A 115,343-nucleotide genomic window follows, 5' to 3' on the forward strand; every position below is an offset into this window, starting at 1 on the left:
ATAGTCACATTAGTTTTTACACCTTTAGCTGTACTTGTTTTTGCTTTCGTTTCCATGTTGTTGTGATTTAAAATTCATCGGTTACACATCCATTAGATGCCGATGCTACTGTTCTTGCATATTTATATAATACTCCTCTTTTTACTTTTAATGGAGGAGCTTTCCATTCTTTCTTTCTTTGAGCTAATTCTTCATCTGAAACCTCAAGATTAATTGTATTGGTTTGCGCATTAATAGAAATAATATCTCCATCTTTAACTAATGCTAATACTCCTCCTTCTTGAGCTTCTGGTGTAATATGACCAACTACAAAACCATGTGTTCCTCCAGAAAATCTACCATCTGTAATTAATGCTACTTCTTTTCCTAAACCAGCTCCCATTATTGCAGCTGTGGGTTTTAACATTTCTGGCATTCCAGGTCCTCCTTTTGGTCCTTCATAACGGATTACAACAACGTCTCCTTTTTCTACTTCTCCATTTTTAATTCCGTCGTTAGCTGCATATTCACCTTCAAAAACCTTTGCTTTTCCTGAGAAATACAATCCTTCTTTACCTGTAATTTTTGCTACAGAACCATCTTTTGCAAGGTTTCCATAAAGCATTCTTAAATGTCCTGTTTCTTTTATAGGATTATGTACAGGTTTAATAACTTCTTGTCCGTCTGTTAAACTCGGAACCTCCGCCAAATTCTCAGCTAATGTTTTTCCTGTAACCGTTAAACAATCTCCATGAACCAATCCTTTCTCTAAAAGATATTTCAAAACAGCAGGCGTTCCACCTACTTTATGAACATCTTCCATTAAATATTTTCCACTAGGTTTTAAATCGGCTAAAAATGGAGTTTCATCTGAAATACGTTGAAAATCTTCAAGAGTAAATTGTACATCAGCAGCTTTTGCAATAGCTAAAAAATGTAATACCGCATTTGTAGAACCTCCCATTACAGTGACTAAACGAACTGCATTTTCTAGAGATTTCTTCGTAACAATATCAGATGGCTTAATATCCTTTTCTAATAACACTCGTAAAGCTTCACCTGCTTTTACTGATTCATTTTCCTTATCATCACTAATCGCTGGATTCGAAGAATTATAAGGTAAACTCATTCCTAAAGCTTCAATTGCAGAAGCCATTGTATTCGCAGTATACATTCCTCCACAAGCTCCTGCTCCTGGGCAAGCTTTTTCAATAACACTTTGATATTGTTGTTGTGTAATTGTACCCGCAACTTTACTTCCCCATGCTTCAAAAGCTGAAACAACATCTAACTTTTGACCTTCATGACATCCAGAAGCAATTGTTCCTCCATACACAAGAACCGAAGGTCTATTTAGTCTTAGCATTGCCATTAAAGCACCTGGCATGTTTTTATCGCAACCCACTACAGTAACCAAACCGTCATAAGACATGGCTTGAACTACAGTTTCCATAGAATCTGCAATTACATCTCTAGATGGTAACGAATAGCGCATACCAGGTGTTCCCATTGAAATTCCATCTGAAACTCCAATGGTATTAAATATTAATCCAACTAAATTGACATTTTCGGTTCCCTTTTTCACCAATTTTGCCAAGTCGTTTAAATGCATGTTACAAGGATTTCCTTCGTATCCTGTACTTGCGATTCCAACAAATGGCTTTTGTAAATCTTCTTTTGATAATCCAATTGCATGCAACATTGCCTGTGCTGCAGGTTGTGTATCATCTTGTGTTACTCGTTTACTAAACTTATTCAGTTCCATTTTATAATGCGTTTTCTTTAACTCTTTGTCCTAAAACTTCTGCTTTGTATAATTTCATCAATTCAAATCCATGAGTTTCTTCCCATTTCATTGGAAATTCATACTCATCTAATGATTGTAAACCAACTACTTCCGCTGCTGTACCAGTAAAGAAACAAGCATCGGCTGATTTTAATTCTTCAAGAGTGAAAAACTTCTCCTCAACCGAAATTCCTTCTTCTTGACAGATCTCTATTATAGTTGCTCTTGTAATACCAGCCATGATATGACCTCTTGGCGGTGTATACAACTTCCCATCTTTTTGCATGAAAATGTTAGCACCAGAACATTCAGCGACATTACCATTCATATCTAATAACAATGCTTCATCGTAACCTTCGCTTTTTGCCTCATTAGTAGACAAAATTGAGTTTATATAATGACCTGTTACTTTAGCTTCTACAAAACAAGATTTTGGATTTGGTCTTTGAAACTTTGAAGTTTTCACTTTCAATAATTTATCTCCCATGTACTTTCCCCATTCCCAACATTGAATGACCACATTTGTTTCCTGAGAAGTAAGCAAACTCATATTTGCTCCTGTTGTAATTAATGGACGGATGTAAGCATCTTCCAAGTTATTTAACTCCAATAATTTGTAAGTAATTTCTGTTAACTCTTCTTCAGAATACTCAAGATTAATATTCATTACCTCTGCTCCGAATTTTAATCGTTTATAGTGATCGTACGATTTAAAAATCCTAGCTCCATTGTCTGTTTTATAAGATCTAATTCCTTCAAACACACCATTACCGTAATGTAAACTTTGACTGTACAAGTCTGAAGAAGCTTCTTTAGCCTTTACAAATTTCCCGTTATAAAAAACTACACTTTGATCGTTGAAATACATTGTTTATTAATTAGTTAATCGAATTTATTTTATCCTTTTTTTATACACTTTCTATATTTTATCAACCTATGATTCTTAATTGCTTTCAAAAACACTTAAATGTTTGTTTTTCAATGTTTTAACCATTTTAAACCATGGTGTTCACATCAATAAAAAAAGCCTGTATCTGAGTTAGATACAGGCTTTTTATAGAACAATAACTATCTGTATCAACTCGGTGGTGAGCTAATAATGACAATAATGATAATTACGATGTTCTGAATTAAGTTCATATGTTTAAACTAAAAAAGGCTTCCTAAATTTAGGAAGCCTTTTGATTTTATATTTTAAAATTTACAAATACACTTCCTTTACCCTTGTGAAATAATAATCACAACGACAATAATAGAAATGATATTTAAAATTTGTTTTCTCATTTGTTGTCACAAAGATTGCTAATTATTTTTGAATTATCCTAATCATTTTCAAAAAAAGGTGATAAATAATTTATCTAGAGTGTGTTTTCTTAATACATATTGCAATTAAAATTTACTCGGAAACAACTATTAATTCCAGGAAATACTGTTAGAAAAACGTAAAACTGGCTTAAAAGCCTAAACTAATAAAACCAGTTTTATTTCAATTATAACTAAATGAAAGTAAGGGCAATTTTATTCTTAAGCACTTAATAAATCATTTGAATCTTTTAATGGTAAAGTTGAACTTCCCATTAAATAAGCATCAACATGATGTGCGGCTTGTCTTCCTTCAGATATGGCCCAAACAATTAAAGATTGTCCTCTTCTCATATCTCCTGCTGTAAATATTCCTTGAACATTTGTTTGGTAATTATGAATACTTGCTTTGATATTAGATCTTACATCCTGAGTAAGTCCTAATTTTTCTGGTAACGTTTGCTCAGGTCCTGTAAAACCAAGAGCTAGAAAAACTAAATCGCAAGGCCATATTTTTTCACTTCCTTCTTTTTCAATCAACTGAGGGCGTTCACCTGGAATAATTTTCCATTCTACCTCTACAGTTTTTAATGCGATAAGTTCACCTTTTTCGTTTTTTATAAACTCCTTTGTATTAATCAGCCAATTACGATCACATCCTTCTTCATGAGAAGAACTTGTTTTTAATTGTAATGGCCAAAATGGCCAAGGTGTTTTTTCACTTCTAGCCTCAGGTGGTTTTGGCATGATTTCAAAATTGGTCACTGATTTTGCACCATGACGATTTGAAGTTCCAATACAATCTGAACCTGTATCTCCTCCTCCGATTACGATTACATCTTTATCTTTTGCATTGATAATATCATTTTCTAAATCTTTATTAAACAACGCTTTCGTTTGTTTTGTCAAGAAATCCATGGCTTGATGTACGCCTTTTGCATCACTTCCCGGAATAGGTAAATTTCTGGCTTGAGTTGCTCCACCACATAATACAGTTGCATCGAATTCTTTTAATTCTTCTACCGAAATATTTACACCAATATTGGCATTAGTTCTAAAATTTACACCTTCCTCCTCTAGAATTTTGATTCTACGATCTATGATTTCTTTTTCTAATTTAAAATTAGGAATACCATAACGTAAAAGGCCACCTAACTTATCTTCCCTTTCGAAAACAGTAACGATATGACCAGCCCTATTTAACTGCTGAGCAGCCGCTAAACCTGCGGGACCAGAACCTACAATTGCAACGGTTTTTCCTGATCTGTAGCTTGGACGTTTCGCTTTTATCCAACCTTTTTCAAATCCTTTCTCAACAATATATTTTTCAATATTTTCAATTGAAACTGGTTCATCTATCAATCCTAGAACACATGCTTTTTCACATGGAGCAGGACATAATCTTCCTGTAAATTCAGGAAAGTTATTTGTAGAATGTAAAATTTCTAAGGCCTTTCTCCATTCACCTTTATGAACCATATCATTAAAATCTGGTATAAGGTTTCCTAGTGGACAACCACTATGACAGAAAGGAATTCCACAATCCATACAACGTGAGCCTTGCTTTTGTTGTTCTTCTATAGATAACGGAGCTGTAAACTCTTTATAGTTTTTAACTCTATCAGCAACAGCATTATTAATTTCTTGCTTTCTCTCGTATTTTTTAAATCCGCCTAATTCACCCATAATATTATGCTGTAATTTTGTTCGTTATTTCTTCTTTTGCTAATCGCTCTAAAGCCAATCTATAATCAGTTGGATACACCTTAATGAAATCCATTTTATTTACTTCCCAATCCTCTAAAATTGTAGCTCCTAAATTACTTTCGGTATATTCAACATGCTTAGAAATTAACTTCTTAATTTCATGTTGATCTTCAGTTTCTAAATGAACTAATTCTACCATTTCCAGGTTACATAATTCATTTCTAAATTGATGTGAAGGATCATAGACATAAGCAATTCCTCCACTCATTCCTGCGGCAAAGTTTCTTCCAGTTTTACCTAAAACAACAACTTTACCTCCAGTCATATATTCACAACCATGATCTCCAATTCCTTCAACAACCGCTGTAATACCTGAATTTCGAACACAGAAACGTTCACCTGCTATTCCATTTACATAGGCTTCACCTTTCACTGCACCGTAAAAACAAACATTTCCCACGATGATGTTTTCTTTAGCTACAAAATCAGCTTCTTGAGGTTTCTTTACAATTATTTTTGCTCCGGATAATCCTTTTCCTAAATAATCGTTAGTTTCTCCATCAACAATCATGGTTAACCCTTTCGTAGCAAAGGCTCCAAAACTTTGTCCAGCAGAACCCTTAAATCGTAAGGTTAACGTATCTTCAGGTAACCCCTCATCGCCATGAAGTTTAGAAATCTCATTACTCATTAAAGCTCCTACTGAACGATTAGTGTTTTGAATTTCATAAGAGAATTCTGATTTAATTTTATTCTTTATTGCTCCCTTTGCATCATCAACAATTTTAAAATCTAATACTTTCTCTAAATTATGATCTTGTTTTTCTGTATTGTATAATATTGGATCTCCTTCAGTTATTGGTTTATGCAAAATTGCAGATAAATCAACTCCTTTAGCTTTATAATGATCAATGGCTTTATTAACGTTTAACTTTTCAACTTGACCAACCATTTCTTTCACAGATCTAAACCCTAAAGACGCCATGATTTGTCGAACTTCTTCTGCAACGAAATACATGAAATTAATTACGTGCTCTGGTGTTCCTTTGAAGTTCTTTCTTAATTCAGGATCTTGAGTTGCAATTCCTACTGGACATGTATTTAGATGACATTGACGCATCATAATACAACCTGATGCAACTAATGGTGCGGTTGCGAATCCAAACTCTTCTGCTCCCAATAAACAAGCAATAGCAACATCTCTACCTGTTTTTAATTGTCCGTCACATTCTAAAACAATTCTACCACGAAGATTATTCATTACTAACGTTTGTTGCGCTTCAGCAATTCCTAATTCCCAAGGTAATCCTGCATGTCTTAAAGAAGTTAACGGTGATGCTCCTGTTCCTCCATCAAAACCAGAAACTAAAATTACATCTGCTTTAGCTTTTGCGACTCCAGCAGCAATAGTTCCCACACCAACTTTTGAAACTAGTTTTACATTAATTCTAGCTTCACGATTCGCATTTTTCAAATCGAAAATTAGTTGTGCTAAATCTTCAATAGAATAAATATCATGATGCGGTGGTGGTGAAATTAATCCCACATAAGGTGTTGAATTTCTTACTTCTGCAATCCATGGTAATACTTTTTTACCTGGTAATTGACCACCTTCTCCTGGCTTTGCACCTTGAGCCATTTTAATCTGAATTTCTTTGGCATTAGTTAAATAGTTACTCGTAACACCAAATCTACCAGAAGCAACCTGTTTAATTGCACTATTCTTAGAATCTCCGTTAGATAATTTCTTGAATCTTTCTTTATTCTCTCCTCCTTCTCCAGAATTTGATTTTCCGCCAATCCTGTTCATTGCGATAGCCAAATTCTCATGAGCTTCCTGGCTAATTGAACCATAAGACATTGCTCCTGTTTTAAAACGTTTTACAATTTCTGTCCAAGGTTCTACTTCCTCAATTGGAATAGGATCTAAGTTTACAAATTCAAACAATCCTCTGATCGTCATTAAATCTTCAGATTGCTTATTTATTTTATCTGCGTAAACTTTATAGCTTTCTTTACTTTTTGAGCGTACCGCTTGTTGTAATTTTGAAACTGTAGTTGGATTGAACATATGTCGTTCTCCATTTCTCCTCCAGCGATAATCTCCTCCAACTTCTAAATTTAATACGGCATCAATATCTTTATCTCTAAAAGATTCTGTACATCTTTTATAAATATCTTTTTGTAAAACATATAATCCTATTCCACCAATTCTAGATGGTGTTTCAGGAAAATACTTATCTGTAAATGTCTTTTTTAAACCAAGAATTTCAAAAATTTGTGAAGCTCGATAAGAATGTAACGTGGAAATTCCAATCTTATTCATGATTTTCAATAATCCTTTTCCAATGGCTTTATTAAAATTCTTGACCGCTTTTCCTACTTCTACATCTTTTATAATTCCTTTATTTACCTGTCTTGCAATAATTTCATTAACCATATATGGGTTAATTGCACTTGCTCCATAACCAAATAATGTTGCAAAATGATGTGGTTCTCTCGGTTCGGCACTTTCAATTATTATTCCAATTTTAGAACGAGTTTTCTTTCTATACATAGAATTATGTAGATATGAACATGCCAATAAAGCAGGAATAGGAGCCCATTCTTTATTTACTCCTCTATCAGATAAAATAATGACATTAACTCCTTCATCTTCCACTGCAACCGTTGCTTTGTATAAGATTCCTTCTAAAGCATTTTCGATTCCATTTACTCCTTTCTCTAGTGGAAATAACATCGGAATAGTAGTTGCTTTAAAATCCTCGTGTTCAAGATTTTTAATTTTATCTAAATCCTCATTGGAAATCACAGGATTCTGAATTCGAAGTTTCTTCGCCTGTTCTGGTATAATATCAAAGATGTTTCTATCAGATCCAATAGCTAAACTGATATCTGTAATGATCTCTTCTCTAATTCCATCTAATGGAGGATTGGTTACTTGAGCAAACAACTGCTTGAAGTAGTTATACAGTAATTGTGGTCTATCTGACAGTACAGCCAATGGTGTATCTGTTCCCATTGAACCAATTCCTTCTTTACCATTCATTGCCATTGGTGCAATGATTTGATCTATTTCTTCTGTTGTATATCCAAATAGCCTTAAACGAGTAAAGTAATCCGTTTTTTCTTGAGATATTTCATTTTGAGTATATGGAATATCCGCTAATGGCAATGTTTGGTCTTTCACCCATTTTTTATATGGATGTTTCGATACAATTTCTTTTTTGATTTCTTCATCTTCTACAATTCTTCCCGCATTCATATCAACCAAAAACATCTTACCTGGTTCTAATCGACCATGCTTTACTACGTTTTCTGGTTTAATATTTAATACTCCGATTTCTGAAGACATAACAACATTACCTTTTTTGGTAACTGTATATCTAGATGGTCTTAACCCATTTCTATCTAAAACGGCTCCAATAACGTTTCCATCTGTAAAAGGAACAGATGCTGGTCCGTCCCAAGGCTCCATAATACATGAGTTGTATTCATAGAATGCCTTTTTATCTTCATTCATTGTTTCATCTCTCTCCCAAGCTTCAGGAACTAACATCATCATAACTTCAGGTAATGATCTTCCTGTCATTAATAACAGTTCTACTGCCATATCCATGGATGCTGAATCTGATTTTCCGTTAGTAATAATTGGATACAACTTCTCAATATCATCTCCAAATAAATCAGACTCCATTAATTCTTGTCTGGCAATCATACGTTTCACATTTCCTTTAAGCGTATTAATTTCACCATTATGACACATAAATCTAAAAGGTTGAGCTAAATCCCAAGACGGAAATGTATTTGTTGAGAATCTTTGATGAACTAAAGCTAAACGAGTAACTAAATCTGGTTGTTTAAGATCTACATAAAAACGACCAATATCTTCTGGCATTAATAAACCTTTATAAATTAATGTCGTAGTAGATAAACTAGATAAATAGAAATAATTACTTTCTGATATTTTTGATTTGGCAATGGTATGCTCGCTAATTTTTCTAGCAGCAAATAGTTTTGCGTTAAATTGTAATTCTGTTAACGATTCTTCACCTTTTGAAACGAAAACTTGTTTAATTTTTGGTTGAGTTTTTGCAGCTATTGCACCCAAATTTGAAGTATCAACAGGTACATCTCTCCAACCTAAAATTTGTAAACCTTGTTTTTTAAGCTCGCTTTCTAAAACCTGCTCACAATAACTACTTTGATTGAACTTTTTAGGTAAAAAGACCTGACCTACGGCATATTCTTTAGCTGCAGGCAATTTAAAATCACAAACCCGGTTAAAGAAATCATGAGGAATATCAATTAAAATTCCGGCACCATCTCCAGTTCTACCATCTGAACTTACTGCTCCTCTATGCTCTAATTTTATTAGAATTTCTAAAGCATCGTGAATAATTTGATTTGATTTTTCACCCTTAAGGTTACAAATGAAACCAGCTCCACAATTATCTCTTTCAAATTCATTTAAATATAAGCCTTGATCCTTCATAATTGTTTGTATTATTTTGAAAACAGATATTGATATAATATTGTTCTCGAACTGTTATTGTAAAAAGTATTGAAAGCGTTTTGCTTACTGAACCCATCAGTATTACTAATTTGCAAAACGTAAAAAACACGACGGTCTAAAAAGCCGTTTCTATCGTCATTAGAGTTCTAATGCTCATTCAATCTGAAGTCAGGATAAGCCGACATTCCATGTTCATGAGTATCTAATCCTTCTATCTCTTCTTTTTCAGAAACTCTGATTCCCATAGTTTTCTTCAGCGTAAAAATAATTATGAACGCAGTAGAAGTGCAGAATACTGCATATGTTCCTACTCCTATCAATTGGCTTAAAAATTGTGCACCACTTGCTAGTTTTCCAAAAAGTCCAACTGCTAATGTTCCCCAAACACCACAAACTAGATGAACTGCAATTGCACCAACAGGATCATCTAATTTTAGTTTGTCTACAAGACTTACAGCAAAAACAATTAAAATTCCACCGACGCTTCCTACAATAATTGCGTCCATTGGACTCATTACATCAGCACCAGCTGTAATTGCTACTAATCCACCTAATATTCCGTTTAAGAACATTGTTAAGTCTAGATTCTTATACATTATGGTTGAAACAATTGCTGAAACCACTCCTCCTGCCGCTGCAGCTAAGCAAGTTGTTACTAACGTTAGTGAAGTTCCTGCAGGATCTGCAGATAAAACTGATCCTCCATTAAATCCGAACCAACCTAACCAAAGAATTAAGACTCCAGCCGTAGCTAGTGGAATATTATGACCAGGAATTGCTTGAGATTTACCATTTCTAAATTTTCCAATACGTGCACCTAAAAGCCAAACCGCAACTAAAGCAGCCCAACCACCAACAGAATGCACTAAAGTAGAACCTGCAAAATCATAAAATGGAGTATCAAGTGTATGCAAGAATCCTTCTCCCCACTTCCATGAACCAGCTATTGGATACACAAACCCAACATATAACACTGTAAAAATCATGAATGGTAAAATTTTAATACGCTCAGCTACGGCACCTGATACTATTGTTGCTGCAGTTGCTGCAAACATTCCTTGAAAAAGAAAATCTGTCCAATACGTGTATCCCGTATTATATGTTAAATCTAATACGTCTTTAACCATTGGTGCTTCTAAACCAAATCCAGCAAATCCGAAAACACCAAGAGCATCTTCAGCAAAACCAGGATACATTAAATTAAAACCAAATGCGGCATACATTAATAACCCTGTGGTAATAATGAATATATTTTTAAAAAGAATATTTAAAGTATTCTTTTGTCTTGTTAATCCAATTTCTAAAAAAGCAAACCCTAAATGCATGAAAAACACTAAAGCCGTGCAAATCATCATCCATACATTATTTGTTGTCAATTGTTCCATATTATATATATTAATTCAGTGTACTTCCTCCTTCTTCGCCTGTTCTAATTCTGTAGGCATTATCTATTTCGCTAACAAATATTTTCCCATCACCAACTTTTCCTGTTGAAGCTGCTTTTAAGATGGTTTGAATTGTTATTTCTTCGAAATCATCATTTACTACAATTGATAAGTATCTTCTTTGAATATCACTTGTACTATAAGAAACTCCTCTATACACATGTCCCTTCTTTTCGTTTCCTAAACCAGTTACATCCCAATACGAGAAAAAATTAACTCCAACTTCGTGAAGTGCTTCTTTTACTTCTAGAAACTTTGACTTTCTAATGATTGCTTCTATTTTTTTCATTTTAATAATTCGTTTGTAAGTTTAATTCTAACAACATTCAATATTGATTAAGATATTTTTTAAATGCTTTCACATTTTATAATGAAATTTAGCTAAAAAATGTTGCTTCGGTGACTACCAAAATTATACGCAAAAAAGGAAAAAACAAAAACTAACACACTGTAAAACAAACGAAAACGTTATATAAAAAAAGTAGAGCCTCAAAAAAAAGACGGGAAAAATTGCAATCTGATAATTTGGGATTTAAAATTGATATTGCAATTACTAAATACTCAATTTCAAAGTCTGAAATTAAGAATTGAATAAAAATGCACTTTTTTCAAAAAAAATATGATTTTAGAAATTTTACTTAATTAAAATAAATCTAAATAATCATTTTATTAAATTATCAGCAATAAAATGATGTTTATTTTACATTTTCATCAAAATAAAAACAATAAAAAAAGCGCTCTAAAAGAGCGCTCTTCCTTCAAATACAAAATCAACTAAATTATTGTACTTTGTCCCATATGGACGTTTTTAAAGTTTATATTACTATCTTCTTGGTTATGGATATAATCCACTATAAAATCTCCAACTTTTGATGTACTAAAGCTGTTTTCATAATTAATATCTTGAGTAGTAATATTTAATTCTAATGACTTTTGAACCGCTTTTTCGATAACCTCGGCTTCTTTGTATAAAGCTAAATGTTTAAGCATCATAGCTGCAGATAATATTGATGCTAGTGGATTAGCTATATCTTTACCTTTAGCTTGCGGATAAGAACCATGAATAGGCTCAAAAAGTGCACTTTTATCTCCTATAGACGCCGATGCTAACAATCCAATTGATCCACCGATTACACTTGCTTCATCTGATAAAATATCTCCAAATAAGTTTTCAGTAAGAATTACATCAAATTGTTTAGGATTTAAAATCAACTGCATTGCAGCATTATCAACAAACATGGTATCTACTTCAACATCTTTATATTGTTCTGACAATTTAGTAATTGTTTTCCTCCATAATCTAGAAGTTTCTAATACATTGGCTTTATCCACCAATGTTAATCTCTTTCTCCTATTTTGAGCGGCTTTAAAAGCTAAATGTCCCATTCTTTCGATTTCCTCAACAGAGTAAGAACAACCATCAAAAGCGATTTGACCATCATCACTCAATTCTTTTATTCCGAAATAAATACCACCTGTTAACTCTCTATAGATAGTGATATCCGTATTTTTTATGATGTTCTCTTTTAATGGTGAGTTTTGTAATAACGAGTTATAAGCTTTTACTGGCCTGACATTACAGAACAATCCTAATTCTTTTCTCAACTTCAGCAAACCTTGTTCTGGCCTAACTTTAGCTGTTGGATCATTATCATACTTTGGATCTCCAATTGCACCAAACAGAATTGCGTCGCTCTTTTTACAAGAAGCTAATGTTTCATTTGGTAAGGGATTCCCTGTCTCATCTATAGCGCAAGCACCCATCAACACTTTTTCATAGATAAATGTGTGATCGTATACTTCTGAGATAGCTTCTAATACTTTTATTGATTGCTCCGTAACTTCCGGACCAATTCCATCTCCAGGTATTACTGTAATATTAAATTTCATAATTAATTTTATAAAGAGGCTTCGTACTTTTTAATTTTATCTGTTTTACTTAATAGAAAGTCAATATCATCATATCCGTTTAGTAGACATACTTTTTTATACGGATCTATTTCAAAGTTCTCAGAACAATGACTTCCTTGAACTCTTATTTCTTGATTCTCTAGGCATATTTCTATAGCTGTGTGAGGGTTCTCCTCAACTTCTTTAATCAAGAAGTTCAAGTATTTCTCAGAAACTTGAACTGGTAACAATCCATTGTTCAGTGCATTTCCTTTAAAAATATCTGCGAAAAAACTACTAACCACTACCTTAAAACCATAACCAACTAATGCCCAAGCTGCGTGTTCTCTACTTGATCCACAACCAAAATTATCACCGGCAATAAGAATTCTTCCTTTATATTCAGGATGGTTTAATACAAACTTCTGATTCACAGAACCATCTTTCTTAAATCTCCAATCTCTAAATAAGTTATCTCCAAATCCTTTTTTATCAGTTGCTTTTAAAAAACGAGCTGGAATAATTTGATCTGTATCTACATTACTTATTGATAATGGGATTGCTGTATCTATTAATTTTACAAACTTTTCCATTAGCTTACATATTTTGTTACATCAATAATTTGCCCTTCAATTGCAGTGGCAGCTGCAACTAATGGACTAGCTAGAATTGTTCTTGCTCCTTGTCCTTGTCTTCCTTCAAAATTTCTATTTGAAGTTGAAACACAATATTCACCTTCTGGTATTTTATCGTCGTTCATTGCTAAACATGCCGAACACCCTGGTTGTCTTAGTTCAAAACCAGCATTTTCAAATATTTCCTGAAGTCCTTCTTCCTTTATTTGTTTTGCTACCTGTTGCGAACCTGGAACCAACCAAGCATTAACATTAGATGCCTTTTGTTTTCCTTTTACATAACTGGCCGCTACTTTAAAATCTTCTATTCTTGAATTTGTACAACTTCCTATAAACACATAGTTAATCGGTTTACCTATTAGACTTTCACCTTTAGAAAAATTCATGTAAGACAATGATTTCTCAAATGATTTATCTCCATTTGTAGGAATGTTCTCTGTAATTTTAATTCCCATTCCAGGATTTGTTCCGTAAGTAACCATTGGTTCTATATCCGCTGCATCAAAAGAATATTCTTGATCAAAAACTGCATCCTCATCCGTTTTAAGCGTTTTCCAATACGCAACTTTCTCATTGAACTTTTCTCCTCTTGGAGCAAATTCTCGTCCTTTTACATATTCAAAAGTTGTTTGATCTGGAGCAATCATTCCACCTCTTGCTCCCATTTCAATACTCATATTACAAACGGTCATTCTGCCTTCCATAGACATTTCTTCAAACACATTTCCCGCATATTCGCAGAAATATCCTGTTCCAGAATTTGTCCCCAGTTTTGAAATGATATAAAGAATTACATCTTTAGGCAGCACACCTTTCTTTAACTTCCCATTTACATTTACTCGTAAACTTTTAGGTTTTTGCATTAACAAACATTGACTAGCAAATACTTGAGCAACTTGACTTGTTCCTATTCCAAATGCAATTGCCCCAAATGCACCATGAGTTGATGTATGGCTATCACCACAAACCATTGTCATTCCTGGTTGTGTGATACCTAATTCAGGAGCCATAACATGAACAATTCCATTATACTTATGCCCTAAACCATACAATGTGATGTTATTTTCTTTACAATTTTTCTCTAATTGCTCTAACTGATTTCTAGATAATTCGTCTTTTACCGGTAAATGTTGGTTTTCAGTCGGAGTATTGTGATCTGCCGTTGCAACAATCTTATCCGGACGAGCTATTGAAATACCTCTTTCTTTTAATTCATTAAAAGCTTGAGGACTTGTAACCTCATGAATTAAATGTTTATCTATATATATAATTTGAGGACCATCTTTTATGGTTTCTACCACATGAGCATCCCAAACTTTATCAAATAATGTTTTTCCCATTATGCTATTGCTATTTTTGAAATTTTATTGACCTGTTTCATAATTAAATGAATATCATCATCAATAACTTCTTTTTGACGATCTGCAAACTGTAAAAATGTTTGATACGCCTTATCTAATTGAATTTTAGTTAATTCATAACCAATTTTCTTAGCTCTGTAAGCTAATGCTGCTCTACCACTTCTAGCTGTTAGAACAATTGCACTTTCGGTTACACCAACTTCTTCTGGATTGATAATTTCATAAGTACTTCTATTCTTGATAACTCCATCTTGATGAATTCCTGAACTATGAGCAAATGCATTCGCTCCAACAATTGCTTTGTTAGGTTGAACCGGCATTCCCATTTTTTCTCGAACCATTAAACTTGTATCATATAACAACTGTGTATTAATATCTGTATGTAAGTCTAAATACGGATGTTGTTTTAAAATCATTACCACTTCTTCAAGAGCTGTATTTCCGGCGCGTTCACCGATTCCATTAATCGTACATTCTATTTGTCTTGCTCCATTTACAACTCCAGCAATAGAATTTGCAGTAGCTAAACCTAAATCATTATGACAATGGCATGATAGGATTACATTATCGATACCTTTTACATTATCTTTTAAGTACTTTATTTTTTCACCGTACTCACTTGGCAAACAATATCCTGTCGTATCTGGAATATTTAATACAGTTGCTCCGGATTTAATAACCTCTTCACATACTTTGGCTAAAAATGCATTATCCGTTCTACCAGCATCTTCTGCATAAAACTCTACATCATCAACAAAATTTTTAGCATAAGACACTGCTTTCTTTGCTCTTTCAATAACTTCTGCTTGAGTACTTTTGAATTTGAACTTAATATGAGAATCACTGGTACCAATTCCTGTATGTATTCTCGGCCTTACGGCATGTTTTAAAGCTTCAGAAGCTACTTCAATATCTTTTTGAACTGCCCTGGTCAATCCACAAACTGTAGCATTCTTTACCAACTTGGCAATTTCTGTTACAGACGTGAAATCTCCTGGACTTGATACTGGAAAACCTGCTTCTATAATATCTACACCTAAGGAATCCAATCTTTCTGCAATCTCTAATTTTTGTTGCGTATCTAATTTACAACCTGGGACCTGTTCTCCGTCTCTTAAAGTTGTATCGAAAATTTGAACCTTATCGTCTTTCATTTTTAAAATAGTTGTTGTTATCTATATCAAATGTATATATTGGTCATATAGAAATCTTATTTTTTGAATCACTATTTACGATATCAAAAACAACTAAAATCATTTTTAAATAACTGTTTTACAAGTATTTACAATGAATAAATTTACAAGAGCTAATCAATTTCAAGATACATTATTCGCACTTATTCAGTCTTTAACCAAATCTGAAAAAAGACAGTTTAACCTATATGTTGGTAGGTTGGTTGGTAATAATGAAGCAAAATTTTATGCTCTTTTTAAATTTTTAGAAAAACAGAAAAAGTACGATGAAAAAGCAATCATAAATAGTGGTATTGTAAGTAAGCAACAACTTTCAAATTTAAAGGCACATTTATACAAACAGATTTTAATCAGTTTACGTATGAATCCTGCCCATAAGAATATTCGCGTTCAAATTCGTGAACAACTTGATTTTGCTACTGTGTTATATCAAAAAGGACTTTACAAACAAAGCTTAAAATTGTTGGACAAAGCAAAAACTATGGCGATTGAAAATGAAGAAAAAAATATCGCCTATGAAATTGTTGAGTTAGAGAAAATTATAGAAAGTCAATACATTACAAGAAGTATTGACACACGAGCTGATGAATTAACCGTTCAAGCTAAAGGATTAAGTCAGCAAAATGTGATTACAAGTAAATTATCTAACTTGTCGTTACAGTTATATGGAATTTTATTAAAGACTGGATATGCTAGAAATGATGACGAACTCAAAAAAATAAACGACTACTTTAATGCTAGACTTCCTGAATTTGATTATCATAAATTAGGGTTTAGAGAGAAACTTTGGTTATACAAAGCTCATTTATGGAGATGTTTTTTAACTCAAGATTTTGTAAATGGCTATAAGTATGCTAGTAAGTGGAATACCTTATTTGAGGCTTATCCTAAAATGAAGTTAATTAATCCTGTTTTCTATTTAAAAGGGAAAAACTATCTACTAGAATCACTGTTTTTTACTAGACAGAAAAACGAACTTATTCGTGAGTTAGATGTATTCGAACAAGAGATTATAGATCATAAAATTACCTTAAACAGTAATACAGAAATATTAATGTTCCAGTATTTGTATGCGAACAAATTGCATAAACATTTTATTGAAGGATCTTTTAAAGAGGGAGAATATCTAATCGATGAAATCAACGATAAAATTAACCTTTACAGTAGTAGACTAGACAAACATCATATTGTTCAGTTTTACTATAAAATTGCCTGTTTGTATTTTGGAATGGGTAATAATAAAAAATGTATTGAATATTTGTCTAAAATTATTGAAGCTAAGAAGCTATATGTAGGTGTAGATTTACAATGTTTTGCGAGAGTACTAAATCTAATTGCACATTATGAATGTGGTTTAGATTATCATTTAGAACGCCAGTTTAAAGAGACTTATAAGTTCTTATTAAAAATGGAAAATCTTCAAGAAGTACAGAAAATTTTTATTGAATCAATTCGATCTTTAGGTGATTTATATCCGCATCAATTTAAAAAGGAATTTCAAAATATTCATAAGCGATTAAAAGCTTTTGAAAACCATCCATATGAGAAAAGAGCTTTCCTCTATCTAGATATACTATCTTGGTTAGAAAGTAAAGTAGAAAACAAACCCGTAGCTGAAATCATTAAATTAAAATCTTAATACTTAACTCTAATCAGCCAATGAGTTTATTACTGTAATGTTTTATTATTTCCTTAATAGAAATAACATTAATTGGAAATTCTAAAAAGACATGCATAAAACTTAAAAACAGTAATAAAATTAGACCTAATTTAAAGTTATAAGCATACAATGCCACAGAGATTATCCAAATAGTTATAAGGATAATTAACTTTTGTTTGTTTATCGTTTTATGCCAACCTATAACTGTTGTTTTTGAAAACCAATTCAAATAATGATATGTATATGCGAAAGATATAAATAGTTGAATTTTACTAGTAATTACATCAGTAAAGTTGAAATTAGAACCATCTGACAATCCCATTGTTTTAGATACATATACATTTAAAAGATAGAATCTACTTTCTACATAAGTATTTTTGACATAATCTGAAATTATCTTCCAATTCTCTTGAGAAGGTAAAAGATAAATGATCAAAGGAACTAATAATAATAAAACAACATTAAACCCACCAACTTTTGATTCTTTCTTAAGTACACCATACCACATAAACAATAGTGTGAATAAATACACATGAATCAATGTCGGTAATAAAATTCCTACGATCAAATTAAACAAAGATTGATCAATTAAAAAGTAGCTTAGTATTCCGAAAACGAGAAAAAAAACTAGTTGTAATCGTTTATTCTTAATCAGCAATGCAATAAATGCACCTACTAAACATAAAAATATTGCCATATTCGTGTATGGTCTGACATAATCGATACTAGTAACCCAAGATTCTGGAAGATTATCTTCAATAAAATTTAAACCAAATAACGCTGGAACAACAACGATAAAAGTTAAAATTAGGCATAAGGTTAACCAATATTTTTCATTCACAAAATATGACTTGTTTTTAATCCAATTTATCTCTGTAATATAATGCAAGGGACCAAGTATAGCATAAGAGATTAAAAACAGCTCAAATGGTAAAATATAAGCAACTACTAAAGAAAGTAGGATCAGAAATGTATTTAAAGTATCTACGTTTAGTTTCATCATAGTATTAAACAACAAAGCTCCATCAATATACGATGAAGCTTTGTTATTTTTATATATAATTCGATTTATTCAATAATCATTTTCTTAGTTGCTATTTTATGACCTCTTACATATAATGTATAGAAATAAACACCAACTGGTAATGATGAGCTATTAAAGAATATTTCTTGTTCTCCTAATTTCTCTAAGTTCACAGTATCCATAACTTGACCAGAAGTATTACTAAATACAATAGCCGCGTTATCCATTGATTCAGGAACGTAGTATTTAATAGAAGTTGTACCGTTAAATGGGTTTGGAATATTTTGATATAAAATCGGTTGATTTCTATTCGCTGAAAGTCCTCCATCGGCACTTAAGGTACCATTACAAGCACAGTTCTCAATATTCTGAACTCTTAATAATAAATCATTAATTTGCGTTTGTTGTGCACTTAATAATGGTGCTAAATCAACGTTAACAGAAGATCCATTTTCGATAGCTACAGTTAATGTAGTTCCTGATAATGTAGCTGAAGTTAAACTTTGACTATCTGTGTTTGCATAAGCTGATAAATCAACTGTATTACCATTTGCAATTGATAAATTGTTACCAGATAACGTTAATGTTTGTGCATCTGTATTATCTAAATATCCTGATAAATCAACTGACGTTGCATCATTAGTTAAACTTAATGTATTTCCTGATAATGTTAAATCTTGATTATCTGTATTTGTTCCACCAACTCCTGATAAATCAACTGTATTACCATTTGCAATTGTTAAACTGTTACCAGATAAAGTTAATGTTTGTGCATCTGTATTATCTAAATATCCTGATAAATCAACTGATGTAGCATCATTAGTTAAACTTAATGTATTTCCTGTTAAAGCTAAATCTTGATTATCTGTATTTGTTCCACCTACACCTGATAAGTCAATTGTATTACCATTAGCAATTGTTAAACTATTTCCAGACAATGTTAAGGTCTGTGCGTCTGTATTATCTAAATATCCTGATAAGTCAACTGTTGATGCGTTTCCTGAAATGCTTAAAGTATTTGACGCTAATGAAATTCCTTGAGCATCTGTATTATCTAAATACCCTGATAAATCAACTGAAGTAGCATCATTAGTTAAGCTTAAAGTATTTCCTGTTAAAGCTAAATCTTGATTATCAGTTCCTGTACCATCTTGTAAACTTGATAAGTCAACAGAATTTCCATTTGCAATACTTAAGCTAGTTCCAGTAAACGTTAAGTTTTGTGCATCTGTATTATCTAAATACCCAGATAAATCAACTGTAGAAGCATCATTAGTTAAACTTAAAATATTACTTCCTGATAAGGATAAATCCTGATTATCTGTATTATCTAAGTATCCTGATAAATCAACTGTAGAAGCATTTCCTGAAATACTTAATGTATTTGTGGATAATGAAATTGACTGAGCATCAGTATTATCTAAATATCCTGATAAGTCAACAGTTTTCGCTGCTTCTCCGTCTCCTTCTAACGATAAACTTAATGTATTTGTTGCTAATGAAAATGCATCAATCTTTTGATCATCTGTGTTATCTAAATAACCCGATAAATCAACTGATGTAGCATCATTAGTTAGACTTAACGTATTACTTGTTAATGATAAATCTTGGCTATCTGTATTATCTAAATACCCTGATAAATCGACTGTAGAAGCATTTCCTGAAATACTTAATGTATTTGTAGATAATGAAATTGACTGAGCATCAGTATTATCTAAATATCCAGATAAGTCTACAGTTTTCGCTGCTTCCCCGTCTCCTTCTAACGATAAACTTAATGTATTAGTTGCTAATGAAAATGCATCAATCTTTTGATCATCTGTGTTATCTAAATAACCCGATAAATCAACTGATGTAGCATCATTAGTTAAGCTTAAAATATTACTAGCTGACAATGATAAATCTTGATTATCTGTATTATCCAAATAACCCGATAAATCAACCGTTTTTGCAGCTTCTCCATCTCCTTCTAACGATAAACTTAATGTATTTGTAGCCAAAGAGAAAGCATCGATCTTTTGATCATCTGTGTTATCTAAATATCCAGATAAATCAACTGTGGAAGCATTTCCTGAAATACTTAATGTATTTGTTGCTAATGAAATTGACTGAGCATCAGTATTATCTAAATATCCTGATAAGTCTACAGTTTTTGCAGCTTCTCCATCTCCTTCTAACGATAAGCTTAATGTATTTGTTGCTAATGAAAAGGCATCAATCTTTTGATCATCCGTATTATCTAAATATCCCGATAAATCAACTGATGTTGCATCATTTGTTAAACTTAAAATATTACTTCCGGATAATGATAAATCCTGATTATCTGTATTATCTAAATATCCTGATAAGTCAACTGTTTTTGCAGCTTCACCATCTCCTTCTAAAGATAAACTTAGCGTATTAGTTGCTAGTGAGAAAGCGTCAATCTTTTGATCATCTGTGTTATCTAAATATCCTGATAAATCAACAGTTTTTGCAGCTTCACCATCTCCTTCTAAAGATAAACTTAAGGTATTCGTTGCTAATGAAAAGGCATCAATCTTTTGATCATCTGTGTTATCTAAATAACCTGATAAATCAACTGTAGATGTACTTCCTGAAATACTTAATGTATTTGTTGCTAATGAGATTGTTTGAGAATCTGTATTATCTAAAAACCCTGATAAATCGACAGTTTTTGCGGCTTCACCATCATCCTGTAAAGACAAACTCAATGTATTCGTAGCTAAAGAAAACGTATCGATAGTTTGATTATCTGTATCCACGTTTTGAGAAGAGTTATCCACCCAAGCAGAACCTGTCCAAACGTACAATTTATCATCTTCATTGTCATACACCATCATTCCTTCTTCAGTTACCGTTAATCCTAAACCACTTCGTTGAGCATTAGTTAAGCTATTAACTTTAAAACCTTTATTAGTATCCGCTAAATCTAATGAAGCTTTAGTATTTGGTGAGTTTGTACCCACACCAACACTTAATGGTTGTACGGAACCTCCTAGTAACATTGTATTCGCAACTGTTGTAGTTGCTTGATAACCGATTGCTACGGAATAATCTGCACTTACTTGCGATTGATAACCGATAGCCATACCATAATTATTATTAACTGTTGCCTCTCTACCAATAGCTAACGAATGATCTTCATTTACATCAGCTTGGTATCCTAAAGCTACAGAATATTGAGCTGCAGAAGGAATAGCAAAGTCATAACCAATGGCAACTGTACCAAGAGCTCTCGTATCACTACTTTCTCCAATAGTAACTGAATATTGACCATCAACAAACATATTATATCCCATGGCAATTACATCATTATTAGACACTCTAATGTCTGCTCCAAAAAATGTAGTTCTACTTCTATTCGTATTATCAAAATCAGAAAATGCTCCCATACCTACATTATCTTGTCCTTCTCTGTTGGTAAAACCTGCCTGGAACCCAACATAGGTGTTTCTATTGGCATTTGTAGTACTATTGGTACGGTTATTATCCCAACCTGACATTCCTCCAACGAAGGTATTGTAATCAGCATGTTCCGTAGCCACACCAGAAGCTGCACCAACCATAACATTCCAGCGTCCTCTACCTACATCAATTCCCGCAGAATCTCCTAAGGCTGTATTATGATCTCCTCCATCAGGGTTTCCCACACTTCCATAATTTCCAACATCTGCCAAGGCTTCATCTCCAATACCCGTATTTCTATATCCGTATCTACTACTATATCCTGCTTCATTTCCAACGAAGGTATTTTTATATCCTGATATGTTAGAAAAACCTGCATCCTCTCCAATAAATACATTCTCATAACCTGTAGTATTTAAAGATCCTGATTCTTCTCCTACAAAAGTATTATCATAACCCGTTGTATTAAACTCTCCGGATTCCATACCAATAAAAGTATTATCTCCTCCATTAATATTTGACCTACCTGATTCTCCTCCAATGAATATATTATCAAAACCAGTTGTATTAGAATATCCTGCTTGGTAACCAATAAAAACGTTTTCATTAGCCTGAGTAGAATTTATGGACCGTCCTGCTTGATAACCGAGTAATACTACTCTACTGGTAGATGTTAGAAATGAACCAGTACTATCACCGTACATGGTATTGTTATCTCCGGTAGTAATACTTACTCCTGATCCTGTTCCTGAAGTTTCATTTAAAGTTTGTGCAAATGAAGATATAGAAGTAAGTAGCATAGCCATTACTCCTAATAGTAGTTGTAGGGAAAATCTCATTTTTCTATTAGTTTAGTTGCTCCAAATTTACACTTTTTTGATAAAATTGTTAACATAATTTTAAGTTTTTAATATACAAATAACAAACTAGCAAACAACCATTTAACCTTGAAATACCCTATTTGTCTCCTCTGTTTTTATATGCATACATAATAACAACAGATAAACATTTAAATCCCCTATGATTTTTTTAACTTTTCCTGTTTTATCAATTTCCCTTTGACTAATTATTTTATATTTGACCCCAGTGAAACGAACCAACTACATTATTTCCTCGACGCTTTTCGGTATATCATTTTTAACATATTTATTGTGTATACCAGAGGGTATTACCTTTTGGGATAGTCCAGAATTTATTGCCTCAAATTATAAGTTACAAATTACACATCCAGCTGGAGCTCCATTTTATACTATACTTTCAAATGTAGTATTAGGAATCTTCTTCTTTATGAAGCCAGCGTTGGTATCTAATTTGATATCATCATTTTTTGGTGCTCTTACCATCCCTTTTATTTATAAAATTACTTATCACTTTAGCTCAGAGCTTATTCAAGAAAATTTAGATAAAAAAATTTCTATAACTGCTGGTATTGTTGGTGCTTTATCATTTGCATTTTGTAATAGTTTTTGGACAGCATCAACTGAAACAGAAGTCTATACCTTTTCTTTTTTTCTCTTAACGTTAATCGTTTGGATAGGATTCAAATGGCATAGTTCATTAAATGCGAATAAGGAAGTTAAATACATCCTTTTGATATTTCTTTTATTAGGAATTTCAGTTGGAGTTCACCTTATTAATATAGCAGTTGTTATTCCTTTAGCATTAATTTTTACACATAAAAAATTCGGTTTTACACTCAAGCACATTGGAATAGCATTATTTTCAGGATTATTTTTATTCTTTTTCCTTCTAAACTTTGTATTTCAAGGAATCATAAAACTTTGTGCAGCTATTGATTTTTGGACTGTTAATTCATTTAATTTTTCAGTAAACAACGGAGCCTTATATACTCTTGTATTTCTATTAGCTATATCAATTCTAATTGTAATTTTTACTTATTACAAAAGAAGAATCATTGTACATTATATAAGTCTATGCTTTTTATTCTTTGCGCTTGGTTGTAGTAGTTTTTTATTACCTATAATAAGATCTCAAGCTAATACACCAATATCAAACAGTGCGAATACAGCATCTGAACTTTTATCTTATATCCAAGCAAAACAATTTGGAGTAAATAAAATTCCATTATTAAAAGGAACTTCATTTAACGCGCCATTAGATGCTAGAGAACCTTACATCGATGGAAAACCTGAATATAAATACAGTAAGTCGGAAAAAAAATATGTTGTTATAAACGATCCGAAGTTTGAAATACCAAATTATGATGATCGTTTTAGCATGTTTTTTCCACGAGTCTTTCATAAAGGAGGCCTAAATCAAGAAGGCTACAGAACTTGGGCTACTATTAAAGGAAAACCAATAACTACATCTATTAAAGGCCAAGAGGTTAAAATTTCTAAACCTACTTTTTTGGAGAACTTTTCATTTTTCTACAATTATCAAGCGAATTGGTTATACTTGCGATACCTTTATCATAATTTCATTGGAAAACAAAATGACCTGAAAGCAACTGGAGCTATAAAAAAAGGGAATTGGATTTCTGGACTAAATTTTGTGGACCGAACTTATGTTGGCGACAGTAAGTACATACCAGAATATTATAAGAAAAAAAATAGTAGAAATGCCTTTTATTTTATTCCATTTTTTATGGGGTTATGGGGACTATTTCTTCTTAGAAAAAATAAACTCTTTTTCTATACCTCTATTTTACTTTTTCTAACATTTGGAATTGGCATAACCTTATACGTAAATCCTGTTCCTCAAAGTTTAATGATTAGAGAACGAGATTATATTTTTGCAGCATCATTTATTTTCTTTGCGATTTGGATTGGTTTATCTGTTATCGGAATTTTTAACTCTCTAAAATTTGTAAAGAAAAATTCAACTAGAGTTATAATTACATCACTTATTGCCTTTCTAGCATCACCTTTTCAGTTATTTGCTAAAGGGTTAGATAATCAAAATCGTTCTAATGATAATTTTGCTTATCAAATAGCTAAAACCTATTTAGACTCTTGTCCTGAACAAGCCATACTATTTACAAACGGAGATAACATAACCTTCCCTTTATGGTATTTACAAGAAGTAGAAAATTATCGGACTGATATTAGAGTCATCAATTATGACCAACTTTTATTAGATTGGTATACAGAGAAGCTAAAATTAAAAATGAATTCTTCTGAACCTATTAAAATATCTTTATCTGATACGTTTATTTCGCAACCTATAACTAACGAAATCACTTATAATAAAGTTACCAATCAGTTTTTAAATATTAAAAAGATTTCTACTTTTCTAGAAAACACAAATAATAGAATAAAATATCTGGACAAAAAACTAACCTTCTTTCCTACTGAAAAACTAGTTTTACCAATTGATAATTCTAAATCTAATTTTGGTTCTGATTTAGCATCACTATCTAGAAAAACAATACAAGTAGATACGTTACGCTGGGAATATAAAAAAGATATTTACAGAAAAAATGACATTGCAGTTTTAGACATTATTGCTAACAATATTGAATCAAGACCTATTTGTTTTACAGAAATGGGTAAAAATGTTCATACTGTTGGATTAGATAAATATTTAGTTCAAAAAGGATTAGTAAATCAACTTATTCCTACAGTTGCTAATAGCAATGAAAATCCTAAAATTGTAAACACAAGTAAATCTTATAAAAGTTTAATTGAAAAATCTAGTTTCAAGAAACTCGATGACATCAACACGAAAGTAACAGATGAAGCTATTGGTCTTTCCAAGACAGTATTAAGAAGACAATACTATTTCCTAGCTCAAGCGTTACTGGAAGAAGGAAAAATTGAAAAAGCAACAAAAGTAATAGAGTTTACGGAAAAACATTTTCCCAACGATAAAGTTCTTTATGGTGAGTTTTCATTTGCCTTAGGTAAGCTATATTATAGAATTAACAAAACTAAAAAAGGTGAAAGCATTTGTCGAACTTCCATTAACAATATTGAAAATGAACTAAGATGGATTACTTCATTTAATCCTCCTAACCCAATTATAAATGTAAGACACGCAAATTATCTCTTTAAAATATATGCTCAAATGATTAGTCAAATAAAACCTTTTGACGCGAATTATTTTGAAGGTAAAACTAAAGATTTAAAAGCGATTCAAAAGCGATTAGATATTTGGAAAAAGAGAAACTGGCCTTATTAATTATTCTTTATGTTTTTTTACTCAACCGAGGTAACTTCTTCTCATATATCATCCGATAGTCCATTATTTCAGCGAACTAGAAAAGCGTATGAATTAATTAAAGCTAAAGTACACGGTAGCATTCTAGAAATTGGACCTGGAGAAGGTTATGGTTTAGATATTTTAGTCTCAGCAAATGATTCATTAAATATTTCCGCTGTAGATAAATCAAAATATGCAATACAACGACTTAAAAACAAGTTTCCAAACGCAAATGTTATACAGCAAAGAGTTCCTCCTCTGTCAAAAATAGAATCTAATAGTCAAGATTTTGTGATAGCATTTCAAGTAATTGAGCATATTAAAAATGATAGACACTTTTTAAATGAAATCTATCGAGTTTTAAAACCAAACGGAACCTTATTCTTAACAACACCTAACGCTAATCGTTCGGTAAGTAGAAATCCTTGGCATTATAGAGAGTATACCTTTACGGAATTAAAAAATCTTAGTTCTAGTATTTTTAAAGACGCTAAAATAAATGGTATCACTGGGACTGACGTTGCCATGGAATACTACGAAGAGAATAAAAAATCAGTGTCAAAAATTTTAAAATGGGATATTTTAAAATTAGAAAAAAGAGCTCCTAGGTTTGTTTTAAAGCTCCCTTATGAAATACTAAATAGATTCAATAGAACAAACTTATTTAAAAAGCACTCGGGAATTATAACTCACATTAATGAAAATAGCTATTTTCTTACTGAAGAATGTGATGAAAATACATTAGACTTTTTCTGCGAATTAAAAAAGTAAAGATTTATCGAGATAATCTAAAAGAAGTTTATCATCTGAAATAAACTCAGATAAAAAAAGCGCTCCTGTATTGGAACGCTTTCAATATTATTTATACAAAATTACTTTACTTTAAATTTGCCAAACTTGCCTTTAATGTTTCAATTTTAGCTACAGCATCAGCTTCTTTCTTTCGTTCATTAGCTACAACTTGATCTGGCGCATTATTCACAAAACGCTCATTTGCTAGCTTCTTTTGAACCGATTTTAAGAATCCTTCAGTATAGTTTAATTCTTCCGTAATCTTCTTTATTTCCTCTTCTACATTAATGCTATCAACAGCAATTGGAATAAAGTATTCATTAGATTTTACTCTAAACGAAGCTCCATCAATTTTCTCCTCAACATAATTTATTTGAGAAGCGTTAACTAACTTCTTAATTACCTCATCAAAAGAATCAGTTGATTTCTCGTTATTGATAACAGAAATATCAATTGCATCTTTATTTGCAATATTCTTTTCTTTACGTACGGTACGAACTCCTGAAATAACTTCTGAAGCAAAATCCATGTTCTTAATTAACTCTTCATCAAATGAAGTCTGAGCTGGATATTTTGCAACAATTAAAGCTTCCTCTTTAGATCTCTCTGAGATTGATTGCCATATTTCCTCAGTAATAAAAGGCATGAAAGGATGTAATATTCTTAGGTTATCTTCAAATATTGCAATTATTTCATCATATGTTTTCTTATCGATTGGCTGCTGATAAGCTGGCTTTACTACTTCTAAGAAGAATCCGCAGAAATCATCATAAATCAACTTATACATCGCCATTAAAGCATCGCTCAATCTATACTTACTATAGTGATCTTCTATTTCAACTAAAGTTTGCTGAAACTTTGCTTTATACCATTCAATAGCTAATTTACTATGTGCTGGTTGCGCAATATCTTCAGAAACTTCCCAAAGTGTCGTCAAATAAAATGCACTCCAAACTTTATTTCCGAATTTCTTTCCTTGATCACAAAGCGCTTCGTCAAATAATAAATCGTTTCCTGCTGCCGAACTCAATAATAATCCTACACGAACTCCATCCGCTCCATAATCATCTATCAACTTTAATGCATCAGGTGAGTTTCCTAAAGACTTACTCATTTTACGACGTTGCTTATCACGAACTAATCCTGTTAAATAAACATTCTCAAACGGACGAGCATCTTTATATTCGTATCCGGCAATAATCATACGTGCCACCCAGAAGAATAAAATATCTGGACCTGTAACTAGATCATTTGTTGGATAATAGTATTTAATTTCTTCGTTTTCTGGATTTCTAATTCCATCAAAAACAGACATTGGCCATAACCAAGAAGAAAACCAAGTATCTAATACATCTGGATCTTGTCTTAAATCTTCAGCTGTGATTTCATAGTCGTTAGTTTTTTTCCACGCTAATTTTAACGCCTCTTCTTTTGTTTCAGCAACAACAAAATCTTCTTTACCATCACCGAAGTAAAAAGCCGGTATTTGTTGTCCCCACCATAATTGACGAGAAATATTCCAATCACGGATATTTTCCATCCAATGACGGTATGTATTTTCGAATTTACGCGGATATAACTTCACATCTCTACCTTCTCCAAGAACAGATTCTAAAGCAGGTTTTGCTAAATCTTCCATTTTTAAGAACCATTGATCTGATAACCTTGGTTCAATTACAGCTTTTGTTCTTTCTGAAGTTCCAACTTTATTAGTGTGTTGCTCAGTTTTTACTAGGTATCCTTTTTCTTCTAATTCTTTTGAAATTTCTTTACGAACTACGAAACGATCTTTTCCTTGATAGTGTAATCCGAAAGAATTTAAAGTAGCATCCTCGTTAAAAATATCGATTACCTCTAATTTGTGCTTATCTCCTAAAACTTTATCATTTTCATCGTGCGCAGGAGTTACCTTTAAACATCCAGTACCAAATTCTAAGTCTACATATTCATCCTCGATAATAGGAATTTCGCGATTACATAATGGAACAATCGCTTTTTTTCCTTTTAAATGAGAATATCTTTCATCCTCAGGATTGATACAGATTGCGGTATCACCTAAAATTGTTTCAGGACGTGTAGTTGCAATAGTTACCTTTTCATCAGAACCAACAATATCATACTGTAAATAATACAAGTTACCTTGACGTTCTTCATAAATTACCTCTTCATCAGAAAGTGTAGTTTTCGCTTCTGGATCCCAGTTTACCATTCTGTATCCACGATAAATCAAACCTTTGTTATATAAATCGACAAAAACTTTAATTACCGCTTCACTCATATCATCATCCATGGTAAACTTAGTACGCTCCCAATCACAAGAAGCACCTAATTTTTTTAGCTGCTCTAAAATTATTCCTCCGTACTTATCTTTCCATTCGAAAGCATGACTCAAGAATTCCTCTCTTGTAAGATCATTCTTATTAATTCCTTCTTCCTTTAACTTTGCTACAACTTTTGCTTCTGTTGCAATAGAAGCATGATCTGTACCAGGTACCCAACAAGCATTTTTACCAAGTAAACGCGCTCTTCTAATCAATACATCTTGAATTGTATTGTTTAGCATGTGTCCCATGTGCAAGACTCCAGTGACGTTTGGTGGCGGTATTACAATTGTGTATGGTTCTCTTTCATCAACTTCTGAATGAAAATAGTTATGCTTCATCCAGTAATCGTACCATTTACCTTCTACTTCGCTTGCATTGTATTTAGATGGAATACCCATTTGACGTACTTAATATTTTAATTGTTATTAGGTTATGTTTATCCCTTAAAATGATTTTTGGCATCATTTTTGGAATATAGTTGACAAAAATACAACTATCTATGACGTTATAAAATTAGTAGTTGATTTTTTATAACTAAAAATTTATATTAGATTTGTAACATAGTAGGAAATCCCTAAAACAATTATCAGAATTATGAAAACAATTTTATCATTCATCGCAATTTGCTTTTTAACTTTAGCTGTTAACGCTCAAGAATTTAAATTTGAAAGCGAATTAATTAATTACGGAAAAATTACTCAAGGATCAGAAGGAAAAAGAGTTTTTGAGTTTACAAACGTAGGAGATGCTCCATTAATCATAAAAGACATTAAATCAACTTGTGGTTGTACTGTACCAAGTAAACCAGAGAAGCCAATTATGCCAGGTGAAAAAGGACAGATTGAAGTTTCTTATGATACTAAAAGATTAGGAGGATTCTCTAAAGCAATTACAATTTACTCTAATGCTAAGCAAGAGAGAAAAATGTTAAAGATCAAAGGATACATTACTAAAGGTGGTGACGCTAACGGAAAGTCATAATCTTTAAGAATAGACAATAAAAAAAGAGCCTATTGGCTCTTTTTTTATGCTTTAAATTCTCTTTTTAAGTCTAAATTTAAACTTATATCGTTGACCTGCTCTCTCGATTTCTAATGTAATTCTCTTATCAGGTCTTTCGTGAAATAGTGAATTTATCTGGTTTAGAGTATATGTATACGCCGGACTTCCATTTATTCTTTTAATTACATCATCAACTTCAATACCTACTAAATCGGAAGGTGATCCTTTTAATACATTACTAATTTTGTAGGCTGGTTTAAAACGATAGAAATAACTCGTAACAAATGAAATTGTCTTGTTATCTGACACCCCTCCAGAACCATAAGTATCGGCTACAATATTTTCAGAACTTTCTTTAACTAATTCTTGACCATCATAAATCACAGACAATCCACTCATGTTATAATAGAACCCTCTTTTTAATGATCCATTCTTTTTAAAGATTACTCTTCTATTTCCATAATCAAACCAAACTTTGAATCGCTTGAGAATATTTCCTCCGATACTTCCATTTCTTAATTTAAATTGTCTGGCATTTGCAGTTGAAGTTGTATCTAAAAAAGATACCGTTGGATTTTCCACCGTATATCTCCCTATTTGAAAACTTGGAATTTTACTTCTATTTCCATAAATAGTTCCACTTAACCCTTCTCCTAAAACATCTCTAAAATACTTCTTAGGTGTATTTATATCTTCATGAGTACCTTCAAAAAACCATAAAGCATCGCTTCCACCAGAATCAATAAGCAATTTGGTTTTTATTTTTTTATCTCCAACTGTATCTAATTGTGCATAAGTATTGATGTATGGTTTATTTCTGTAAAATTCTAGTCTAAACTCTTCGCATCTTCCACACTTCTTGAGTTTATATTTTTTAGGATTATAAAATGTGATATATTTTGTGCTATAATCAATCTTGACGATTAAACTTTTAAGTAAATCAAAACCAATAATGCCATGAATCGTCATTCCCATTTTGGCCGACATATTGAAATTATCTCTTAAAATTACATATAAATCTTCGTTAGGATTTACCAAATCCTTAACTCTAAAACGATTATTTCTAGAAAGTAAAGCATCCACAGGTTCACCATCTCCTAATCCTTTTAGTTGAATTTTCTCTACATTGTTTAATCCTAAACTGTCGTTCTTGCTTAAATTAAAAAGAATGGTTTTATTTACTCCAGTATCTAATATAAAATTCAACTCTTTACCGTTAATTTGTACAGGTAGTATTATTAGATTATTAATTAAAGTGAATTTAATTTTCTGCCTAACATCTTCATTCCCATAAAACTGAAACTTAGATTGGGAACGTACATTAAAAATTATAAAAAGAAATAAAAGGGATAGTAATGGTTTTCTCAAATTATGCACTTTACGTTTATAACAATATACAATCTTATCTGTGAACTTATTTTTTTTTAAGATAGTTTTAACCATTTCTTTAGGTATCAGGTTAGTTTTTGTAGGTAAATACTATTTCAAATCAATATAATTTTGCAAATTTGCCTACTTAAAACAACTAAAAAAACAAAGGAATGCCTGCAATTTCATCTAAAGGTAAATCAATGCCTCAGTCACCTATTAGAAAATTGGTGCCTTATGCAGAAAACGCTAAGAAAAACGGTATTAAAGTTTTTCATTTAAATATCGGACAACCAGATATTAAAACTCCACAAGTAGCATTAGATGCTGTTAAGAATAATGACATTGAAGTATTATCTTATGCTCGCTCTGAAGGATCTGAAGTATATAGAGAGAAACTTTCTAACTACTACGCAAAAAATAACATCAATGTAACAGCTAACGATATTATAGCTACCACTGGTGGTTCGGAAGCTTTACTTTTTACTATTGGTAGTATTACTGACCCAGGAGATGAAATTATTATTCCTGAACCATTCTATGCAAATTATAATGGATTTTCAATTGCTTCTGGGGTAAAAGTAGTACCAGTTATCTCTTCTATTGATGATAACTTTGCTTTACCTAAAATTGAAGATTTTGAAAAGTTAATTACGCCAAAAACTAAGGCTATTTTAATCTGTAACCCAGGTAATCCAACTGGTTACTTATATAGTAAAGAAGAAATTGAAAAATTAAAGCAAATCGTTTTAAAGCACGATTTATTTTTAATTGCTGACGAAGTATATCGCGAATTTGCTTATGACGGAGCTGAACATCATTCTGTAATGAAAGAAGATGGTTTAGAACAAAATGCAATTATGATTGATTCTGTTTCTAAACGTTATAGTATGTGTGGTGCGAGAATCGGATGTATTGTATCTAAGAATGAAGAATTCATTCAAACTGCTATTAAATTTGCACAAGCACGTTTAAGCCCACCAACGTATGCATTAATTGCAAGTGAAGCTGCGTTAGACACTCCTCAAAGCTATTTTGACGATGTAATTGGAGAATATGTTGAGCGTAGAAATACTTTAATCAACGAATTAAAGAAAATCGATGGTGTTAAAGTAGCTAATCCTAAAGGAGCTTTTTATTGTGTTGCTGAATTACCAGTAAAAGATTCTGATGATTTTGCACAATGGATTTTAGAAAAATTCCATGACAATAACGAAACAGTAATGGTTGCTCCTGCAAGTGGTTTCTATTCTACTCCTGGAGAAGGTAAAAACCAAGTTCGAATTGCTTACGTTTTAAATGAAAAAGACTTAAAGCGTTCTGTTGAAATATTAAAATTAGCTTTAGAGCGATACAATCAATAATTTGAATATTCAAGAAAACATATCACTTAAGAAATATAATACGTTTGGCATTGATGTTAATGCCGAACGTTTTATTTCTATCGGTTCAGTTTACGAATTACAAGAACTTTTAAAGCAAGAAAAAGATTTATTCTTACTTTCTGGAGGTAGTAATATGCTACTTACAAAAGACATTAAGAATCTTGTAGTTCACCTTAACATAAAAGGAATTTCCATCGACAGAGAGCATGATAATTCTGTACATTTAACTGTAAATGCTGGTGAAAACTGGCACGATTTTGTGTTATGGGCAATTGAACAAGGATATGGAGGAATTGAAAACTTATCTTTAATCCCTGGTAATGTGGGTACTTGTCCTATTCAAAACATTGGAGCCTACGGTGTGGAAGTTAAAGACACTATTACCAAAGTTGAAGCTATAGAAATTGCAACTAATAAATTGGTTTCATTTTCAAATGAAGATTGTGCTTTTGGTTATAGGAATTCTATTTTTAAGAATGATGCTAAAGGGAAATACATAATTACCTCAGTATGTTTTGAATTATCGAAGCACAACCATAATCTAAATACTTCTTACGGGGCTATCGAAAAAGAATTGACTGATCAAAATATTACTAATCCCACGATTAAAGATGTTTCTAATGCTGTTATCGCAATTAGACAATCTAAGTTACCAGATCCAAAAGAAATAGGAAATAGTGGAAGTTTCTTTAAAAACCCAGTAATTTCTATCGAGCTTTTTAATGAGCTTAAGAGTAAATACCCAACAATTCCGAGTTATCCAGTATCTGATAGTGAAATTAAAGTTCCTGCAGGTTGGTTAATTGAACAAAGCGGGTTTAAAGGAAAACGTTTTGGTGATTATGGAGTTCACGAAAAACAAGCTCTTGTTCTTGTGAATTATGGTGACGCTAGTGGTGAAGAAATTTTCAAACTTGCTCAAAAGATTCAACAAACTATTAAAGAAAATTTTAAAATTGATCTAGAAATTGAGGTTAACGTAATTGCTTAACCCTCTTTCTTTAGCATATCAATATGACGAATTAATCGTTGAATTTCCAATTTTATAGTTCCGTTATAAACACCTCTTATTCTCCCTTGTTTATCTACTAAAACAAAATTTTCTGTATGAATAAAAGCATCTTCATCTTGAGTTTTCACAAAATCCTCATCAGCAAAATAAGATGTTCTTGCTAAATCATATAACTCTTTTTTGTCACCTGTAACTAAATTCCATTTTTCTGAATGGATATCATTTTCAACAGCATATTGTTTTAATACTGGAACTGAATCTTTGGTTGGCATAACCGTATGAGATAATAAAAACACCTCATCATCTTTCATATACTTTTCTTGAAGTATACTCATATTTTTTTCCAAAACGGGACAAATACCAGGACAGGTTACGAAAAAGAAATCTGCAACGTAAATTTTGCCATTATAGGCTTTATTTGTAATCAATTTTCCTTCTTGATTTGTAAGCTGAAACTTTGCTACTTTATGAATTTTCCGATACTCTTCTGTATCCTGCGCGATCCATTCTGGAGTCATTAAAGCTGAATTAAAAAACGGTAATGTAATAGTTTTATCTACTTCTTCTTTCTTTTTACAACTGAAAAAGAAAAATGTAGAACTCAAAAAAACAACAAGTGTGTTATTTAATTTTTTCATCTATAATATTTACTGAATAACATTTCTTTAAACCAATTAATCCAAAACGATCTCCGTTTTTTGCCACATAATTAGCTCTAATTTTCCCGTTTGATTGCCACATTTTTTGGCTTCCTTCCTCTTTTCCATTTATAAAATGAAAATACTTCATTAACTGGCCATTCGTATACCACTCCTTAACTTCGCCGTTATATTCACCTTCATTATTAAAATGATATTCAAACCTTAAATTTCCATTAGTCCACCAGCCTTTGTGTATGCCTGTTTTTATACCATTTTCATAAAACCGCTGTTCATAAAGCTTACCATCTGCATATTTTACAATCTCTTCTCCTTCCTTTTTTCCTTTTTTATAATCAACCTCACTTTGCAATCTTGATGTCTTATTATTCCTTATAAGTTTACCAGTAAGAGGAAGATTACCGTAAAACAATACGCCTTGTTTTAACTTAAAATCTTCCTCGTTGTATTTCACAATTTGTTTAATTTCTGTTTCTTTTGTGCAAGAAAACAGCAATGTTAATAATAGGAATGAAAAAAGTGTTTTAAACATTTATTGAGAAATATTTCCTGGTGTACCGTAAAATCCGTTTCCATTAATATAAGGAGCATCAGCAGTAACATGATAATGATAAATTCCATTCGGGAATTCTGGAGTTTCTCCAACATGACCATGATAATCGTCTAAATCTGAACTCGTAATTGTTACTCCATTTTCTTCAGGACCATATACTGGAAAACCATCTGCTAATAATCCTAAAAATGCTGATTTTCCAATTCCACTTGTTAAGTATAATGGCTCAATATGATAATGATATCTGCTTCCTCCATCTGGATGACCTAAATATTGATCAAAAGAATTAATTTCGTTTGTTAACGGTTGGTTATTCGGCCCAGCATATTGATTATAAAATACAACTCCATTAACCGAAACTCCCATTGGTCCTAAACTTGTTGCTTCTTTATTACTAGCTTCACTTGGTCTTAATGGAATTCTAAAAACTATGTTTTGAGTACCAATTGTATTTGGATTCAAATTCCAGTTTGGATTAGATCCATTATAAGCTTCATACATAGGATGGTTTGTTCCCCAGTAAGGACTTCCGTGATCTGGTAAATTATCGGTTGTGATTTCAACAAAATCACCATTTATCGCATAGGACACTCCCGAAACATTATCAAATTTAGATAATATCGAAGTAATATTATAAGATGTATCATCTACTGGTGTTTCCGTACTTCCACTACTATCATTGTCCGATGAGCAGGCAGATAAAACTATAAAAGCTAACATCAAAATTTTCACGTTTTTCATAATAATAATCTATTGTTTTAAATCTGTTAATTGTTGTTTTAATGTATTCAATTGTTGTTGATTTGCCGCATTTGTATTGGCATTCAACAAATTTGTTTTTTCTAAATAATCTGCATTTAAATCAAATAAAGCTTCTTCACCATCAACAAAAAGTATGTATTTATGTGTAGCATTTCTGATTGTGTACTCCTCCCCACCTGTAGATTTACTTTGCTCTGTGTAGGCAAAATCTCTCGGATTACTTGAACTATTGGAGTTCAGTAAATCTTTAAAACTATAGCTATCATTAATTCTAGAAACACTTACTCCAGCAATCTCAGCAATAGTTGCAAATAAATCTGATGTATTTAAAAGGCTATTATCCATTTCATTAAATCTTCCTACACCTTTTCCTGAAATTATCATCGGAACATTTACTCCACCCTGATAAACTGATCCTTTAGCTCTTGTAGTTCTGTATTCTTGAACAACTCCACCTGGAGTACCATTATCTCCAATAAAAATGATAATTGTATTATCTCTTTCTTCTTGAGGTAAAGTGTTTAATAATCGCCCGATTTCAGTATCCATTGCCTCAATCATTGCCATGTAATATGGTTGTGGATTTGCATCAATACTTGCCTGATCATTTGGTAAATCTCCTTTAGTGTGTAAATTACTTGGTGGTAAATGAAAAGGTGTATGTGGAGCATTATATGCCAACCATAAAAACCAAGGATTCTCCCTATCCTTAACCCAGTTAATAGCTAAATCAGTGAATTTGGTAGTAGTATATTCATTAGAACCATTTGTTACTCCATTTTCAGTTAAATTCCAATTCGTATATGATTGTACTCCTCCGGTTAATAATCCAGCATAATAACCAACACCTAATTGTGTAGGATGACTAGCAGTTTTAGAAACATGCCATTTACCAACCACGGCATGATCATAACCTGTGTTATTGTTGTCTAAAAATTTTTGTAATGATGTTTCCGAAAGTGATAATTCATCATCAACTTTCATTACTCCTGTTCTAAATCCGTATTTACCTGTTAAAATACTCGATCGTGTTGGTGTACACGTTGGATAAGACCATAAGTTTGAAAATCTAACTCCAGAATTAATCATATTTTGAATATTCGGAACATTAGGTTTTACATCACCTATATCATAACCTGGTGTAGCATCCAATCCCATATCATCTGCTATTATTAACAAAATATTGGGTTTAATGTTTTGTGGATCATCTGGATTTGAATCCGTATTTACTGATTCTTTACTACAAGAACATAGAAATAATACGAGAAGTATTATTGGGGAATTTAATAATCTCATTTTGATAGTTTTGTACTTAGACTGTAGAAAATCGAAAAGGTTTAAAACCCCTCATTAAAATATAAAAAAAAATCAAACAAAAATAGAAAAAGACACTATAAATGTTTGATTAATGGTAAATTAGGGATTTGTATATCTTATCTCATTCTTTTCTGAGATGAATTTCTAACTTTAATATATACTGGCTTTAATTCTCTTTCGTATTCTTTTGTAGTAAAACCGATAATCTTTTTAGTTGTGTTATTTAATTCTAGAATGAACTTCATATTTATACTTTTTTAGGTTTAGTTACACTAATAAGACACAACAATATTTAAAAAGTCACACCCTTCTAAAAAAATTAGTTTCATTATCTTTGTAGCATCAAAATTTTATTCATGAAATTAGTTATATTAACAGTCGGATTATTAGCTTTAGCATTTGCAGGAATTGCAATTAAAATTTGGGCAAAGAAAGATGGAGAATTTGCAGGTACTTGTGCTAGTCAAAATCCAATGTTAAATAAATCAGGAGAAGCTTGTGGTTTCTGTGGTAAAACACCAGATCAATTTGATTCTTGTACAGAACCAACGCACCAATAAAACTTCAACCAATAAAAGACGAAATTCTTCAACATATAGAAAAAGCTAAGGAAGGCAATCAAATGTCTTTCAATTATCTTTTAGATACCTATTGGTCAAATGTATATGGTTATCAGCTCAAAAAAGTAAATAACGAAAATGACGCTGAGGATATCACTATTCAAACATTTGCTAAAGCTTTTAATAAAATTCATACTTTTAACAAAGAGTATCAGTTCAGTACTTGGTTAATTGCCATTTCTAAAAATATCCATCAAGATATACTTAGAAAACGAAAACCATCCTTAATTGTTCAATCTTCAAAAGTAGACGAAGAAGCTTATAAAGTTATTGATGATTCTCCTTCTCCGGAAGATAAAATCATTACTGAACAGAACTTAGCTAAATTGCTTAGAGATATTAAACAACTAAAGCCTAAATATCAAGAAGTAATTAACTTAAGGTTTTTTCAAGAATTAAGCTACAAAGAGATTTCAGAACAACTTGATGAGCCAATGAATAACGTAAAAGTTAAACTTTTAAGAGCTAAAAAGTTACTTGCTGAAATTATTGAGAAAAACAAATCATGAAAAAAAACATATTCAATGCTTTAGGTCCTGGATTGCTATTCGCTGGGGCCGCAATCGGAGTTTCACATTTAGTACAATCTACAAGAGCCGGAGCAGAATATGGTTATGGATTAATTTGGGCTTTAATTTTAGTACATATATTCAAATATCCTTTTTTCAAATTTGGTCCTAAATATGCTTCTGCTACAGGAGAAAGCTTACTTGATGGATATCATAAACTAGGTAAAGGATATTTAGCTTTGTATTTTGTAGTAAACTTGGCTACAATGTTTACTATCCAAGCTGCTGTTACTATAGTTACAGCAAGTTTAGCGACTCAATTGTTTGGACTTACTGACAATTTAGTGTATTGGGCAACCATAATATTATTCATCAGTTTTTTAATTCTTTCTTTCGGTAAATATCAATTACTTGATAAACTAATGAAGTACATTATACTTTTTCTTACGGCAAGTACTTTATTAGCTGTTATTATAGCCTTAATTAAAAGTGACACTAGTTTTTCCTACCAACAGGTTATTCCTAATGATGCGGTTGGTATTAGTTTTTTAATTGCGTTTTTAGGATGGATGCCAGCTCCTCTGGATATTTCCATATGGCACTCTTTATGGTCAGTAGAAAAACAAAAAACAACAGCTGAAAAGGTAGGTGTTAAAAAATCTATTTTCGATTTTAACGTTGGTTACTTTGGAACAATGTTCTTGGGTTTGTGCTTTATATTACTCGGAGCAACTGTTATGTTTTCTTCTCAAGAGAAATTCGCCAGTAGTGGTGGCCAGTTTGCTCTTCAATTAATAAACTTATATACTAATAATTTAGGAGATTTTGCTAAACCTATAATCGCTATTGCCGCGTTTACAACAATGTTCAGTACAACAATAACAACATTAGATGCTTCACCAAGAGCCATGGAAAAAACGTCTAAATTGTTGTTTAACAAAGAAAAACTGAATTACTGGTTTTGGATTATCTTTTTAATTTTCGGAACACTTTTAATATTGTTTTTACTTTTAAACAGCATGCTTACCCTAGTTAAAATTGCAACGATATTTTCGTTCTTAACTGCTCCAATTTATGCTATTCTAAACTATAAGCTAATTACCAGTACATATACTCCTAAAACACAGCACCCAAATACCTTTATAAAAGTGCTAAGTATTGCTGGAATCGTATTTTTATTCTGTTTCAGCCTCTGGTATTTAAGCATTTTGTGATTTTAAAAAACTGAATCACAGATTTTTAACAAAATATCCATAAAAAAAACCAAAAAAAATCAGAAAAAAAATTAAATTAGCACGCTTTTTGGTATTATCCAGAGCGTATAATAAAATCCCAATATTACAATGCAAACAAAAAGATTTTTCTTACAGTTAGTATGTGTTTTTGCTCTTACACTTTTTTCTTTCCAAAATACCTATTCTCAAGTAGAAAAGCTACAAACTGCAATATCTGACGCAACTGTTCCCTTTCAAGGAAAATTACAACAAGAAAACGGTAAATTCCGTTATGATTATCACGATGTTTATCAACAAGATTCAATGGCTAAAGATTTACAAGCAAGTGGATATCATGGTGGAGGGCCTTCTTGGTTAGGAATTATTTATGGTGCTTTTAAATTATGTGACAACAACTTAATTGACGAAATTGAAATGAAAGTTGAAGTTACTGGTGTAACTTTTTGGAGCGCTAGTAAGGAAGATCTTGAAAAAATAGGTAGAGTAGTCAATACTATTAAGACTGAAGACAATCTACTTCAACTTGCAATTGATAAAGCTTCAGAATTAGGAATCATGCAATAAAATAAAACATTCTTCGTAAATTTGTATTTCCAAATTTAATGATGAATGTCAGAAAAGATTCTTATACCAACAGAAACTAAAGTTACAAAGAGTGCAACTTCGGAACGTGTAAAAAAACCGAAGTGGTTACGCGTAAAATTACCTGTTGGAAAAAAATATACAGAACTTAGAGGTTTAGTTGATAAATACAAGTTAAATACCATTTGTACAAGTGGTAGTTGTCCTAATATGGGTGAATGCTGGGGAGAAGGTACCGCAACATTTATGATTTTAGGAAACATTTGTACACGTTCATGTGGATTTTGCGGTGTAAAAACTGGAAGACCAGAAACTGTTGAATGGGATGAACCAGAAAAGGTTGCTCGATCTATTAAAATCATGAAAATTAAGCATGCTGTTATAACTTCTGTTGATAGAGACGACCTGAAAGATGGTGGTTCTATTATATGGGCAGAAACTGTTGATGCTATTAGAAGAGCTAATCCGAATACTACATTAGAAACGTTAATTCCAGACTTTCAGGGAAATACAAAACTTATAGATCGAATTATTGATGTTCATCCAGAAGTTGTTTCTCATAATATGGAAACAGTTAGAAGATTGACTAGAGAAGTTCGAATTCAGGCGAAATACGATCGTAGTTTAGGTGTTTTAAAATACTTAAAAGAGAACGGAATGAGAACTAAATCTGGGATTATGCTAGGCTTAGGTGAAACTGAAGATGAAGTAATTGAAACAATGAAAGATCTAAGAAATGTTGGATTAGATATTATTACTATTGGTCAGTACTTACAACCTACAAAGAAACATTTACCTGTAAAAGAGTTTATTACTCCTGAACAATTTAAGAAATACGAAACGTTAGGAAAAGAAATGGGATTCATGTATGTAGAAAGTGGTGCATTAGTACGTTCATCGTACAAAGCTCACAAACATGCTAGCTAACATTTTATTATTAATTTCTTAACAAAGCAGCTTTCAAAAGTTAAAAAAGTGTAAATTATTAAATAAAAACAACTTTATGTTGTTATTATCACTAATTTTGGCACGTAAATTGAAAACATATAATTGTTAAACAATAATAATTGTTTTCATTGTGTAAATTATTTGAATTAGTTGATTAACGAAAAGCCACCTCAATGAGGTGGCTTTTTGATTTTACTTATATCTTGTTTGATTTGTGTTCTTATAAACCGATAGTAAGAATTACACAAATCAGAAATGAAATAATACTTAAAGCTGTAAAATACAGTCCTTTTCTCAGAGTATTATATACATGCTTTTTATAAAATTCTGTATCCCTTAAAATAATATTTGCAATTATTACCATTATGGATACTGGAGTTCCAAAAACTAGTAAAACAATGAATAACCCAAATATTCCTTAAGGACTTCCACAAAATAAATGGAACATGTAAAACTACTATTAATCTAAATATCCCATTTTCTTCATCCAGTCGTCGTTGAACATTTTACCAACATAACGACTTCCGTGATCATGGAAAAGAACAACAACTACATCATCTTTAGTGAAGTGCTCCTTTAGCTGTAATAATCCTTTCATTGCTGCTCCGGCAGAATTTCCTAAAAACATTCCTTCTTTCTTAGCTAATAACTGTGTATAAACTGCAGCATCTTTATCAGTAACTTTAGTAAATCCATCGATAATACTAAAATCAACATTCTTAGGTAAAATATCTTCACCAATACCTTCAGTTACATATGGGTAGATTTCATTCTCATCAAAAATTCCAGTTTCATGGTATTTTTTGAAAACAGATCCGTAAGTATCAATTCCCCAAACTTTAATATTTGGATTCTTTTCTTTAAGATATTTTCCTACTCCTGATATCGTTCCTCCAGTACCAACTCCAACTACAAAGTGTGTAATTTTACCTTCAGTTTGCTCCCAAATTTCTGGACCAGTACTTTCATAATGTCCTTTAGCATTACTTGGGTTGTCATATTGATTAACATACCAAGCATTTTCAGTTTCTTCTGCTAATCTTTTAGAAACAGAATAATAACTTCTTGGGTCGTCTGGTTCAACATTTGTTGGACAAACAACCACCTCAGCTCCTACTGCTTTTAAGATATCAATCTTTTCTTTACTCTGCTTATCTGCCATTACAAACACACATTTGTAACCTTTAACAATTGCAGCTAACGCTAATCCCATTCCAGTATTACCAGAAGTTCCTTCAATAATAGTTCCTCCAGGTTTTAATCTTCCATCAGCCTCTGCATCTTCAATCATTTTAAGAGCCATTCTATCCTTTACTGAGTTTCCAGGATTGAAAGTCTCGTATTTAGATAATACTAAACATGGTAATTCCTCTGCGAGTTTATTAATTTTAACTAAAGGAGTGTTTCCAATAGTTTCTAATATATTCTTAGCGTACTTCATTCTTTTTGATTTGTTGTGCAAATATATAAGTTTGGAAATTTGTTTTGAGTAGGTATATAAAAAAATCCGCATTAAGCGGATTATATATTTTCTAATTGAACCAAATGATAAAGGATTTCATTTTGGCCAGGTCTGGAATTTGTTCAATACTTACCTTTTTCATATTGTAATCACTCAAACCTAATCCTTCTTTATCTAATGCGATTGTAGCATTCAAATCATCAATAAAAACTGTAACTGATGAAAAAGATGGCTCTATTTTACTAATAGCGTTATTCGCGTTAATCTCGTTAAAAGTAGAATTGATGTTTAATCCTTTTTCCGTTTTAAATCGCTCATCAAAAATTTCAATACTTTTTATAACAGAAGAAGAATCAAGTTGTTCTTTAGGCACAATACTTAATAAAAGCTTCCCTCCTTTTTCATATACTTTATATACATCATCATCTTGGAAGTAATTATTCCCTTTTGCTCCTTCACTTAAAATCTTTACTAGCGAATCGTTTGCAAAAATTTTATCCAAATCTTGTACGGTAGTTTCTGTTGTTAGTTGACCTACTTTACCCTTAGCAATTGTAAACTTATCTTTTCCACATTGAATAAATAAGAATGAAACACAAAGTATTGATACAATTTTAGTTAATTTTTTCATGTAAGTTTAATTTCAAAATATAACGTTTCTTTTTATTATTTAGTTTATAGTACTTTCTTTAAAATACCAAAAACTGCTCTTATAAATGTAGCACTAGTTAAAACTTTTACTACAGGATTTTGTCTTGTACTTCTTCTACTTGAACTAGAACTTCTTTTTCTTCTAATTTTTTCTTCCTCTTTTCTACGATCTTCTTCAGACTTTTCTTTATTGATTCTCTCTATTTTTTCACCTAAAAGTTCATAAGCACTTTCTCTATCGATCTCCTTATTGTACTTGTTTACTAACTTCGAATTATTCAGTACTTCCTGAATTTCTCTTTCTGTAAGAATATCCATTCTACTCATTGGAGCTCTAAGCATAGTTCTTGCCAAAGGAGTTGGAATACCTTTCTCATTTAAAGCAGTAATAAAAGCTTCTCCAATACCTAATTGAGTAAGTACTTCATTTGTTTTATAGAATTCAGAATCTGGATAATTTTCAGCTGCTAACTTTAATGCTTTTCTATCTTTAGCTGTAAAAGCACGTAAAGCATGCTGAACTTTCATACCGAGTTGAGCTAAAACATCCTCAGGAACATCTTTTGGATTTTGAGTTACGAAATACAATCCAATCCCTTTAGATCGAATTAACTTCACAATACTTTCAATTTGACTCAACAACGCTTTAGAAGCTTCGTCAAAAACTAAATGTGCTTCATCAATAAATATTATAAGTTCAGGTCTTCCACTATCTCCTTGCTCAGGAAAAGTTTCATAAACTTCCGCTAATAATTGAAGCATAAAAGTTGAAAATAACTTTGGTTTGTCTTGAATATCAGTTAATCTTAAAACAGAAATTACTCCTCTTCCATTTTCGTCTACTCTTGTTAAATCATCTACTTCAAAAGATTTTTCTCCAAAAAATAACTCTCCGCCTTGTTGCTCTAACTCCACAATTTTTCTAAGGATTGCACCAGTACTAGAAGATGAAATTCTACCATATTCAGCAGAGATTTCTTCCTTTCCTTCCGCAGTTACAAACTGTAACATTTTCTTGAAATCCTTTAAATCTAATAGTGGTAAATGGTTATCATCACAATATTTAAAAATAATCGCAACAATTCCAGACTGTGTCTCAGTTAAATCTAATATTCTAGATAATAAAACAGGTCCAAATTCCGAAACAGTAGCTCTTAAACGAACTCCATCTTGTTCTGAAATAGATAAAATCTCAATTGGAAATTTTTTAGCATCAAACGGAATTCCAATCTTCTCATGTCGTTCATCAATTTTTGGATGTCCTGGACTTGGTTGACCTAAACCACTCAAATCACCTTTTACATCCATCAATAAAACAGGAATTCCTTTTTCAGACATATTCTCTGCCAATACTTGCAACGTTTTAGTTTTACCTGTTCCAGTTGCTCCAGCAATTAAACCATGCCTATTCAATGTTTTAAGCGGAATATTAACTAATGCATTTGTTACAGTTTCTTCACCTAACATTCCTGCACCAAGTGTAATAAAATCACCTTTACATTTATATCCGTCATTGATATAATTAAAAAACGCTTCCGTCTGACTCATCTTATGTTATTTTTGATAAAAATACTATTAAAATCAGCATTTCAAAATTAAATTTCCACTAGAATACTACTGTTTTAGTTAAATTTGTTAAAGATCAAATAGTAAATCATATGAAACTACTTCAATTCTCATGTTTATCATTATTAATGATGCTAAGTTCTTGTTCAATTAGTCATAAAAAAGAAGTCACTCCAGAAAAAGACGATTTAATCTTTCATTCTTCAAAACTTGAACGTAAAAAAAATGCTCCATTTTCTGATGCAGTAGAAGTGGGTAATACACTGTATTTAGCAGGTCAAGTAGGAATAAATCCAGAAACCGGAAAACTACCTGAAGGAGGTATTACTGGCGAAGCAAGACAAACGTTAGAAAATATTAAAGAAGTATTAGAACTTCATGGATCTGACCTTGAACATGTTGTAAAATGTACTGTAATTTTGGCGACAACAGATGATTTTAAGGAATTTAATAAAATTTTCCGTGAATATTTTCCTAAAAATAAGCCTGCAAGAACTACATTTGCAGCCGGTTTGCTCGTAGGGGCAAAAATTGAAATAGACGTAATAGCGGTAAAAGCAGATGGATTCAAAGACGCAAGAGTTAATTAAACAAGGAAAAATGCTTCCATTAATGGAAGAGTTTTATACTATTCAAGGAGAAGGAGCACATACTGGAACAGCAGCATATTTTATTAGAATAGGTGGATGTGATGTAGGTTGTCACTGGTGTGATGTTAAAGAAAGTTGGGATGCTAATTTACACCCACCAACACATACAGATTTGATTGTAGATAATGCTAATACATATGCAGAAACGGTTGTTGTTACTGGTGGAGAACCATTAATGTGGAGTTTAGACTATATTACAAAACAGTTACAAGAGAAAAATATTAAAACTCATATTGAGACTTCTGGTGCGTATAAATTTTCAGGAGTATGGGATTGGTTTTGTTTATCACCTAAAAAAACTAAACTTCCGTTACAAAGAGCTTACGAAGAAGCAGATGAATTAAAAATGATTATCCATAATAAGAGTGATTTTGAATTCGCGGAAAAAGAAGCATCGAAAGTAAATGATAAATGTTTATTGTATTTACAACCTGAATGGAGTAAAAGGGATAAAATGATTCCGCTAATTATTGATTATGTGATGAAAAATCCAAAATGGAAAATCTCACTTCAAACTCATAAATACTTAAACATACCTTAATAAAAAGCGAAACGCCCAAGATGGGCGTTTTTTTGTACCGTGGTTTTTACTTTGGTTAGAGTAAAAGGATACACTTTTGTTTTCTTTTTCTCATAGATTTTCCCCGTCGACTATGATATAAAGCTATTTATATCTGACCTTATATATGTAAGGCTTTTTTGTAACCAGGACAAAGATATTTCTACTTCAAAAGACTCGGGTATGGTTTTCCCTTACTTTTAGTATGGGAAAACCATACTTTTTTATTCAATTAAGGAATTGTTAATTTTTTAACGTTTTTTAACATTATTAATAAATTTCGTATATTTGTTCAACAATGAGGAAAGTACATACATACACAATAGTTAGTGCATCAAACGCACTTCTAAATTTCGGAGGGTTAGAAAAAGATCTAAACCGAAATTGGACGCTATTACCTATATTACATAAATGATAAATTAAAAAATCAATAGATATATAAGGCGTTCAAAAAAGTTTGAACGCCTTTTTTTATATAATAAAATATGATTAAAAAAATAACTCACATATAGAAGTTTGAAAAGTTTACTTCATAAACAATTGAGCATTATCGGTTAACAAACATCTTCAATATCTAGATAATATCTGGACAGCAATTCTATTACCTAAAAACAACGTAACTGACTGAAAATCAATAAAATAAATTAAAAAATATTTGGTAGGAATATAGAATTATTATATATTTGTACTGTGATTAATTAACAACAATTAGTCAGTATAAAAAAGTAAAAATTATAAAGTATTATGAAATCAATTTATTTATCTCACGGTTTAAATGGCTCTCCAATAAGAGGTGTTCATTTTGATGAAGGAATGAGTAATGATGTTTTTTGTATGCTAAATTATTTTGAAAATGTTTAAAATCCATTTTCAACATATATAAGTACAAAGGCATCTATAAATAGGTGCCTTTTTTTATATAAAGCTATGATACGAAAGTTGGTTAAAAATTTTGAAATATCGTTAATATTTCGTATCTTAATAAAAGAAATTGAAAGTTATGAAAAAATCAATATTGCTAATTCTAAATGAAAAAGGACGTTTACTCAATGGAACCTTGCGATTACTCAATTTGAATTGTACGGACATAAAATCCAGAATAATTTAAATTAAAAAATCAGCTAGCGTTACCTAAAAATTGCAAAGAACGCTTCCTTATTTAACGACAATGTAGAATTTCCTGAAGCCTTAACTCAATAGGCCTTGGTAGTTCAAAGTCTTCACGGATTGATATTTCATCAATCTAATTCTACAAACCACTCGAATTACTCGGGCTGGAGGACTATTGCCCAGATTTTTCTGGACTTACACAATCGAAAATTTCATTCGATCAACTAAACAAGCTGTTTTTACGGCTAGGAAAACTATTGTCAAATATTAAAAATTCAAGTTATGAGAAGTTTTAAATTATTATTGTTAACATTTGTATTATTATTAACTATAGGTTGTACAGACAACACTGAAAACCTAGTTACAGATACAACACAAAATACAGAAATCACTAACACTGAAAACCTGAATGCCTTTGATAACGCTGGATCAGATACCGGAGGTACTGGTGGATCTGGAACAAACGGTGGAAAGGATGGGAAAGGATAATATAATCCTATAATGAATAAAACCTCTAACAAAATGTTAGAGGTTTTTTTTAGATTTGTATTTATCTAAAAACACAGCTATCAAAAATATTATCTTACTTATTCTCTTTTTTACATTACCGATTAATACCTTTTCTTTGGGTTTAAATCCATTTCAAAAAGAAAAAGATAGTTTAGAAATATGGATATCAAAGTCAAAAAGTAAAGACCTTAACGTTAATGAAAAACAAAAATTATTATCAAAATCTTTTAACTATATATTAGATAATAAAGTTTCAGATCCATTAAAACTTAGCTCCATTGCTTATGAATTTTATAAATTAAACGATTCTACTAACTTTTTTAAAACTAATAAGGCAGCATTAGATCTATCTTTAAAGTTAAAAGATTACTACAGTGAAGGAGATGTTAACTGGAATTATGCTACGTATTACGTAAACCTAGAACAATACAAGTTAGCATTTTATCATTTCAACTTGGCTTATAAAGCTTTTAGTAAATCAAAAAACAAGTATGAAACTGCCAAAATGCTTTATGGAATGGCACATGTTAAAGGCCGTTTTAGAGATTATACTGGAAGTGAAATTTTAATTATTCAAGCAATTAAAATTTTCAAAGAACTAGATAATAATAAACAACTTTATTTATCTTATAATCATTTAGGTTTATTACAGGAAGATATAAAGGAGTATGACAAGGGAATAAAATACTACAATAAATCTCTCGAATATTTCAACAAAAATAAAGACGTACTTTATGCCGGTACTTTTAACAATATGGCTAACATATATTTAGCTCAAAAAAAATATAATAAAGCCCTAGAGTATTATAAAAAAGATCTAAAAATGGATATTGATATCACTCACTATGCCAGAGTGATAGACAATATTGGGTATACACAATTACTACTTAAAGACACAACAGATGTAAAAAACAAATTATTCAACTCTTTGAGAATCAGGGACAGCCTAGGAAATAAAATCGCTATAACATCTTCTAAAATTCATATTTCCGATTATTATGAATTTACCAATGACACTTTACAGGCTATTAAATTTGCCACAGAAGCAAACTTATTAGCTAAAGAATTAAAAAATGGAGGAGACTATCTGACAACTTTACAACAACTTTCTGATTTGCAACCTAAAAAATCTAAAAAATACTTAGATCGTTATATTCAATTCAATGATAGTTTAATCAGTGAGGAACGAAGAGCACAAAACAAATTTACCAGAATTGAGTTTGAAACTGATGAACATATCGAAGATAACAAACGCTTAACAGAACAGCGTGTATGGATATTTGCTGGGAGTTTTGCTATTTTACTAATATCTACACTACTCTACTTTTTACGTGTTCAAAAGGTTCAAAATGAAAAACTTCAATTGGAAGCAGAACAGCAAAAAGCAAATGAAGAGGTTTATGTATTAACTCTGCAACAACAAGCAAAACTTGAAGAAGAACGTGTGAATGAGCGTAATCGAATCTCAGCAGAACTACATGATGGAATTTTAGGAAAGTTATTCGGAACTCGTGTGAGCTTAGGATTTTTAGGTATGCAAATGCAACCAGACACACAAGAACAACATCAAACCTTTTTAGATGAACTACAAAACATCGAAAAAGAAATACGTGATGTTTCGCATCGATTAAGTGAAAATTTTGATGATGCTACTGTAAACTTTACCACCATAATTGAACAATTATTAAGAGATAAAAGCGTTATTGGTAAGTTCAACCATACTTTTACTTACGAACCAAATATTTCATGGAAAAGTATCAACGAAGTTACTAAAGCGAATGTTTATCGAATTATTCAAGAAGCACTTCAAAATATTATTAAACATGCTAACGCAAAAAGTGTAACTTTGGATTTCGCTTTGCAACATCAAGAATTGTTAATTACAATAAGCGATGATGGTGTAGGATTTGACACAAAAAAAGGTAAAAAAGGAATAGGAATAAAGAATATTAAAACCAGAGTTGAAAAATTAAGCGGTTCTGTGGACTTTTCGTCAGAAATCAACCAAGGAACCAAATTATATATAAAAATACCTTATATCCCCAAAAATGCAGCTTAAAAAATATAATGCTTTACTTATTGACGACCATCCTTTAATTGCCGAAGCCTACAAAAGTGCTTTTAAATTTATTGAAACCAAAAATGAAAATATTTCTTTTCACATCTTAACTGCTACCGATTGCGATTCTGCCTGTGAAATTTTAAAAGAATATGTTGCTAAAAACGATCATTTAGATATTGTTTTTTTAGATATGCGCTTACCTCCTTCTAAAGATGGTACTTTATTATCAGGAGAAGACTTAGGTTTGAAAATAAATGAAATGCTTCCTGAGACTAAAATTATTGTTTCTACGACGTTTAACGATAATTACAGAGTGCATAGTATCTTGAAGAATCTTAACCCAGAAGGTTTCTTAGTTAAAAATGACTTAACACCAGCTGAATTGGTTCAAGCTATACAAGAAGTTTTAGAAGATCCGCCATATTATAGTAAAACGGTTATGAAGCTGTTACGTAATCAAATTTCTAGCGATTTACTATTGGACGATATTGATCGAAAAATATTATATGAAATTTCAATAGGTACTAAAACTAAAGATTTACCTGAAATTGTTCATTTATCTATGCCAGCCATCGAAAAACGTAAACGACAGTTAAGAAAAATATTTGCATTAAACTCTACAGATGATAGAGAACTTATTTTGACTGCAAAGGATAAAGGATTTATATAAAATAAAAAAGCTCACTTTTGAAAGTGAGCTTTTTTATTTTATATAAATGAGAAATCTACTCTTTGTAAACACCCATGTTTGCATATTTATCCATACGTTTTGCAACAAGTGAAGAATCATCTAATCCTTTTAACTCTTCAAAAGCACTTAGAATTTGATTTTTTACTGCTTCAAATGCTCCGTCTCTATCCGTATGAGCTCCACCAGCTGGTTCTTCAATAATTCCGTCGATTAATTTCAACTTCTTCATATCGTCACCAGTTAACTTTAATGCTGCCGCTGCTTGTTCTTTGAACTCCCAACTGCGCCATAAAATAGATGAACAAGATTCTGGAGAAATTACAGTATACCATGTGTTTTCCATCATATATACTCTATCTCCTACTCCAATTCCTAATGCACCTCCTGAAGCTCCTTCTCCAATTACGATAGTAATGATTGGAGTTTTTAAGCGTGTCATTTCAAAAATGTTACGAGCAATAGCTTCACCTTGTCCTCTTTCCTCAGCTTCTAAACCTGGGTAAGCACCTGGTGTATCTAATAAAGTAACTACAGGAATTCCAAACTTCTCTGCCATTTTCATTAAACGTAATGCTTTACGGTAACCCTCTGGGTTAGCCATACCGAAGTTACGATACTGACGAGTTTTGGTATTATAACCTTTTTGTTGTCCAATGAACATAAATGATTGATCTCCGATTTTTCCAAGACCACCAATCATGGCTTTATCATCTTTTACACTTCTATCTCCGTGTAACTCCATAAACGTATCTCCACAGATCGCTTTAATATAATCTAAAGTATACGGTCTGTTTGGATGACGTGATAATTGTACACGTTGCCAAGGCGTTAAGTTTTTGTAGATGTCTTTTCTAGCCTTATCTAATTTTTTTTCGATTTTCTTGCACGTTTCCGTAACGTCTATCTCGCTTTCTTTTCCTATATCATGACATTTTGCCAACTGATCTTCTAGTTCCTTAATTGGCATTTCAAAATCTAAATATTCCATTTTATAAGTCTGATTTCCGAATTGTTTGTAAAGCAAACATACTAAATTATCGTTGTAATTTCTTTTTAATTTTTGAAGAATTTTTCAATAATCCATTCAATAATACCACAAATAATACAATGAATGCCCCATAATAAAACTCTATATTCATCTGTTCTTTTTCTCCAAATATAATGAGCGCCAGTACAATAGCATAAATTGGTTCTAAATTAATTGTGAGCATTACTGTATAAGGTGTTAAATATTTCATCACCTTAACGGATGCAATAAAAGCATAAGCAGTACAAATACTTCCTAAAACTGTTAAATAAATCCAATCTGTAGTTTTTAATTGAAAAAAGCTTGTGGTAAACTCTCCTGAGAAAGCTAAAAACAATGTAACTACTACCACTCCAAATAAGAGTTGATAAAGTGAAATTGAATCAGCTTCATATTTTTTGATGAAAATTCCATTTAAAACAGCGAAAAGCGCTGATAAAAATGCTGAAATTAATGCATAAATTATTCCTAGACTATACTGACTTTCAAAGTTGAAAATAATGTATAAACCAACAATTACTAATAATCCTAAAAGCATTTCAATAGGATTTATTTTTCGTTTGAAAAATATGGGTTCAATTAAAGCTGTAAAAAAAGCGCCTGTACTCATCGTTACTAATGCCACTGATACGTTCGAGACTTTAATCGCTTTGAAAAAAGTTATCCAATGCACAGCAATGATAGCTCCGGTGATAAAAAATTTAAATATTGCTTTTCTTGGAATAGAAAATGACTTCTTTTTGATTAAGAAATAAATACAAATGAAAACTACGGCAATTAGCATTCTATACCAAACTAATGGAATGGCTTCAATAGATATTAAAGCTCCCAAAATAGCCGTAAATCCCCAAATAAAAACGATAAAATGTAGTAAGAGATAGTTTTTAAGTTTACTTTCTTGCATTGATATAAAGATAAACCGCGTATGTACCAAATACAAAGTTTGGCATCCATACATTAAGTAATGAATTTGCTCCAGCCACTGCTCCTAAAACTTCAGCAACTTTTAAGAAGAATACATATACAAACATAATAGCAATTCCTAACGCTAGGTTTACTCCTATTCCTCCTCTTCTTTTACGATGAGCTAAAACAACGGCAATTAACGTTAAAATATAAGATGCTAATGGCAAACTTGTTCTTTTGTATAATTCTACCAGATATGCATTTAAGTTTTTCACACCTCTTTTTCGAGATAATTTGATAAAATCTGATAATTCAGGAGAAGGCATTTCTTGTGCTAAAGCCGATTTATAATTAAAATCTTTAGGTGTAAAGGCAAAAGTTGTGTCCATTTTATTCCCTGAAAAAATACTGTCTCGATCTTTAAAGATTTTTCTTTCTTTCCAGTTTAATAAAGTAAATGTACTATCGTTCCAAGTGATTCTATCTGCAATTAACTTATACTTCAATTTTAGTCCATCATACATTTCTGTAGAAAATTGATGTCCCGAATTTCGTTTTAAATCATAAGTTTGAAGAAACATATACGTACTATCATTTAGCTGTAAACTAAAATCATTGATCATTTGATCTTGATATCGTTTCTTCTTTAAATAGGTATTCTCAAAGCTCTTTCTTGTTTTACTACTTGCTGGCACAATATAATGGTTCATGTATAAAGCCATTATAGTAACAATAGTTGCTCCAATAAAATATGGATATAAAAAGCGTGTAAAAGATATTTGTGAACTATTGATAGCAACAATTTCTGTGTTGTTTGCTAATCGAGAAGTAAATACAATAACCGCAATAAATAATGCCAATGGCATGAATGTATTTGCGTAATAAATGATAAAGTTCTTGTAATAGTCATTTACAATTTCAAAAAGTGTAAGTGTTTCATTTCGTAAAAACTTATCAATTTTTTCCGAAATATCAATGGCTACCGCAATAGGTATTAGAATAAGCAACGTAAATAAAAACGTTGTCAAATATCTTTTTAATATGTACCAATCGAGAATTCTCAAAATTACAAACGATTACTCATTTGTTTCACCATTTTATCTTTCCATTGTGCAAAGTCACCAGCTTTGATATGCTTTCGTGCTTCGCGAACTAACCATAAATAGAAACCTAAATTATGGATAGATGCAATTTGTTTTCCTAATAATTCTTTAGAAGCAAACAAATGCCTTAAATACGCTTTAGAATACAATGTGTCAACAAATGTGATTCCCATTTCATCAATCGGAGAAAAATCATTTTCCCATTTTTTATTTTTGATGTTAATAGTTCCATGCGCCGTAAATAACATTCCGTTTCTAGCGTTTCTTGTTGGCATAACACAATCGAACATATCGACTCCTAAAGCAATATTTTCAAGAATATTAATTGGAGTTCCTACTCCCATTAAATATCTAGGTTTGTCTTCTGGTAAAATATTACAAACGATATCCGTCATAGCATACAGTTCTTCCGCAGGTTCACCTACAGATAAACCTCCAATTGCATTTCCTTCTGCTTCAACAGATGCAATAAACTCAGCAGACTGCTTACGTAAATCTTTATAAGTGCTTCCTTGTACTATAGGAAAGAATGTTTGATCATAACCATATTTAGGTGGTACTTTACCCAAATGTTCAATACATCTTTTTAGCCAACGATGGGTCATATGCATTGAATTCTTGGCATAATTGTAATCGCATGGATATGGTGTACACTCATCAAAAGCCATGATTATATCCGCTCCAATAGATCTTTGAATCTCCATTACATTTTCTGGTGTAAAAAAATGTGTAGAACCGTCGATATGACTTTTAAATTTTACTCCTTCTTCATTAATCTTTCTTCTTCCTGATAACGAGTAAACTTGGTATCCTCCACTATCCGTTAAAATATTTCTATCCCAATTCATGAACTTGTGCAAACCACCAGCTTGCTCAAGAATATCTGTTTTTGGTCTTAAATATAAATGGTAAGTATTACCTAAAATAATATCTGGATTGATCTCATCTTTAAGCTCTGACTGGTGAACTCCTTTAACAGAAGCAACAGTACCTACCGGCATGAATATAGGAGTTTCTATAGTTCCATGATCTGTAGTTATAACGCCAGCTCTCGCCTTACTCTTTGGATCAGTAGTTTCTAATTTAAATTGCATAGGTGACAAAGATACATAATTGGAAGAATGTGAAAACTTAAATGTTTCTAAATCTATTTTTTTCTTTGACGGCCAAAACGAGATTTAAATTTTCCTTTTGAAGAGGTATTCTTTTTTACTGGAGAACGTTCTTTTGACGCTTCTTCTGTTTTGCTAGATGACTTTACCAACGCATTTATTTTATCCATTTCTGTTTTAGATAATTCTCGCCACTCACCTACTTTTAAATTACCCAATTCAACATTCATGATACGCGTTCTTTTCAACTTTGTAACCTCGTACCCTAAATACTCGCTCATTCTTCTAATCTGACGATTCAAGCCTTGAGTTAGAATAATTTTAAATGTATTTGAATTGATTTTTTCAACTTTACATTTCTTAGTAACTGTTCCAAGAATAGGAATTCCATTACTCATTCTCTGAATAAATCGATCGTTTATCGGTTTATCTACAGTTACTATATATTCTTTTTCATGATTATTACCTGCTCGTAAAATCTTATTTACAATATCTCCATCATTGGTCAAAAATATTAAACCTTCAGAAGGTTTATCTAATCTTCCTATTGGAAATAAACGTTGTGAATGTCCGACAAATTTTACGATGTTTTTTCTCTCTTTACTATCAGTTGTACAAACAATTCCAACAGGTTTGTTTAAAGCAATGTATAAGGTTTTTGGTTTCGCCTTTAAAGGTTTACCATCTATTTTCACCGTATCTCCTTCAAAAACTCTATTTCCCAACTGGGTAGGTTTTCCATTAATTGTAACTCTACCTGCAGTAATTAATCGTTCAGCTTCTCTTCTTGAACATATTCCTGTAGAGCTTATATATTTATTTAAATTAATCGAGTCTTGATTATTCTTATCCATCACGGCAAAATTAAACTAAAAAAACCTCAGTTTAAGCTGAGGTTTTAATTTTTATCTTTTTTATGAATCTAAAATTTAGAACATAATCATCTTTCTTGTACATCGTGCTAAACTTGGACGACGATCATAATCGAATCCTAATGTAATCATGTGTGTTCCGTTATTGAATCCTACAATTTCGTTAACTGTAATACTGAAACCATATGAAACATAAAACTTATCCTTTTTCAAACCAAATAATGGCGCAATAGCGTTAGGCTTAAAAAATTGATCATTTAAGAATGTATAACTTAATCCTCCCCAAACATATCCGTTAAAAATTCTCTTTCTTAATTTAACGTTTACATCTGTACGAGATCTTTGACTGGCTTCGAAGTACTCAACAAAAGCAGAAGGTTCAAGTTCTGTATCACGATTAATTCTGTAATTGTAATTTGTGTATACAGAATATCTTCTTAATACTCTAGGCTCTCCTGTTCTAAAGTCATCAACATTCTTATCTAAAAGATTAACAACATTACCACTGATAGCAAATCTTCCAAAACGATACAACATACTTATATCAAAGTTAGAAGTATTTAATACTCTATCTGGTAAGGGTTGACTAGTATTATTCTGAGAAGTATCAATACCGAACTGAATAAAACTGTAACTTAAACCAAACGATAAAAAACTATCATAAACATCACTTAAAATTAAGTGACTCGCTAATGATAAACGCGCTCCTCTTTGAGTAGTGAAACCATTTTGATCATTAAACATTGTTAAACCACCACCAAAACGTTCAGCTAAACGAGCTTCTACTGTTAAGGACTGTGTATCTGGAGCATCTTCTACTCCGATCCATTGACTAACTCCATTAAGTCTAACTTGTAATCCAGATCCAATACCTGCATACGCTGGTGAAATTAAAAATGGATTATCTGCCATGTGGTTGACATACTGCGGTAAATCAACTTCTTGTCCAAACAATTTGGTTACTAAGAAAAATAATATGGGGATTATTCTATATTTCTTCATCTAATAATTTTATCTATATAATGTAAAGTGACCCATTAAACGTCTTTGTTCTCCGGATAATTCAACAAATTCAATAGTATACCAGTAATCTCCAGATGGCATTGGACGTCCTTGATATAGTCCATCCCAACCAACTTGAACACCGTTGTACTTACTTATTTCTCTACCATAACGGTCGAAGATAACAACTTTTAACTGGTGGTAATCTTGAACATTAATTGGGTACCAGTAATCTTGAATACCGTCACCGTCAGGTGTAAAGATATTTGGAACTTCAATTGTAATATAAACGCCTTCAACAGTAATAGATTGTTCACATCCTCTACTATCTCTAACTACAATTGTATAATCTCTTGTTTGTGTAATAACAAATTGATTTTCAAATGAGAAGTCACTACCATCAATACTGTATTCATACGGTGGAATTCCACCAGTAGCATTTGCTATCAACATATTGATTTGTGAATCATCAATTGTTATTTGTAATGGATCAATAACTTCAACTTCAACTGGAGTAATAACTCTAGTACATCCGTTAACGTGTTCAACTTCTAACGTATATGTTCCTGTTGCAGTTACATTAAATACTCCTGTATCGTTACTAGAACTTTCAGGTCCTGTTAACGTGTAAACTACATCATTTACATGAATATCAGCTACTGTTCCTGTAATTGTAATTGTACCATCACAATTATAAGTTATTTCACTATTGAATTGTAAATCAACTGCAGGATCGAAAGTGAATGGAGAAGTTACCGTAGTACATCCTCTGCTATCTCTAACGATTACAACATAAGTTTCACCTGCTGTTAAATTATCAAATACAATTCTATCATCTATAAATGCTCCTCCGTTTAAACTTGTAGAATAAGGAGGTGTACCTCCAGTAATTGCTACTTCAAACGATGGTGCTGTATCTTGAACACATAATTGTTGTTGAACAGTTGTAACGTCAATTGTTGCTTCTAAAATTGGTGGCTCTTCAATTGTAACTGTAACAATTTCGAAACATCCTCTCTCATCTTGAGTAGTAACAACATATGTACCTGCTGGTAAATTATTAAACTCGTTACTAGTTTGGAATCTTCCTGGATCTGTATCAATTTCATAAACATAAGAACCAGTTCCTCCAGTTGCATTTATGGTAATACTACCATCAGTAGATCCGTTACAGCTCACATCTACGTGTGTTTCTGTCACTTCTAATAATGGTGGATCAACAATTTCGAAAGTACCCGTTTCTACGATACAATCTTGACTTGTAACTCTAATACTATACGTACCAGGTCCTATACTATCGAATGTATCAGAAGATTGAGGTCCGGCTACAACCGTTCCGCTTTCTAATAATTCGTACATATAATTTCCTAATCCACCAGCTGCCGTTGCTGATAAGATTGCATTTGCATCTCCATTACAAGTTATAAATGCAGAACCAGTATTTAATGTTGCCGTTAATGGAACTAATGCTGGTACCGAAACAATAGACGGTATAGAAATACATCCGTTAGCATCTCTCACGAATAATTCGTAATCTCCTGCTGGAACAGCAAATGTGTTACTCGCTACGAAATTCATTCCATCAATACTGTATTCATAAACTCCTGTTCCTCCAGCACCTGTAACTTCAATTGTTGCATTAGGAGAAGTACAAGTAATAATTGAAGTAACTACGGCTGATGCAGTAACATCACTTGGTTCTGTTATTATAACAGGGAACGTATTACTACAACTAAATTCATCGTAAACCGTAACCGTATAACTTCCAGCCCCTAAACCAGTAAATGTATTACCAGATTGAATAGCTGATACATCTCCATTCGGGAATGTTAAGCTATAAGAGTAAACAGCTGGATTACCTTGTCCTCCCGACACTGCGTTTACGCTAATTTCAGCTGTCTCATCTCCCTCACAAGCAATAGATGTTGTTTCTACAATTGTAGCTGTTATTGTTGTTGGATCAGATAATGTAAATGTATCTGTTGCAATACATCCATTAGCATCTCTTACACTAACTAAGTAAGTTCCTGAAGCTAATCCTGTAATAATATTGTTATTTGAGAAACTCTGAACAGTAGTTGCTGTTGTTGTATTCTCTAATTGATATTCATAACTACTCCATCCACCTGAACCATTAATAACAACTTCACCACTAGTTGGAGAAATACAACTAATTAAGTTTGTTGTATATCCAATAGTTAATGGAGAAGCAGGTTCACTAATTGTTACTTCTGGTGATACAACTGGACAGAATGGACTTGCTGTCATTGTCACCTGAACATAGTATGTTCCAGCTCCTAATGTATTTACAGTTGTTGCTCCTGTTACTCCAGTACCTGTAATACCAGTTGAAGTTCCTCCTGATTGGAATACCTCATAATCATAAGTACCAGTGTAAGGACTACTTGTAGCAAAATCGAATGTCATACTTCCATTTGAGTCTCCTAAACAAACAACATTACTATCTAAACTAACATCTAAATTAAATGTTGGTTCAGCGTTTACTTGATGACTTTCCGTAATTACACACCCTGTTGTAGGATTTGTAATGGTAATTGTATACACATCTTCTGCTAAACCTGTAAACACACCTGTTGTATTAGCTGCATTAAATCCTGTATTGGCTCCAGATATAGTAAAGTCCGCAGTAATTGGACTTACAGACGTATATGTTACTGTAATATCCTCTCCTGTTGCACAATCAATAGCTTTATCAACAGTAATTACCGCGTCAGTAATGGCATTAAAAGGTGCTATTGTTGCGTTTGTAGTTGCCATACATCCCTCATCATCATAAACGTCGATATTTACTGTACCTCCTGATGTATTCGTAGTTCCAAAACTAAATGTCGTACTATCCTGAGATTCTACTGTTCCTACTGCTGGTGTATATGTAAATACAACTCTAACATAAGTTCCGCTTCCTCCTGATAAGTTCGCTGTATCAACAATTACCATTGCTGCATCTGTAACATTACCTGTAGTACATCCAAACTCGGTTACTACTGGCGCAACTGTAAAGGTAATTGGTGCTAACTCAGTTATAGTGACTGGAGTTCCTAGTGTAACACATCCATTGCTTCCTGTAGCTGTTACTGTATATGTATTCGGTGGTAAGTTCGTGAACTGATTCGTAGTGATACTTCCAACTGAATTTGGATCTGGACTAATCGTATAACTTAACGGTAATAATCCATTATCCGTAGCTGTCATCTCAATTACTCCTGAATCACTTCCATCACAATTATCATTATCAATAGCAACGGCAGTAAACACTGGATTGATAATAGGATCAATCGTAATGTCACGTGTTCTTGAACAGTTCGGTGTAACTCCAACATCATAAACATTTACTGTATATGTATCTGCTGTAGAGACTGAGAACGTAACTGTACTTCCCACAATAGCAACTCGTGCTACAACTGTACCTGCTCCACTATCTAAAACTTCGTATTCATAACTTCCAGAACCTGAACTAATTGATAATTCAACCGTAGCATCTGGACTTACTGTACAATCTAACTTCTTCGTCTCTGTTAAACTGAACTCTAAATTCGGTAATAACGTAATCGATGGACTTGGACTTGTTCCTGGACAACTATTACTATCAACTACCTGAACAGTATAAGTACCCGCTGGTAAGTTCGTAAATACATTTGTCGTCTGGTTACGAATCTCTGTACTTGTAGCATCTAATAAGATGTAAGTATAAATTCCTGTTCCACCAACTGCTGTTACTGTAATACTTCCACCTCCTGTTAAATCACAAGCATTATCATCTTTCGTTAACGTGAAGGTAACTGGTGTAGGATCTGCTAAAGTAACTGTATCTGTATCGATACATCCATTAGCATCTCTTACGCGTACTGTATAAGTATTTGCTGATAATCCGCTAAACACATTATTTGTTCCATAAGCAGTAATAATCGTTGTTCCTGCTGCATCTGCTAACTCATACTCATAGCTTCCCCATCCACCTGTAGCATTTACTGTGATACTTCCATCACTTCCTCCGTTACAACTAACTGCTCCATCAACTGTAGTAAAGTCTAATACTGCTGTTGGTTGACTAATTGTTACCTCTGGTGATACTACTGGACAGAATGGACTTGCTGTCATTGTTACATTAACATAGTATGTTCCTGCTCCTAATGTATTAACAGTCGTAGATCCTGTTACACCTGTAGCCGAGGTTTCAACTGTGTCGTCTCCTGTAGCTGGTGTACCATTAGTGTTCATTACTTGGTAATCGTATAATCCAGCATATGGACTACTTGTAGCAAAATCAAATGTGATAGCTCCATTAGTATCTCCTAAACAAACAACATTACTATCTAAACTAATATCTAAGTTGAACGTTGGTGCTGCATTAACTTGATGACTCTCTGTTAATACACAGCCTGTTGTTGGATTAGTAATTGTAATCGTATAAATATCCTCTGCTAAGTTTGTAAATACTCCAGTAGTGTTAGTAGCACTAAATCCTGTATTCGCTCCACTTATTGCAAAGTCTGCTGTAAGTGCACTTGTTGATGTGTACGTTACTGTAATATCTTCTCCTGTTGCACAATCAATAGCTTTATCAACAGTGACAACTGGTGCGCTTAATGCATTAAATGCTGCAATATTAACACTTGTATTAGCCGTACATCCTTCATCATCATAAACATCAATACTTACTGTACCGCCTGAAGTGTTCGTAGTTGAGAACGTGAAGCTTGCGCTATCTTGTGTCTCTACTGCTCCAACTGCTGGTGTATATGTAAATACTGCTCTTACATAAGTTCCACTTCCTCCCGATACATTTGCTGTGTTTACTGTTACAACTGCTGCATCTGTAATGTTTGCCGTTGTACATCCAAACTCCGTTACAACAGGTGCAACTGTAAAGGCAACTGGAGCTAACTCTGTAATAACAATGTTAGTTACATCTGTTGTACATCCATTGCTTCCTGTAGCTGTTACTGTATATGTATTTGGTGGTAAGTTCGTGAACTGATTCGTAGTGATACTTCCAACTGAATTTGGATCTGGACTAATCGTGTAACTTAACGGTAATAATCCATTATCCGTAGCTGTCATCTCAATTACTCCTGAATCACTTCCATCACAATTATCATTGTCAATAGCAACGGCAGTAAACACTGGATTGATGATAGGATCAATCGTAATATCTCGTGTTCTTGAACAGTTCGGTGTAACTCCAACATCATAAACATTTACTGTATATGTATCTGCTGTAGAGACTGAGAACGTAACTGTACTTCCCACAATAGCAACTCGTGCTACAACTGTACCTGCTCCACTATCTAAAACTTCGTATTCATAACTTCCAGAACCTGAACTAATCGATAATTCAACCGTAGCATCTGGACTCACTGTACAATCTAACTTCTTCGTCTCTGTTAAACTGAACTCTAAATTCGGTAATAACGTAATCGATGGACTTGGACTTGTTCCTGGACAACTATTACTATCAACTACCTGAACGGTATAAGTACCCGCTGGTAAGTTCGTAAATACATTTGTCGTCTGGTTACGAATCTCTGTACTTGTAGCATCTAATAAGATGTAAGTATAAATTCCTGTTCCACCAACTGCTGTTACTGTAATACTTCCACCTCCTGTTAAATCACAAGCATTATCATCTTTCGTTAACGTGAAGGTAACTGGTGTAGGATCTGCTAAAGTAACTGTATCTGTATCGATACATCCATTAGCATCTCTTACGCGTACTGTATAAGTATTTGCTGATAATCCGCTAAACACATTATTTGTTCCATAAGCAGTAATAATCGTTGTTCCTGCTGCATCTGCTAACTCATACTCATAGCTTCCCCATCCACCTGTAGCATTTACTGTGATACTTCCATCACTTCCTCCGTTACAACTAACTGCTCCATCAACTGTAGTAAAGTCTAATACTGCTGTTGGTTGACTAATTGTTACCTCTGGTGATACTACTGGACAGAATGGACTTGCTGTCATTGTTACATTAACATAGTATGTTCCTGCTCCTAATGTATTAACAGTCGTAGATCCTGTTACACCTGTAGCCGAGGTTTCAACTGTGTCGTCTCCTGTAGCTGGTGTACCATTAGTGTTCATTACTTGGTAATCGTATAATCCAGCATATGGACTACTTGTAGCAAAATCAAATGTGATAGCTCCATTAGTATCTCCTAAACAAACAACATTACTATCTAAACTAATATCTAAGTTGAACGTTGGTGCTGCATTAACTTGATGACTCTCTGTTAATACACAGCCTGTTGTTGGATTAGTAATTGTAATCGTATAAATATCCTCTGCTAAGTTTGTAAATACTCCAGTAGTGTTAGTAGCACTAAATCCTGTATTCGCTCCACTTATTGCAAAGTCTGCTGTAAGTGCACTTGTTGATGTGTACGTTACTGTAATATCTTCTCCTGTTGCACAATCAATAGCTTTATCAACAGTGACAACTGGTGCGCTTAATGCATTAAATGCTGCAATATTAACACTTGTATTAGCCGTACATCCTTCATCATCATAAACATCAATACTTACTGTACCGCCTGAAGTGTTCGTAGTTGAGAACGTGAAGCTTGCGCTATCTTGTGTCTCTACTGCTCCAACTGCTGGTGTATATGTAAATACTGCTCTTACATAAGTTCCACTTCCTCCCGATACATTTGCTGTGTTTACTGTTACAACTGCTGCATCTGTAATGTTTGCCGTTGTACATCCAAACTCCGTTACAACAGGTGCAACTGTAAAGGCAACTGGAGCTAACTCTGTAATAACAATGTTAGTTACATCTGTTGTACATCCATTGCTTCCTGTAGCTGTTACTGTATATGTATTTGGTGGTAAGTTCGTGAACTGATTCGTAGTGATACTTCCAACTGAATTTGGATCTGGACTAATCGTGTAACTTAACGGTAATAATCCATTATCCGTAGCTGTCATCTCAATTACTCCTGAATCACTTCCATCACAATTATCATTGTCAATAGCAACGGCAGTAAACACTGGATTGATGATAGGATCAATCGTAATATCTCGTGTTCTTGAACAGTTCGGTGTAACTCCAACATCATAAACATTTACTGTATATGTATCTGCTGTAGAGACTGAGAACGTAACTGTACTTCCCACAATAGCAACTCGTGCTACAACTGTACCTGCTCCACTATCTAAAACTTCGTATTCATAACTTCCAGATCCTGAACTAATCGATAATTCAACCGTAGCATCTGGACTCACTGTACAATCTAACTTCTTCGTCTCTGTTAAACTGAACTCTAAATTCGGTAATAACGTAATCGATGGACTTGGACTTGTTCCTGGACAACTATTACTATCAACTACCTGAACGGTATAAGTACCCGCTGGTAAGTTCGTAAATACATTTGTCGTCTGGTTACGAATCTCTGTACTTGTAGCATCTAATAAGATGTAAGTATAAATTCCTGTTCCACCAACTGCTGTTACTGTAATACTTCCACCTCCTGTTAAATCACAAGCATTATCATCTTTCGTTAACGTGAAGGTAACTGGTGTAGGATCTGCTAAAGTAACAGTATCTGTATCGATACATCCATTAGCATCTCTTACACGTACTGTATAAGTATTTGCTGATAATCCGCTAAATACATTATTTGTTCCATAAGCAGTAATAATCGTTGTTCCTGCTGCATCTGCTAACTCATATTCATAGCTTCCCCATCCACCTGTAGCGTTTACTGTAATACTTCCATCACTTCCTCCGTTACAACTAACTGCTCCATCAACTGTAGTAAAGTCTAATACCGCTGTTGGTTGACTAATTGTTACCTCTGGTGAGACTACTGGACAGAATGGACTTGCTGTCATTGTTACATTAACATAGTATGTTCCTGCTCCTAATGTATTAACAGTCGTAGATCCTGTTACACCTGTAGCCGAGGTTTCAACTGTGTCGTCTCCTGTAGCTGGTGTACCATTAGTGTTCATTACTTGGTAATCGTATAATCCAGCATATGGACTACTTGTAGCAAAATCAAATGTGATAGCTCCATTAGTATCTCCTAAACAAACAACATTACTATCTAAACTAATATCTAAGTTGAACGTTGGTGCTGCATTAACTTGATGACTCTCTGTTAATACACAGCCTGTTGTTGGATTAGTAATTGTAATCGTATAAATATCCTCTGCTAAGTTTGTAAATACTCCAGTAGTGTTAGTAGCACTAAATCCTGTATTCGCTCCACTTATTGCAAAGTCTGCTGTAAGTGCACTTGTTGATGTGTACGTTACTGTAATATCTTCTCCTGTTGCACAATCAATAGCTTTATCAACAGTGACAACTGGTGCGCTTAATGCATTAAATGCTGCAATATTAACACTTGTATTAGCCGTACATCCTTCATCATCATAAACATCAATACTTACTGTACCGCCTGAAGTGTTCGTAGTTGAGAACGTGAAGCTTGCGCTATCTTGTGTCTCTACTGCTCCAACTGCTGGTGTATATGTAAATACTGCTCTTACATAAGTTCCACTTCCTCCCGATACATTTGCTGTGTTTACTGTTACAACTGCTGCATCTGTAATGTTTGCCGTTGTACATCCAAACTCCGTTACAACAGGTGCAACTGTAAAGGCAACTGGAGCTAACTCTGTAATAACAATGTTAGTTACATCTGTTGTACATCCATTGCTTCCTGTAGCTGTTACTGTATATGTATTTGGTGGTAAGTTCGTGAACTGATTCGTAGTGATACTTCCAACTGAATTTGGATCTGGACTAATCGTGTAACTTAACGGTAATAATCCATTATCCGTAGCTGTCATCTCAATTACTCCTGAATCACTTCCATCACAATTATCATTGTCAATAGCAACGGCAGTAAACACTGGATTGATGATAGGATCAATCGTAATATCTCGTGTTCTTGAACAGTTCGGTGTAACTCCAACATCATAAACATTTACTGTATATGTATCTGCTGTAGAGACTGAGAACGTAACTGTACTTCCCACAATAGCAACTCGTGCTACAACTGTACCTGCTCCACTATCTAAAACTTCGTATTCATAACTTCCAGATCCTGAACTAATCGATAATTCAACCGTAGCATCTGGACTCACTGTACAATCTAACTTCTTCGTCTCTGTTAAACTGAACTCTAAATTCGGTAATAACGTAATCGATGGACTTGGACTTGTTCCTGGACAACTATTACTATCAACTACCTGAACGGTATAAGTACCCGCTGGTAAGTTCGTAAATACATTTGTCGTCTGGTTACGAATCTCTGTACTTGTAGCATCTAATAAGATGTAAGTATAAATTCCTGTTCCACCAACTGCTGTTACTGTAATACTTCCACCTCCTGTTAAATCACAAGCATTATCATCTTTCGTTAACGTGAAGGTAACTGGTGTAGGATCTGCTAAAGTAACTGTATCTGTATCGATACATCCATTAGCATCTCTTACGCGTACTGTATAAGTATTTGCTGATAATCCGCTAAACACATTATTTGTTCCATAAGCAGTAATAATCGTTGTTCCTGCTGCATCTGCTAACTCATACTCATAGCTTCCCCATCCACCTGTAGCATTTACTGTGATACTTCCATCACTTCCTCCGTTACAACTAACTGCTCCATCAACTGTAGTAAAGTCTAATACTGCTGTTGGTTGACTAATTGTTACCTCTGGTGATACTACTGGACAGAATGGACTTGCTGTCATTGTTACATTAACATAGTATGTTCCTGCTCCTAATGTATTAACAGTCGTAGATCCTGTTACACCTGTAGCCGAGGTTTCAACTGTGTCGTCTCCTGTAGCTGGTGTACCATTAGTGTTCATTACTTGGTAATCGTATAATCCAGCATATGGACTACTTGTAGCAAAATCAAATGTGATAGCTCCATTAGTATCTCCTAAACAAACAACATTACTATCTAAACTAATATCTAAGTTGAACGTTGGTGCTGCATTAACTTGATGACTCTCTGTTAATACACAGCCTGTTGTTGGATTAGTAATTGTAATCGTATAAATATCCTCTGCTAAGTTTGTAAATACTCCAGTAGTGTTAGTAGCACTAAATCCTGTATTCGCTCCACTTATTGCAAAGTCTGCTGTAAGTGCACTTGTTGATGTGTACGTTACTGTAATATCTTCTCCGGTTGCACAATCAATAGCTTTATCAACAGTGACAACTGGTGCGCTTAATGCGTTAAATGCTGCGATGTTAACACTTGTATTAGCCGTACATCCTTCATCATCATAAACATCAATACTTACTGTACCGCCTGAAGTGTTCGTAGTTGAGAACGTGAAGCTTGCGCTATCTTGTGTCTCTACTGCTCCAACTGCTGGTGTATATGTAAATACTGCTCTTACATAAGTTCCACTTCCTCCCGATACATTCGCTGTGTTTACTGTTACAACTGCTGCATCTGTAATGTTTGCCGTTGTACATCCAAACTCGGTTACAACCGGTGCAACTGTAAAGGCAACTGGAGCTAACTCTGTAATAACAATGTTAGTTACATCTGTTGTACATCCATTGCTTCCTGTAGCTGTTACTGTATATGTATTTGGTGGTAAGTTCGTGAACTGATTCGTAGTGATACTTCCAACTGAATTTGGATCTGGACTAATCGTGTAACTTAACGGTAATAATCCATTATCCGTAGCTGTCATCTCAATTACTCCTGAATCACTTCCATCACAATTATCATTGTCAATAGCAACGGCAGTGAAAGTAGGTGTAATTGCAGCATCTACAGTAATATCTCTTGTAACCATACATCCCGAAGTAACATCAGTCATTACAACAGTATATACACCTGCTGCAGTAACAGTATGATCTGTAAATGTATCAGTGACAGTAATACTTCCAGTAGTTAAAGGTGGATTACTCGGAACACCATTTATAGTATATGTAAAGTTTCCTGTTGTACCTAAATTAGCACCAGATACTACATTAATTCTAATTAATGCATTACCAGGAACACAATTTAAGTTTTGTTGGATTGCTAAACTAAAATCTAATTCTTCATAAATCGTAACTGGAACTGTAGCACTTGTACATCCGTTAGCATCTCTTATGATAACATTATAATTACCCGGTGTTAAACCACTTTCTGTGTGTGTTACACTTGTAGTAGCTGTACTATAGGTAGTTCCTCCATCAATTGAATATTGATATGGAGCTGTTCCTCCTATTGTTTGACCTCCATTAGTTGTATCAATCGTAATTGACTTATTAGCACCACATGTACTTGTAGTAACATCAGCAACTTCTAACACTGGTGGTTGACTAACTGTTAAAGATGCAGGCCCTATTGTTGTTGTACATGCATTTCCATTACTATCCGTAATTGTAACATTAATTCCTGTAACATCTAAAGTGTTATTCGTTACATCAGCATACGCAAATTCAATAACATTTCCTGTAACCGTAGCATCACCAGGAGCAAAATTCGTTGAAGAAGCAACTGTATATGTATACGGTGGTGTTCCTCCTAAAACATTATCCACACGGATTACTCCGTTTGAACTACAAGTAATATTATCTACAACAGTAAGTGTACCAGATATTGGTAAATTTTCATCAACTGTTACATCTAAACCACTAAATTGACATAAAGGTGGTCCACCACTTGTATTTGTTAATTCAATATAATAATCTCCGGCTCCTAAACCAGAAGTTGTTATTGTTAAACTTGTTTCTCCTGCATTTGAAGTAACAGCTGTTCCTGTATTTGTAACTGGATCTCTCACAAATAATGTCCAATCAAACGGAATTGTAAGATCTCCTGAAGTATTATCTATTGTAAATTCAATTTCCGCATTATTCCCTCCATTACACTCATCACTAGTTACGGATGCTGTAATTGGGACTGACGGAGTAAATACATCGTAAATATCTTCAATATTTTGCTTAATACAATCATCAGTTGTATCTGCAGGGGTTCCATTCAAATCAACAACATAAAAAGTATATGTTTGACCCGGAATTAATCCTGTAAATGTATATGTTCTATCTTGTGTCGGAGGAGTTGGACTCACTAAATCAGGGTCTAACCAAGAACTTAATGGAAGAGTTGGGTCATTTAATACAAACTTAAATGGTCCTACACCACCAATAGCTTCTACAGTTACGCTAAATCCTCCTACACAAGTACCAGGAGTAGCAACCGGGTTAACAATTAATCCTTCTACTGTAAACGGTACTTCGTAAGCTCCTAAGCTTTCTATACATCTTACTGTAACTCCATCTGTATCTAAAATTCTAATCACAGGATTTACAGTAGTACCTGAATTGATTCCAGTAAATGTATCAGAAGTCTGCCAAGTTACACCTCCGTCAGAACTAAATTCTAATGTATAAGGCGTTACTGTTGGATAACCTGTAAACTCAAAACCAAATAATGACTCATTACCTACGAATGGTGTACCACAGGCAGGTAAAATAGGATCTAAAGTAGCTGTTAATACTGGTGGATCAACTAATGTAACAGATTGAGAATCTGTACAGCCTAAGTCGTCCGTTATACTTACCGTATAATTACCTGCTGGTAAATTATTAAATGTATAACTAGTACCTGTAAACCCTGTCACAGAGTCTGTAGTTGGTCCAGTTAAAGAAATATCATGAGGAGATAATCCATTTGCAATAGCTACTTCAATACTTCCTGTATCTCCATTACAAGTTGGTTGTACATCTGTTAAAGAAATTGAAACAGTAGTCACCGAATTAATTGTCACGTTTGTAATAATAAATTCACAATATCCTGCTGCTCCTGCATTATCTCTAACATATACATCATAAGTTCCTGCAGGTCTAGTTATTGGATTTGTCGCATTAAATGTTCCGTCCGCTGGAGTTCCTGCCCCTGCATTTGTTACAGAATAAACATAAGATCCATCACCACCTAAAGCAGTTACATTTATAGAACCATCGTTACAACTCGCATCCGTAACATTAGCTGTTGCAGTCAACTCATCGTTAATTACTCTAACTAATTGAGTCGTTGTACATCCTCTACCATCAATTACGTCTATTGTATAAGAACCAGCTCCTAAACCTGTAAATGTATATGTTGAAGCTCCAGGAACTTGAGGTGCTCCACCATTTAATATATATTGATAGTCTCCATTACCAGAAGTAACGTTAACAACTATTTGTCCGTTTGTTCCATCATAACAATTAGTCGGTGTTGCATCGAAAGCAACAGTTGTTATAGGATTAACTGTAATGTTAAATGCTGCTGATAAACATCCATTTGTATCTTGAGCTATAATTGTATGAGCTCCCGCCGCAACATTTGTAAATGGAGTTGATTGAAATGCTCCTGCTCCATCTAATTGATATGTATAAGGACCCGTTCCTCCTGTAGCACTTGGATCAATTGTTGCTCCTGTTGCTGGATTACAGGTAACTTCTTTTGTAATTGTAGCACTTGCAACTACTGGAGTAGCTTCTCCTATAGTTACAGAAAGTGTTCTTTCACAAGCAGCTGATGCTGCATCTGGTCTTACTCTAACATCATATGTTGCAGCCGAAAGTCCAGTAATTGTAATTGGTGAAGTTGAAGTTGAAGTGTAAGTTGCTCCTCCATCAGTACTATATTCATAGGTACCAGTGAAGTTTAAAACATTCATTGTAAACTCTCCGTCACTTCCTCCGTTACACGTAGCATCAGTAATACTTGCAGTAATTACTTGTGCTTGGAATTCTTGATTTGCATCAATTGTTACTATTACATCTGTTGTACATGAACTTCCATAGTCAACTGTAATTGTACTATTTCCTACTGGTAAATTGTTAAATACATTCGAAGTCTGTGTACTTGCTCCTAATGTATAGGTATAACTTGGATCTGTAGGGGTAATTGTAGCATTACCTGTTCCATCACAATTATATGAAACACTATACGTAAATGTAGGTTCCGTTGGTAATGGATCAATAACAATGTTTGGTAAACTAATCTCACATCCATTGTCATCTCTTACAGTTAAAACGTAAGTTCCCTCAGTTAAATTATTGTAAACTAAATCTGTAGAGTAAACTCCATTTACTCCATATGTATATGGTGCTGTTCCTCCCGTAGCGGCTACAAAAGTAATTTGACCATTTTGTAAACATGTATATGTCTGTGTTAAACTTGCACTACTCGTTATTGGATTTGGTGTAGTAATCGTAACACTTGTTGTAGTAGATGTACATCCGTTTGCATCTGTAACTACAAAATCATAATCTCCATCTGCTAATCCTGTATACGTACGAACAACATCACTTGAAGTTACTGTTGGAATTGCTGTTCCGGTACTTGTAACCGTTACTGTATAGTCCGCAACTCCATCTGAAATATTAATACTGATTGATCCTGTATCTCCTGAACAACTAGGCTGAGTTGGTGTAGCTGCAACACTTGGACTTGTAATCGAACCAACTGTAATTGTTTCTGTGTATGTACAATTTAATCCATCGCGAACCGTAACATCATAATCTCCTGCAGTAGCAATAGTAAAGGTATTTCCTGCTACAAATGATGCAGCATTTCCTGTAGGTACAACCGAATATTGGTAACTACCATCTCCTCCACTTGCCGTTATAGTTACACTTCCATCATTACAAGTAACTGGGGTACTCGCAACTGTAGCTGTTAATTGTAAATTAATTACTTCTGATGAAGATACTGACACACATCCAAATCCATCTCTAACTAAAACTGTATACGTAGCTGGTGCTAAACCAGTGAATGTATATGTTGTAGCTGTAACTGGACTAGGTACTTGCCATGTAGCTCCATTATCAATACTGAAATTATAATCACTTCCTGATCCACCTGATGCCGTAACAACTATTTGACCATTTGTCCCATCATAACATGCTGTTGGTGTAGCTGTATGTGTTGGGTTCGTAGAAGGATTTACTGTAATATTAAATGCTGCTGATAAACATCCATTTGTATCTTGAGCTATAATCGTGTGAGCTCCTGCAGCTACATCTGTAAATGGACCTGATTGGAATGCTCCTGCTCCATCTAATTGATATGTATATGGACCGTTTCCTCCTGTAGCACTTGGATCAATTGTTGCTCCTGTTGCTGGATTACAGGTAACTTCTTTTGTAATTGTAGCACTCGCTACAACAACTGTTGGCTCTCCAACTGTTACTGATCCTAATGAAATATCACATGTATTACTATTAATAGTAGTACGGATACGAACATCATAACTCGCTGCTGATAATCCTGTAGCAACTACTGGACTTGTAGTATTTCCAGTTACCCAAGTAGTTCCGCCATCAATACTATAATCGAATGAAGTTCCAAAATTACTCGCTGTAATTGAAATACTTCCGTCGCTTCCTCCGTTACACGTAGCATCTGAATCTAATGCTGCTGAGCCTAATAATTCTTGATTTGCATCAATTGTTACAATTACATCTGTTGTACATGAACTTCCATAGTCAACTGTAATTGTACTATTTCCTACTGGTAAATTGTTAAATACATTCGAAGTCTGTGTACTTGCTCCTAATGTATAGGTATAACTTGGATCTGTAGGGGTAATTGTAGCATTACCTGTTCCATCACAATTATATGAAACACTATACGTAAATGTAGGTTCCGTTGGTAATGGATCAATAACAATGTTTGGTAAACTAATCTCACATCCATTGTCATCTCTTACAGTTAAAACGTAAGTCCCCTCAGTTAAATTATTGTAAACTAAATCTGTAGAGTAAACTCCATTTACTCCATATGTATATGGTGCTGTTCCTCCTGTAGCAGCTACAAAAGTAATTTGACCATTTTGTAAACATGTATATGTCTGTGTTAAACTTGCACTACTCGTTATTGGATTTGGTGTAGTAATAGTAACACTTGTTGTAGTTGATGTACATCCGTTTGCATCTGTAACTACAAAATCATAATCTCCATCTGCTAATCCTGTATACGTACGAACAACATCACTTGAAGTTACTGTCGGAATCGCTGTTCCTGTACTTGTAACTGTTACTGTATAGTCCGCAACTCCATCTGAAATATTAATACTGATTGATCCTGTATCTCCTGAACAACTAGGCTGAGTTGGTGTAGCTGCAACACTTGGACTTGTAATCGAACCAACTGTAATTGTTTCTGTGTATGTACAATTTAATCCATCGCGAACCGTAACATCATAATCTCCTGCAGTAGCAATAGTAAAGGTATTTCCTGCTACAAATGATGCAGCATTTCCTGTAGGTACAACCGAATATTGGTAACTACCATCTCCTCCACTTGCCGTTATAGTTACACTTCCATCATTACAAGTAACTGGGGTACTCGCAACTGTAGCTGTTAATTGTAAATTAATTACTTCTGATGAAGATACTGACACACATCCAAATCCATCTCTAACTAAAACTGTATACGTAGCTGGTGCTAAACCAGTGAATGTATATGTTGTAGCTGTAACTGGACTAGGTACTTGCCATGTAGCTCCATTATCAATACTGAAATTATAATCACTTCCTGATCCACCTGATGCCGTAACAACTATTTGACCATTTGTCCCATCATAACATGCTGTTGGTGTAGCTGTATGTGTTGGGTTGGTAGAAGGATTTACTGTAATATTAAATGCTGCTGATAAACATCCATTTGTATCTTGAGCTATAATCGTGTGAGCTCCTGCAGCTACATCTGTAAATGGACCTGATTGGAATGCTCCTGCTCCATCTAATTGATATGTATATGGACCGTTTCCTCCTGTAGCACTTGGATCAATTGTTGCTCCTGTTGCTGGATTACAGGTAACTTCTTTTGTAATTGTAGCACTCGCTACAACAACTGTTGGCTCTCCAACTGTTACTGATCCTAATGAAATATCACATGTATTACTATTAATAGTAGTACGGATACGAACATCATAACTCGCCGCTGATAATCCTGTAGCAACTACTGGACTTGTAGTGTTTCCTGTTACCCAAGTAGTTCCGCCATCAATACTATAATCGAATGAAGTTCCAAAATTACTCGCTGTAATTGAAATACTTCCGTCGCTTCCTCCGTTACACGTAGCATCTGAATCTAATGCTGCTGAGCCTAATAATTCTTGATTTGCATCAATTGTTACAATTACATCTGTTGTACATGAACTTCCATAGTCAACTGTAATTGTACTATTTCCTACTGGTAAATTGTTAAATACATTTGAAGTCTGTGTACTTGCTCCTAATGTATAGGTATAACTTGGATCTGTAGGGGTAATTGTAGCATTACCTGTTCCATCACAATTATATGAAACACTATACGTAAATGTAGGTTCCGTTGGTAATGGATCAATAACAATGTTTGGTAAACTAATCTCACATCCATTGTCATCTCTTACAGTTAAAACGTAAGTTCCCTCAGTTAAATTATTGTAAACTAAATCTGTAGAGTAAACTCCATTTACTCCATATGTATATGGTGCTGTTCCTCCTGTAGCGGCTACAAAAGTAATTTGACCATTTTGTAAACATGTATATGTCTGTGTTAAACTCGCACTACTTGTTATTGGATTTGGTGTAGTAATCGTAACACTTGTTGTAGTAGATGTACATCCGTTTGCATCTGTAACTACAAAATCATAATCTCCATCTGCTAATCCTGTATACGTACGAACAACATCACTTGAAGTTACTGTTGGAATCGCTGTTCCTGTACTCGTAACTGTTACTGTATAATCTGCAACTCCGTCTGAGATATTAATACTAATTGATCCAGTATCTCCTGAACAACTAGGCTGAGTTGGCGTAGCTGCAACACTTGGACTTGTAATCGAACCAACTGTAATTGTTTCTGTGTATGTACAATTTAATCCATCGCGAACCGTAACATCATAATCTCCTGCAGTAGCAATAGTAAAAGTATTTCCTGCTACAAATGATGCAGCATTTCCTGTAGGTACAACCGAATATTGGTAACTACCATCTCCTCCACTTGCTGTTACAGTCACACTTCCATCATTACAAGTAACTGGGGTACTTGCAACTGTAGCTGTTAATTGTAAATTAATTACTTCTGATGAAGATACTGACACACATCCAAATCCATCTCTAACTAAAACTGTATACGTAGCTGGTGCTAAACCAGTGAATGTATATGTTGTAGCTGTAACTGGACTAGGTACTTGCCATGTAGCTCCATTATCAATACTGAAATTATAATCACTTCCTGATCCACCTGATGCCGTAACAACTATTTGACCATTTGTCCCATCATAACATGCTGTTGGTGTAGCTGTATGTGTTGGGTTGGTAGAAGGATTTACTGTAATATTAAATGCTGCTGATAAACATCCATTTGTATCTTGAGCTATAATCGTGTGAGCTCCTGCAGCTACATCTGTAAATGGACCTGATTGGAATGCTCCTGCTCCATCTAATTGATATGTATATGGACCGTTTCCTCCTGTAGCACTTGGATCAATTGTTGCTCCTGTTGCTGGATTACAGGTAACTTCTTTTGTAATTGTAGCACTCGCTACAACAACTGTTGGCTCTCCAACTGTTACTGATCCTAATGAAATATCACATGTATTACTATTAATAGTAGTACGGATACGAACATCATAACTCGCCGCTGATAATCCTGTAGCAACTACTGGACTTGTAGTGTTTCCTGTTACCCAAGTAGTTCCGCCATCAATACTATAATCGAATGAAGTTCCAAAATTACTCGCTGTAATTGAAACTTCCGTCGCTTCCTCCGTTACACGTAGCATCTGAATCTAATGCTGCTGAGCCTAATAATTCTTGATTTGCATCAATTGTTACAATTACATCTGTTGTACATGAACTTCCATAGTCAACTGTAATTGTACTATTTCCTACTGGTAAATTGTTAAATACATTTGAAGTCTGTGTACTTGCTCCTAATGTATAGGTATAACTTGGATCTGTAGGGGTAATTGTAGCATTACCTGTTCCATCACAATTATATGAAACACTATACGTAAATGTAGGTTCCGTTGGTAATGGATCAATAACAATGTTTGGTAAACTAATCTCACATCCATTGTCATCTCTTACAGTTAAAACGTAAGTTCCCTCAGTTAAATTATTGTAAACTAAATCTGTAGAGTAAACTCCATTTACTCCATATGTATATGGTGCTGTTCCTCCTGTAGCGGCTACAAAAGTAATTTGACCATTTTGTAAACATGTATATGTCTGTGTTAAACTCGCACTACTTGTTATTGGATTTGGTGTAGTAATCGTAACACTTGTTGTAGTAGATGTACATCCGTTTGCATCTGTAACTACAAAATCATAATCTCCATCTGCTAATCCTGTATACGTACGAACAACATCACTTGAAGTTACTGTTGGAATCGCTGTTCCTGTACTCGTAACTGTTACTGTATAATCTGCAACTCCGTCTGAGATATTAATACTAATTGATCCAGTATCTCCTGAACAACTAGGCTGAGTTGGCGTAGCTGCAACACTTGGACTTGTAATCGAACCAACTGTAATTGTTTCTGTGTATGTACAATTTAATCCATCGCGAACCGTAACATCATAATCTCCTGCAGTAGCAATAGTAAAAGTATTTCCTGCTACAAATGATGCAGCATTTCCTGTAGGTACAACCGAATATTGGTAACTACCATCTCCTCCACTTGCTGTTACAGTCACACTTCCATCATTACAAGTAACTGGGGTACTTGCAACTGTAGCTGTTAATTGTAAATTGATTACTTCAGTTGATGTTGTTGATACACAACCTAAACCATCCCTTACAATTACATCATAACTTCCTGGTGCTAAACCAGTAAATGTATATGTTGTAGCTGTAGTAGGTGAAGGTACTTGCCATGTAGCTCCATTATCAATACTGAAATTATAGTCTCCACCTCCTGTATTAGCTGTAACAACTATTTGACCATTTGTTCCATCATAACATGCCGTTGGAACTGCAGTATGCGTTACAGGTGTAGGGTTAGGAATTACTATTTCAAATGGTGTACAACCTACTTGGTTAACGGTCATTCTTACATTATCAATGAAATTTCCTATTGATCTACTTCCTGAAGCAGTTGACACAGCTTCAAAGGCAATAATCGTAGTAGTTTGCCCCGCAGGAACTGTATAACTACCTGAATATGAACCCCAGGCAGAAGTACCATCTGACATAGTTTGAACAACACTTGTGGTTGCTAAAGTTCCTCCAATTCTTACTTCGGCAACGTCAACTCCTGATCTTCCTCTATGATCTACAGACCAATTAATTACATCTCCTTCTCTTGTACAGAATTCTTGATATAATGACGAAACCAAATTTGCATTTAATTCAGCGAATTGATTTCCTTCAGAAGCAGGAACACCATTAAAACCAGTACTCCATAATTCAATTCTATTATCTGTTGCAGTTGTTTCCCATCCTGGAATTGTATTCTCATCACGAATACTGAATGATGTGGCTGGAATAACAGGTAATTCAAATCCACCATTTTCGAACGGATCGGTAGAACAACCACACTCCGTACAAGAATTTGAATCTCTAATATTTACAGTGTAAGTTCCTGGTGCTACATTTGCAAATACTGTTGAAGTTTGCCAAGTAACTCCATTATCAATACTATATTCGTATGGCGGAACACCTCCTGAACCAGAAACAGTTACAGTTGCGGTTCCTGGACCTGAACATGTTGGAACTGTAGTAATTGTTCCTGTAACTTGTAATAAGTCAGGTTGCGTTAAAGTAACTTGACCTAAATCTACGTCACACACAATTGAACCTGATGTTTCTCTAATAAATACATCATATGTTCCAGCTCCTAATCCTACAATTCTGTAAGGGTTATCTCCTGTAGTAGACCAACTTGTTCCTCCATCAACTGAAACTTCATATGTACTTCCAGTAAGATTCGAAGCAGAAACTTCAATTGTTCCATTATCTGATCCAAAACAAGTAAGATTTGTACTACCTAAAACAGAACCAGTAAATTGTTGATTTGGTGAAACACCAATAATCACATCTGTTGTACAAGAACTTCCATAATCAATTGTTACCGTAGTATTTCCTACTGGTAAATTATTAAATACATTAGATGTTTGTGTACTTGCACCAACTGTATAGGTATAACTTGGATCTGTTGGTGTAATTGTAGCATTACCTGTACCATCACAATTATATACTACATTATATGTAAAGTTTGGTTCAGTTGGTAACGGATCAATTACTATATCTGATAAACTTATTTCACATCCATTATCATCTCTTACTGTTAAAACATAAGTTCCTTCAGTTAAATTATTATATACTAAATCAGTTGAGTACACACCATTAACTCCGTAAGTATATGGTGCTGTACCTCCAGTAGCTGCTACAAAAGTTATTTGTCCGTTTTGAGCACAAGTATAGGTCTGTGTTAAACTTGCACTACCTGATAAATTACTTGGATTAGTTATATCAATTGGACCTACTGAATAACTACATGATGAGCCTCCTTTTGAAGCACGAATGTCTATTGTATAGGTATTTGGAGATAAACCTGTAAAATTATTTGATGCCCCATAAGTTGCACCTCCATCAATACTATATTCTAAACTATATCCTATTAAACCAGGCGGTGTAGTAGTATTAACAGTTATGCTTCCATCGGTTGCTCCATTACAACTTGGATTATTAACAACTGTTGTAAATTGTAAAGGATCTTCCAATACAACTGTAATTGGTGAAGAAATTTCTGTACAGTTATTATCATCTACAATTATAAATTCATATGTTCCTTCTTGTCCGCTTGGCACTGTAAAAGTTGTGCCGGTAAAAAATTCAGCTGCTGGAATATCAGAAACACTTGCATATGAAATTGCTGTTCCGGATCCTGTGTAAGACCAAACTGCAAAATTATAACCCGCTCCTGGCGTACCACCACTTCCGGATAAAGTTATAATACCATCAGTACAATTAATATCTTTAGTTACAACTGCCGATAAATTTAAGGCAGGTGGAACTGTAAATGCCGGCGTGTCTTCAGAAAAACTACATTCCGCTGTAGTTACTTGAACGGTATAAACTCCTGAACCAGTAACAGGAAAATCACGTGCAGTATCTGATGTTGGACCAAACGTTGCAACTAATGAAGCTCCATTTAATATATTATAGGTATATGGACCTGGAATACTACTGTTGATTTGAACATTAATATTTCCTGCATCTCCCGCACATAAAATTGGACTTGTTGTTACATCTACATCAATATCAGTTGATGTTACAGGATATCCTGGGTAAGGATACACACATGAAGTAGCATCATTTTTAATATAGATATCATAATTACCAGCTGTTGTAATTGAAAAAACGTTTGAAGCTTGGTAAGATGAATCTGGTGGTGTTGGACCGCCAGCTGTTACAATTGCATATTCATATCCTGAAGGAACATTGTTTATTGTAATACTTCCTGCATTACCACATAAAATATCTTCTGTTACAATTGTTGGTGTAATTGTAGCTTTGAATACGTTGAAATAATATCTATCAAAACATCCTCCTGGTTCTGTTACTTCTAAACGATATTGCCCGGCATCAGAAAAACTCCTAGTAGTAGCGTTCACATCTGTTGCCACATCTTCCCAACACGTCGGTGTTTGATTAGGACAACTTGGATCTGGATCTGGACTACAGCTAGAACTTAGTTGTTGCCATCTTACTGTAGTTGGAGCTGTTACTCCAGTAATTATTTCTCTAAAGTCAGTGTCTCCACATAAATATATTTCTACTAGTTCAGTACCATCGTTAGGACAAGTTCTAATATTATCACCAAACGCTGCGATTGGATTAACTCCCGTACCAAATGGTGCTACAATAAATGTTTCATCTGAACTAACACAGGCTGCAGGAACTCCCGCAGGGTTAACTTTTGTAACTGTATATGTACCAGGAGCCGTAACTACTTGAGTTGGTCCCGTTCCAATAATATTTCCTCCAGAATCTCTCCATTCGTAAGAAGCAAATCCTGAACCTGGAATTAATTCAACTGATGGCCCACACAATGATACATTTTGCGTAAATGTACATCCTGCAGTATCCACCAAGAAGTTCGACGTTCCTGCAATACCAAAATTACAAGCATCAATTCCTGAAACACTTGGTTCGTTGTTTACACTTACTCCTCCTTGAATACCATCATACCTCGCGAAAGCCTGATTCTCAATTACGTTCGAACAGACATCTCTTAACTCATTACAATCAGAAACAACTTGTACGTGTAAACGAATATTATGAACAGCTCCTCCTTCTTCAACTAAATTATCTGGTATTGTAAATTCTAATTCACCTCTAAAACCATTTGCTAATGCTGGAGGATCATATGTATATGTAACACCAGTTGGAACTGCAATGTCCGCTGGAATCAAATCTACGTTAACAGGAAGTCTATCTGTAATTACTGTATTTTGCGCATCGTCGGTACCAACATTTTGAAAGCTCACATTATACCATAAATCACTACCTAAACCAACATTTGTCCCTGCTATATCGTTACCTGCTCCATCATCAATACTCTTAACCATCTGAATATCAGGCTCAATTATTTCAATAGCCATTCCTATTAAGAACGGCCAATATACATCTCCTCCAGTTGCAAATCTAATATCAAGATCTGTTTGATTATTTGCAATTAAAGAGTTGGATGGATTATCTAGATCAAAGAGATCAATATCAAAACCTAAAGTATTTTCACTATCAGGATTTCTGGTAGTGACATAATTATCATATTGTGTGATACTACCATTAAAAAAGTTATTAGCTGGATTTAAAGTTGGAGTAGAAATACCTGTGTATGTACCAGATACATCTTGTACACGTAATCTATCACCTGAAATATATGTATCTCCCTCTAAAGTTGCAGTTAATAACTGGGTTCTTACTGGACCTGAAGGAATTGTATTGAATCCAGAGAAATTAATATCTGTGCTATTTGTTCCATCAATTGTAGAAAACCCATCAAAAAGTGAGATATTCTTACTTGACTCAGTTGAGTTTTCATAAATTATAACTAACACCCATCCTGCAGAACCTCCAAGACCATTATTAGAATCCCATCCGGTAGTTGCTCTAATATTTGCCGCGTAATAGTCACCATTTGGATTAGCTAATGCTTGTACATCCGTAGTTACATCTTTGAAACAAACATAAGGTCTTTGTGTAGCAATACCATTATCATAAATTACTTCATCTGCTGTAATATCTTGATAACCTTGTCCTGGTAATCTAAATTTAATATCTCTATAATCTCCAGGTCTTGAACCTGCGTTTTCCCAAGTATCATATGGGAATACTCCTGCCCAATATAAACCTGCATAAATTACACGAGAACAGTTAGGAAGATTTAAAGTAGATTTCGAAGAAGAAAACGTAGTATTATTTTCAGAGATCCCCTCTATATCGTCAATATCGATATAATCCATGAAAAAGTTACCATTATTAATAACAAAAAAACTGCCACCACTTTCCAATGCTAAATCAGAATCATATGGGTCGTCTGGAGTTAATTGCGTAGTAATCGCTGGTCCTAATAATAATGTTGCTGGATCAACTTCATAAAGAGGGAAACTCGTATTCTGAGTATCTCTATTCAAGATATTATTACCTACAAAGGTCATATTACCCTGAACATTAATTCCTCCCGTAGTTAATCTTTGAGTAAAAGCCACATCAGGTTTCTTAAGTAAGGACCTATCTACCCTTTCTTTAAAAGCATTGGTTTTAAAGCTGCTAGAAGGCGAAACCTTCTGCATAACCTTTTTCCTTGCACCATCAACTTGCGAGAATGACAAAACTGCATTTGCAAGAAATACGATTAGTAAAAGTATTTTTTTATTCATTTTTGGGGATTTGAATATTATATTTTGACTCTCATTTAATATATGAAAAGAATTTCACAAAATCAAGCAGATAAATACTATCTATTTAATTATCAATTACTTAATCTCAACTATATTCTTTCTATTATAATATGAACCATTTAAATTATTGTTATATAATTTAATAGCTTCTGATCTATCATTAGTTTTTAAAATGTACACGTGTCTCATTCCTGTCTCTGGATTAATAAAGAAACCAGCATCGATGCCATCATTTTCTAATTCATCTAAGAACTTATCTGCATATGCTTTTTTACCAAACACATTTACTACAAGATAAATACCTGAAGGTATTTCACCTGTTGGGTTTTTCATAGTTCTTACTCTAGCTGGTGGCTGACTTTTTGGTTCTTTGTAAGTTTCTCCCTTAGCACCTAATGTAATCTTCATTACATACACCCTATCAGAACCATTTTTCTTCTTGATACCTAAGTCATTCCCAGCATCCTCTGCTTCTCTTGCTCCTTTTATAGCCCCATTGATCTCATCTTTTTGTCTTTCTGCATCTTCCTCCTTCGCATGTCTATCTATATAGACAACATAAACATTGTACTTAGGATCTTTAACGTATCTCGCCTTATTCTTATTATTTGGACTTTTATTGTATGTTCTCACTTCTGCTTTGGCCCTTGCAAGCGATTTATATTGTTCAATAGCAGTGTAATACATAGTTCCAGCTCCTCCTCCAGAACGAGTAATCGTTTTCTCTCTCCATGGTGTAGCTTTACTTCTAGGTATAGACTGATCTCTATCTGCTCTAGGCGTATTGACAGGAACTTCTCTAATAATTTCTTTTGTAGTCGGCTGATTCTTAACCAATCTTAATAACTCATCAACCTTTTTATGAAGACTATTGATAGAATCTTGAGCTGTTTTCAATTCATCAGATAAGTCATTATGCTCAGGGTCTTCATATTCGTTTCTTCTTGTATCTAAAATCTCTGGTTCATCTTCTGGTAAAATGATATCTACTTTTGGTGTTCTCTTAGCAACACCTCTACCTCTATTTCTACCAAATCGGTATAAAATTCCAACTTCATTTGTCCCTCCTAGGTTATCCTGTTTCTCGTAAGAAAATCCAATACCTAGGTTTTTTGTTAAGTTAATTCCAAAACCAGCATTTAATCCGAAAATCTTATCATAACCGAATTTAACCCATCCAGCCTTCGGTAATTCTAATAATAAATTACCTGCATAAGAAAAATCATCTTTTAATTTTCTTCCAACTCCTAATCCTCTAAGGGACATATTTTGAAGTAATCCGCTTGTATTTTGAAATCTATACGTATAGGCAACGTGACCAGAAATTGTTTTATCTCCAAATTCTGTAACAAACTCACTAGATTTCAAATTGAAATCGCCTAAATTCTCAAAGAATAAACCTACATCTAGATCTCCAAAGGACATTGTAGCTGCTGGCTGAAAGACAACTACAGGCTTATCTTGATAATTATTTATTAATGGATCATCACCATTTGATAATATTCTAGGATTGTCAAGACTTCTTCTACTGTAAAAGAAATTAAAACCGAAAGTTAATTTTTTATTCCCTCCAAGTTTTAATTGATAAGCGTAATTCGCTACAGCACCAAAATCTTTAAAAACACCAATTTCTTGTTGAAAAACGGCAATACCTGCACCCACATTTGAACGCATTCTACCCGAATAGCTTAAAATATGTAGTCTTGAAGCGTCTTCAAATTGAACATTTGAACTTCTTGATATAGCCTCTATCGTTGCGGTTTCCCTATGTAGAATAGAAAAAGTAGGTACCGTCATGAAGTTATTAAATTGCATAAAACTTCTTGAAGAAAACCCATTATACTCATCTTCACTTATACTTACCTGAGAAAGGCATGTAAAGTGAAGTAACGCAAATAATACAAATAAAGTAATGTTTTTTACCATATAAATTATTGTAATACTGAAATAGTTCCCGCTTTAATTAAGCTATTATCTCTAATAACTTTAAAGTAGAATAACATCCCATCTTTTAAATTATTGTCCACCGGCCAATTATTTTGGTAATCGTTGGTGTTTAATACTTCTTGTCCCCTTGAATCAAAAATAATTACCTGAACATTGGTTTGAAAAGCAAACCTATTCGGTAATTCCCAAGTATCATTTACACCATCTCCATTAAAAGGCGTAATAATATTTGGTATTATAAGTTTTCCATCATCCTCAACAACATTCACTTCTCTTTGAGCCGTACAACCTCCTACTGTACCTATAACAGTATAAGTCCCTAAATTACTAACATCTAAAGTCTCGTTTGTTGATAATAGGTTCCCTGCTTCATCATACCATTCGTAAGAATCTGCTCCACTTGCCTCTAATGTTACTGTCCCTCCAACAGGTAACACAGCATTAGTAGAAGGACTAACTTCTAAAACTGTATCGTCAAATTCTACGATTTCAACTTCCGTTATGTTTATTTGACAACCAAATCCGTCTAAAGTCACACTATATGTTCCAATAGCACTAACTTCTACATTTAACGGATCTGCAACTGTCATAGCAGCTCCATCTTGAAACCATGTATACGTATAGCCTGGAAAATCTGGAAAACTTAAAAAAATTGATTCGCCCGGACATAATGCATTAGATGGCGATGATGAAGTAATTTCTACATCTCCTACACCTAATAATACGTCCAATATATTTGAATCATCTGTTAATGGTCCGACCGTGACATTCAAGTAATATTCTCCATTCTCTGTATAAGAATTCACATTAAACGTTTGAGCCTCCGCTCCAGTAATTGCAACAGTATCTTTAAACCATTGTAATCTCATAATAATAGCTCCTCCTGCATCTGGAGCTAATAATTTATCAATTTTTTCTTGTGAAAGATCATAATCATTTCCATCGGTTGCAGTAACACTGATACCAACCATAGCAAGTTCGGTATTCTCGGACATACATTCCTCATAATCAGTTCCTGGCCTAATAGCTACATCCATAGCCGAAACTCCTAAAAACAGTCTTGTCTCAGAAGTTCCCGAAACAGGGCAATCTCCCGATGTTTCTGTAACCACTGCATAATACTCTCCTGGCCCAGGAACAATTAAGGTGTCCCCAGAAACACCCGCTATTTCACCACCCATCGTTTCAAACCATGTAATATCAACAGTACCTGTTGCATTATGAGTCACCACCAATTCAATAGTTTCTCCTGGAAATACTATATCAACTGGAACTCCAGAAATATCAACATCAATTGTGGCATCTGATTTTTGCTGTAAAGTCACATCCTGTGAACGACTAGAACATCCTGAAACCTCTATTTCTACACGATACACACCAAACTGATCAGTTGTAGGTGTTGTATAAGTTGGTGAATATGGAGGAAGTGTTGTAATTTCTACATCATCTTTAAACCACCTATATGTAAATGTATTATCATCAATACTTGCTTCTAAAGTATAAGACTCATCAGCACACAAATCTACAGTATCATCTCCTAGAATAGATAAACTCGAAGAATTTATAATCCGAGCATTTACCTTGGTAGATTCAGGCCCCAAGCAGGAACCGTAATTTATTTCAGCATAATATTCACCGGGTTGATTAATAGTCAATGAAATACCTGTTTCACCAATTATTTGAGCACCATTTCTATACCATTTATATGTAAATGCTGGATCAATTTCGTTTAAAGTCACGGTTACGGGAGAACCGTTACACAATACTACATCCGTATCAAAATTATTTAGTACTAATTGTTCGGAAGTAATATCATATGCTCCAAAAGCATCCGAATCAGGACTAGTAACTTCAGGGTCATCTGCAACAACTCGTATTCTAAAATTATCTCCGTATGCACCATCAGGAACAGAAAAAGAACCATCAATAGGTGATAGAGGCATGAAATTAGTATCACGATCTAGTATACTAAAAATCTCAGTCGCAGAAGAAAAGTCACCGTTCCCATCGGATAATAACACTCGAAATCTATTCCCTTCGGCAAAAAGTCCATCCCGAAACATAAAACTGAAGGTAAAATTATTAAACCCATCAGTAGCACAAGCTGAAGTAAAATTCAATGTAGGTTTATCTATAGTTTGCCCATAGACATTAAGGCTTAGTAATAGAATTACCAGCCCGAGAATTGATTTAGGATTTGTTTTCAAGTACTTACACATAATAGACGGGGACTATTAAAAATTAGATATACTGTATACCTAACATACAAATATATTTATTTTTTGGTAAAACCCTAATTTATTTTAGCCTTATTCCGTTTTAAAACACTATAGTTATAATTAATACGTTAATTTAGCTGAGTTATTATATGTAATTAAAATAATGTTGAAAAAAATTACCTCGATTTTATTCTTTTTCGTTGTAACAAATTCAGTTTCACAAGTGGCGGGAAGAAATGTTTTTTCTTTCCTAAATACGGCAACTGATGCGAGACAAATTGCTTTAGGAGGAAAAGTACTTACTTTGGTTGATGATGTGGATCAACCGAAATGGAATCCAGCTACAATAAATTTAGATTTAGATAGAAGATTATCTGTGAACTATACAAGTTACTTAGCTGATATTTCTATTGGTTCAATATCTTATGCGCATCGTTTTAGTAGATATTCTAGAACTATTCATTCTAATATTACCTATATAAATTATGGAACCTTAATTCAAGCTGATGAAGAAGGTAATGAAACTGGAACTTTTGGAGCTAGTGATGTTGCTTTATCTGCAGGTTATTCGTACCAAATACCTAATACAAGTATACATATTGGAGCAAATGCTAGGTTAATATATTCTTCAATAGCTAATTTCTCTTCAAGTGCATTCACTGTTGATTTAGGAGCTGTTTATTACAACATTGAAAAACCATATATTTTCTCTTTAGTCTTGAGAAATATTGGAATGCAATTAAGCACATTCAATGGAACTGCAGAAAAAATTCCTTTTGAAATAGCAATTGGAGCTTCATATTTATTAGAAAATGTTCCATTACGTTGGTATGCCACTGTTGACAATCTGCAACAATGGAACATAAGTGCCGCGAATCCTTCTAATGCCACTTCTGATTTAGATGGAAATGTGACGGAAGAAGAAATTTCATTCCTTGATAATGCTTTTAGACATGTTATTATAGGTGCTGAATTATTTCCAAAAAGAGCGATTAACTTGCGAGTTGGATATAATTTCAGGAGAGGAAAAGAACTTCAAGTACAAAATGTTAGGACTTTTGGAGGAATTTCTTTTGGATTTGGTTTACGAATGAATAAAGTAAAATTAAATTACGCTTACTCTAGATATCATTCGGCTTCTAATGTAAGCACATTTGGAATATCTATTAATTTCGATAAAGATTATAAACGAAATATTTCTACTAATTATTAACTTAATTATCTTTGCTTTCAAACTAGTATATGAGCAATAAAAAGATAATAATAGCCATTGATGGTTTCTCATCAACAGGTAAAAGTACCATTGCCAAACAATTGGCTAAACATTTAAATTATATTTATGTAGATACTGGAGCAATGTATAGAGCAGTAACTCTATTTGCTATGAAGAACAACTACATTAATAACCAAAGTTTTGACCAGGAAAAACTGATCTTAAATTTAAATTCGGTACAGCTAAATTTTAAATTCAATGCCAATTTAGGATTTGCGGAAATGTTTTTAAACGGTGAGAATGTTGAAAAAGAAATTCGAACTATTGAAGTTTCAAAATTGGTTAGTAAAGTTTCAGCTATTTCAGAAGTACGTAAAAAACTAGTTTCTGAACAACAAGAAATGGGTAAAGAAAAGGGAATTGTAATGGATGGTCGTGACATCGGAACAGTTGTTTTCCCTGATGCTGAACTAAAATTATTTATGACTGCATCTGCTGATAAAAGAGCAAAAAGAAGATACAAAGAATTAATTGATCGTGGTGATAAAGTAAATTACGAAGAGATTTTACATAATGTTCAAGAGAGAGATCATATCGATTCTACAAGAACTGATTCTCCATTAACCAAAGCGAATGATGCTGTGGAATTTGATAATTCAGACATGGGATTAGAAGAGCAATTCGAAAGAATAATACGTTTGGTAAATGATCATATCTAAAGAAAATTTTCAAAAGAACATTAAAATTGCATCTCTTGTTCTTTTTGTAATTACAGCATTTTTTAGTGTAGGTCACTTACAATCTGATGAACATTTCCAAATACTGGAATTTGCTCAATATAAATTAGGGAAAATTTCAGCAGCCGATTTACCTTGGGAATTTGGAGAAAAAATGCGTCCATCATTACAGCCTTGGATAGCATATTCAGCAATCAAATTCTTTCATTTATTAGGAATTGAAAATCCTTTTGTAATTACATTTATTTTCAGATTATTAAGTGGACTTTTACTTTGGACAGTAATTACAAGATTAAATGATCTCATTATTCCTAAATATTTTAAGGACAAAAAATGGTCTAACCTATTTTACGCGGCAACGTTGCTATTATGGTATATTCCTTTTACTTCAGTACGATTTTCATCAGAAAATATTTCCGCTCTATTCCTTTTACTAGGATTCTTAACTTTATATAGAAAAAAAACAAACCTAAACTTTGCTCTTATTGGTATTTTTTGGGGACTTTCATTTTTGTTCAGATACCAAACAGGAATAGCTGTATTTGGAGCTTATGTTTTTCTGTTATTTATAGAAAGAACTCCAATAAGCAAACTTATAATTAGTATCGTTCCTCTATTTTTAATTTTACTATTCGGAACCTATTTAGATACATTATTTTACGATGAATTTACAATTGCTCCGTATAACTATTTAAAAGCTAACATCTTTGATGATAAGGCTTCTAATTTTGGAACATCTCCTTTCTTTGCCTACCTATATTTATTCTTAGGTAAAGCTATACCTCCAATTAGTTTATTATTATTTCTTGGTTTTATTTCTGGAACAGTAAAACTAAAAAAGCACATATTCGTTTGGGCTATTATTCCTTTTATTTTAATTCACTCTTTAGTAGCTCACAAGGAAGTTCGCTTTTTATTCCCGGTAAACTACCTATTCATTTTTATAAGTATTGTAGGGTTAATGAAGTATTTCGAAACTAGAGAAATAAAGAACTGGCAGAAAAAACTATTCAAGTTTAGTATTTATGTAAACGTCATATTATTACTTATTATGACAATTAAACCTATGAATGGAACAGTGAAATTATTTTCTTTTGCTTATCACAACTTAAATTCTGAAAACACTTATTTAATTAGCACTAAACGACCTTTATATACCATGCTGGTCAACTTACAAACTTCATTTTACACTTCAGAAAACATTAGAAATGAAGTCGTAAAACCTGAAGAAGTAGAAAATCATTTAATTCATAATAATATTAATGAATGTTACTTATTACATGAAAAATTTGATTTTCAAGAAAAGCTGGAAAACTACAACTTAGAAAAAGTATATTCCGAATATCCTGAATGGATTAAAAATATTGAAGCTATAGATTGGCAGAAAAAACTAAGAACCAAAACAATTTATAAGATCACAAAAAAAGTGGAATAACACGTGTTATTCCACTTTTATGAGATTTTAATATTCTGTATAATCTCCTAATCGTTTTCAAATACGCGATTCTCAGCGATTAGGCATTTTATTCGGTTTTGCCCATTTTCTTATTCTACATCTGTTGAATTTATAGAGTATCTTCTCCATTTCTCCAAACACTGTTCTATGTCGTCTGGTATCTCAGAATTAAACTCCATATACTCTCCTGATGTTGGATGCACAAATCCAAGAGTTTTGGCATGAAGTGCTTGTCTCGGTAAAACTTTAAAACAATTATCTACAAATTGCTTGTATTTTGTAAAAGTTGTTCCTTTTAAAATTTGATCACCTCCATAACGCTCATCATTAAATAAAGTATGACCTATATATTTAAAGTGTGCTCTAATTTGATGAGTTCTTCCTGTTTCTAATTTACATTGAACTAAAGTTACATATGTAAAACGTTCTACAACTTTATAATGTGTAACGGCAGGTTTACCAAATTCACCATCAGGAAAAACAGACATTTGTAATCTATTTTTTAAACTTCTACCAATGTGTCCTTCAATAGTTCCTGAATCTTCTTCAACATTCCCCCAAACTAAAGCATAATATAAACGTTCCGTTGTTTTATCGAAAAATTGTTTAGATAAATGTGCCATGGCGTATTCAGTTTTTGCTACAACCAATAAACCACTAGTGTCTTTATCAATTCTATGGACTAGACCTGGGCGTTCATTACTATTTTTCGGTAGATTTTCAATATGATGAATTAAACCATTTACAAGGGTTCCTGTGTAATTTCCATGACCAGGATGCACTACCATTCCAGGCTCTTTATTTACGACAATTACATCATCATCCTCATAAACTATGTTTATTGGAATATCTTCTGCAACTAATAAATTCTCATGTGGTGGATGAGCTAAAACAACTCTTACTACATCTTTAGGTTTTACCTTGTAATTAGACTTTACTGAAACGTCATTTACTAAAATATTTCCAGCTTTTGCAGCTTGTTGAATTTTGTTACGTGTTGCGTTTTCAATAAAATTCATTAAAAACTTATCTACTCGTAATGGTTCTTGTCCATCCGTAGCTGTAAATCTATAATGTTCGTATAACTCGGAATTCTCTTCTTGTATATCGTGATTCTCCTCCTGCATCTATCTTTATGGTTTTCATCTTAATTTCCTCTTCCGTCTCCTAAAATCAATTCAATTACTGATTTCTTAGGTAACTTATCTCCTAATCCTACTTGTTTACCTTTAAACTTTAATCCTCTCACAACATCTTTTCCAAGATCCGGAACATAAGTAAACTTCTCTCCTACTAAAAACCCAATAGAAACCAAATGCGTTATTGCTTGTCTCTTAGTTTTTCCATTTAAATCTGGAATAGCGACATCTTTATATCTTGTAGGATTTAATGTTAAGTATATTTTTCTTTTCTCTTTTACAAAATCACCGGCTTCCGGATTCTGTTCAATTACAGATTTCCCAGGATAATCAGGATTATAGCTCGCGCTATCAATAACTTCATAAGCTAAATTCAATTCTTCTAGTTTTCTATCAACCTCTAATAAGCCCATTTTATTTAAATCTGGAACCTGAATTTTTTGATCATGGTTTGTTGTAAATCCTAACCACCATTGCAATAAAAAAACAAATAATAAAAGTGAAACTATTGCCAATCCAATTTGAATTAAAAACGTTTTACTTTTCAAAAATTGAATAATCTTCATAATCTATTTTTTGTAAGTTGAGACAAATGTACATTAAAAATAATACTAAATTGAAAACATCAATTTTTAAAATACTTTTTTTGGTAAGTTTGTAATACCTAATAAATCATAATGAAGAAAAATATAGCCATTATTATGGGAGGCTATTCATCTGAAGTAGCTATTTCTATTAAAAGTGGGAATGTTGTTCACAAACATTTAAACAAAGAAAAATACAACTCATACAGAATTCATGTTTTAAAAGAAGGCTGGTTTTATGTTGATGAAAACGAAACCAAATTTCCTGTAAATAAGCATGACTTTTCTGTTGAAATTGAAAATTCAAAAATTACTTTTGACTGTGTTTTTAATGCTATTCATGGTGCTCCTGGAGAAAATGGAGTTATTCTGGCTTATTTTGATTTATTAGGAATCAAACATACCTCTGCGCCTTTTTATCAAATGGCATTAACATTTAACAAAAGAGACACTTTAAGTATTCTTAAAAAATATAATATTCCAGCTGCCAAATCTGTTTATTTAAACAAAGGCAATACAATTGATACTTCTGATATTGTTGAAAAAGTTGGTTTACCTTGTTTCGTTAAGCCTAATAATGCAGGATCTAGTTTTGGGATTTCAAAAGTACATGAAGAAGAAAAACTTTCGGAAGCTATTGAAGTAGCTTACAAAGAGGACAGCGAGATTTTAATCGAGAGTTTTTTAGAAGGAACCGAAGTATCTGTAGGAGTAATCGAATATAATAATGAAATTACGGTACTACCAATCACAGAAATTGTTTCTGAAAACGACTTCTTTGATTACGAAGCAAAATATGAAGGGAAGTCTCAAGAGATAACACCTGCAAGGATTTCATCAGAAGAAGAAGATAAAGTTAGAACTATCGCTAAGAAAGTTTACACTGTTTTAAATATGAGTGGTTTTTCAAGATCTGAATATATCCTAGTAAATGGTGAACCACACTTCCTAGAAATGAATACTGTTCCAGGACTTACAGAAGAAAGTATTTTACCACAACAAGCTAATGAAGCTGGAATTTCATTAGCTGAATTATTTGATAACGCAATACAAACTCAATTAAACTAAACACATATGAGACGTGCCATTTTTCCAGGATCTTTTGACCCAATTACTTTAGGTCATTTTGATATTATTGAAAGAGGAGTTACTCTTTTTGATGAATTAATTATTGCTATTGGTATTAACGCCGATAAAAAATACATGTTTACTCTTGAGGAACGTAAGCGTTTTATAGAAGAAGCTTTTAAAGATCAACCAAAAATCAAAGTAGTTACTTATGAAGGATTAACGGTTAATTTTTGCAAGGAAATTGAAGCTGATTTTATTCTACGAGGTTTGCGTAATCCTGCTGATTTCGAATTCGAAAAAGCTATCGCTCATACCAACAGAAAATTATCAGAAATTGAGACTGTGTTCTTATTAACATCATCAGGTAAAAGTTATATTTCTTCTTCTATTGTTAGAGATGTTATTAGAAACAATGGTGATTATACTGGTTTAGTTCCTGATTCTGTAAGAGTGTCCTAATTTATTATAACTATGAAAAAGCAAATTTTATTTATTCTTGTCCTATTTACCGCAACAGTTTTATTTGGGCAAGAAACGAAAAACTATACAGTCGGAGATACTATTTTTTTTAAAAATCGAATTCCTGTAACAAATAAAAATTACGATTCATATTCCATTTTCATAAAGACTGTTGAAGTAAATAACAAAACGCTTTATAAAATGATGGAATATGAACTTAACAAAGACAAAAAACACTTTTATAAAAGTTCAATTTACCATGCAATTCATCCTAATCTTAAAGGATCTGAATATTTAGAAATATACTTCCATGAAAACGGTATTAAATCTGCAGAAGGTTATGTTTCTAATGGAAGTAAATATGGAAAATGGAAATTTTGGTATGACAATGGAAATCAAAAATCCGTAAAACTTTACCATAAACACGAGTCATTATCAAAGAACAGAAAAGAATCAGAAATGATTTCTTATTGGGATAGAAACGGAAATAAAACAATTATTGATGGAAACGGAACGTATATATTTAAAAATGATTCCATTCTAAAAAAAGGGTTTTACAGAAAGAATAAAAAACATGGCAAGTTCGTGAGTTTATTAAATGGAAAGAAAAAATATGAGGAATATTACAAAAAAGGGAAATTAATAAAAGGAACTAGTTGGGATGATAAAGGGAAAGAATACTCTTATAAAAGCACTTTTGTAAACCCTTATTATCCAAGAGGTAACAAAGGAATTAGAAAACATGTTATCAAGAACTTTAAAGTGCCAGATTATGCTTTCGCTAACAAAATATCTGGAAGAATAGTTGTTGGCTTTAAAATTGAAAAGAGTGGCGAAATTTCTAATATTAAAATTCTAAAAAAATTATGTGATCCTTGTGATCAAGAAGCTATTAGAGTTATTAAACTTCTAAAGAAATGGAAACCAGGTAAAATCAGAGGACAAAATGTCCGAGTAGGCTATTCTTTACCAATCACATACAATATTGAATAAATGAAAAAATTAATAATTCTTGCTCTTTTAATAGGCTATGCTTGTCAAACAAAACAAGAAGTGGATTTCACTACCGCTTTCGAAAAATCTGAAGGAACAGAAACACCAGTTTACAATGATGTAATCTCCTATTATAAAGACTTAGCCTCAAGTTATTCAGAAATATCATTACTTGAATTTGGAGAAACAGATAGTGGAAATCCATTACACTTAGTCGTTTTTAATGCAAATGGAAAAATCAATAAAAACGAAATTAAAGACTCTAAAAAGAATAAAATTTTAATCAATAATGGAATTCATCCTGGCGAATCAGATGGTATTGACGCATCAATGATGATGCTTAGAGATATTGTTCAAAACGATTCATTAAAAAAAGCTTATCAAAACTCTTTAATTTGTGTAATTCCAATTTATAATATTGGAGGAGCTTTGAATAGAAATTCTCACACTAGAGCAAATCAAAATGGTCCTAAAGAGTACGGATTTAGAGGAAATGCAAGAAACTTTGATTTAAATAGAGATTTTATAAAGCAAGACACTAAAAATGCAAAATCTTTTGCTGAGATATTCCATGCTGTAAATCCAGATATATTTATTGATAACCATGTGAGTAATGGAGCAGACTACCAATATGCAATTACACATTTATTTACACAACACAATAAGTTAGGTGGTGAACTTGGACAGTTTCTTGAAACGAAAATTAGACCATATTTAGAGACTTCATTGGAACAAAAAAATATACCAATTACTCCTTATGTAAATGTTTGGGGAAGTACTCCAGATAAAGGTTGGTCTCAGTTTATGGATTCTCCACGTTATTCTACAGGTTATACTACTCTTTTTAACACTTTTGGGATGATGGTTGAAACTCATATGTTAAAACCTTATAAAATTAGAGTAGAACAAACTTATGAGTTAATGCTATCTATGCTGGACTTTACAGAACAAAACTCTAAAAAAGTTAAAGAATTACGTAATAATGCGGTTCGCAACATAATTGATAGTAAAATATATCCTATTAAGTTTTCTGTAGATAGAGAAAATCCTTCTCAATTTAAATTTAAAGGATATGAAGGTTCTTATATTGATAGTAAAGTTACTACTGGAAAAAGATTGTTTTATGACAAGTCAAAGCCTTTCGAAAAGGAAATAAACTATTATAACAACTTCAAAACAACTAAAGAAGTTGTAATTCCTAAAGCATATATAATTCCACAAGGTTGGAGTGAAGTAATTGATAGATTAAAAGATAACCAAATTGAATTCACTCGATTTAAACAGGATACAATCTTAAGTGTTGAAGTTAATCATATTAAAAACTTTAAAACGCTTAGTTCTCCTTATGAAGGCCATTATTTACATTACAATACTGAAGTAAAGTCGTCAATTCAAGAAATTCAATTTTCAAAAGGAGATTATTTAATTTCAACAAACCAAAATGGAGTTCGATATTTATTAGAAACTTTAGAAGCAGAAGCTGTAGATAGTTTCTTTAATTGGAACTTTTTTGATACTATTTTACAACGAAAAGAAGGATTCTCTCCTTATGTTTTTGAAGATAAAGCAGAAGAATTTTTAAATTCAAATCCTTTATTAAAAGCGGAGTTCGACACAAAAATAAAAACGGATACCACATTCGCTAAAAACCCTAGAGCCCAATTAAACTGGGTGTATATGCAAACACCTCATTACGAACCGGCTCATATGAGGTTACCTATTTTTAAAATTCAGAATTAATGCGTCATTCTGTAATCTTACTTTCTTTTACATTTCTTTGCTTGCTTGGTTGTAAGCAAGAACAAAAAGCAAAAGAGCAAAAACCTGCTGTAGAAATAATTAAAGAAATTAAGAAAGATTATTGGGAAAATGGTGAATTAGCCACAGAAGGAGTTTATATAAACGGAAAAGCCAACGGCCAAATGAAATGGTTTCATGACAATGGTTTTCTTGCTGGTGAAGGTCCTATGAAAAATGACAAAAGAAATGGGCTATGGAAAGTATATAATCGTGAAAATGGTAAATTAAGCGCAGAAGGAAGTTTTAAAGATGGCTTGAAGCATGGAAAGTGGAAAATATTTCATGAGGACGGAACTCTATGGAAAGAACAATTTTGGTACTTAAATAAGCTAATTACCGAACAGGAGTTCAGTCAAACTGAAACACAAAATCAATAGTATTGACACATGAAAAAGATAGTAGTCAAACGTTTTTTAGCACATCTTAATTTACTTCCTTTAGTAGAACAATTGAATTTTTATCTTCAAAAATTTAAAAACAAGGAAAGTAATTATGTCTTCAAAAAAAACAATCCTGACGTAAAGTTACCTCCAGACTTTTATATCTATGAAACTTTTCAACTCAACTATGAAAAGTTCTATACAAATGGAATTCCTACGGCTGAATGGTTGGTAAATCATGTTTCTGAATTTAAAAAGTTAGAAAATTCCAGGATTCTTGACTGGGGTTGTGGTACAGGAAGAATATTACGTCATTTACCAAAAATTGCCGGTAACACGAACGAATATTTTGGATGTGACTATAATCCTAAATATGTAAAATGGTGTTCCGAGAATTTACATAATATTGATTTCAAACTCAATCAGGTTACTCCTCCTCTATCCTATGAAAATGATGGATTTGATTTAATTTATGGAATTTCAATATTCACTCATCTCTCTTTAGAACAACATTATTCTTGGTTCGAAGAGCTTTATAGAATATTAAAACCGAATGGAATTTTGTTCTTAACAACTCATGGAAATGCACATCAGTTTAAGTTAACTGAAAAAGAATCTCAGCAATATAATAATGGTGAATTAATCGTTCATGATTTTAAAAAAGAAGGAAACCGATTATTCTCTTCTTATCAACCTGAAGCTTTTATGAAGGAAATAGCACAGCAATACAAATTAGAAATATTGAAACATATTCCTGGAGAAATAACTAATGGAAAACCACAACAAGATGTTTGGTTATTCAAAAAATAAAAAGCTCCTGAAAAATCAGGAGCTTTTTATTTAAAATTTATATTCATTCAAAGGTTTTGGAAATGCCTCTGGATTTGCCGCTAAATGATATCTAGGATCATCAACATCTTCGATAATTACATTATGAAATTTATCACTAGCCTTGTACATTAAAACTTTACAATCTTCGCTTAAATGCTTTAATTTAATTGTTTTACCTGCAGATTGATACTTCTCAACTAAAACAAACAATGCTTCTAAAGCTGAATGATCTGAAATTCTACTTTCTACGAAGTCAATAAGCACATTATCTGGATCATTTTTTACATCAAACTTTTCATTAAAAGAAGAAATGCTACCGAAGAATAATGGTCCCCAAATTTCATAAACTTTAGTCCCATCTTCTCTCATTCGTTTACGAGCTCTAATCATTTTAGCATTCTCCCAAGAGAAAACTAATGCACTTACAATTACACCTGCAATAACAGCAATTGCTAAATCGAAAATAACAGTTAATGACGAAACTAAAATTAACACGATTAAATCAGCAACTGGAATTTTATTTGCAATTCTAAAACTACTCCAAGCAAATGTTCCTATAACTACCATAAACATTACACCTACTAAAGCTGCGATTGGAACTTGCTCAATTAAAGAAGAAGCGAACAGAATAAACATCAATAAGAAAACTGCAGCTGTAATTCCCGAAAGTCTTCCACGACCTCCTCCTTTTATGTTAATAATCGATTGTCCGATCATTGCACAACCTCCCATTCCACCAAATAAACCAGTAATAATGTTAGCCCCACCTTGAGCTAAACATTCTCTGTTTGTATTTCCTCTAGTCTCAGTAATATCATCAATTAAGTTTAATGTCATTAAACTTTCAATTAATCCAATAGCCGCTAAGATTAAAGCGTAAGGAAAAATAAATGTGAATGTTTCAAAGTTTAATGGAATTTTAGTGAATGTTTCTAAAACTGGCACAGGAAAACCTCCTTTTAATCCTTCTCCTCCACCTTCTCTAATAAAAGATCCTACTGTAGCCATATCTAATCCACCAAAAATCACAATAGCAGAAACTACTAAAATTGCGATTAACGCTTCTGGTAATTTCTTTGTCGCTTTAATTTTAGGTAACCCCCACATGATCAACATTGTTAACCCAACAAATCCAATCATTAAAAACAATTCTGTTCCTTGTAACCAAACTTTCTCTCCAGCAACTTTCTTCGTAAACATTCCCAATTGAGATAAAAAGATAACAATTGCTAAACCATTTACGAATCCCATCATTACAGGATGTGGAATTAAACGAACAAATTTTCCAAGTTTAAAAACTCCAGCTAACATTTGTATAACTCCCATTAACATCACAGTTAAAAACAAATAGTACAAGCCAAGGTTTTCTCCAGCCGCTCCCATCGCATTTCCTTCCGCTACTAAATTCACCATTACAACAGCTAATGCTCCTGTTGCTCCAGAAATCATTCCTGGTCTTCCTCCAAAAATCGAAGTAATTAATCCAATCATAAAAGCTGCATATAATCCTACTAAAGGATCAACACCTGCAACAAAAGCAAATGCTACAGCTTCTGGAACTAATGCTAATGCAACTGTAATTCCAGATAAAACATCATTTCTAATATTCCCTACTCGTTTGGTAATAAACTCAGTCATAATTGTTTTCTTAATTTTAAAAGAGGGCAAATATAGATATTATTTCATCGTTAAAGGTTTCTTAAAGTTTAATTTTGCCCTGAGGCATTTTTGTACTACTTTTGAACCTTGGAACTATCAAGCAAATTGATAGCATAAAATGAGCAGAAAAACACTACTTACTTCTAAAGAAATTGAAATTATTCTGCATCGACTAGCATGTCAGCTAATCGAAAATCATAACGACTTTTCTAATACGGTTTTAATAGGTTTACAACCAAGAGGAACTTTTTTAGCAGAACGCTTAAAAAAGATTTTAGTTGAAGATTATAACATTCAAAATTTAAAACTAGGATTATTAGATATCACTTTTTATCGTGATGATTTTAGAAGAAATGATGAACCTTTAGAAGCTACCCCAACCAAAATTGATTTTCTAATTGAAAATAAGAAAGTGGTTATAATTGATGACGTTTTATACTCAGGAAGGAGCGTAAGATCGGCATTAACCGCTTTACAAGCATTCGGAAGACCAATAAGCATTGAATTACTAGTTTTAATTGACAGAAGATTTAGTAGACATTTACCTATTCAACCAAATTATAGAGGAAGACAAGTAGATGCTATAAATGAAGAAAAAGTTCTTGTCAACTGGAAAGACACACATTCAAAAGACGAAATATACTTAGTATCCAAAAACTCTAAGAAAGAATAATAATGAAGCAGTTAAGTGTAGAACATTTATTAGGAATTAAATATCTAAACAAAAATGATTTAGAGCTGATATTTGAGACCGCAGCTCATTTTAAAGAAGTAATTAATCGTCCGATTAAGAAAGTTCCTTCTCTTAGAGATATTACCATAGCGAACCTGTTTTTTGAAAATAGTACACGTACCAAATTATCTTTTGAATTAGCAGAAAAACGTTTATCTGCTGATGTGATCAACTTTTCTGCAGGACAATCTTCTGTTAAAAAAGGAGAAACACTTATTGACACGGTAAACAATATTTTATCAATGAAAGTTGATATTGTTGTTATGCGTCATGGAAATGTTGGTGCTGGAGTTTTCTTATCTAAGCATGTTGATGCAAAGATAGTCAATGCTGGTGATGGTACTCACGAACATCCAACACAAGCGCTGTTAGATAGTTTTTCTATGAGAGAAGCTTTAAATTCTAACTTAAAAGGAAAAAAGATTGTAATTGTTGGAGATATTTTACATTCGAGAGTAGCATTATCAAACATATTCGCTCTTCAATTACAAGGAGCACAAGTAAAAGTTTGCGGACCAACTACTTTAATTCCGAGATATATATCGAGTTTAGGCGCTGAAGTAGAAACAAACTTAAAGAAAGCTCTTGAATGGTGTGATGTTGCAAATGTATTACGTGTACAACATGAAAGAATGGATATTAAATATTTCCCTTCTACACGAGAATACACACAACTTTTCGGTATAAATAGAGAAATACTAGATAATCTTGGCAAAGATATTGTTATAATGCACCCAGGACCTATTAACAGAGGTGTTGAATTAACAAGTGACGTAGCAGATAGTAAACAGTCTATCATACTTAATCAAGTAGAAAACGGAGTTGCCGTAAGAATGGCTGTTATTTATTTGTTAGCACAACAAATAAAAAGATAGTTAATATGAAAACAGAACATAAAGAAGGATATACTTTAATTAATTCCGAAGAAGCATCTTTTTCAGAATTTTATACTTTTTTTTCTAATCAACATAAAGAATTAACAAAAAACAACGTAATTATCAACATTTCATCGAATCTTGTTGCAAATGAGGAAGAAATTTCGTTATTTTTGGAATGTGCTGATATGCATCAAGAAAGCGGCACAACTTTTGTAGTTGTATATCAGAATGTTGACGTGGATAAATTCCCTGAGACTTTTAACATAGTTCCTACTTTACAAGAAGCAGAAGACGTGTTAGAAATGGAAAATATCCAAAGAGATTTAGGTTTTTAACAAATAATATCCCCTTTAGTATGATAAAAAAACTACTTTTTATCTTTTCTGTATTATGTGCTTCAGTGCTTTTCTCTCAAGAGAAATCAGTGAATAAATTGGTGGCATCACCAAACCCATTCTATAACTCAACCACTATAACTTTTAACTCAACTACCCAACAAGAAGTTTTAATTAGCGTTAGAAATGTTCTAGGAAAGACGGTTTATACCAAAAAGCTGTCCGCTCATAAAGGTAAAAATGAGCTGCCTTTCAAACGAAACAATTTAAGTTCGGGAATGTACATCTACGCTATTCAAACTGGCAAAGAAGTAATTTCTAAACGTTTTGTAATTAGATGAGTTTAAAATTAACAGTATTAGGTTGCCATTCAGCAACACCAAGAGTAAATGCACATCCAACATCACAGTATCTAGAAATAAATAACAGACATTTCTTGATAGATTGCGGTGAAGGAACACAACGTCAAATGAGAAAGTATAAAGTTGGTTTTTCTAAAATCAATCATATATTCATATCTCATTTACATGGAGACCACTTTTTTGGTCTAATTGGTTTGTTATCTACATTCGGAATTCTAAATCGTGAAAAAGATTTACATGTTTTCGGACCAAAAGGTATCAAACAAGTTACTGAACTTCAACTAAAACTGTCTATGTCTCATGTGAAATATAAGATTGTTTTTCATGAGTTAACTTCCAACAAAAGCGAATTAATATTTGAAGATGATAAGGTATCAGTTCATACTATTCCTTTACATCACAGAGTATATACCAATGGTTATCTTTTTACAGAAAAACCAAGACAACGAAATCTACATTTAGACAATATCAAACAGTACGATGAAATTGAAATTTGCGATTATCATAATTTAAAAGCAGGTAAAGATTTCATGTTAAGTTCAGGAGAAATCATTGCTAATTCAGAATTAACGATTTCTCCAGAGAAACCAAAAAGTTATGCATTTTGTAGTGATACAATGTATAAACCAGATATTGTTCCAATCATAAAAGATGTTGATCTTTTATATCATGAAGCGACGTTTTTGAAAGAACTAGAACATCTTTGTGAAAGAACAAAACATTCTACAGCTGAACAAGCAGCAATTATTGCTAAAGATGCAAATGCTGGTAAATTAATTTTAGGCCACTACTCTAGCCGTTATTCGGATATTGAGTGCTTTAGAGAAGAAGCGCAAACAGTATTTGAAAACGTAGAATTAGCAAGGGTTGGAGAAGTATTTACTTGTAATACTTCAGTACCAGTTCACGTGTAAATTACACCTCATTTTTATTATAAGAAGTTTGTTAATGATTCGTTAAACAGTGTTAAACGAAGTAACAAAATAATACTTCTGTTAGTCTCTTATGCATTGAAGAACTACAAATAAACAACATAAGAGATGAGAAGAATTTTACTATTACTTGTATTAATTTTAAGTACAAGTGCTTTTGCAAAAAAGGAAAATGACAATTTACCCAGGCCCGGGAAAATTTCAGGAAAAGTTATAGACAAACTTACCAAAGAACCATTACCATACGTAAATATTATTATTAGAGATGCCGCTAAAAAGGTATTAACTGGAGGTATTACCGATGAACAAGGACTTTTTACAATACCTAAAGTTCCTGAAGGGAAAAACATTGTTGAAATCCAATTTATTGGTTACAAAACAATTTCTAGAGAAGTTACTATTGGAAAGAAAAACCGAAATGTGAAATTGGGAACATTTTCACTTGAAGAAGATTCTACAACATTAGATGAAGTTGAAGTAAGAGCCGAAACTTCTACTGTGGTACAAAAAGTAGACCGAAAAGTAATTAATGTTGGTAAAGACTTAACTTCTGCAGGTGCAACAGCTTCTGAGCTATTAAATAACGTTCAATCTGTAAGTGTAGACAGCCAAACTGGAAATATTAGTTTACGTGGAAACGAAAACGTACGTGTATTGGTTGATGGTAGACCTACAAACGTTCCTGCTGCTCAGTTATTAAGACAATTACCTTCATCTTCAATAAAAAGTGTGGAGTTAATTACCAATCCATCTGCAAAATATAATCCAGAAGGAATGAGTGGTATTATCAATATCATTTTAAACAAAAATGCTAACATGGGATTCAATGGTTCATTAAATACTGGTGTTGAAACAGGACACTATGTTCGTTACAATGCATCTACAAACATGAACTATAAAACAGGAAGTGTAAACTTCTTTGGAAACTATGGTTTTAATGGTGGAGATCGTTACAACTTTGGTTTTATCAATAGAGATGGAGTTAATTTTCAAGATTTTGTATTTAAAAATGATAACGAATCTCACTTATTTAAAATTGGTGCTGATGTTTATATCGATGATAAAAACACGTTTTCATTCTATACCACTCAAAACTGGTCGAACAATGATGCTAACGGTAGAGTTTTAGTAACGGATGCTACAAATACTTTAATTAGTAATGCTCCAAACGTACAAGATAACAGTAGCCATAATCAGACTTATAATGTAAACTATAAGCACGATTTTGACAAAAAAGGACACAATATCGAATTTGAATCAACATACTCTGTAAACGATTCTCCACAGGTATTAGTTAACAATGATTTATTAAACGCTACCGATGGTGAGTTAAATTATTTCAATGACATCAATAACGAACGAGATAATATTTTAATCAACTTAGATTATACAAACCCAATTTCTGAGAAAGGGAAACTTGAGTTAGGATTAGAATATCGTGCTGATGGAACTGATAACACAAACATCACTAACCAAACTAATTTTAATAATTCATCATTTAGTTATGATAGAAAAATCTTTTCTGGATACGCAAACTATGGTCATACTTTTGGTAAAGTAACCATGCAATTAGGAGCGAGATTAGAACAATTTAATATTGATGGAACTTTCAATGTAGAAACAGTTGGAACAGAAACAGTAACGGATGATATTTTCACAATTTATCCTTCAGCTTTCTTTACTTATAATCCATCTGAAAAGAATCAATTTCAATTAAGTTATAGTAAACGTGTAGACAGACCGAATATTCAACAAGTAAATCCAATTAGAGAATGGAGTACGCCTTTAATTACGTCTGTAGGTAACGAAAATTTATTACCTCAATTCACAAACTCAATTGAAGTAAACTATACAAGAAAAATCAAAGGAGGTTCTATTACATTAGGAACATTCTATAGAAATATTAACGATGTAATTTCTAGAGTAACTTTTAGAGATCCTGCAGATCCTTCTAACGTTCGTCAGATTTTAACATTCCAAAACTTTGATGACACTGATGCTTATGGTATTGAATTATCATCAAATTATAGAATCGCTAAATGGTGGAGAGCTAATGCAAGTATGGATTTTTATTCTCAAAAGCAATTTGGAGTAGCAGATTTAACTAATCCTTCTGCACCTAGATTAGAAGTACAGAATGAAGTTTTTAACGCAAGAATTAGTAACAGCTTTACGGTTTCTAAAAAGTTAAGATTACAATTATTTGCTATGTATCGTGGATCAGTAGAAGATATTCAATGGAAAGTAGATCCAATGAAAATGGTAAACTTAGGAGCAAACTACTCTGTTTTCGAAGGAAAAGGAAACATTACATTTAGAGTAAATGATATATTCAACACTATGCAATTTCAATTTGCATCAGATAATCCATTCACTCAAAACGGTAGATTTAAATGGGAAAGTAGAACTGCTTACTTAGGATTTAACTACAGATTTGGTGGTGGTAAAAACAAAGCGAAATCTAGAAGAAGAAGAGATAGTAACGAAAAACAAGGAGGTGGTGGCTTCTTTTAATTGAAGGGTAATAGATTAATTAGACACCAAAAGAAAAGCCGAAGTACAAACTTCGGCTTTTTGCTTTTTATATTTAACAAGCAACTTAGTAGGAACTAAAAATTGTTATGCTCTAGAATAACTCCTGCTAATTGTAACAATTGTAATTCTGCATTTTTTGCTACAAACTTTGCGTTATTTCTACTTAACTTTGCATTTATCAAATTAATTTGTGCCTGACGAAAATCAATTGAAGAAATTTGACCCAACTTATATCTTTCATTTGATCGCTCAAAATTCAACTTATTCGTTAGTACATTTTGTTCCTGAGCTTTTAAAGCAAATAATCTATTTTGATAGGTTTCCCAAGCATTATTAACATCTCGTTCCAACTGATCTTGTAACTGTGATTTTCTAATTTCTTGGTTCTCTACTGCTATTTTAGCATTCTTCACATTCGTTCTAGTTCTACCACCATCAAAAAGATTCCAAGATAAATTCACACCAGCACTTAAACCCGTTTGTGTATTACTAATTGGACTAAAGGCATTCGTTGCATCTCCTGTATTTCTGTTCCAAGCATAAGAACTAGTTAAACTAACATTTGGCATCCAACCAGATTTATTGATCTTAACATCTAACTTACTTAACTCAATATTCTTTTTCGACTGTAATAAATTCGCATTCTTAGTTTTCGCTTCAGTCAGAATATCAGCTAAGTTAATATTCACATCGTATAACACCTTCGTATCAACAGTAACAGGAGTATTTACATCTCTACCTAAAACTACATTTAAATCGCGCTTAGCATTATTCAATTGTCTTTGAATATCGATGTAACTTATACTATCGTTATTAACATCAACTTCTGCATTTAAAACGTCTAGTTTAGTTCTCTGTCCGTAATCAAAACCGTACTTTGCTCGCTCTAATCTCTTCTTTGAAATAGTTAATGCTGCTTTCTGAGTATTTTCATTTTCTGTAAGTCTTCCTACTTCATAATATGCAATAAACAAAGTAATGATGGTATTTTCCATTACTTGACGTGCTTGCAATTCAGATAAATTATAACTTTCCTTTAAACGTTTAAACGTATTCTGTCTGCTAAAACCATTAAAAATCACATAATCTAAACCAATAGAAGCATTGTAATTTTCAGACTCTGCTCCTGCTACTGAATTCACAGTTCCATCTTGAAACTCAAGATCAGTATCATTATTAGTATATCTTGCTCCAGCATTTCCTGTTACGGTAGGTAAATATCCACTATTGTAAATACTTTTGTTATTTTCTGCAGTGGCAAGATTGTTCTTTGTAACCTTAATATCATAGTTGTTAGCCATGGTTAGTTCAAAGGCTTTTTCTTTACTTAAAACTTCTTGTGCATAAAAAGAAGTACTAACTAAAAGTACGCCGAGTGTACTTATTATTTGTTTTCTCATCATTTTATCTTTTATGCTAATTCTTCGTTTTCTGATTTTAATTCTTTTATTGCTCTTTCAACCTCTTCTCTTGTTGGTTTTTCTCCTTCCCACAACCAAAAGAAATACACTTTTACATAATTAGAAATTGATAGTAAAACTGGTAATGTCAATAACGTTAAGAAAGTGGCAATCATAATACCGTAAGCAATTGAGATTGCCATTGGAATTAAAAATTGTGCCTGTCTACTCGTTTCAAAAATTAGCGGTGCTAATCCTGCCACAGTAGTTATCGTAGTTAAGAAGATTGCTCTAAACCTTGATCTTCCCGCTTCAAATAAAGCTTTTTCGTATTTCATTCCTTCTTTTAAGAAACTATTGAATTTACTTATGAGGACTAATCCGTCATTTACCATAATTCCAATAAGTGCTATAATTCCTAAAAGTGAAAGTATATTCACCGCAAAACCATGTATATAATGTCCCCAAGCCACACCTATTAAACTAAATGGCACCATGACTAATAACATAAATGGTTGACCATAAGAACGGAATGTAAATACAATTACAATATAGATTAATAGTAAAATCACAGGACCAACAACTGAAGCAGAACTAGAAACCTTTGAAGCTTCTCTATTCTGTCCTTCATACAAAGCTGTAACAGAAGGATATTTAGCTGTAATTTGCGGCATTATTCTCTCTTTAATATCAGTAAGAACATCTGTTGCACTTGCTTGTGCATCTTTCATATCCGCATCAACTTTAATTTCTCTTTGACCTTCTAAATGGTTAATAGAAATTTCACCTCTTTCAATCTCATAAGTAGCAATTTCGCTAAGTGGAACTCTTGCTCCCGTAGAAGTAGCAATTCGCATATCGTCTAAATTCTTAATAGAAGATCTTTCTTTTCTATCGTAACGAACCCAAACTTTAATTTCATCTTGTCCACGTTGAAAACGTTGCGCCTGTCTTCCAAAGAAACCACTTCGAATTTGAGACATCACATCATTTAATGTTAACCCTAATAAATACGCATTGTCTTTTAATTTGATATTTATCTCTTTAATTCCTTGTGGATCATTGTCAGTAACATCTTTAAGTTCTTGATTCTTTTTAAGCTCTTCCTTCAGCTCAGTCTTTGCAGCTTTTAGTTCCTGAATATTATTACTCAATAAAGAAACTGAAACTGGACTTCCTCCAAAATTTCCTCCTGAACCGAACGTTAAAGATTCAACTCCATATACTTCTCCTACTCGATCTCTTATTTCATTCGTAATCTCTCTCGAACCAAATGTTCTTTCTTCTCCTGGTAATAAATTAATTCGTAAAGAAGCTTGTGCAGAACCTGGACCGATTTGTTTTAAAACATTTTCGACTACAGGTTCTCCTTCAATACCATATTTTTCTGTGAATTCTTTTTCAACTTCCCAAACTTTATCTTCAACTACAGAAATAATACTATCCGTAATTTTCTCACTTGTACCTTGAGGCATTGTTAAATTTACAGAAACACGATCACTAGCAATTGAAGGGAAAAATGTTCCTTTAATAATTCCTCCTTGAAAAGCTCCCATAGTAATCATTAACAACGCCACTGGAATTACCAATCCAAAGAACTTAAACTCTAAAACGAATTTTAATGCTGGAGCATAAATTTTATCTCTCATAAAATCCATTACATCTTCAGCATATTTATTGAATTTATATAGTTTTTGATTTCTATCTAATGACTTTGAATGTGCAACGTGGGCAGGTAAAATAATTAATGCTTCCACTAAAGAAAGAATTAATGTAAGCGCCACAACTGTTGCGACCTCTCCAAAGAACTCTCCAATGTTTCCATCTAAAAAGAAAAATACCGAGAACGCTAAAACAGTCGTTGTAATAGCAGAAATGATTGGCGGAACAACTTCCATTGTTCCATCTATTGCTGCTCGAATTGGGTTCTTACCTTTTTCGAAATGATGGTATATATTTTCAGAAATTACAATTCCATCATCTACTAAAATTCCAATTACGATAATCATTCCGAATAATGATAGTACGTTGATTGTAATATTAAAATAGCCAGCTAACATAAACATTCCAAAGAAAGCTACAGGTAAACCTGCTGCAACCCAAAATGCCAATCGAGGACGCAAGAAAAGTGATAAAAACAACATCACAAGCAACATTCCTTGCCAAGCATTTTTAAATAATAATTTCGTACGCTGATTTAAAGTAATGGAAGAATCTCTTGTTATTTCAACCTTTACGTTTTGATGTTCCGCATTAAATTTTTCAATGTATTCATTAATCTTTTTTGCCGAACTCAATAAATCCTCACTGTTGGTATTACTTACTTGAACACGAACCGCCAAATTACCGTTGTAATAATTTCTATTTGGTGTTTCATTCCAAATATCTCTAACCGTGGCAACATCTTTTAATCTAATGATTCTTCCTGAAGCATCCGCTCTTACCACCAAATTATCTAACTCATCTCCATAATATGATCTATTATTTGCTCTAATTAAATACTCTTCCGCATCTGTTTTTACCGATCCTCCTGTAGTTAAAATATTGGCTGAAGAAACCGCATTTGCTACTTGATTAAACGTTAAATTATAAGCTAATAAATCATTTTCTCTAACGGCTATTTCAATCTCTTCATCAGGATATCCTGAAACGGTGATTTGCGAAATCCCATCAAGTCTTCGGATATCATTTTCAATGTCTCGGGCAATAGACTTTAGTGATTTCAAAGGAACTTGATCTCCTGTAACTACAAAACTTATTGTTTCTGCAACATTTTCTCTCTTAGCTACAACTGGAGGTTCCATTCCTGTAGGGAAATTAGGAACTTTATCTACCGCATTTTTTACATCCGCTAAAACAACATTTATATCATACTCTTTTAACGTTTCCACCGTAATACTGGCAGCATTTTCAGATGAAGTTGAAGTAACTCTATCAACCCCAACTAATCCTTTTAAATTATCCTCTATTTTTAAAACAACTCCTTCTTCTATTTCCTGAGGAGATGCCCCTGGATACACAACATTGATTGTTATAAACTTTGCACGTGTTAATGGAAAGAAAGAAGATTTTAAGGTTGAAAAACCAAAATATCCTAGAATTACAAAAGCAATAATGATAATATTTACCGCAACAGGATATTTTATGAAATATGCTATTATTTTCTTCATTTCTTACTTTTTATCAGATTGTTCTTTTTCAGAAAAGATTTTCACTGGCATACCTACATAAGCTCCCGCAATTGGTTTAGAAACTATTTGTTCTCCATCTGTAATTCCTTTAATCACAACAGAGTTCTCATTAAAATGAACAGGATTAACAGTAATAAGATCTAAAACATTATTCTTAACTACATAAATAGATTTATTTTCTACTAGTAGTTTTCTATTGAGTTCTAAAGCTTCAGGAACTGATTTAGTGGTAACATTCGCTTCCAAGTACATTCCTTCTCTTAAACCTTCTCCTTTTACTTCAATAAATATTTGAATTGTTTGTGAAGTTTGATCAATCTTTCCATTTATTCTAGCCACAGTTCCTTTCCAACTTTTTGTTTTCTCAAGATTAAATAACTCTACACTTTTACCTTTAACCAAAACATCCGCAAAACTGGCACTAACAGATAATGGCAGCTCAAATATTGAAGTATCAATAAACTCTCCCATTTTCTGACCTGATCTCACCAAAGTACCTTTTGTTACTAAAGCTTCTGTTAGCACTCCACTAAACGGAGCTTTGATATTATATTTACCTAAACGAACTTCAAGATTCTTGATATTGTAGTACGTTGTATAAATGTTCTTTCCAGAAATAAAATATTTTTCTTTACTTGTTTTTGCTTCTGGTAAAGCAGATAAACTTTTATTGATATCAAAATTTTGTAAATACGCATTCCAAGCTTCAAATGATTCTGGATAATCCAAACGAATATCTGGCATAACCGATGCAATTAAATTTTGCAAAGAGCTTCTTTGTGACTGTATTGAAGCGTAAAATTCTTGATTGTTAATTCTGAGTAAAGTTTGTCCTTTTTGATAAGTTGTACCTACTCTAAAATCCTTTCCTGCAGTTTGTAACACTCCTTGAACTTCAGAATAAATATCTACTTTATTTTTCGCTGTTAAATTTCCATTTGCGGTAATTTCAACAGGGATTTCTGAATTTTGTGCAACATCAACAAAAACCGTTTTCTCTATTTTAGTTGCTTTAGGTTTAGGGTTTTTCTTACTGTTTTTAAAGAAATTCGACAGTAAAAATGATAAAGCCAAAATGGTCAATCCTGCTCCAGTAATGATTAGTTTTCTCATATTAAACATTTAGTTGCTATTGCAACCTTTTATTGATTTTGATATTAAGTTTTCTTGTACTTTTTTTATAACTGCTATAGTTGAATTGATTTCTTCTTCAGAAATATTTTCCTGTAAGGCCGTAATAAACTTCTCAATAATTGGTAAAGACTCTTTAAATAAAGATTCTCCATTCTTAGTTAAAAAAATATGATTGATTCGTTTATCTGATTTTGATGGTATTCTTGCTACAAGATTCTTCTTTTCCATTGTATTCACTAATCTGGTGAGTGAAGTTTTATCTCTACCAGTTAAAAAAGCGAGTTCTTGTTGTGCTACTCCATCCTTCTCATGTAACTTCTTTAATAAAATCCATTGCGTTTTGGTTAAGCTAATATTTTGCTCATAAAACAGGTCTTGAATATGATTATCAATCATTTTCATTGTTTTACCCAACCATGGTGCTAATGTTTTCTCTAAATCCATATATATCTGAATTTTAAGACGCGAAATTAACCCAAAAGTTTAATTTAGTTGCATATACAACTAGTTAAGTTTCTGTTAAAAAACAAAAAAGCCTGAAGAAATTATTCTTCAGGCTTTTTTAAAAATCTATAAATACTAAGCTTATTTACTTAAGTACATTTTTCTTCTTGAATATAAATCATAGAAGTCATCGTCTCTTAAACTGTCAATGAATAAGATACTTTCTCCAGTACTCTTCATTTCTGGTCCTAGTTTCTTATTAACATTTGGGAATTTGTTAAAAGAGAACACTGGTTGCTTAATTGCATAACCTTCTAATTCAGGTTTGAAATCAAAATCAGTTACTTTATTTTCTCTTAACATTACCTTAGTTGCATAGTTTACATAAGGTTCTTTGTATGCCTTTGCAATGAATGGAACTGTACGAGAAGCTCTTGGATTCGCTTCAATAATGTATACTTTGTCGTCTTTAATTGCAAACTGAATGTTTATTAAACCAACTGTATTTAGTGATAATGCGATTTTCTTAGTGTATTCTCTAATTTGCTCCATCACTAATTCTCCTAAGTTGAAAGGAGGTAATGTTGCATTTGAATCTCCTGAGTGAATTCCACATGGTTCGATGTGCTCCATAATACCAATGATATACACATTTTCTCCATCACAAATTGCATCAGCTTCTGCCTCAATTGCTCCTTCTAAATAGTGGTCTAATAATAATTTGTTATTTGGAATCTTACGTAATAAATCTACTACGTGCTCTAATAACTCTTCTTTATTGATAACAATCTTCATTCCTTGTCCTCCTAATACATAAGATGGACGAACTAAGATTGGGAAGTCTAACTCATCAGCTAAAGCTAAAGCCTCATCTGCATTTGTTGCTACACCAAATCTTGGGTAAGGAATATTGTTATCTTTTAATAATGTTGAGAAACTTCCTCTATCCTCAGCTAAATCTAAAGATTTGTAGCTCGTTCCGATAATTGGAATTCCGTATCTATCTAACTTTTCAGCTAATTTAAGAGCTGTTTGTCCACCTAACTGAACGATTACACCTTCTGGTTTTTCATGCTTAATGATATCATAGATATGCTCCCAGAATACAGGCTCGAAGTATAATTTATCTGCTGTATCAAAATCTGTAGAAACAGTTTCTGGGTTACAGTTAATCATAATTGTTTCATAACCACATTCTTTCGCGGCGTAAACTCCGTGAACACAACAGTAATCAAATTCGATTCCTTGTCCAATTCTGTTTGGTCCAGAACCTAAAACGATAATTTTCTTCTTATCAGAAACAATACTTTCGTTAGCAGGTAATTTTTCTCCGTCTGCTGTTTCAACTTCGTTTTCGAATGTTGAATAATAATATGGAGTTTGAGCTTTAAATTCTGCTGCACAAGTATCAACTAACTTGTATACACGCTTAATTTTTAACTCCTCACGTTTCTTATATACTTCACTTTCTAAACATCCTAACATATGAGCGATTTGACGATCACCATATCCTTTTTGCTTAGCTTCTAATAATAATTCTCTATCAAGAGTATCAATTGTATATGTAGAAATTTCTTTTTCTAATTGGAATAATTCCTCGTACTGCTTTAAATACCACATATCAATTTTTGTGATATCATAAATCTTACTTAAAGGAATTCCCATTGCGATAGCATCATAAATTGCGAACACACGATCCCAACTTGCGTTAGTTAATTTCTCAATTACTTGGTTGTAATCTTTATAACCTTTACCATCTGCACCTAAACCATTACGTTTGATTTCTAAAGACTGAGTTGCTTTGTGTAATGCTTCTTGGAAAGAACGTCCAATCCCCATTACCTCTCCAACAGCCTTCATTTGTAAACCTAAAGTTCTATCAGAACCTTCGAACTTATCAAAGTTCCAACGTGGAATTTTCACGATTACATAATCTAATGTTGGCTCAAATAATGCCGAAGTAGATTTTGTAATTTGATTATCTAACTCATCTAAAGTATATCCGATAGCTAATTTAGCAGCAATCTTTGCAATTGGATATCCAGTTGCTTTAGATGCTAATGCAGAAGAACGAGATACACGTGGGTTGATCTCAATCGCAATGATATCTTCTTTCTCATCTGGAGAAACAGCAAACTGAACATTACATCCACCTGCGAATTCACCAATTGAACGCATCATTTTAATTGCCATATCACGCATTTTCTGATATGTTTTATCAGAAAGTGTCATAGCTGGAGCTACAGTAATTGAATCTCCAGTATGGATTCCCATTGGATCCATATTTTCGATAGAACAGATAATTACAACATTATCGTTATCATCACGTAATAACTCTAATTCGTATTCTTTCCATCCCATCATCGCTTTATCAATCATTACCTCGTGAATTGGAGAAATCTCTAATCCTCTTGTTAATGATTTTTCAAACTCATCTTCATTGTAAACGATTGAAGCTCCTGCTCCACCTAATGTAAATGATGCTCTAATACATAATGGAAAACCAAACTCTTGAGCAATCTCTTTACCTTTTAAGTATGAAGTTGCTGTTGCTTGAGGAGCCATTGGTACATCAATTTGTCCCATTAACTCTCTAAACTTCTCTCTATCTTCTGTAATATTGATGGCATCAATATCTACTCCGATAATTTCAACTCCAAAGTCTTCCCAAATACCTTTCTCATCTGCTTCAATACATAAATTTAAAGCTGTTTGTCCTCCCATTGTAGGTAATACAGCATCAATTTGTGGGTGCTCCTTTAAAATTTGAATTAAAGACTTTGTTTTTAAAGGTAATAAATACACATGATCAGCCATTGAAGGGTCTGTCATGATTGTAGCTGGATTTGAATTGATTAAAATCGTTTCTATTCCATCTTCTCTTAAAGAACGTAAAGCTTGAGAACCAGAATAATCGAACTCACATGCTTGTCCAATTACGATCGGCCCTGATCCAATAATTAAAATCGATTTTAGGTCTTTTCTCTTAGGCATTTGTGTTGTTTTGTTTTTGTGTGTTTTGTTTTGTGCGTTGTAAAAATATAAATATAAATTGATTAGGTATAAAAAAAGGTGTTACTAACAAACAGTAACACCTTGATATAAACAACTCTAAATCATTATTTTTTCGGTCTTGATTCAGACGAAACCGATAATTTCTTTCTTCCTTTTGCTCTTCTTCTAGCTAATACTTTTCTACCATTAGCAGAAGCCATTCTTTCTCTGAAACCATGTTTGTTTCTTCTCTTTCTTTTCGATGGTTGGTAAGTTCTTTTACTCATTTTAAATAAAACTTGAAATATTCAAAAATTAATTGTTGCTAATAGTGAAATTCCTACTGCTAAAAGCGTTTGCAAATATACAACTGTTTTTCAACCTGACAAGTTATTAAATAACTTTTTTCGAGATATTTTTTTTTAACGTTATACTCATCGAATTTTCTATGTTTTTTATTGCGAAAACTATCAATGTTATTACTTTTGCGCAAACCTAATACTGCATGAACAACACAAAATATGTATTTGTAACTGGAGGAGTTACATCTTCCTTAGGAAAAGGAATTATTGCGGCCTCTTTAGCAAAGTTACTTCAAGAAAGAGGATACTCTGTTACAATACAAAAACTAGACCCATATATTAATATAGATCCGGGGACATTGAATCCATATGAACATGGAGAATGTTATGTAACAGATGATGGCGCTGAAACTGATTTAGATTTAGGGCACTATGAGCGTTTTTTAAACATTCCAACCTCACAGGCGAATAATGTTACTACAGGTAGAATTTATCAATCTGTAATTAACAAAGAACGTAAAGGAGAGTTTTTAGGTAAAACTGTTCAGGTTATTCCTCATATTACTGATGAAATTAAACGTAGAATAAAATTACTTGGGAATACAGGTAAATATGATATCGTTATAACTGAAATTGGAGGAACTGTAGGTGATATTGAATCTTTACCTTATATAGAATCTGTAAGACAGTTACAATGGGAATTAGGAGAAGACAATGCAATTGTTATTCACTTAACTCTTGTTCCTTATTTAGCAGCAGCTGGAGAGTTGAAAACAAAACCAACGCAACACTCTGTAAAAATGTTAATGCAAAGTGGAATTGGACCAAACATTTTAGTTTGTCGTTCTGAACATGAAATTTCAGAAGATATTAAACGTAAATTAGCATTATTCTGTAATGTAAAGAAAGAAGATGTAATTCAATCTTTAGATGCAGAAACTATTTATGATGTGCCTAACTTAATGTTCGAAGAAGGATTAGATTCTGTTGTTCTAAAAAAATTAGAACTTTCCTCTGAGAAACAACCTGCGCTTACCGAATGGAATTGCTTTGTAAAAAAATATAAAAATCCAAAACAATCTATTGAAATAGGATTAATTGGAAAGTACGTAGAATTGCACGATTCATACAAATCAATTACAGAAGCATTTATTCATGCAGGCTCAACACACGAAACTAAAGTAAATGTTCGCTGGATTCATTCTGAAGAATTAGAAAGCGGAAACATAGAAAAACAACTGAAAGGATTAGATGGAGTTTTAGTTGCTCCTGGTTTTGGTGAAAGAGGTATAGAAGGAAAAATTGATGCTGTAAGATATGCAAGAGAAAATAACATTCCGTTTTTAGGAATTTGTTTAGGAATGCAAATGGCTGTAATTGAATATGCAAGAAATGTTGTAGGCTTAAAAGAAGCAAACTCAACAGAAATGAATGAGAATACAGCTCATCCAGTAATTAACCTTATGGAAGAACAAAAGGAAATTACTAACATGGGAGGTACTATGCGTTTAGGAGCTTGGGATTGTGCTTTAGAAACTGAATCTAAAACATACGAAGCTTATCAAAACACAAACATCAGCGAACGTCATAGACACAGATATGAATTTAATAGTGACTATAAATCTCAAATTGAAGAAGCTGGTATGAAAGCAACTGGAATTAATCCAAAAACAGGATTAGTTGAAGTTGTTGAAATCCCTACACATCCTTGGTTTGTTGGAGTTCAATATCATCCTGAGTATAAGAGTACGGTTTTAAATCCGCATCCATTATTCTTAAGTTTTATAGAAGCTGCAATTGCTTATTCTAAGAATTAAAGAATAACAATTATCAAATAAACTATTAAAAAGCATTCATAATAAATGGATGCTTTTTTTTATTCAAACTTTATTGATTTTGAAGGATGAATTTTCGAAACTATCATAGAAGGAATAATTAACATTACTAAACATAACACCAAGGTTCCTAAATTCAACAACACAAAGTGTAGCATATTAATATTAACTGGCACTGTTGAAACATAATACGTTTCAGGATTCAATTCAATTATTTTGAAAAACTTTTGAATCAGCAGTAATCCTAAACCTATTAAATTACCAAACAATAATCCTCTTAGGATTAAGTAAGAAGCGTTGTATAAAAATACTTTCTGAATCTCCCAATTAGAACTTCCTAAAGTTTTTAATATCCCAACCATTTGAACTCGCTCGAGAATTAAAACTAACAAAGCCGTTATCATATTAATTCCTGCAATTACAACCATTATCCCAATAATAAACCACACATTATTATCGAATAATTTTACCCA

The 115,343-nt window shown here is 32.9% G+C and carries 75 protein-coding genes (2 of these 75 cut by a window edge); 32 read left to right on the forward strand and 43 right to left on the reverse strand.

Annotated features, from left to right (window positions below):
- The 11 genes from ilvB to ABNT61_RS05120 form a co-directional block, all read right to left on the reverse strand.
- Positions 1-56 carry the 5' portion of a biosynthetic-type acetolactate synthase large subunit gene (gene ilvB / locus ABNT61_RS05070; protein ID WP_348745105.1) on the reverse strand. It extends 1,678 nt beyond the left edge of the window, so the window shows 56 of its 1,734 coding nt (coding positions 1-56); its start codon is at positions 54-56; the stop codon falls past the left edge of the window.
- Positions 57-67: 11 nt separating this feature from the next.
- Complete coding sequence (ilvD, locus tag ABNT61_RS05075; RefSeq protein ID WP_348725881.1) at positions 68-1,744, reverse strand: dihydroxy-acid dehydratase; 1,677 nt, start codon at positions 1,742-1,744, stop codon at positions 68-70.
- A gap of 1 nt (position 1,745) precedes the next feature.
- On the reverse strand, positions 1,746-2,633 hold the full coding sequence (locus ABNT61_RS05080; RefSeq protein WP_348745106.1) for a branched-chain amino acid transaminase: 888 nt from the start codon (positions 2,631-2,633) through the stop codon (positions 1,746-1,748).
- Positions 2,634-3,289: 656 nt separating this feature from the next.
- Positions 3,290-4,753: a glutamate synthase subunit beta gene (locus tag ABNT61_RS05085; RefSeq protein WP_348745107.1), complete on the reverse strand. Its 1,464-nt coding sequence runs from the start codon at positions 4,751-4,753 to the stop codon at positions 3,290-3,292.
- A gap of 4 nt (positions 4,754-4,757) precedes the next feature.
- On the reverse strand, positions 4,758-9,269 hold the full coding sequence (gene gltB, locus ABNT61_RS05090; RefSeq protein ID WP_348745108.1) for a glutamate synthase large subunit: 4,512 nt from the start codon (positions 9,267-9,269) through the stop codon (positions 4,758-4,760).
- A gap of 167 nt (positions 9,270-9,436) precedes the next feature.
- Complete coding sequence (locus ABNT61_RS05095; RefSeq protein WP_348745109.1) at positions 9,437-10,675, reverse strand: ammonium transporter; 1,239 nt, start codon at positions 10,673-10,675, stop codon at positions 9,437-9,439.
- 10 nt (positions 10,676-10,685) lie between these two features.
- Entirely contained in the window at positions 10,686-11,024 is a 339-nt protein-coding gene (locus tag ABNT61_RS05100; RefSeq protein ID WP_348725891.1) for a P-II family nitrogen regulator, read from the reverse strand.
- Positions 11,025-11,509: 485 nt separating this feature from the next.
- Positions 11,510-12,625: a 3-isopropylmalate dehydrogenase gene (gene leuB, locus ABNT61_RS05105; protein ID WP_348745110.1), complete on the reverse strand. Its 1,116-nt coding sequence runs from the start codon at positions 12,623-12,625 to the stop codon at positions 11,510-11,512.
- Between the two features lie 8 nt (positions 12,626-12,633).
- Positions 12,634-13,218: a 3-isopropylmalate dehydratase small subunit gene (gene leuD, locus ABNT61_RS05110; RefSeq protein WP_348713784.1), complete on the reverse strand. Its 585-nt coding sequence runs from the start codon at positions 13,216-13,218 to the stop codon at positions 12,634-12,636.
- Complete coding sequence (leuC, locus tag ABNT61_RS05115; protein ID WP_348745111.1) at positions 13,218-14,600, reverse strand: 3-isopropylmalate dehydratase large subunit; 1,383 nt, start codon at positions 14,598-14,600, stop codon at positions 13,218-13,220. Before leuC ends, leuD begins: the two co-directional genes overlap by 1 nt.
- Complete coding sequence (locus ABNT61_RS05120) at positions 14,600-15,775, reverse strand: 2-isopropylmalate synthase (protein WP_348745112.1); 1,176 nt, start codon at positions 15,773-15,775, stop codon at positions 14,600-14,602. Before ABNT61_RS05120 ends, leuC begins: the two co-directional genes overlap by 1 nt.
- Positions 15,776-15,908: 133 nt before the next feature.
- Between ABNT61_RS05120 and ABNT61_RS05125 the strand changes: the two genes are divergently transcribed.
- The gene (locus tag ABNT61_RS05125) at positions 15,909-17,453 is read left to right on the forward strand and encodes a hypothetical protein (protein WP_348745113.1); all 1,545 of its coding nucleotides are present in this window, start codon (positions 15,909-15,911) and stop codon (positions 17,451-17,453) included.
- A 13-nt stretch (positions 17,454-17,466) separates the two neighbouring features.
- Here the strand turns inward: ABNT61_RS05125 and ABNT61_RS05130 are convergent, their stop codons facing one another.
- Positions 17,467-18,477, reverse strand: a complete 1,011-nt coding sequence (locus tag ABNT61_RS05130; protein WP_348745114.1) for a hypothetical protein — start codon at positions 18,475-18,477, stop codon at positions 17,467-17,469.
- Positions 18,478-18,542: 65 nt separating this feature from the next.
- Entirely contained in the window at positions 18,543-22,745 is a 4,203-nt protein-coding gene (locus tag ABNT61_RS05135; protein WP_348745115.1) for a T9SS type A sorting domain-containing protein, read from the reverse strand.
- 310 nt (positions 22,746-23,055) lie between these two features.
- Here ABNT61_RS05135 and ABNT61_RS05140 point away from each other — a divergent pair, with 310 nt between their 5' ends.
- Both ABNT61_RS05140 and ABNT61_RS05145 read left to right on the forward strand, forming a co-directional pair.
- Entirely contained in the window at positions 23,056-26,049 is a 2,994-nt protein-coding gene (locus ABNT61_RS05140) for a DUF2723 domain-containing protein (protein WP_348745116.1), read from the forward strand.
- Between the two features lie 9 nt (positions 26,050-26,058).
- Positions 26,059-26,841 (forward strand): class I SAM-dependent methyltransferase, encoded by a 783-nt coding sequence (locus tag ABNT61_RS05145; RefSeq protein ID WP_348745117.1) that lies wholly within the window; start codon positions 26,059-26,061, stop codon positions 26,839-26,841.
- Between the two features lie 106 nt (positions 26,842-26,947).
- Here ABNT61_RS05145 and ABNT61_RS05150 read toward each other — a convergent pair whose 3' ends face one another.
- The gene (locus ABNT61_RS05150) at positions 26,948-29,584 is read right to left on the reverse strand and encodes a valine--tRNA ligase (protein WP_348745118.1); all 2,637 of its coding nucleotides are present in this window, start codon (positions 29,582-29,584) and stop codon (positions 26,948-26,950) included.
- A gap of 196 nt (positions 29,585-29,780) precedes the next feature.
- Here ABNT61_RS05150 and ABNT61_RS05155 point away from each other — a divergent pair, with 196 nt between their 5' ends.
- Positions 29,781-30,167, forward strand: a complete 387-nt coding sequence (locus ABNT61_RS05155) for a DUF1573 domain-containing protein (protein ID WP_348713802.1) — start codon at positions 29,781-29,783, stop codon at positions 30,165-30,167.
- 51 nt (positions 30,168-30,218) lie between these two features.
- On the opposite strand, the gene ABNT61_RS05160 is transcribed toward ABNT61_RS05155, so the two are convergent.
- Entirely contained in the window at positions 30,219-31,565 is a 1,347-nt protein-coding gene (locus tag ABNT61_RS05160) for an aspartyl protease family protein (RefSeq protein WP_412766940.1), read from the reverse strand.
- Between the two features lie 164 nt (positions 31,566-31,729).
- On the opposite strand from ABNT61_RS05160, the gene ABNT61_RS05165 reads away from it, so the two are divergent.
- Both ABNT61_RS05165 and murB read left to right on the forward strand, forming a co-directional pair.
- A complete protein-coding gene (locus ABNT61_RS05165; protein WP_348745120.1) occupies positions 31,730-32,920 on the forward strand; it encodes a pyridoxal phosphate-dependent aminotransferase in 1,191 nt (396 codons plus the stop codon).
- Position 32,921: 1 nt separating this feature from the next.
- A complete protein-coding gene (murB, locus tag ABNT61_RS05170; protein ID WP_348745121.1) occupies positions 32,922-33,932 on the forward strand; it encodes a UDP-N-acetylmuramate dehydrogenase in 1,011 nt (336 codons plus the stop codon).
- On the opposite strand, the gene ABNT61_RS05175 is transcribed toward murB, so the two are convergent.
- The 5 genes from ABNT61_RS05175 to ABNT61_RS05195 form a co-directional block, all read right to left on the reverse strand.
- Positions 33,929-34,591: an SCO family protein gene (locus tag ABNT61_RS05175; protein ID WP_348745122.1), complete on the reverse strand. Its 663-nt coding sequence runs from the start codon at positions 34,589-34,591 to the stop codon at positions 33,929-33,931. The genes murB and ABNT61_RS05175 overlap by 4 nt on opposite strands.
- Entirely contained in the window at positions 34,575-35,144 is a 570-nt protein-coding gene (locus ABNT61_RS05180) for a hypothetical protein (RefSeq protein ID WP_348745123.1), read from the reverse strand. Before ABNT61_RS05180 ends, ABNT61_RS05175 begins: the two co-directional genes overlap by 17 nt.
- On the reverse strand, positions 35,145-35,906 hold the full coding sequence (locus ABNT61_RS05185) for a YHYH protein (RefSeq protein WP_348745124.1): 762 nt from the start codon (positions 35,904-35,906) through the stop codon (positions 35,145-35,147).
- Between the two features lie 9 nt (positions 35,907-35,915).
- The gene (locus ABNT61_RS05190) at positions 35,916-37,223 is read right to left on the reverse strand and encodes a sulfatase-like hydrolase/transferase (protein WP_348745125.1); all 1,308 of its coding nucleotides are present in this window, start codon (positions 37,221-37,223) and stop codon (positions 35,916-35,918) included.
- A 137-nt stretch (positions 37,224-37,360) separates the two neighbouring features.
- The gene (locus ABNT61_RS05195; RefSeq protein WP_348745126.1) at positions 37,361-37,489 is read right to left on the reverse strand and encodes a hypothetical protein; all 129 of its coding nucleotides are present in this window, start codon (positions 37,487-37,489) and stop codon (positions 37,361-37,363) included.
- A gap of 111 nt (positions 37,490-37,600) precedes the next feature.
- Here ABNT61_RS05195 and ABNT61_RS05200 point away from each other — a divergent pair, with 111 nt between their 5' ends.
- The 5 genes from ABNT61_RS05200 (at position 37,601) to lipA (ending at position 41,117) form a co-directional block, all read left to right on the forward strand.
- Positions 37,601-37,804: a membrane or secreted protein gene (locus tag ABNT61_RS05200; RefSeq protein WP_348713820.1), complete on the forward strand. Its 204-nt coding sequence runs from the start codon at positions 37,601-37,603 to the stop codon at positions 37,802-37,804.
- A gap of 62 nt (positions 37,805-37,866) precedes the next feature.
- On the forward strand, positions 37,867-38,373 hold the full coding sequence (locus ABNT61_RS05205; RefSeq protein ID WP_348713864.1) for an RNA polymerase sigma factor: 507 nt from the start codon (positions 37,867-37,869) through the stop codon (positions 38,371-38,373).
- Positions 38,370-39,587: an Nramp family divalent metal transporter gene (locus ABNT61_RS05210; RefSeq protein WP_348745127.1), complete on the forward strand. Its 1,218-nt coding sequence runs from the start codon at positions 38,370-38,372 to the stop codon at positions 39,585-39,587. The genes ABNT61_RS05205 and ABNT61_RS05210 overlap by 4 nt, the downstream gene beginning before the upstream one ends.
- Before the next feature lie 129 nt (positions 39,588-39,716).
- Positions 39,717-40,172: a hypothetical protein gene (locus ABNT61_RS05215; protein WP_348745128.1), complete on the forward strand. Its 456-nt coding sequence runs from the start codon at positions 39,717-39,719 to the stop codon at positions 40,170-40,172.
- 45 nt (positions 40,173-40,217) lie between these two features.
- On the forward strand, positions 40,218-41,117 hold the full coding sequence (gene lipA / locus ABNT61_RS05220; protein ID WP_348713826.1) for a lipoyl synthase: 900 nt from the start codon (positions 40,218-40,220) through the stop codon (positions 41,115-41,117).
- 481 nt (positions 41,118-41,598) lie between these two features.
- Here lipA and ABNT61_RS05225 read toward each other — a convergent pair whose 3' ends face one another.
- The 3 genes from ABNT61_RS05225 to ABNT61_RS05235 all read right to left on the reverse strand — a co-directional run bounded on the left by ABNT61_RS05225 (position 41,599) and on the right by ABNT61_RS05235 (position 44,799).
- Positions 41,599-42,579, reverse strand: a complete 981-nt coding sequence (locus ABNT61_RS05225) for a PLP-dependent cysteine synthase family protein (RefSeq protein ID WP_348713830.1) — start codon at positions 42,577-42,579, stop codon at positions 41,599-41,601.
- Between the two features lie 91 nt (positions 42,580-42,670).
- The gene (locus ABNT61_RS05230; RefSeq protein ID WP_348713832.1) at positions 42,671-43,231 is read right to left on the reverse strand and encodes a hypothetical protein; all 561 of its coding nucleotides are present in this window, start codon (positions 43,229-43,231) and stop codon (positions 42,671-42,673) included.
- Positions 43,232-43,275: 44 nt separating this feature from the next.
- A complete protein-coding gene (locus ABNT61_RS05235; RefSeq protein ID WP_348713834.1) occupies positions 43,276-44,799 on the reverse strand; it encodes a helicase HerA-like domain-containing protein in 1,524 nt (507 codons plus the stop codon).
- A gap of 110 nt (positions 44,800-44,909) precedes the next feature.
- Here ABNT61_RS05235 and ABNT61_RS05240 point away from each other — a divergent pair, with 110 nt between their 5' ends.
- The 5 genes from ABNT61_RS05240 (at position 44,910) to ABNT61_RS05260 (ending at position 50,378) form a co-directional block, all read left to right on the forward strand.
- A complete protein-coding gene (locus tag ABNT61_RS05240; protein ID WP_348745129.1) occupies positions 44,910-45,407 on the forward strand; it encodes a Rid family detoxifying hydrolase in 498 nt (165 codons plus the stop codon).
- A complete protein-coding gene (locus tag ABNT61_RS05245; protein ID WP_348745130.1) occupies positions 45,379-46,008 on the forward strand; it encodes a 7-carboxy-7-deazaguanine synthase QueE in 630 nt (209 codons plus the stop codon). The genes ABNT61_RS05240 and ABNT61_RS05245 overlap by 29 nt, the downstream gene beginning before the upstream one ends.
- 1,410 nt (positions 46,009-47,418) lie before the next feature.
- A complete protein-coding gene (locus ABNT61_RS05250) occupies positions 47,419-47,625 on the forward strand; it encodes a hypothetical protein (protein WP_348713840.1) in 207 nt (68 codons plus the stop codon).
- A 136-nt stretch (positions 47,626-47,761) separates the two neighbouring features.
- A complete protein-coding gene (locus tag ABNT61_RS05255; RefSeq protein ID WP_348745131.1) occupies positions 47,762-49,705 on the forward strand; it encodes a tetratricopeptide repeat protein in 1,944 nt (647 codons plus the stop codon).
- Positions 49,695-50,378 (forward strand): response regulator, encoded by a 684-nt coding sequence (locus ABNT61_RS05260; protein ID WP_348713844.1) that lies wholly within the window; start codon positions 49,695-49,697, stop codon positions 50,376-50,378. The genes ABNT61_RS05255 and ABNT61_RS05260 overlap by 11 nt, the downstream gene beginning before the upstream one ends.
- A gap of 55 nt (positions 50,379-50,433) precedes the next feature.
- Here the strand turns inward: ABNT61_RS05260 and ABNT61_RS05265 are convergent, their stop codons facing one another.
- The 10 genes from ABNT61_RS05265 to ABNT61_RS05310 form a co-directional block, all read right to left on the reverse strand.
- Positions 50,434-51,387 (reverse strand): acetyl-CoA carboxylase carboxyltransferase subunit alpha, encoded by a 954-nt coding sequence (locus ABNT61_RS05265; protein ID WP_348713848.1) that lies wholly within the window; start codon positions 51,385-51,387, stop codon positions 50,434-50,436.
- Between the two features lie 46 nt (positions 51,388-51,433).
- On the reverse strand, positions 51,434-52,330 hold the full coding sequence (locus tag ABNT61_RS05270; protein WP_348745132.1) for a DMT family transporter: 897 nt from the start codon (positions 52,328-52,330) through the stop codon (positions 51,434-51,436).
- Positions 52,317-53,396, reverse strand: a complete 1,080-nt coding sequence (locus tag ABNT61_RS05275; RefSeq protein WP_348745133.1) for an LptF/LptG family permease — start codon at positions 53,394-53,396, stop codon at positions 52,317-52,319. Before ABNT61_RS05275 ends, ABNT61_RS05270 begins: the two co-directional genes overlap by 14 nt.
- Before the next feature lie 2 nt (positions 53,397-53,398).
- Complete coding sequence (gene tgt, locus ABNT61_RS05280; protein WP_348713854.1) at positions 53,399-54,529, reverse strand: tRNA guanosine(34) transglycosylase Tgt; 1,131 nt, start codon at positions 54,527-54,529, stop codon at positions 53,399-53,401.
- A gap of 53 nt (positions 54,530-54,582) precedes the next feature.
- On the reverse strand, positions 54,583-55,401 hold the full coding sequence (gene rluF / locus ABNT61_RS05285; protein ID WP_348745134.1) for a 23S rRNA pseudouridine(2604) synthase RluF: 819 nt from the start codon (positions 55,399-55,401) through the stop codon (positions 54,583-54,585).
- Between the two features lie 75 nt (positions 55,402-55,476).
- Positions 55,477-56,421: a type IX secretion system membrane protein PorP/SprF gene (locus tag ABNT61_RS05290; RefSeq protein ID WP_348745135.1), complete on the reverse strand. Its 945-nt coding sequence runs from the start codon at positions 56,419-56,421 to the stop codon at positions 55,477-55,479.
- Positions 56,422-56,430: 9 nt separating this feature from the next.
- On the reverse strand, positions 56,431-75,177 hold the full coding sequence (locus tag ABNT61_RS05295; protein ID WP_348745136.1) for a T9SS type B sorting domain-containing protein: 18,747 nt from the start codon (positions 75,175-75,177) through the stop codon (positions 56,431-56,433).
- Positions 75,128-81,286 carry a SprB repeat-containing protein gene (locus ABNT61_RS05300; RefSeq protein ID WP_348745137.1) on the reverse strand — a complete coding sequence of 2,053 codons (6,159 nt, stop codon included), beginning with the start codon at positions 81,284-81,286 and terminating at the stop codon, positions 75,128-75,130. Before ABNT61_RS05300 ends, ABNT61_RS05295 begins: the two co-directional genes overlap by 50 nt.
- Before the next feature lie 96 nt (positions 81,287-81,382).
- Positions 81,383-83,233 carry a PorP/SprF family type IX secretion system membrane protein gene (locus ABNT61_RS05305; protein ID WP_348745138.1) on the reverse strand — a complete coding sequence of 617 codons (1,851 nt, stop codon included), beginning with the start codon at positions 83,231-83,233 and terminating at the stop codon, positions 81,383-81,385.
- 5 nt (positions 83,234-83,238) lie between these two features.
- Positions 83,239-85,317, reverse strand: coding sequence for a gliding motility-associated C-terminal domain-containing protein (locus ABNT61_RS05310; RefSeq protein ID WP_348745139.1), 2,079 nt, complete (start codon positions 85,315-85,317; stop codon positions 83,239-83,241).
- A gap of 319 nt (positions 85,318-85,636) precedes the next feature.
- Here ABNT61_RS05310 and porQ point away from each other — a divergent pair, with 319 nt between their 5' ends.
- Genes porQ through ABNT61_RS05325 form a run of 3 tightly spaced genes read left to right on the forward strand, consistent with a single transcriptional unit; the run spans position 85,637 to position 88,858 of the window.
- Positions 85,637-86,686, forward strand: a complete 1,050-nt coding sequence (porQ, locus tag ABNT61_RS05315) for a type IX secretion system protein PorQ (protein WP_348745140.1) — start codon at positions 85,637-85,639, stop codon at positions 86,684-86,686.
- Positions 86,687-86,715: 29 nt separating this feature from the next.
- A complete protein-coding gene (cmk, locus tag ABNT61_RS05320) occupies positions 86,716-87,405 on the forward strand; it encodes a (d)CMP kinase (RefSeq protein WP_348745141.1) in 690 nt (229 codons plus the stop codon).
- A complete protein-coding gene (locus tag ABNT61_RS05325; protein ID WP_348745142.1) occupies positions 87,392-88,858 on the forward strand; it encodes a hypothetical protein in 1,467 nt (488 codons plus the stop codon). The genes cmk and ABNT61_RS05325 overlap by 14 nt, the downstream gene beginning before the upstream one ends.
- 110 nt (positions 88,859-88,968) lie before the next feature.
- On the opposite strand, the gene ABNT61_RS05330 is transcribed toward ABNT61_RS05325, so the two are convergent.
- Both ABNT61_RS05330 and ABNT61_RS05335 read right to left on the reverse strand, forming a co-directional pair.
- The gene (locus tag ABNT61_RS05330; RefSeq protein ID WP_348745143.1) at positions 88,969-90,006 is read right to left on the reverse strand and encodes an RluA family pseudouridine synthase; all 1,038 of its coding nucleotides are present in this window, start codon (positions 90,004-90,006) and stop codon (positions 88,969-88,971) included.
- Between the two features lie 20 nt (positions 90,007-90,026).
- Positions 90,027-90,584 (reverse strand): PASTA domain-containing protein, encoded by a 558-nt coding sequence (locus ABNT61_RS05335; protein WP_348742929.1) that lies wholly within the window; start codon positions 90,582-90,584, stop codon positions 90,027-90,029.
- A 111-nt stretch (positions 90,585-90,695) separates the two neighbouring features.
- Between ABNT61_RS05335 and ABNT61_RS05340 the strand changes: the two genes are divergently transcribed.
- From ABNT61_RS05340 to ABNT61_RS05365, 6 genes are read left to right on the forward strand one after another with little or no spacing between them, the layout of a single operon-like run.
- Positions 90,696-91,670 (forward strand): D-alanine--D-alanine ligase, encoded by a 975-nt coding sequence (locus ABNT61_RS05340; protein WP_348745144.1) that lies wholly within the window; start codon positions 90,696-90,698, stop codon positions 91,668-91,670.
- Positions 91,671-91,676: 6 nt separating this feature from the next.
- The gene (coaD, locus tag ABNT61_RS05345) at positions 91,677-92,132 is read left to right on the forward strand and encodes a pantetheine-phosphate adenylyltransferase (protein ID WP_348713339.1); all 456 of its coding nucleotides are present in this window, start codon (positions 91,677-91,679) and stop codon (positions 92,130-92,132) included.
- A 12-nt stretch (positions 92,133-92,144) separates the two neighbouring features.
- Positions 92,145-93,125: a TonB family protein gene (locus tag ABNT61_RS05350; protein ID WP_348745145.1), complete on the forward strand. Its 981-nt coding sequence runs from the start codon at positions 92,145-92,147 to the stop codon at positions 93,123-93,125.
- Positions 93,126-94,865, forward strand: a complete 1,740-nt coding sequence (locus tag ABNT61_RS05355) for a M14 family metallopeptidase (protein WP_348745146.1) — start codon at positions 93,126-93,128, stop codon at positions 94,863-94,865. It begins immediately after the preceding gene.
- Positions 94,865-95,302 carry a hypothetical protein gene (locus tag ABNT61_RS05360; protein ID WP_348745147.1) on the forward strand — a complete coding sequence of 146 codons (438 nt, stop codon included), beginning with the start codon at positions 94,865-94,867 and terminating at the stop codon, positions 95,300-95,302. Before ABNT61_RS05355 ends, ABNT61_RS05360 begins: the two co-directional genes overlap by 1 nt.
- Positions 95,303-95,311: 9 nt before the next feature.
- The gene (locus tag ABNT61_RS05365; protein ID WP_348745148.1) at positions 95,312-96,115 is read left to right on the forward strand and encodes a class I SAM-dependent methyltransferase; all 804 of its coding nucleotides are present in this window, start codon (positions 95,312-95,314) and stop codon (positions 96,113-96,115) included.
- Positions 96,116-96,145: 30 nt separating this feature from the next.
- Here ABNT61_RS05365 and ABNT61_RS05370 read toward each other — a convergent pair whose 3' ends face one another.
- Complete coding sequence (locus tag ABNT61_RS05370) at positions 96,146-97,774, reverse strand: SulP family inorganic anion transporter (RefSeq protein ID WP_348713334.1); 1,629 nt, start codon at positions 97,772-97,774, stop codon at positions 96,146-96,148.
- Positions 97,775-97,913: 139 nt separating this feature from the next.
- Here ABNT61_RS05370 and pyrR point away from each other — a divergent pair, with 139 nt between their 5' ends.
- From pyrR to ABNT61_RS05400, 6 genes are all read left to right on the forward strand, one after another.
- A complete protein-coding gene (pyrR, locus tag ABNT61_RS05375; protein ID WP_348713333.1) occupies positions 97,914-98,468 on the forward strand; it encodes a bifunctional pyr operon transcriptional regulator/uracil phosphoribosyltransferase PyrR in 555 nt (184 codons plus the stop codon).
- 2 nt (positions 98,469-98,470) lie between these two features.
- Entirely contained in the window at positions 98,471-99,403 is a 933-nt protein-coding gene (locus ABNT61_RS05380) for an aspartate carbamoyltransferase catalytic subunit (protein ID WP_348745149.1), read from the forward strand.
- Positions 99,404-99,408: 5 nt separating this feature from the next.
- On the forward strand, positions 99,409-99,741 hold the full coding sequence (locus ABNT61_RS05385; protein WP_348713331.1) for a hypothetical protein: 333 nt from the start codon (positions 99,409-99,411) through the stop codon (positions 99,739-99,741).
- Positions 99,742-99,761: 20 nt separating this feature from the next.
- A complete protein-coding gene (locus ABNT61_RS05390) occupies positions 99,762-100,082 on the forward strand; it encodes a T9SS type A sorting domain-containing protein (RefSeq protein WP_348713330.1) in 321 nt (106 codons plus the stop codon).
- Complete coding sequence (locus tag ABNT61_RS05395; protein ID WP_348724515.1) at positions 100,079-101,017, forward strand: ribonuclease Z; 939 nt, start codon at positions 100,079-100,081, stop codon at positions 101,015-101,017. Before ABNT61_RS05390 ends, ABNT61_RS05395 begins: the two co-directional genes overlap by 4 nt.
- 126 nt (positions 101,018-101,143) lie before the next feature.
- Positions 101,144-103,549, forward strand: a complete 2,406-nt coding sequence (locus tag ABNT61_RS05400) for a TonB-dependent receptor domain-containing protein (RefSeq protein ID WP_348742920.1) — start codon at positions 101,144-101,146, stop codon at positions 103,547-103,549.
- Positions 103,550-103,644: 95 nt separating this feature from the next.
- Here ABNT61_RS05400 and ABNT61_RS05405 read toward each other — a convergent pair whose 3' ends face one another.
- The 6 genes from ABNT61_RS05405 to rpmH all read right to left on the reverse strand — a co-directional run bounded on the left by ABNT61_RS05405 (position 103,645) and on the right by rpmH (position 113,020).
- On the reverse strand, positions 103,645-104,970 hold the full coding sequence (locus ABNT61_RS05405) for a TolC family protein (protein WP_348745150.1): 1,326 nt from the start codon (positions 104,968-104,970) through the stop codon (positions 103,645-103,647).
- An 11-nt stretch (positions 104,971-104,981) separates the two neighbouring features.
- A complete protein-coding gene (locus ABNT61_RS05410) occupies positions 104,982-108,140 on the reverse strand; it encodes an efflux RND transporter permease subunit (RefSeq protein WP_348745151.1) in 3,159 nt (1,052 codons plus the stop codon).
- A gap of 3 nt (positions 108,141-108,143) precedes the next feature.
- Positions 108,144-109,274, reverse strand: a complete 1,131-nt coding sequence (locus tag ABNT61_RS05415) for an efflux RND transporter periplasmic adaptor subunit (protein ID WP_348745152.1) — start codon at positions 109,272-109,274, stop codon at positions 108,144-108,146.
- Positions 109,275-109,283: 9 nt separating this feature from the next.
- The gene (locus tag ABNT61_RS05420; protein ID WP_348713324.1) at positions 109,284-109,739 is read right to left on the reverse strand and encodes a MarR family transcriptional regulator; all 456 of its coding nucleotides are present in this window, start codon (positions 109,737-109,739) and stop codon (positions 109,284-109,286) included.
- Positions 109,740-109,880: 141 nt separating this feature from the next.
- Positions 109,881-112,733, reverse strand: coding sequence for a carbamoyl-phosphate synthase large subunit (gene carB, locus ABNT61_RS05425; RefSeq protein WP_348745153.1), 2,853 nt, complete (start codon positions 112,731-112,733; stop codon positions 109,881-109,883).
- A gap of 125 nt (positions 112,734-112,858) precedes the next feature.
- The gene (gene rpmH, locus ABNT61_RS05430; protein WP_028891113.1) at positions 112,859-113,020 is read right to left on the reverse strand and encodes a 50S ribosomal protein L34; all 162 of its coding nucleotides are present in this window, start codon (positions 113,018-113,020) and stop codon (positions 112,859-112,861) included.
- Between the two features lie 218 nt (positions 113,021-113,238).
- Between rpmH and ABNT61_RS05435 the strand changes: the two genes are divergently transcribed.
- Positions 113,239-114,852: a CTP synthase gene (locus ABNT61_RS05435; protein ID WP_348742914.1), complete on the forward strand. Its 1,614-nt coding sequence runs from the start codon at positions 113,239-113,241 to the stop codon at positions 114,850-114,852.
- Positions 114,853-114,911: 59 nt separating this feature from the next.
- Here the strand turns inward: ABNT61_RS05435 and ABNT61_RS05440 are convergent, their stop codons facing one another.
- A protein-coding gene (locus ABNT61_RS05440) for an ABC transporter permease (protein ID WP_348745154.1) crosses the window boundary here: on the reverse strand, positions 114,912-115,343 show its 3' end. 801 nt of this gene lie beyond the right edge of the window; the window shows 432 of its 1,233 coding nt (coding positions 802-1,233); its start codon lies beyond the right edge, outside the window; the stop codon is at positions 114,912-114,914.

The sequence above is a fragment of the Tenacibaculum sp. 190524A05c genome, from assembly GCF_964036595.1.
Taxonomy (GTDB): Bacteria; Bacteroidota; Bacteroidia; order Flavobacteriales; family Flavobacteriaceae; genus Polaribacter; species Polaribacter platacis.

What these genes read in the sequence shown, in the direction of transcription:
- ilvD (WP_348725881.1), bottom strand. Translation starts at nt 1,744, where the DNA reads ATGGAACTGAATAAGTTTAGTAAACGAGTAACACAAGATGATACACAA.
- ABNT61_RS05080 (WP_348745106.1), bottom strand. Translation starts at nt 2,633, where the DNA reads ATGTATTTCAACGATCAAAGTGTAGTTTTTTATAACGGGAAATTTGTA.
- ABNT61_RS05085 (WP_348745107.1), bottom strand. Translation starts at nt 4,753, where the DNA reads ATGGGTGAATTAGGCGGATTTAAAAAATACGAGAGAAAGCAAGAAATT.
- gltB (WP_348745108.1), bottom strand. Translation starts at nt 9,269, where the DNA reads ATGAAGGATCAAGGCTTATATTTAAATGAATTTGAAAGAGATAATTGT.
- ABNT61_RS05095 (WP_348745109.1), bottom strand. Translation starts at nt 10,675, where the DNA reads ATGGAACAATTGACAACAAATAATGTATGGATGATGATTTGCACGGCT.
- ABNT61_RS05100 (WP_348725891.1), bottom strand. Translation starts at nt 11,024, where the DNA reads ATGAAAAAAATAGAAGCAATCATTAGAAAGTCAAAGTTTCTAGAAGTA.
- leuB (WP_348745110.1), bottom strand. Translation starts at nt 12,625, where the DNA reads ATGAAATTTAATATTACAGTAATACCTGGAGATGGAATTGGTCCGGAA.
- leuD (WP_348713784.1), bottom strand. Translation starts at nt 13,218, where the DNA reads ATGGAAAAGTTTGTAAAATTAATAGATACAGCAATCCCATTATCAATA.
- leuC (WP_348745111.1), bottom strand. Translation starts at nt 14,600, where the DNA reads ATGGGAAAAACATTATTTGATAAAGTTTGGGATGCTCATGTGGTAGAA.
- ABNT61_RS05120 (WP_348745112.1), bottom strand. Translation starts at nt 15,775, where the DNA reads ATGAAAGACGATAAGGTTCAAATTTTCGATACAACTTTAAGAGACGGA.
- ABNT61_RS05125 (WP_348745113.1), top strand. Translation starts at nt 15,909, where the DNA reads ATGAATAAATTTACAAGAGCTAATCAATTTCAAGATACATTATTCGCA.
- ABNT61_RS05130 (WP_348745114.1), bottom strand. Translation starts at nt 18,477, where the DNA reads ATGATGAAACTAAACGTAGATACTTTAAATACATTTCTGATCCTACTT.
- ABNT61_RS05135 (WP_348745115.1), bottom strand. Translation starts at nt 22,745, where the DNA reads ATGAGATTTTCCCTACAACTACTATTAGGAGTAATGGCTATGCTACTT.
- ABNT61_RS05145 (WP_348745117.1), top strand. Translation starts at nt 26,059, where the DNA reads ATGTTTTTTTACTCAACCGAGGTAACTTCTTCTCATATATCATCCGAT.
- ABNT61_RS05150 (WP_348745118.1), bottom strand. Translation starts at nt 29,584, where the DNA reads ATGGGTATTCCATCTAAATACAATGCAAGCGAAGTAGAAGGTAAATGG.
- ABNT61_RS05155 (WP_348713802.1), top strand. Translation starts at nt 29,781, where the DNA reads ATGAAAACAATTTTATCATTCATCGCAATTTGCTTTTTAACTTTAGCT.
- ABNT61_RS05165 (WP_348745120.1), top strand. Translation starts at nt 31,730, where the DNA reads ATGCCTGCAATTTCATCTAAAGGTAAATCAATGCCTCAGTCACCTATT.
- ABNT61_RS05175 (WP_348745122.1), bottom strand. Translation starts at nt 34,591, where the DNA reads ATGAAAAAATTAAATAACACACTTGTTGTTTTTTTGAGTTCTACATTT.
- ABNT61_RS05180 (WP_348745123.1), bottom strand. Translation starts at nt 35,144, where the DNA reads ATGTTTAAAACACTTTTTTCATTCCTATTATTAACATTGCTGTTTTCT.
- ABNT61_RS05185 (WP_348745124.1), bottom strand. Translation starts at nt 35,906, where the DNA reads ATGAAAAACGTGAAAATTTTGATGTTAGCTTTTATAGTTTTATCTGCC.
- ABNT61_RS05190 (WP_348745125.1), bottom strand. Translation starts at nt 37,223, where the DNA reads ATGAGATTATTAAATTCCCCAATAATACTTCTCGTATTATTTCTATGT.
- ABNT61_RS05195 (WP_348745126.1), bottom strand. Translation starts at nt 37,489, where the DNA reads ATGAAGTTCATTCTAGAATTAAATAACACAACTAAAAAGATTATCGGT.
- ABNT61_RS05200 (WP_348713820.1), top strand. Translation starts at nt 37,601, where the DNA reads ATGAAATTAGTTATATTAACAGTCGGATTATTAGCTTTAGCATTTGCA.
- ABNT61_RS05205 (WP_348713864.1), top strand. Translation starts at nt 37,867, where the DNA reads ATGTCTTTCAATTATCTTTTAGATACCTATTGGTCAAATGTATATGGT.
- ABNT61_RS05210 (WP_348745127.1), top strand. Translation starts at nt 38,370, where the DNA reads ATGAAAAAAAACATATTCAATGCTTTAGGTCCTGGATTGCTATTCGCT.
- ABNT61_RS05215 (WP_348745128.1), top strand. Translation starts at nt 39,717, where the DNA reads ATGCAAACAAAAAGATTTTTCTTACAGTTAGTATGTGTTTTTGCTCTT.
- lipA (WP_348713826.1), top strand. Translation starts at nt 40,218, where the DNA reads ATGTCAGAAAAGATTCTTATACCAACAGAAACTAAAGTTACAAAGAGT.
- ABNT61_RS05225 (WP_348713830.1), bottom strand. Translation starts at nt 42,579, where the DNA reads ATGAAGTACGCTAAGAATATATTAGAAACTATTGGAAACACTCCTTTA.
- ABNT61_RS05230 (WP_348713832.1), bottom strand. Translation starts at nt 43,231, where the DNA reads ATGAAAAAATTAACTAAAATTGTATCAATACTTTGTGTTTCATTCTTA.
- ABNT61_RS05235 (WP_348713834.1), bottom strand. Translation starts at nt 44,799, where the DNA reads ATGAGTCAGACGGAAGCGTTTTTTAATTATATCAATGACGGATATAAA.
- ABNT61_RS05240 (WP_348745129.1), top strand. Translation starts at nt 44,910, where the DNA reads ATGAAACTACTTCAATTCTCATGTTTATCATTATTAATGATGCTAAGT.
- ABNT61_RS05245 (WP_348745130.1), top strand. Translation starts at nt 45,379, where the DNA reads ATGGATTCAAAGACGCAAGAGTTAATTAAACAAGGAAAAATGCTTCCA.
- ABNT61_RS05250 (WP_348713840.1), top strand. Translation starts at nt 47,419, where the DNA reads ATGAGAAGTTTTAAATTATTATTGTTAACATTTGTATTATTATTAACT.
- ABNT61_RS05260 (WP_348713844.1), top strand. Translation starts at nt 49,695, where the DNA reads ATGCAGCTTAAAAAATATAATGCTTTACTTATTGACGACCATCCTTTA.
- ABNT61_RS05265 (WP_348713848.1), bottom strand. Translation starts at nt 51,387, where the DNA reads ATGGAATATTTAGATTTTGAAATGCCAATTAAGGAACTAGAAGATCAG.
- ABNT61_RS05270 (WP_348745132.1), bottom strand. Translation starts at nt 52,330, where the DNA reads ATGCAAGAAAGTAAACTTAAAAACTATCTCTTACTACATTTTATCGTT.
- tgt (WP_348713854.1), bottom strand. Translation starts at nt 54,529, where the DNA reads ATGCAATTTAAATTAGAAACTACTGATCCAAAGAGTAAGGCGAGAGCT.
- rluF (WP_348745134.1), bottom strand. Translation starts at nt 55,401, where the DNA reads ATGGATAAGAATAATCAAGACTCGATTAATTTAAATAAATATATAAGC.
- ABNT61_RS05290 (WP_348745135.1), bottom strand. Translation starts at nt 56,421, where the DNA reads ATGAAGAAATATAGAATAATCCCCATATTATTTTTCTTAGTAACCAAA.
- ABNT61_RS05295 (WP_348745136.1), bottom strand. Translation starts at nt 75,177, where the DNA reads ATGCTACGTGTAACGGAGGAAGCGACGGAAGTTTCAATTACAGCGAGT.
- ABNT61_RS05300 (WP_348745137.1), bottom strand. Translation starts at nt 81,286, where the DNA reads ATGAATAAAAAAATACTTTTACTAATCGTATTTCTTGCAAATGCAGTT.
- ABNT61_RS05305 (WP_348745138.1), bottom strand. Translation starts at nt 83,233, where the DNA reads ATGGTAAAAAACATTACTTTATTTGTATTATTTGCGTTACTTCACTTT.
- ABNT61_RS05310 (WP_348745139.1), bottom strand. Translation starts at nt 85,317, where the DNA reads ATGTTTCGGGATGGACTTTTTGCCGAAGGGAATAGATTTCGAGTGTTA.
- porQ (WP_348745140.1), top strand. Translation starts at nt 85,637, where the DNA reads ATGTTGAAAAAAATTACCTCGATTTTATTCTTTTTCGTTGTAACAAAT.
- cmk (WP_348745141.1), top strand. Translation starts at nt 86,716, where the DNA reads ATGAGCAATAAAAAGATAATAATAGCCATTGATGGTTTCTCATCAACA.
- ABNT61_RS05325 (WP_348745142.1), top strand. Translation starts at nt 87,392, where the DNA reads ATGATCATATCTAAAGAAAATTTTCAAAAGAACATTAAAATTGCATCT.
- ABNT61_RS05330 (WP_348745143.1), bottom strand. Translation starts at nt 90,006, where the DNA reads ATGCAGGAGGAGAATCACGATATACAAGAAGAGAATTCCGAGTTATAC.
- ABNT61_RS05335 (WP_348742929.1), bottom strand. Translation starts at nt 90,584, where the DNA reads ATGAAGATTATTCAATTTTTGAAAAGTAAAACGTTTTTAATTCAAATT.
- ABNT61_RS05340 (WP_348745144.1), top strand. Translation starts at nt 90,696, where the DNA reads ATGAAGAAAAATATAGCCATTATTATGGGAGGCTATTCATCTGAAGTA.
- coaD (WP_348713339.1), top strand. Translation starts at nt 91,677, where the DNA reads ATGAGACGTGCCATTTTTCCAGGATCTTTTGACCCAATTACTTTAGGT.
- ABNT61_RS05350 (WP_348745145.1), top strand. Translation starts at nt 92,145, where the DNA reads ATGAAAAAGCAAATTTTATTTATTCTTGTCCTATTTACCGCAACAGTT.
- ABNT61_RS05355 (WP_348745146.1), top strand. Translation starts at nt 93,126, where the DNA reads ATGAAAAAATTAATAATTCTTGCTCTTTTAATAGGCTATGCTTGTCAA.
- ABNT61_RS05360 (WP_348745147.1), top strand. Translation starts at nt 94,865, where the DNA reads ATGCGTCATTCTGTAATCTTACTTTCTTTTACATTTCTTTGCTTGCTT.
- ABNT61_RS05365 (WP_348745148.1), top strand. Translation starts at nt 95,312, where the DNA reads ATGAAAAAGATAGTAGTCAAACGTTTTTTAGCACATCTTAATTTACTT.
- ABNT61_RS05370 (WP_348713334.1), bottom strand. Translation starts at nt 97,774, where the DNA reads ATGACTGAGTTTATTACCAAACGAGTAGGGAATATTAGAAATGATGTT.
- pyrR (WP_348713333.1), top strand. Translation starts at nt 97,914, where the DNA reads ATGAGCAGAAAAACACTACTTACTTCTAAAGAAATTGAAATTATTCTG.
- ABNT61_RS05380 (WP_348745149.1), top strand. Translation starts at nt 98,471, where the DNA reads ATGAAGCAGTTAAGTGTAGAACATTTATTAGGAATTAAATATCTAAAC.
- ABNT61_RS05385 (WP_348713331.1), top strand. Translation starts at nt 99,409, where the DNA reads ATGAAAACAGAACATAAAGAAGGATATACTTTAATTAATTCCGAAGAA.
- ABNT61_RS05390 (WP_348713330.1), top strand. Translation starts at nt 99,762, where the DNA reads ATGATAAAAAAACTACTTTTTATCTTTTCTGTATTATGTGCTTCAGTG.
- ABNT61_RS05395 (WP_348724515.1), top strand. Translation starts at nt 100,079, where the DNA reads ATGAGTTTAAAATTAACAGTATTAGGTTGCCATTCAGCAACACCAAGA.
- ABNT61_RS05400 (WP_348742920.1), top strand. Translation starts at nt 101,144, where the DNA reads ATGAGAAGAATTTTACTATTACTTGTATTAATTTTAAGTACAAGTGCT.
- ABNT61_RS05405 (WP_348745150.1), bottom strand. Translation starts at nt 104,970, where the DNA reads ATGAGAAAACAAATAATAAGTACACTCGGCGTACTTTTAGTTAGTACT.
- ABNT61_RS05410 (WP_348745151.1), bottom strand. Translation starts at nt 108,140, where the DNA reads ATGAAGAAAATAATAGCATATTTCATAAAATATCCTGTTGCGGTAAAT.
- ABNT61_RS05415 (WP_348745152.1), bottom strand. Translation starts at nt 109,274, where the DNA reads ATGAGAAAACTAATCATTACTGGAGCAGGATTGACCATTTTGGCTTTA.
- ABNT61_RS05420 (WP_348713324.1), bottom strand. Translation starts at nt 109,739, where the DNA reads ATGGATTTAGAGAAAACATTAGCACCATGGTTGGGTAAAACAATGAAA.
- carB (WP_348745153.1), bottom strand. Translation starts at nt 112,733, where the DNA reads ATGCCTAAGAGAAAAGACCTAAAATCGATTTTAATTATTGGATCAGGG.
- rpmH (WP_028891113.1), bottom strand. Translation starts at nt 113,020, where the DNA reads ATGAGTAAAAGAACTTACCAACCATCGAAAAGAAAGAGAAGAAACAAA.
- ABNT61_RS05435 (WP_348742914.1), top strand. Translation starts at nt 113,239, where the DNA reads ATGAACAACACAAAATATGTATTTGTAACTGGAGGAGTTACATCTTCC.